The sequence below is a fragment of the Streptomyces sp. NBC_01451 genome (assembly GCF_036227485.1).
Lineage (GTDB): Bacteria > Actinomycetota > Actinomycetes > Streptomycetales > Streptomycetaceae > Streptomyces.
The window spans coordinates 1087613-1202955 of sequence record NZ_CP109479.1 but is presented as its reverse complement, the minus strand read 5'-3'; the positions used below and the strand labels follow the sequence as shown (position 1 = coordinate 1202955).

Sequence of the window (115343 nt, the reverse complement as noted above, 5' to 3'; positions counted from 1 at the left end):
CCCGCGGCTCCCGCGATCCGGAAGGAGGCCAGCAGAAACGACCGCGCGAAACCTTCGAGGCCGTCCGACACCACGCCCGCCGAGGAGTTTCGGCCCGGCAGCCGGTACTGCGCGAGACCCGGCGTCGCGTAGGGGACCAGCGCGGCCAACTGCCGGTCTGCGAGCGCCTCCCAGTGCGCCCGGGTCCAGCCGGTGAACAGGGACAGGACCCGGTCGTTGGGCGGAAGCGCCAAGTGCGGTGCGGGCATGACGGGTTCCTGGCTCCTTACGGCCCCGCGGGGCGCGGCTGTCGGTTCCGTTGTCGGGTCGCGCGGTTCTCAGAAGGGATACGGCTGATCGTTCCGGTCGGATCAACAGGGGTGCCGCGGCTGTCGTTCTTCCGGCCAATAGGGATATGCCAGTCGCCACCCGGCGTGAAGGAGAGCTGCGGCGGCGCTTAAGAAAACCTCGATGGACCTGGGAGCCGCCGTACGGCAGATTTCGACTCGCGTTCTCGGGTCCGCGTTCTCGTCGGTCCTGCCGTCGACGTCACCATTCTCCCCGCCACGGGCTCCTTCGGCGTGCCCTGCCCCGGGGTCTTACCCACAGGAGCGTTGCGTTGAAGGCGCTGGTCAAGAAGAAGGCGGAACCCGGGCTGTGGCTCGCGGACGTACCGGAACCGGTGACGGGCCCCGGTGACGTGCTGATCAAGGTGCTCAGAACCGGGATCTGCGGCACCGACCTGCACATCCGTGCCTGGGACGGCTGGGCGCGGCAGGCGATCCGGACGCCACTGGTGGTCGGGCACGAGTTCGTCGGCGAGGTCGTCCGGACCGGACGCGATGTCACCGACATCGGTGTCGGCGACCGGGTCAGCGGCGAGGGGCACCTCGTGTGCGGCCGGTGCCGCAACTGCCTCGCCGGGCGCCGCCACCTGTGCCGGGCCACGGTGGGGCTCGGTGTCGGGCGGGACGGCGCCTTCGCCGAGTACGTGGCGTTGCCCGCCGCCAACGTGTGGGTGCACCGCGTGCCCGTCGACCTCGACGTCGCGGCCATCTTCGACCCGTTCGGCAACGCCGTGCACACCGCCCTGTCGTTCCCGCTGGTGGGCGAGGACGTCCTGATCACGGGGGCCGGCCCGATCGGGCTGATGGCGGCGGCGGTGGCCCGGCACGCGGGGGCACGGAACGTGGTCGTCACCGACGTCAGCGAGGAACGGCTCGAACTGGCCCGCAAGATCGGCGCGAGCCTGGCGCTGAACGTCTCCGGCGCGACCGTCGCCGACGGCCAGCGCGCCCTCGGACTCCGCGAGGGCTTCGACATCGGGCTGGAGATGTCCGGTCGCCCGGAGGCGATGCGGGACATGATCGCCAACATGACGCACGGCGGACGCATCGCCGTGCTCGGTCTGCCGGCCGAGGAGTTCGCGGTCGACTGGTCCCGGATCGTCACCTCGATGATCACCATCAAGGGGATCTACGGTCGAGAGATGTTCGAGACCTGGTACGCGATGTCGGTGCTGCTGGAGGGCGGCCTCGACCTCTCGCCGGTCATCACCGGCCGCTACGACCACCGCGACCACGAGGCCGCGTTCGCGGACGCGGCGAGCGGCCGGGGCGGCAAGGTCATCCTCGACTGGACCACGTAACTCCCTCATATCCTCAGGAGCTTCTGTCATGTTCGACTCCGTGCGCGACGACCTGCGCGCCACTCTCGACGAGATCCGTGCCGCCGGTCTGCACAAGCCCGAGCGCGTCATCGGCAGCCCGCAGTCCGCGACCGTCGCCGTCACCTCGGGCGGGCGTCCCGGCGAGGTGCTCAACTTCTGCGCCAACAACTACCTCGGCCTCGCCGACCACCCCGAGGTCGTCGCCGCCGCCCACGAGGCCCTCGACCGCTGGGGCTACGGCATGGCCTCCGTGCGGTTCATCTGCGGTACGCAGGAGGTGCACAAGGAACTGGAGGCCCGCCTGTCGGCGTTCCTCGGGCAGGAGGACACGATCCTCTACTCCTCCTGCTTCGACGCCAACGGCGGCGTCTTCGAGACCCTCCTCGACGCCGAGGACGCGGTGATCTCCGACGCCCTCAACCACGCCTCGATCATCGACGGCATCCGCCTGTCAAAGGCCCGCCGGTTCCGGTACGCCAACCGTGACATGGCCGACCTGGAGCGGCAGCTGAAGGAGGCCGCGGAGGGCGGCGCGCGCCGGAAGCTGATCGTCACCGACGGCGTGTTCTCCATGGACGGCTACGTGGCCCCGCTGCGCGAGATCTGCGACCTCGCCGACCGCCACGGCGCCATGGTCATGGTCGACGACTCGCACGCCGTCGGGTTCGTCGGCCCCGGTGGCCGGGGTACCCCCGAACTGCACGGCGTCATGGACCGCGTGGACATCGTCACCGGCACGCTGGGCAAGGCGCTGGGCGGTGCGTCCGGGGGCTATGTGGCCGCGCGCGCCGAGATCGTCGCGCTCCTGCGGCAGCGCTCCCGGCCGTACCTGTTCTCGAACACGCTTGCCCCGGTGATCGCCGCCGCCTCGCTGAAGGTGCTCGACCTGCTGGAGTCGGCGGACGAGCTGCGGACGCGGCTCGCCGGGAACACCGCCCTGTTCCGCCGCCGGATGACCGAGGAGGGCTTCGACATCCTCCCCGGCGACCACGCCATCGCACCCGTGATGATCGGTGACGCCACGAAGGCCGGCCGGCTGGCGGAGCTGCTGCTGGAGCGCGGCGTGTACGTGATCGGCTTCTCGTACCCGGTCGTGCCGCAGGGGAAGGCCCGGATCCGCGTCCAACTGTCGGCGGCGCACTCCACCGAGGACGTGAACCGTGCGGTCGACGCCTTCGTCGCGGCCCGGGCGGAGCTGGAGGGCTGACCGGACCGTTCCCGGCGGACCGTTGCCGGCGTGCCGTCGCGCGCACGCCGTCCCGGACATTACTGGATAATCGATCGCATGATCGAAGCGCGGCGGCTCCACATCCTGCGGGCGGTGGCCGACCACCGGACGGTGACAGCGGCTGCCGCCGCGCTGTACCTCACCCCCTCGGCCGTCTCCCAGCAGCTCACGGCCCTGGAGCAGGAGACCGGCCACCGGCTCGTCGAGCGCGGCGCCAAGGGCGTACGGCTGACCCCGGCCGGCGAGATCCTGCTCGCCCACACCAACATGGTCCTTGCCCAACTGGAGCGCGCGGAGGCCGAGTTGGCCGCGTACGACTCGGGCGCCGCAGGCACGGTCACCGTCGCCGCCTTCGCGACCGGCATCGCCCTGGTCGTCGCCCCGGCCCTGGCCCGCCTCGCCGGGACCGCCCCCGGTATCCGGGTCCGCGTCCAGGACGCCGAGGGTGACGCCAGCCTGCCGATGGTGCTCGACCGGCAGGTCGACGTCGCGGTGGCCGTCGAGTACCGGGGAGCGCCGCCCGCGGACGACCCGCGCCTCACCCACGTCCCCCTCTACGCCGAGCCCTTCGACGCGGTCGTCCCGGTCACCCACCGGCTCGCCGACGCCCACGAGGTGCCGCTCGCCGAACTGGCCAAGGACGCGTGGATCGGGCCCTACCCCGGCAACCCCTGCCACGAGGTGGTCGTCCTGGCCTGCGAGAACGCCGGTTTCCGGCCCCGCCTCGAACACTCCTCCGACGACTTCCGTGCGGTCGTGGCCCTTGCCTCGGCCGACGCCGGTGTGGCCCTCGTACCGCGTTCGGCGCTGCGCGGCATGGAGCTGACGGGAGTGGTCGTGCGGCCGGTCGACGGGACGGCGCCCACCCGGAGGGTCTTCGCGGCCGTACGCCGGGGAGCGGAGGAACACCCGCTGATCCGCCCGGTGCTGGAGGCGCTCGGCACCGCCGCGCGGACGTAGGCGTGGCTCCCGGCCCGGAGGAGCGGGCCCCTGGCGGACGACCGCGGGTGATTGTCAGTGGCATTGGCTACGGTGCGTTGCATGCCGGAAGCCGAAGACGTACGCCGTATCTCCCTCTCCCTGCCGGACACGACGGAGAAGATCGCCTGGAGCATGCCCACGTTCCGGGTCGCGGGCAAGATGTTCGCCACGCTCCCCGAGGACGAGACCTCCATCGCCGTGCGCTGCCCGAAGGAGGAGCGCGACGAACTGGTCCTGGCCGAGCCCGAGAAGTTCTGGATCGCCGACCACGAGGCGGGTTTCGCCTGGGTCAGAGTGCGCCTGGCCGCGCTGGAGGACGACGGCGAACTGCGTGACATCCTCGCCGACTCCTGGCGCCAGGCGGCCCCGACCCGGCTGCTGGACGCCTACCCGGAGTTGGGCGCACCGGACGCCGGCTGAGTCCGGGCGGCGAGCTCAGGCCACGAACCCCCGGATCCGCTCCCGGAGCGTGCGCGCGTCGAGTCCGTGCGCGGCCACGTGCTCGTCGACGTCTCCGTAGCGGCGCAGTTCGCGGCGGCCCACGCCGAGGCCCAGCACCCGGTGGGGCACCCCGCAGAGCGCGTCGTTCACGACGGCTGTGGACGTGCCGGCGAGGTACGGCTCGACGAGGACGACATCGGTGCCCGCCGTCTCCGTGGCCCGGCGCAGGGCGCCCGTGTCGAAGGGCCGTACGGTCGTCGCGTACAGGACGGTGACGTCCAGCCCCTCCGTGGCGGCGAGCACCGCGTCGAGCATCGGCCCGACGGCGATCACGACACCGGAACGGCCCTCGCGGACGGTGCGGAACCGTTCGCCGTCGACCGCGAGCCCTTCCGCGTTGGACTGCGTCGACAGCCGTACGTACACCCTGTCGTCGCCCGCGGCGACCGCGTGCCGCAGCAGCGTCTCGGCCTCGTCGGGATGTCCCGGTACATGGACGGTCCAGCCGTCCAGGGTGTCGAGGAGGGCCACGTCACCGGGTGCCATGTGCGTGTGGCCGCCCGCCGGCCAGTCGAAGGAGGCGGCGGCGCTCACGAGTACGGCGCCGACGTCCTGGTGGCCGAGGTCGAGCTTGACCTGCTCGAAAGGGCGCTCCACGAGGAAGCTCGCGAAGGTGTGCAGGACGGGGCGCATCCCGGTGAGGGCCAGGCCGGCGCCCGCGCCGACGAGGAGTTGCTCACGGATGCCCACGTTGATCACCCGGTCGGGATGCCGGGCCTGTGCCCGGGTGAACGCGTCCACGCCGATCTCGGCGAGGACGACGGCGACGCGTGGATCCTCGTCGAGCAGCCTGGTCAGGACGGGGGCGAAGCGGTCGCGCATGGTGTCCATGGCGGAGTGGATCCCTTCGGACGGGTGGGACGGGTAGGTGCGACGGGAGACTGGGACGGGTCGGACGGGCCGGACGTGCCGGGATCAGCCGGACTTCGGTTCGACCCGCGCCACGACCACGTGCGGGCGGCCTGGGTGGGGAGTGGTGAAGGCGGCGTACAGGGCTTCGTGGTCCCGGCCGTCGACCGTCGTCGTGGACCAGCCCGCGGCCTCGAAGCGGGCGGCGATGCCACCGGGCCGGGCGTGGCTGGCGGACGAGTTGTCGACGACGACGGTGTGCAGGCGTTCGAGGCCGGCGGGACCGGCGAAGGCGATCGCCTCGTGGTTGCTGCCCTCGTCCAGTTCGGCGTCGCCGATCAGCACCCACACCGCGGGTCCGTCGAGTCCCTGGGCGCGCAGCCCCAGCGCCGAACCCACGGCGATCGGCAGCCCGTGCCCCAGCGAGCCGCTGCCGATCTCGACCCCCGGCACCAGCACCCGGTCGGGGTGGTGGCCCAGCGGCGAGTCGTACGAGCCGAAGCCCGGCAGCCAGTCCACGGGCAGGAAGCCCCTGGCGGCCAGTACCGCGTAGTACGCCATGGGCCCGTGCCCCTTGGACAGCAGGAACCGGTCACGTTCGGGGTCGGCCGTCCGGTCCGGGCCGACCCGCAGGACCCGGTCGTAGAGCACCCAGAGCACGTCCAGCGTGGAGGTCGCCGCGGGCCCGTGCTTCTCGGCGCCGGTCATCAGCCCCATGAGTCCGGCCAGCTCGGCGTACTCGTGCCGGTGGTGGGTGTCGTGCGTGGCGTGGGTGTCGCGTGTCTCGGACGTGTCGACGTGCGTGGTTGTGGCTGTCATGAGGACGATCGTGCGACCTCAACCAAGCTTGAGGTCAAGGGGCCGGAGTCCGAATAAAGGGGTGCGCGACCATCGACCCGAGTGCGGTATTGTTTCCATGCGTGTTCGGCCAGGGGAAACACCAGGTCAGACAGCATCGGGACGTGGCGCAGCTTGGTAGCGCACTTGACTGGGGGTCAAGGGGTCGCAGGTTCAAATCCTGTCGTCCCGACGTGAGAAGTCGGAGGCCGGAGGCCGCTTTTCCAGCAATGGGAGAGCGGCCTCCGGCGTTTCCGCGCAGCGGCGTCAGCCGCCGCCGTCGAGGTCGGCGCGCTGGCGGAGCACCCGCAGCTCGTCGCCGGCGAACTCCATCTCGTACAGCTTGCCCCGCGCGTTCTCGAAGGGGCGGTGGAGAACCATCATCAGCCGGCCGTCGAACGTGTGGAAGAGCATGCCGTGACCGCTGTCGTCGCGGACCAGCGGCCGGTGCTGCCGCCACGGACCGGTGACGTCGCCCGACTCCGAGGTGGCGTACGTCTGTACGTAACCGCCGCTGACGGCCCCGTCCCGGCCGACGACGTTCTTCTCGTACGTCGACCACAGCATCAGCAGCGACCCGTCGGGGGTGCGGTGGAGCTGAGGGCCGTCGGTGATGTAGGGCGGGAGCTGGCTCGGCAGCCCGGCGGGGATCTCCTCGGTGAGCCAGGGCGCGTCCGAGGCCTTGAACAGGAGGACCGGATCCCCGATCGTCCGGGACAGGTCCGGGGCCAGCCGGATCGCTTCCATGGTTCCGTCGATGGTCTGCAGCCACTCGTGCGCGTACACCATCCACGGCCGGCCGGCCGGGTCGACGTGGAGCGTGCCGTCGAGGGTCATGAGGTTCGGGGGCGGGGTGGGGCGTGCGGGGTCGACGACGGTGAACGGGCCCAGCAGTGAGGAGGAGACGGCGGTGATCGTGCCGCGCATGTAGGCCGGGATCTGGAACGGTGTACCCCACTGGTTGGGCGGCGGCACCGGAAGCGGCCTGTCCTCGTTGTGCAGCGTGGTGAACAGGTAGTACCTGCCGTCCCATTCGTGCACCTCGGGGGCCCAGCCGCCGTCGGTCGCCCACAGCTCCTTCTGCCCGGCGGTGAGGAAGACCACGACCGGACGCGTCCAGTCGCGCAGGTCGTGACTGCGGTAGACCATCGTGCCGGTGCCGTCCACGCCCGATACGGACGGGTCGTTGGACGTGTAGAGGTAGTAGGTGCGGGTCTTCTCGTCGGCGACGACGAACGGATCGTGCAGCGGCATGTCGGGAAGCCGCATCAGCTCGGTGTCGGTGTCGGTGTCAGCCACGGTCGAAGGATAGACGCGCCCGTCCGGCCCGGGTTCGCACTCGCGTTCGCGTCCGCCCCGTCCCGGTTCGCACCCGTGTTCGGTGTGCCGTTGGCCGAGAAAACGCTTGGACCACGCGGGCGGCGGCGCGGGACACTGGGACTTCTGGCCTGCCCGTACTCGCACTTCGGCGCCGCCGCGAACCTCGCGGGGGCTCCGTCGTCGTGCCCGTCTGCCGGGACGACCCCGGCGACAGCGTGCGGCGGGCCGCCCTACGACGACACAGGGTGGGAATGGGATCGCCTGAATCTCGCGAGGTCCCACCGGGCAAAGGGCCGGTGCTCCTCGCGCTCCGATATTACGTACGGGAGTTGGCTCGCCTCAGGCGGCTGACGCTCCCCGCGATGCTGCTGCCGGCGCTCGGCAACATCGGTCTCGCCTACATCGCGCCGCTGGTCGTCGCGAAACTCGTCGGCCGGATCGCCGACGGCGACGGCATCACCGTCGGCTCGGCGATGCCCTACGTCCTTGCCTTCGCCGGCGTCATGCTCCTCTCGGAGGTGCTGTGGCGCGTGGGCCTGCACTGTCTGAACCGTGTCGACGCCCGTGGTATCGAGCATCTGTACGTGATCGGCATGGACGAGCTGTTCGCCAAGGACGCCGCGTTCTTCCACGACAACTTCGCCGGGTCGCTGACCAAGCGCGTGCTCAGCTTCGCCTCCCGGTTCGAGGAGTTCGTCGACACACTGACCTTCCAGGTCGTGGGCAGTCTGGTGCCACTCGTGTTCGGGTCGGTGGTGCTGTGGCGCTACGAGCCGCTGCTCGTGGTCGGCCTGGTGGCGATGATCGCCCTGACGGCGCTGTGCGTGGTGCCCCTCATCCGTCGCCGCCAGGCACTCGTCGACAAGCGGGAGGAGGCGATCGCCCGGGTGTCGGGCCATGTCGCCGACAGTCTGATGAACATGGACACGGTCCGGGCGTTCGCCGCCGAGGAGCGTGAGGCCGCCGAGCACCGGTCCCGGGTCGCGGCGTCGAGGCGGCTCATGCTGAGGTCGTGGGACTACGGCAACCTGCGCATCGACACGTTGGTCGCGCCGCTGTCCGTGCTGACCAACGCCCTGGGGCTGCTGCTCGCGGTCACGCTCGCCGGGGACGGACACGGCGTGGAGACGGTCGTGGTCGCCTTCACGTACTACTCGAACGCCACGCGGATCATGTTCGAGTTCAACCAGATCTACCGTCGGTTGGAGAGCTCGATGACGGAGGCCGCGCAGTTCACCGAACTGCTGCTGACGTCGCCGACCGTGCTCGACCCGGCCACTCCGGAGGCCCTGCGGTCCCGGGCCGCCGACGTCCGCTTCGAGAACGTGACCTTCGCCCACGCAGGCGCCGAGCCGCTCTTCGAGGGACTCGACCTCGCGGTGCCCAGCGGGGCGAAGATCGGCCTCGTCGGCCGTTCCGGCGGGGGCAAGACCACGCTCAGCCGCCTGCTGCTGCGGATGACGGACATCGACTCCGGCCGGATCATGATCGGGGGCCAGGACATCAGCCGGCTGCGCCAGACGGACCTGCGCGGCCTGATCGCCTACGTGCCGCAGGACCCGGCGATGTTCCACCGCACCCTGCGGGACAACATCGCGTTCGCCCGCCCGGACGCCACCGAGGCCGAGATCCGTCGCGCGGCCGAGGCGGCGCACGTCACGGAGTTCGCCGACGCGCTGCCGGACGGCTTCGACACCATGGTGGGCGAACGCGGGGTCAAGCTGTCCGGCGGACAGCGCCAGCGGGTCGCGCTGGCCCGGGCGATCCTGCGCGACGCGCCGATCCTGCTGCTCGACGAGGCCACCAGCGCTCTGGACTCCGAGAGCGAGATCCTCGTCCAGGAGGCCCTGTGGCGGCTCATGGAGGGACGGACGGCGCTCGTGGTGGCCCACCGGCTGAGCACGGTCGCCACCATGGACCGGCTCGTCGTCCTCGACCGAGGCCGGATCGTCGAGCAGGGCACGCACCAGGAGCTGCTCGCCACGGAGGGTGCCTATGCGAAGCTCTGGCAGCACCAGTCGGGCGGCTTCCTGGACGACACCCCTGCCGGGGCCGATCTCCACTGAACGAGGCCCCGGCAGGGGTGAGTGGCCCGGCTCACATGGCGCGAGCCGGGCCTGGCCGACAACATGGGGCGCGTCACCGGCAGGCTGAAGGGATCCACGATGTTCCGCAAGGTGCTGGTCGCCAACCGAGGTGAGATCGCGATTCGCGCGTTCCGCGCCAGCTATGAGCTGGGCGCGAGGACCGTGGCCGTGTTCCCGCACGAGGACCGCAATTCACTGCATCGGTTGAAGGCCGACGAGGCCTACGAGATCGGCCGGCCGGGACACCCGGTCCGGGCGTACCTCTCCGTGGAGGAGATCGTCCGCGCGGCGCGACAGGCGGGCGCGGACGCCGTGTACCCCGGCTACGGGTTCCTGTCCGAGAACCCCGATCTGGCGCGTGCCTGCGAGGAGGCCGGCATCACCTTCGTCGGGCCCAGCGCCGACACGCTGGAGCTGACCGGCAACAAGGCGAGCGCGGTGGCCGCCGCCCGCGCGGCCGGAGTACCGGTACTGGCCTCCTCGGCACCCTCCGCCGACGTGGACGAACTCGTCCGCGCCGCCGAGGACATCGGCTTCCCGGTGTTCGTCAAGGCCGTCGCCGGCGGTGGCGGACGCGGTATGCGGCGCGTCGAGGAACCCGCCCAGCTGCGCGAGTCCATCGAGGCCGCGGCGCGCGAGGCGGCCTCCGCGTTCGGCGACTCCACGGTCTTCCTGGAGAAGGCGGTCGTCGAGCCACGCCACATCGAGGTGCAGATCCTCGCCGACGGCCAGGGCAACGTCATCCACCTCTTCGAGCGCGACTGTTCGGTGCAGCGGCGCCACCAGAAGGTGATCGAGCTGGCCCCCGCGCCCAACCTCGACCCGGCGCTCCGCGACCGGATCTGCGCCGACGCCGTGCGGTTCGCCCAGGAGATCGGCTACCGCAACGCGGGCACCGTGGAGTTCCTGCTCGACCGCGACGGCAACCACGTGTTCATCGAGATGAACCCGCGCATCCAGGTCGAGCACACGGTGACCGAGGAGGTCACCGACGTCGACCTCGTGCAGTCACAGCTGCGCATCGCCTCCGGCGAGACACTGGCCGACCTGGGGCTCTCCCAGGAGACCGTCACCCTGCACGGTGCCGCGCTCCAGTGCCGCATCACCACCGAGGACCCCGCCAACGGCTTCCGCCCGGACACCGGCCGGATCAGCGCCTACCGCTCGCCCGGCGGCTCCGGCATCCGGCTGGACGGCGGCACCACCCACGCCGGTACGGAGATCAGCGCGCACTTCGACTCGATGCTGGTCAAACTCACCTGCCGGGGCCGGGACTTCGGGACCGCGATCAGCAGGGCCCGGCGTGCCGTCGCCGAGTTCCGGATCCGCGGCGTGGCCACGAACATCCCGTTCCTGCAGGCCGTGCTCGACGACGCGGACTTCCGGGCCGGCCGGGTCACGACGTCGTTCATCGAGCGACGGCCGCAGCTGCTCACGGCACGTCACTCCGCCGACCGCGGTACGAAGCTGCTCACCTACCTCGCCGACGTCACCGTGAACAAGCCGCACGGCGAACGGCCCGAGCTGATCGACCCGGTCGGCAAGATTCCGCCCCTGCCGAACGGGGAACCGCCCGCGGGCTCCCGGCAGCGGCTCGTCGAACTCGGTCCGGAGGGCTTCGCCCGGTGGCTGCGCGAGTCGCCGACCATCGGCGTCACCGACACCACGTTCCGCGACGCCCACCAGTCCCTGCTGGCCACCCGGGTCCGTACCAAGGACATGCTCGCCATCGCCCCGGTGGTGGCGCGGACCCTGCCCGAGCTGCTCTCCCTGGAGTGCTGGGGCGGCGCCACCTACGATGTCGCGCTCCGGTTCCTCGCCGAGGACCCGTGGGACCGCCTGGCCGCCCTGCGCGAGGCCGTCCCGAACATCTGCCTCCAGATGCTGCTGCGCGGGCGCAACACCGTGGGCTACACGCCGTACCCGACCGAGGTGACCGACGCCTTCGTGCAGGAGGCCGCGGCCACCGGCATCGACATCTTCCGGATCTTCGACGCGCTCAACGACGTCGGGCAGATGCGGCCCGCCATCGACGCCGTACGCGAGACGGGCACGGCGATCGCCGAGGTCGCCCTCTGCTACACCTCCGACCTGTCCGACCCGTCCGAGCGCCTCTACACCCTGGACTACTACCTCCGGCTGGCCGAGCAGATCGTCGACGCGGGCGCCCACATCCTGGCCGTCAAGGACATGGCGGGCCTGCTCAGGGCCCCGGCCGCCGCGACCCTCGTGTCGGCGCTGCGCCGCGAGTTCGACCTGCCGGTGCACCTCCACACCCACGACACGGCGGGCGGCCAGCTCGCCACCTACCTCGCGGCGATCCAGGCCGGCGCGGACGCGGTCGACGGCGCGGTGGCGTCGATGGCGGGCACCACCTCGCAGCCGTCGCTGTCGGGCATCGTCGCCGCGACCGACTACTCCGAGCGGCCCACCGGGCTGAGCCTGAAGGCCGTGGGCGACCTGGAGCCGTACTGGGAGAGCGTCCGGAAGATCTACGCACCGTTCGAGGCGGGCCTCGCCTCGCCGACCGGGCGTGTCTACCACCACGAGATCCCCGGCGGGCAGCTGTCCAACCTGCGCACCCAGGCGGTCGCGCTGGGTCTCGGCGACCGCTTCGAGGCGATCGAGGCGATGTACGCCGCCGCCGACCGGATCCTCGGCCGGCTCGTCAAGGTGACCCCTTCGTCGAAGGTGGTCGGGGACCTCGCACTCCACCTCGTCGGTTCCGGCGTCTCGCCGGACGACTTCGAGGCGACACCGAACAGGTTCGACATCCCCGACTCCGTCATCGGTTTCCTGCGCGGCGAGCTGGGCAACCCGCCCGGCGGCTGGCCGGAGCCGTTCCGCACCAAGGCGCTGGAGGGCCGCGCCGCCCCCAGGCCATTGGCGGAACTGACCGCGGACGACCGCACGGGGCTGGCCAAGGACCGGCGGGCGACGCTCAACCGGCTGCTGTTCCCCGGGCCGACGCGCGAGTACGAGACGCACCGTCAGACCTACGGCGACACCAGCGTGCTGGCCAGCAAGGACTTCTTCTACGGGCTGCGTCGCGGGACGGAGTACGCCGTCGACCTCGAACCGGGCGTACGGCTGCTCATCGAGCTGGAGGCGGTGGGCGAGGCCGACGAGCGCGGTATGCGCACCGTGATGTCCACGCTGAACGGCCAACTGCGGCCGATCCAGATCCGCGACAGCGCCGTGTCCTCGGACATCCCGGCCACGGAGAAGGCGGACCGGGCCAACCCCGGGCATGTCGCCGCGCCGTTCGCCGGAGTGGTGACCCTCGCCGTCGCCGAGGGGGACGAGGTGGCGGCCGGTGCCACGGTGGCCACCATCGAGGCGATGAAGATGGAAGCCGCGGTCACGGCCTCGAAGGCCGGGAAGGTCACGAGGCTGGCCATCACCAGGATCCAGCAGGTGGAGGGCGGTGACCTGCTCGTCGAGATCGCCTGAATCCGGGGCGGCCCCGCTCCCGGGCGACAGCGCAACCTCTCGGGAGCCGGGCCGCCGGGCAACCGAGCCGCCCCCGGCCGTGGCTCAGGACGCCTGTCCGCCGTAGTAGTAGCCCTCGGGGCCACCGGCCACGGCGTACGGGAGATGCGCGGGCGAGGGCGGGAACGCCTCGGCCGGACCGGCTGAGGCCTCCCTCCGGGAGCTGTGGAGGCGGGCGTAGGTGCCGCCCAGGGCGAGGAGTTCGGCGTGGCGGCCGGTCTCGACGACGCGGCCCCGGTCGATGACGAGGATGCGGTCGGCGTCGGGAGCCAGGTCCAGGTCGTGCGTGATCACGATCGTGGTGCGGCCGGTCATCAGGCGCCGCAGCGGTTCGACGATGCGGCGGGAGGCGATCGCGTCGAGGCCGGTGGTGGGCTCGTCGAGGACGAGGACCGGCGCGTCGCGCAGTACGGCCCGGGCGATGGCGAGGCGCTGCAACTGGCCGCCGGACAGCCGCGCCGAGTTGGGGTCGACCCGGGTGTCGTACCCGTCGGGGAGCGCGGTGATGAACTCGTGCGCGTCGGCTGTGCGGGCCGCCTCCTCGATGGCGTGGTCGCTGGCACCGGGCCGGCCGCAGGCGATGTTGGCGCGGACCGTGTCGCGCAGGACCAGGGTCTCCTGCGGCAGCAGGGCGACGTACTCGCGCAGGCGGTCCAGCGGGAAGTCCGTCAGCGGGGTGCCGTCCAGCAGGACGGCGCCGGAGTCGGGGTCGTAGAAGCGCAGCAGGAGCTTGGAGAGGGTGGACTTGCCGGCGCCGCTCGGTCCGGTGACGATCACCAGTTCGCCGGGGCGGACGGTGAACGACAGCGCGTCGAGCGCTGTGCTGTCGGCGCCCGGATAGCGGAAGGAGACATCGCGCACCTCGACGCTGCCGTCGGGCCGGCCGGTCCCGGTGCGTGCGGGGCCGGCCGGGTCGGAGACGGCAGGCCGGGCGTCCAACACCTCGATGAGCCGTTCCGCGCCGGCCGTGGCGGCGGTGACGAGAAGGCCCAGCTGGGCGAGGCCGCGGATGGGCGGGTAGAGGTAGCTGAGGAGCGCGGCGAACGCGAGCAGCCGGCCGAGCGTCATCTGTCCTTCGGAGATCTCCCAGACGCCGATGCCGATCACGGCCAGCACACAGACCGTCTCGATGACCTGGACCAGTTGTCCGTACGCCTGGTTGAGACGCGCCGAGCGCACCGACGCCCGGAACCACGCCGTGGCCTCCTCCTTCAGCCGGCGCCGCTCGGCGTCCTCGCGGCCGTACGCCTGGGTGAGGACGAGATTGCCGAGGGACTCCTCCACCACGGAGGTGACCGCGCCGTCGGCCACGCGGCCGTCCCTGGCGACGGACCTGACGCCGGCGGAGAACCTCCGGGCGGCCAGCCAGAACAGCGGGGCGAGGGCGAAGGTCACCGCTGCGAGGTCCCACTGCAGCCAGAACGCGGCCGCCGCGTAGAAGACGGCGCTGAACAGCGCGGACGCGGTCCCGATGAGGCCGGAGACGGCCATCTGCTCGATGGCCTCGATGTCACCGGTCAGCCGCGAGAGCAGATCGCCCTGACGGTGGCGCTGGAAGAAGTGCGGGGGCAGTTTCTGCACATGGTCGAAGACCTGCTCGCGCAGCCGCATCACGAACCGCTCCGACACCCATACGGACAGGGAACCGCCCGCGTACCCGATGGCCGCTCCCACCACGGCGATGCCGAGCCACTGGACGGCGGGTGTCCAGAAGGCGTCCAGCGAGCCGTTCTGCAGCGCGTTGTCGGTGAGGTCGCCGAAGAGCAGGATGGCGGAGGTCTCGGCGATCGCGCCGAGAACCGTGCACAGCCACACGGTCACGAGCCAGCGCCGCAGGCCCTTCGTCATGGGCCAGAAACGCCGGAATGCGGTGCGGGCGGGGACGGCAGGGGTGGTGCAAGTCCCGTATTTCTCGGCCGGTTCACCCCTTTCCGAATTGATCGGAAACCCGTACACGGACATTTCAATACCCGGTGGAACACTTCGGGGATGATCGGTTCCTGAATAACCCTCGGTCGCACGCATGATTCTCCTGTGACGCACGCAGTGCTGCGGAGCGGAAACGCCGGGAGGGCCGGTGGAACACCACCGGCCCTCCCGATGAGCAGGGCTCTTACGTCAGTTGCCGGCCCGGGGCGGCACGGGCTCGCCGGGGCGCGGGCGCCGACGGCGCGCCTGCTGGGCGTCCTGCGGGGGCTGCGGGAACCGATTGGCGTTGGGGTCCGTGTTCGCGTTCCGGCGAGGGGTAAGCGGGGCAACAACCCTGAAGCTCATACTGACTCCTTCTGAGTTTCCAGTACTGCACGGGAGGAATTCCGCGAGGACAAACAGGGGGATCGGGGCTCTCGCCCCGGGCCGCCCCGCCGCCCTATGAAAGGAAACTTAACACGGCCCCGCGCGGTGTTAGTCGAAATCTCAGAATTCAATTGCCATGGAAATGCTGTGGAAACCTTTGTAATTCCTGGGTTTTGATTGTCGGCCCTGTTCAGGACAGGCGGCCGACATGGGCCAGGGCCTGCTTGAGGAGCATTCCCTGGCCGCCCGGCATCTCGTTCTGGACCACGGGGGAGGACGCCTCCTCCGGACTGAACCAGACCAGGTCCAGGGCGTCCTGGCGGGGGCGGCAGTCGCCGGCCACCGGGACGATGTAGGCGAGGGACACCGCGTGCTGGCGCGGGTCGTGGAACGGGGTGACCCCCAGCGTCGGGAAGTACTCCGCGACGGTGAAGGGCTGTGGAGAGGCCGGGACCCGGGGCAGCGCCACCGGGCCGAGGTCCTTCTCCAGGTTGCGCAGGAGGGCGTCGCGCACGCGCTCGTGGTGCAGGACGCGGCCCGACACCAGGGCGCGGCTGACCGTGCCGTCCGAGCTGATGCGCAGGAGCAGGCCGATCTTGGTGACTTCGCCGTTGTCGTCGACGCGCACCGGTACGGCTTCGACGTACAGGATCGGCATCCGTGCGCGAGACTGTTCGAGCTCGTCGGGTGCCAGCCAGCCGGGCGTGGTTTCGATCATGTCAGACATTGGCTGATCGTACTTTCAACTCGTCCTGTTTCTGCATAGCCGCTCCACGTCGAACGCGCCACATCCGGGTGACCCGCCGCTCTCACGCCTCCGGGCGCGCGTGCCCGTTCTGCCATGCCCAGGCCGCGATCTCCACCCGGTTCCGCGCGGCCAGCTTCGCCTGCACGCTCGACAGGTGCGTCTTGACCGTGGAGAGGGAGACGAACAACGCGGAGGCGATCTCGGCGTTGGTGTGGCCCAGGGCGGCCAGCCTGACCACGTCGAGTTCCCGGTCGGTGAGCGGTTCCCTGAGCGTCGCCGCGGAGACCGGGGGCGGGGCCGCCGGGCGGGACGCGGTGGCCTGCGGGCCGGTGATGTGCTGAAGCAGACGGACCGTGATCGACGGCGACACCAGGGAGTCACCGGCCGCCGCGGCCCGCACCGCCTCCGCGAGGAGGGCGGGCCCCGAGTCCTTGAGCAGGAACCCGCAGGCGCCGCCGCGCAGTGCTCCGTACACGTATTCGTCGAGGTCGAAGGTGGTGACCACGACGACCCGCATCGGGTCGGTGACACCGGGGCCGGCCAGCAGCCGGGTCGCCTCCAGTCCGTCGAGCTTGGGCATCCGGATGTCCAGCAGGCACACGTCCGGACGCTCCCGGCGGGCCAGTGCCACCGCCTCCTCCCCGTCGGCGGCCTCGGCGACCACGGTGATGTCGGGCTGGGCGTCCAGGAAGAAGCGGAAGCCGGTACGGACCATGTCCTGGTCGTCCGCGATGAGGACGCGGATCGGAGGGCTGGGCGGGGCGGGGGTCATGGCTCGATCATGCCTCAGGGGTGGGAGGGTGGCGGAGCGGAGGGAGAGGCCCGGACGCAGAGGCGGGGAACGGCTTCCTGTCGTCGGCCCTGACGTCGTACTTCGTCCTCAGTCGGCCGTCTGCGCGGCATCCTCCGTGACCGCCCGCAGCAGGGGTCTGCTCGCTCCGATCGCCGCGAACATGGCCAGCGCGCCGACGGTCACGCACACCGCCAGGGTCACCGCGCCGGAGGTGCTGATCGTGCTGCCGAACAACTTGTTGACCTGGAAGGCGGCGTATATTCCGGCGGCGGTGGTGCCGCCGGCGAGGACGACGAGCGGCAGGACCGTCTCACGGAACCTGGCCCGGTCGAGGAGCTTCAAGGGGGTCCCGGCCAGCCGCAGCAGGGCGTAGACGCGTCGCCGGTCGAGCACGTTGGCGGCAGCGGTCAGCCCGGCGGAGGCGGTCGCGACGAGGAAGCTGACCGCCAGGGCGGCGGTGCCGAGCTCGCCGAGCCGACCGGTGAAGGCATCGTTCTCGGCGGTGGCATAGGCCTGGGTGTAGGGGAGTTTGCCGGGCACCAGGCCCGACAGCGCGGTGACCGCCGTGTCGAGCTGTGCGGCGCTGCCGGAGACGTGGACGACCACTCCTGGCGTGCCGAACAGTATTCCGTCGTCGGCGCCGTCGGTCGTGGTGACGGTCGCCCTCACCCCGGCCGCGTGGAGCAGCGTGCGAGCCTCGGCCATGGCGGTGCGGGCCGTGGCGGTGCTCGTGGTGGGGACGGCGACCTGGCCGGGGAAGCGGTAGTCGTCGATGCCCACGTTGCCCACGGTGAAGAACCCGGCGACGAACCCGGCGAGGACCAGCCCGCTGACGGTGCGCCAGGAGCCGCGCGGGTCGTCGCTGAGCCGGCGCGCGGCCAGCAGGGTCGCCGGACGACGGGCGAAGCGGGCCGTGATCCGGCCGAGCCGGTCCACGACCCACGGGCCGAACAGCCAGAAGGCGCCGTAGAACATGAGCAGCATGGCCAGTTGCCGGCCGGCGCCGGCGTCGCCCGACGAGGCCGTCACGTAGATGTAGAGCAGGACCGCGGCGAAGAGGACCAGGCGGACGAGGCGTGTACGGCGCGGGTTCGCCTGCTGGGCCACGCCCAGCGGAGAGATCGCCACCTGGCGCAATGTCGTCATGGCACTCACCGCGATGAGACCGGCCACGAACGCGACGACCGCCAGCAGCCGGGGCAGGCCCACCCACAGCCGGCCGGTGTACCAGGTGCCGATGCCGAACGGGATCTCCGCGAGCGCGGGCAGCAGCAGGCAGTACGCCAGCGCGCCCGCCAGGGCCCCGGCCGCGCCGACGACCGCCGACTCCAGGCCGGTCATCGCGAGGATCTGGCGCGGTGTCGCCCCCGCCAGCCGCAGCGCGGCGAGCCGTTGCTCACGCCGGGCCGCACCGAGCCGTCCGGCCGCCGCGGCGAGCACGACCACGGGGACGGCGACTATCGCCACACCGATCGACACCGCGGGTTTGTCCGCCGACGTGAACACACTGACGTGGGTTCCGTCGAAGCCGGAGACCACCGCGCGTGCGGTCTGACCGCCGAACTGGCCGAAGAGACCGAGTGGTTCGGCCGCGGCGGAGACCGCCGGGTCGGACGCCGCCCTGCCCACGACGGCCACCAGTTCCTCGGGCGCCGCGAGACCGGCGCCGCCGATGGTGCCGTACGAGGACACCTTCGGGAAGCGGTCGGCGAGTTGGTTCGCCGGCGTCCGGTGCAGCAGGTCGGCCAGGGCGGGCGAGACGTACACCTGCCCCGGCTCCGGGAACGAGGCCAGCCCCGGGGGCGCCGGAGTCGCCTTGCGGCCGGGCAGCTGGGCCAGCGACACGACGGTCACCGGGCGGTCGCCGAAATACGTCGTCCCGAGCGTCTGCACGGCGGTGCCGTGCCGGTCGGGGGCCGGGGTGCGCCACGCCGTGTCGTGGGCGCGGGCACCGCTGCCGAAGTAGGCGGCCGTCAGCACCAGCAGGATCAGCGAGCCGACGGCCGCGGCACCGGCCGCCAGCAACTGGCTGTGCAGGCCGCGGCGGCCGGAGCGGCGTGCGAGGAACCACGTCAACTGCGGGACGGGCGAGGACATGAGTGCTCCGGGTGATCGGAAGGGCGCGGTGGGGGCCGGTGCTCGTGGCAGCGGGCATGGCAGGAGGCGCGGCAGGGTGAAGCAGGGGCGGAGGGGAAGGGGACGGGAGCGGCAGGGCCGGTGGCTCAGGGCGCGACGGTGTACTGGTGGTGGCCCGTGATCCGCCCGTCGCGGACCTGGAGGACGCGGTCGCAGTGGGCGGCGACGTCCGGGTCGTGCGTGACCATCACCAGGGAGGCGCCCTGGTCGCGGGTGACCGTGGTCAGCAGCAGGATGACCTCCTCGCTGGTCACCTGGTCCAGCGCGCCCGTCGGCTCGTCTGCGAAGACCACGTCGGGCTGGACGACCAGCGCGCGGGCTATCGCGACGCGTTGGGCCTGACCGCCGGACAACTGGCCGGGGCGGCGGGTCTCCAGACCGTCCAGGCCGAGCGGGGCGAACCAGCGGCGGGCGAGGGAGACGGCTCGGCCCCGGGGTATGCCGTCCAGCATCAGGGGCAGGGCGATGTTCTCCTCGGCGGGCAGTTCGGGCAGCAACTGGCCGAACTGGAACACGAATCCGAACCGCTTGCGCCGCAGTTCGCTCAGCCGGTTCTCGCCCAGGTTGTCGATGCGTTCGCGGTGCAGCAGGACCTCGCCGCCGTCCGGGCGCACGACTCCGGCCAGGGTGTGCAGGAGGGTCGATTTCCCGGAACCCGACGGACCCATGATCGCCAGTGACTCGCGGACGCCGACCTTCACGTCCACGCCGTGCAGCGCGGTGGTGGAGCCGTACTTCTTGATGAGGCCGAGACCGGCCAGGACGGTGCTCATGATCTTCTCGTTCCCCTTGCTCTCCTCGCCGCTGCTCAGCGCTCGAACTTCCAGGTCACGGAGTTCTTCGTCGCCGTGACCACCGTCACCGGTATGTCGATGTCCTTGCCCTTGCCGGTGTGGCCCGTGCACGTGATGCTCGCGCCGGCCACGGCTTTCAGACCTGTCGGGCAGGACACCCGGGAGACCTTCGTGCCCACCCAGGGCAGTGGGTGGAACTTGCTCTGGGCGCGGCCCGCGACGATGTTCGCCGCCAGGGCCCGGTGACCGTCCACGGTCACTGCCGTGTACTTGTCCAAGGAGGTCGTCGACTCGGTGCCCGCGAGCAGATGGGTTCCGACACCGGCCAGGGCGACCGCGGCCGTCGCACCGCCGATCACGCTGATGAGGGCCTTGCGCTGCATCTCGTACTCCTGAAGGTGGGGCGGTGTGGGCAGTGGCTCCACTCTGTCCCGCGGGCACGGGCGCGCGCCTCGGTCGTCCGGCCATCCTTCGCGGACCGCTCCTCGGCCATTCGGCCGATACCGCCGTCGCCGTCCGCGCATACGGTGATCCGCATGACATCGGACTCGCCCCGCAACTGCGCCAGGGCCTTCGTCGTCGCGCTGCTCGTCATGGCGGGGATCCCCGACCTGCTCAACGCGAGCGAGGGCGGCTACACGATCTGGCCCTACGCGGCTGTCCTGGTCCTCGGGTACGCCGCGCTGCTGTGGCCGGCCCGGCGGCGGCCACAGTGGCTCACCCCGCAGCTGCGCACGGGCGCACCGGCCGCCGCCTCGCTGTTGTTCACGGGGGGTTCGCTGCTGCTGGGCCAGGAGGCACTGTTCGGCCCGGGCGAGACAGCGGTCCTGCTGGGTCTGCTGTTCGTCGCGGTACGGCAGTGCCCCCAGCCCTGGGCCGTCGTCTGCGGGATCCTGACCGGCGCCGCGCTGCTCGGCACACCGGTGCGTTTCTACCAGGACGACGAGTCCAGCCTGCTGGGCTTCATGATGGTGGCGCTCGTCCTGATCGGCGTCGTCGGCGGTATGGCCGCGTTCCTGCGCTCGCAGGACTACCGGCGGGCCGTGGCGGTCGTCGAGACCCGGCGGTCGGAACGGGTGGCGATCGCCGCCGACCTGCACGACTTCGTCGCCCACCATGTCACCGGCATCCTCGTCCAGACCCAGATGGCCCGGATGATGGCCACCACCCGGCCGGAGGACCTGGACACGGTCCTCGCGGGCATAGAACGCGCGGCCACGGAAGCCCTGGCGTCGATGCGCCGTACCGTCGGCGTGCTGAGGGACACCGGGCCGGACGCCGCCGACCGCCGGCCGGTCGGTGACCTCGCCGGCATCGTGGAACTGGCGGACGGCTTCGCGAGCCCGGTCCAGCGCGTCCGCCTCGACCGTGACCCCACGGTGCCTGACGACCTCCCGCACGAGGTGCAGGCCGCCGCGTTCCGGGTGGTGCAGGAGGCGCTGACGAACGTACGACGGCACGCTGCCGACGCCACCGAGATCACCGTCCGGCTCCGCTACGACGGACGCCGGCTGGAGGTCGGTGTGACCGACGACGGCCGGGGCGGCACCCAGCTCCCGGCCGCCGCACACGGTGGCGGCTTCGGCCTGGTCGGCCTCACGGAACGCGTCAGCGCCCTGGGCGGGGCCCTGCGCGCGGGACCACGGGCCGGTCGGACGGAGGGATGGGAGGTACGGGCGCTCTTCCCCGCGGGGAAGGCGTGACGCGCCGGAGTTCTCTGGTGGCACGACCGGCATCTGCTGTTCAATGGCACTGCACATCATCGGAGCGAACCGGTGTGGACCGGGAGCGAGAGGAGCCGCCCGTGCCATCCGCCGCCGTGCCGCCCGTCGGGGCGCGGATCCGGCAGGCGCGCCTCGAACGGGGGATGGGCCTGCGTGCCCTCGCACGCGAGATCGGGGTCTCCGCGAGCCTCGTCTCCCAGATCGAGACCGGCAAGAGCCAGCCGTCCGTCAGCACGCTGTACGCGATCACCACGGCCCTCGGTATCTCCGTCGAGTCGCTCTTCGACGCGTCGGCGGACACCGTGAGGGAATCCCCGGTGGTCGCCGGATCCACGGTGGTGCACGCCCTCGCCGCGTTCGCCGCAGACCCCGGCCGACGGATCGGGCCGCTGGTGGGGACGGGTGAGCGGGAGACGATCGAGCTGGACTCGGGGGTGGTGTGGGAGCGGCTCGGGCATGTCCCGGGTACCGATGTCGACTTCCTGCTGGTGACCTACCGGCCCGGCGGTTCGTCGTCGAGCGGCGGTGGGCTGATGCGGCACGCCGGCACCGAACACGGTTATCTGACCGCCGGTGAACTGGTCCTCACCCTCGGTTTCGACGAGCACGTACTGCGCCCCGGGGACGCGGTGTGCTTCGAGTCGACGACCCCGCACCGGTACCGCAACGACAGCGCGGAACCGGCGGTCGGGGTGTGGTTCGTGGCCGGCCAGAGTGTTCAGTAGAGGTTGACACTCGCGCCGCCGAGTCGTTCACTCCAAAGTGGGGGTGGTCGCCATGGCGATCCGCACATTCGGACCCAATGCCGTCGACTGGGAACAGCGCGTCGACCTGGAACGGCTGCGCAGGGAGCGGCTGGCCAGGCTCCACCAGGCCCTCAACCGGTCCGAGCTGGGCGCCGTGCTCAGCTTCGACTTCGCGAACATCCGCTACATGACGTCCACCCACATCGGCACCTGGGCCATGGACAAACTGATCCGCTTCGCGCTGCTGGTGCGCGGCGGCGAACCGGTCCTGTGGGACTTCGGCTCCGCCGCCCGGCACCACCAGCTCTACAACCCCTGGCTCGACTACAGCGACGGCAAGGACGGCCCGCCCACCGGCGCCCGCGCCGGGATCTCCACCCTGCGTGGCGCCTTCCACCCGGACGCGGGCATCGCCGAGGACGTGGCCCGCAAGATCGCCACCGAGCTGCGCGCCCACGGCCTGGCGGACGAACCGCTCGGCGTCGACCTGGCCGAGATGCCGGTCCTGATGGCCCTGCGCGCCGAGGGCATCGACGTCGTCGACGGCCAGCAGGTCTTCCTCCAGGCCCGCCGCACCAAGACCGCGGACGAGATCTCTCTCCTCACCCAGGCCTGCGCGATGGTCGACGCGGCCTACGAGGAGCTGTACGGGTACCTTCGCCCGGGCGTCCGCGAGAACGAGTGCGTCGGACTCGTCAGCAAGGTCCTTTACGACCTCGGCAGCGAGTACGTCGAAGGCGTCAACGCCATCTCCGGGGAACGCTGTTCACCCCATCCGCATGTCTTCAGCGACCGCCTGATCCGCCCGGGCGACCCCGCCTTCTTCGACATCCTGCACAGCCACCTCGGCTACCGCACCTGCTACTACCGCACCTTCGCCGTCGGCAGCGCCTCCGGTGCCCAGCGCGACGCGTACGTCCGCTGCCGGGAGTACATGGACGAGGCCATCGCCCTGGTCCGGCCGGGCGCGACCACCGCCGACATCGTCCAGGTGTGGCCGCGCGCCGCGGAGTTCGGCTTCCCGGACGAGACGGCCGCTTTCGCGCTCCAGTACGGCCACGGGGTCGGTCTGTCGATCTGGGAGAAGCCCATCTTCAGCCGCCTCGTCTCGCTCGACCATCCCGAAGTCCTCGAAGAGGGCATGGTGTTCGCCCTGGAGACCTACTGGCCGGCCGCCGACGGCTGGACGGCGGCACGCATCGAGGAAGAGATCGTCGTCACCGCCGACGGCTGCGAGGTCATCACCAAGTTCCCGGCCGAGGAACTCCTGGTGGCGGGCCGCAAGTACTGGACGGTCGGCGGCGAGCTCGACACCCGGCGCGAGGCCCAGTCCCACCTCAACACCCCGAGGAACGGGAGCGGTTGATGGCCACCACGGTCACCGGTGAGGAACTCCTCACCCTGTACGGGCAGATGGCAGTCATCCGTCGTACGGAGAAGGCCGCGCACGACCTGTTCCTGTCCGGGCTGGTCAAGGGCACCACCCACCTCGCCGCCGGTCACGAGGCGATCGCCGTCGGCGCGAGTGCCGCGCTGCGCGACGACGACTACGTCTTCGCCACCTACCGGGGCCATCACCACGCCCTCGCGCGCGGCGCCACCCCCGAGGAGTGCCTCGCCGAGCTGATGAGCCGCGCCACCGGGCTCTGCAAGGCCAAGGGCGGCTCCATGCACCTCACCAAGGCGTCCGCCGGCATGCTCGGCTCGTACGCCATCGTCGGCGCCCACCTCCCCATGGCCGTCGGTGCCGCCTGGTCCGCCCGGCTGCGAGGCACCGACCAGCTCGCGGTGGCCTTCTTCGGTGACGGCGCGACCAACATCGGCGCCTTCCACGAGGCGCTCAACCTGGCCGCCGTATGGAGACTGCCCGTGCTGTTCGTCTGCGAGAACAACCTCTACATGGAGTACACGGCGATCGCGGACGTCACCGCGGTGCCCCGGCCGGCCGCCGACCGGGCCCCGGCGTACGGCATTCCGGGCGAGGTCGTCGACGGCAACGACGTGGTGCTGGTTCAGGAGGCCGTGCAGCGGCTCGCACGGCGGGCCCGGGCCGGGGACGGTCCCGCCGTCCTGGAGGCCGAGACCTACCGGCACTACGGGCACAGCCGCGCCGACCCGGCCACCTACCGGCCCGCCGAGGAGGTCGAGCGCTGGCTCAAGCACGACCCGTTGGACCTCGCGCGAGGCCGGCTCCACGTACTGGGCGTGCCGGCGGAGGCGGTCACCGCGGCCGACGAACGGGCAACTGAGGTGGTACGGGCGGCAGTCGAGGCCGCGAAGGCGGCTCCCGCGCCCGATCCGGCCGAGGCGCTGACCGAAGTGTGGGCGGACGGAGGTGCGGCATGGCGGACCTGATGGTGCCTCAGGAGGCTTCTGAGCAACGGCGGATCACCTATCGCGAGGCCGTCGCCGAGGGCATCGCGCGGGAGATGCGGCGCGATCCGGCGGTCGTGTGCCTGGGGGAGGACATCGGGGAGGCCGGCGGGGTGTTCAAGACGACCGCCGGGCTGTTCAAGGAGTTCGGGCCCGGGCGGGTGTGGGACACGCCCATCTCCGAACAGGCCATCGTGGGCGCCGCGATGGGCGCCGCCATGACCGGGATGCGGCCGGTCGCCGAGATCATGTTCTCCGACTTCCTGGCCTGTTGCTGGGACTACCTCGCCAACGAGATACCGAAAGTGCGCTACATGACGGGTGGCCAGGTCACCGTGCCGCTGGTCGTCCGCACCGCGAACGGCGGCGGGCTCGGCTTCGGGGCGCAGCACTCGCAGGCCACCGAGAACTGGGCGTTCACCGTGCCCGGGCTGAAGATCGCGGCACCGTCGACACCCGCCGACGTCATCGGCATGATGGCCGCCGCGATCCGCAGCGACGACCCGGTGGTCTTCTTCGAGCACAAGGGGCTGTTCGCGAGCAAGGGTCCGCCCGCGCCGCCGGATCATGTGGTGGAGCTGGGGCAGGCGGCCGTCGTCCGCGAGGGCGCCGACATCACGCTCGTGGCCCTCGCCTCGATGGTCCCGCTCGCGCTCACCGCCGCCGAACGGCTGGCCAGGGAGGGCATCGACGCGGAGGTCGTCGACCTGCGCTGCCTGGTACCGCTGGACGTCGGCACCGTTCTCGCCTCGCTGGAGAAGACCTCGCGGCTTACCATCGTCGAGGAGAACCCGTACCAGGGCGGATGGGGCGCGACGCTCGTGTCCGTCGTCGCTGACGAGGGGTTCGGACTGCTCGACGCGCCGGTGCGGCGGGTGGCGGGGGAGTGCGTGCCCCTGCCGTTCGCCGACGCGCTGGAGGAGCGGGTCATCCCCACCGTGGACAAGGTCGTGACGGCCGTGCGTGACCTCGCGGCCTACTGAATTTCCGTATCAGGTACCGACTTTCCCTGGGAGGAAGGGCGATGACCGATCGACTGCTTCTGCGCTCCGGCCATGTGATCTCCATGGACCCCGACATCGGGGAACTGCCCCGGGGCGACGTCCTGATCGAGGACGGGAGAATCACGGCGGTCGAGCGCGAGATCGGCGCGGACGCCGAAGTACTCGACATGGCGGGCCGCATAGTGATCCCCGGCTTCGTCGACACCCACCGCCACACCTGGGAGGCGCCCATCCGCGGCTGCGCCCCCGACGCCACGCTCGACGACTACTTCGTGGGCGTCCTCGACACCTTCGCCCCCGTCTACACCCCCGAGGACGTGTACGCGGGCAATCTCGCGGGCGCGCTGGAATGCCTCAACGCCGGCATCACCACCCTCGTCGACTGGTCCCACATCAACAACACCCCCGAGCACCCGGACGCCGCCGTACGGGCCCTGGCGGAGAGCGGGATCCGCGCCCAGTACGCCTACGGCAGCGCCAACACCTCCCTCTCCGACTACTGGTTCGACAGCAAGATCGCGATACCGGGCGACGACGTACGGCGCATCCGCTCCAAGTACTTCGCCTCCGACAGCGGTCTGCTGACGATGGCGCTGGCCACCCGCGGCCCCGGCTTCTGCACCAACGACGTCGTCACCGCCGAGTGGAACCTCGCCCGCGAACTGGACATCCCGATCACCGTGCATGTCGCCATGGGCCGGCTCGCGGGCCGCTTCGGCATGGTGAAACAGCTCCACGAACTGGGCCTGCTGGGCTCCGACACCACCTACATCCACTGCTGTCACCTCAGCGAGGAGGAATGGCGGATGGTCGCCGACAGCGGCGGTACGGTGTCGATCGCACCGCAGGTCGAGACCCAGATGGGGCACGGCTGGCCGCCCGTGATGAAGGCGATCGAGCACGGACTGCGGCCCTCGCTCAGCATCGACGTCGTCACCACCGTTCCCGGCGACATGTTCACCCAGATCCGCGCGGCCTTCGGAGCCGAGCGGGCCCGCGTGAACGCGGCCTGCTGGGAGGCCGATGTCCCGGTCCCCGCAACGATGTTGACGGCTCGTCGGATGCTGGAGCTGGCGACGGTCAACGGCGCCCATGTCGCGGGCCTCGAACACCTCACCGGCTCCCTCACCCCCGGCAAACGCGCCGACGTCGTCGCACTCGACGCCACGGCGCTCAACATGGCGCCGGTGCACGACGCCGCCGCCGCGGTGACCCTGTCGGCGGACGTCTCCAACGTCGAGACGGTCGTCGTCGACGGCACCGTGGTCAAGCGCGACGGGAAGCTGGTCGCCGACACCGGGCGGGCCCGGCGGCTCGTCGAGGAGTCCCGTGACCGGCTGCTGGCGGCGAAGGCGGAGCAGGCGGCGAGGCGCGAGGGATGACGGACTTCGTGGTGCGGCGCGCGACGGACGCGCCGCAACTCCCTTACGGCAGCGGCGGGTTCCGGCGCCGCCCGGTGATCGGAGAGGAGGACGGGAGCGTACACACCGGCTTCGGGGTCTGCGAGTTGCGGCCGGACGGGGCCGTGGGCGCCCATGTGCACTCGTACGAGGAGAGCTTCCATGTGCTCGACGGCAGCGTGATCCTCGACGTGCCCGAGGGCTCGTACCTCCTGGAAGAGGGCGACTACGGCCTCCTCCCGACCGGCGTGCCGCACGCCTGGCGCGGCGCGGGCGCCCTCGACTCCGCCGGGGCGGGTGCCCGTTGGGCCGACATGCTCGCGCCCGTGCCGCGCGCCCGCTACGGGTACGACACCTGGTCCGTGCCCGCGCTGCCGGAGCGCGAGCCCGTCCGGATCGACGTACGCGACCCGCGCACCCGGTCGTTCGGCCACTTCGAGGCCGCCCAGATGGACGCCGGCAAGCAGTCCCAGGACCTCCTGGCCGTGTCCGCGAGCATGCGAACCGCGCTGCTCGTCTACAGCGGGATCACCGTGAAGATGATGGTCGACAGCGACCTGGGTGCCGTCGCCTCGACGATGTTCATGGTGCGGTACGCGCCCGACGGTGTGGCCGGAACACACGATCACCCCTTCGAGGAGACCTACCTGATCCTCGAAGGGCTGGTCGACGCCACCTTCGACGGCGAACGCCACCGGCTCGGCCCCGGCGACGCCGCCTGGGCGGGCGCCGGTTGCGTGCACGGCTTCACCAACGCCGGTGACGGCCCCGTGCGTTGGCTGGAGACACAGGCTCCGCAGCCACCGTCCCGCCACTCCTACCGGTTCACCCGGGACTGGGATCACCTCGGGGACGTACTGGGCAATACGAAGGACACCAAGGACGTCAAGGACGCGAAGGCCGGGGAGGACCGGGCATGAGCAGGGTGGTCGTTGTCGGCGGTACGTCCGGAATCGGCCGCGAGTTCGCCCGCACCCGCGCCGAACGTGGCGACGACGTCGTGCTCACCGGCCGCGAGGCGTGGAGGGCCGACGCGGTGGCCAAGGAGATCGGTGCCCGGGGCCTGGCCCTCGACCTCGCGCGGCCCCATGACATCGCCACTGCGCTCGCCGACGTGGAGAGGGTCGACCATCTCGTCCTCGCGGGCGTCTCGCGCGACGAGAACCGGGTCACCGAGTACGACATCGACACGGCCCTCCACCTCGTCACCCTCAAGCTCGTCGGCTACACCGAGGTCGTGCACACCCTGCGCCCGCGACTCCACGACGCCAGTGCCATTGTGCTGTTCGGCGGCCAGGCCAAGGAACGGCCCTATCCGGGCGCGACGACGGTGGCGACCGTCAACGCCGGCGTGACCGGCCTCGTCCGTACCCTCGCCGTCGAGCTGGCGCCGATCCGGGTCAACGCCGTGCACCCGGGAGTCGTGGGCGACAGCCCGTACTGGCGCGACAGACCGGCGGAGGTACTGGCCGGGCTCCGGGCCCGTACACCCGCCGGTCGGCTAGCCACGATGGCCGACGTGGTGGACGCCGTGGACTTCCTGCTGAGCAACCGCTCCGTCAACGCGATCGACCTGAGCGTGGACGGCGGGTGGCTGCTGGGGTGAGGAGGGGGGGAAGGGAGGCAGGCGCAGGGAGAGGGAGGCAGGGGAACAGCCAGGGGAATCGGGTCAGGCGCCCCGGGTCGCGTTCTCCGCCTCGAACATCCAGCGCTGCTTCTCGAGTTCGGCCGTGATGCCGATCAGCAGATCCTGGGTCACCGGATCGGCTTCCTCCGTCGCGCCGATGCGCTCGCGCAGACGCTCGATCGCCGTGGCCAGTGCCTCGACGAGGAGCTGGACGACCTCCGTGTCCTGGATCCAGCCGTCCTTCGGGGCCTGGAACACGGAGGCGGAGGCGACCGTCTCCGGGCGGCCGTCCGGCGAAACGCCGAGCGCCGCCGCGCGCTCCGCGACCGTGTCGGAGAACGCGCGGGCCGCCGTCACCACCTCGTCGAGGTGCAGATGGATCGAACGGAACCGGGGCCCCACGATGTTCCAGTGGGCCTGCTTCCCGATCAGCGACAGTGCCAGCAGGTCCACCAGGGTCGCCTGCAGGGCTTCGCCGGTGATCCGGCGCTCCGGCTCGGGCAGGCTGCTCTTCACAACGGTCATGGGTTGCTCCTCCTCGTTTCGCGGCCCGGATTCTCGCTACCGGACCCGTTCTCTCGCGGTACGGAGCAGTGCGGCGCGTTCCTCTTCGCGGATGCCGCCCCGCGGTGCCCGGACCGACCACTGCGCAGCGCCCGGTCCGGGCACCGCGGGGTCACCGGGCAGTGGGCGCGCACACGCCGTGCGACGGCGATGTCCCGCACCGCCGGTCCTTGTGTGCCCACGGGGAAGAACAGTTCGGGGTCCTCTCCCGTGCGGGCTGCCCGCCGCAACCACTCCATGGAAACGCGGGTGCCCAGGTCGGAGGGACGGAAACGTGACGGAACCGGCCGGCGGACGCGACGGACAGCGATCGAGCGGCCGGAGGAGAGGCGAACAGGCGGAGGGGAAGGGAACCGGCGGAGGGGAGGATGGTCATACGGTTCGGGGCGTGAGCACCCGGTCCACGAAGGCGGTCAGCTCGGCGAAGGCCGCCGCCCTGTCCGTCTCCAGGAAGACCTCGTGCCGGGCGCCTGGGAAGATCCGCTCGGTCCAGTCGCTGCCGCGCAGTTCCTCGACGCCGACGCGGCTCCCGGCGAGCGGGACGAGCCGGTCGTCGTCGCCGTGCAGCCACAGCAACGGCAGCGGTCCGACATCACCGCTCTTCGCCACGGTCTCCAGCGTCCGTACGAACGCCTCCAGCGTGGGTCGCTTCATCGGGCCGTGCCAGACCAGCGGGTCCGCCGTGTACGCCGCCCCGACCGCGGGATCGCGGGACAGCGCGGCCGGGCTGATGGGACGATCGGGGATCTCGTCGAGAGCGAGCAGCCGCCCCGGGAGATCCCAGCTGCCGAGCACCGGCGCGGACAGGACGAGCGCGCCGAGCTCGGCGCCGTACCGCTGTGCGAAGCGGGCCGCGACCAGACCGCCGGCGGAGTGGCCGATCAGGACGACCGGCACATCCGGGTGTGCCGCCCGGGCATGGTCGGCGACGGTGTGCAGGTCCGTGACGACGTCCTCGAAATCCACGATCAGCGCCCGTTCGCCCGCCGACCGGCCGTGCCCCTGGTGATCGGGGCCGAGGACGGTCGCGCCGTGGGCCACGAGGAGACCGGCGAGTTCCTCGTAGCGGCCCACGTGTTCCCCGTACCCGTGCGAGAGAAGGGCCAGGTAGCGGGGCGGGGCGAGCGGGCGTTCGGAACCGTCGGGGGTGGGGCGAGACCACTCGCGGACGGCGATCGTGCCCCTGCTGCCGGTGAGGACGTACTCGCGGGACTCGGCCATGGCATCTCCGGCTGCGTCGTTGAAGGTGTGCGTGGTGTGCGTGGATCTTCCCAGGGGCCGGGCGGCCGGTCCACGGTGACGCGTCGGGGTGGTGCAGGGGTCACCTGGCGAGACGGTGCTTACGACAGCAGTTAGGTGGGCTTAGCATCGGTGTCCGCATGAACACGATGACGCTCTGGCACATGACGCACTGGGAATTCGCCGCGCTGGCCGCCGCGGCGGTGCTGGTCGGCTTCTCCAAGACCGCCGTCAGCGGGGCCAACACGGTCAGCCTGGCGATCTTCGCGGCCGTCCTGCCCGCCCGCGAGTCCACCGGTGTGCTGCTGCCCATCCTGATCGCGGGGGACGTACTCGCCGTCCTGACCTACCGCCGACACGCCCACTGGCCGACCCTGTGGCGGCTGTTCCCGGCGGTCGCGGTGGGTGTGGTCGTCGGCACGGTGTTCCTGCTGTGGGCGGACGACGAGGTCGTACGGACGTCGATCGGGGCGATCCTGCTGTTCATGGCCGGGGTGACGGTGTGGCGCCGACGGCGCGCGGAGGCCGAGGCGTCGGAGTCGGTGTCGGAGGACGACGAACCGGCCGCGGTGAGCACACCCGCCGGGCGCCTCAAGGCCCGCTCCTACGGTGTCCTCGGCGGTTTCACGACGATGGTCGCCAACGCGGGCGGCCCGGTCATGTCGATGTATCTCCTCTCCGCCGGTTTCCGGAAGCTGGGTTTTCTGGGCACGTCGGCGTTCTTCTTCCTGATCGTCAACGTCTCGAAGGTCCCCTTCAGCGCCGGCCTCGGCCTGATCGACGGCCACTCGCTGCTGCTCGACGCGGCGCTCGTGCTGTTCGTCGTCCCCGGTGCGTTTCTCGGCAAATGGGCGGTGAGCCGAATCAACCAGCGGCTGTTCGAGCAGTTGGTGATCGCGGCCACGGTGGTGGGCGGAGCGCAGTTGCTGCTGCGCTGATCAGCGGCCGTCCGGGGGCCGGCCCGGGCCGAGTGTGGCCTGCATCCGGCCGATGGCGCGCAGCACCTCGTCCCGGTTCTTGGCGCTCTTGATCCATACCGGCAGCCGGGCGACGAGGGTCATCCTCTGACCGGTGTCGTACCAGGGCGCCCGCTCGCGCAGGGATGCCGCGACGAACCGCCTGATGCAGGCCAGGTGTTCGAGGTTGTACGCCCACAGCCAACCGTGACGGGTCTCCGTCCGCAGCCACACGGGGATGCGGAAGTACGGGTCGCCTGCCGGGGCGGCGGTGCCGGCCGAGAACATGACCGACCTGGCCGACCTGCCGGACCAGCTGCGGGACAGACCGCAGGCGCCGCACACGAGGCGCCGCGGTGCGAACGGCGCCGAGCGGATCGCCTGGTCCGGTTCCTCGTGAGCAGCCCGTCGGACATGTGCGGGACGCTCACAGCGCGGACAGCGAACGAGGACCGAGCCGATGAAGTCGTACGTCGTGCTGCGGGGGTCGCGGAAGCGCACCGGGGCCGGGGACATGACAGGAGTATGGCCGTGGTCCGGTGACGGGGCACCCGGTTTCCCGCTCGCGGGGACTGCTCCGTGCGGCGAGGCACCCGGACAGGGCTTCCCGTGGCGTCGGCTACGACCCGGACGTACTCCCGCCCGCTCCCGACAGTGCCGCGGGACGGTTCGGCAGGCTGCTGCTGAGGTCCTCCACCAGGAGACGTTTGGCGATGGTGTCCACCGCGGCGCGCAGGTCGTCGCCCGACGGGCGGCCGAGGTCCTGTTCCACCCGGCCCGCCAGCCAGGAGCCCCAGGCGTTGCCGATCACCTCGGCCTCGCGGGTGCCCGCCTCGGTGTGGGAGAAGAAGGAGCCGGTGCGGGTCAGGTAGCCCTCCTCGACCATGCGGTCGAAGACCGGGACGAGCACCTCGGGCGGCATGTGGCGGCGGGCGGCGATCAGGCCGAGGCCGGCGTGGCCGACCATGCGGGTGAACAGCTCGACCTGCATCACGGCCCAGGCGCCCGCGATGTCGAGCCGGGTGTCGGAGTCGCTGACGATCCGGCGCGCGGTGTCCAGATCCGTACTGCCGATGATCTTGCCCACGGACGCCTCCAGCAGGCGTCGCGAGTCCGGGTTGCTCGGCGTCGCGAAACCGTCGCCCATGTCCGTCGAGGCCATCCGCGCGCTGTCGCGCAACTGGACCTGTTTGAGGAACAGGGCGACGACGAAGCCGAGGAGCGCGACCGGCACGGTCCACAGGAAGACGGACTGGATGGTCTCCGCGTACGCGCCGATGATCGGCTCGGCCGCCCGGGCGGGGAGGTCGTGCAGGCCCGCCGGGCTGGTCGCCGCGCCGGTGATGGCGGCCTGGTCCGCCGCACCCGTGCGCGCGGCCTCGGCGATGCCCTCGGAGAGGTTCGGTGTCAGTGAGTTGGTGTAGAGCGTGCCGAAGACCGCGGTGCCGAAAGAACTGCCCAGCGTACGGAAGAAGGTGACGCCGGAGGTCGCGGTGCCGAGGTCGGCGTACTCGACGGTGTTCTGGACGGCGATCGTCAGCACCTGCATGCCCAGGCCGATACCGGTGCCGAGGACGAACATGTAGAGCGAGGCCAGCCAGGTGCTGGTCGACGCGTCCATGAGGGAGAGCAGATACAGGCCCAGGCCCATCACCGCCGAGCCGATGACCGGGAAGAAGCGGTACTGGCCGGTCTTGCTGACCACGTTGCCGCTGAAGACGGACGCGATCAGCAGGCCCAGCACCATGGGAAGGGTGCGTACGCCGGAGACCGTCGCCGAGTCGCCGTCGACGTACTGGAGGAAGGTCGGCAGATAGGTCATCGCGCCGAGCATCGCGAAGCCGACGATGAAGCTGAGGATCGAGCACACCGTGAAGACGGGGTTGCCGAACAGCCGCATGGGCAGCATCGGTTCGGCCGCGCGGGACTCCGCCCAGCAGAACAGACCGAGCGAGACCGCGCCGCCGACGAACAGCGCGATGATGACGCCGGAACCCCACGCGTACTGGTTGCCGCCCCAACTCGTCGCCAGGATCAGCGCGCTGGCACCGATCGCGACGAACGCGATGCCCAGATAGTCGATGACCGGGCGTACCGCCGACTTCACCACCGGAATGGTGCGGGCCGCCGCGACCACGACGACGATCGCGATCGGGACGTTGACGTAGAACGCCCAGCGCCAGGTCAGATGGTCGGTGAACAGACCGCCCAGGAGCGGCCCGATGACCGTGGCCACACCGAACACGGCACCGATCGCGCCCTGGTACTTGCCGCGTTCCCGCAGCGGGATGACGTCGGCGATCAGGGCCATCGCCGTGACCATCAGCCCGCCCGCGCCGACGCCCTGCATGGCCCGCCAGACGATCAGCAGCGTCATGTTCGTGGCGAGCCCGCACAGGAACGAACCGGTGATGAAGACGATCGCCGAGACCTGGAAGACCACCTTGCGGCCGAACAGGTCGCCGAACTTGCCGACCAGCACCGTGGCCACGGTCTCCGCCAGCAGATACGACGTCACCACCCACGACATGTGCTCGGCACCGCCCAGGTCCGACACGATCGTCGGCAGGGCCGTGCCGACGATCGTCTGGTCCAGTGCGGCCAGGAGCATACCGAGCATGATCGTGACGAAGACGACGTTGCGGCGGCGGGAGTCCAGCACGGGTGGCTGCGCGGCGGCGGGCGGTGCGGTGTCCTCGGCGACTGTCACGAGGTCACGATCACACCGGTGGTACGCCCGTGCAAGGGGTGGCGTCCGGCCGGGTGCCCGGCCCCGGTGCCTGCCGCTGCCCGGGCCCAGGCGCTCCGGGCTTCCGCCGCAGCAGATACGTGTCCATGATCCAGCCCTTGCGCTCACGGGCCTCGGCACGCAACCGCTCGATACGGGGCGCCGCCTCGGCGATCGGCCCGGAGACGAGGATCTCGTCCGGGGTGCCTATGTACGCGCCCCAGTAGATGTGGATGTCCTCGTCGGCGAACTCCCGGAAGGCCTGATGGGCGTCCAGCATCACGACCACGTCGTCGGCCTCCGCCGGAAACCCCTCGGCGAGCCGCCGCCCGGTGGTGATCTGGACGGCACTCGCGACCCGGTTGAGCCCCGTGCGGTGCCGGGCGGCGAGTGCGGAGACACTGCTGATGCCGGGCACCACGTCGTACTCGAACTCGACCGTGCCCCGCCCGAGGATCTCCTCCAGAATCCCGAGCGTGCTGTCGTACAGCGAGGGATCGCCCCACACCAGGAACGCCCCGCTCTCCGCCGGGCCGAGCCCGGCGATCAGCCGCTCGTAGATCCCGGCCCGGGCACGCCGCCAGTCCCCGACCGCGGGGGAGTACGCGGCGCCCCCGGCCGTCCGGTCCCGCTCCGGATCGCGCACCTCGACCAGGCGGTACGTCCCTTCCGGCACGTGCGTGTCGAGCAGGTGCCGGCGCAGCCCCACGAGGTCGGACCCGGTCTCGCCCTTGTCGAGGACGAAGAACACGTCGGTGCCCCGCAGCACCCTGACCGCCTGAAGGGTGAGCTGGTCGGGGTCGCCCGCGCCGATACCGATGACATGAATCCTCCGCACGCCCCGAGTCTGCCGCACACCACCGACAACGCGGCGGGTCGGCCCGGGTCAGCCGCCGACGCTACGACCCGACAAGCGTGGCGCCCGAGCCACCGCGTCGACAGGGGCGGCCTCGCGCTCCACCTCCGCCGCCAGTTCCCGCGCCCAGGTGACGACCCCGGCGAGGTCCAGCCCGTACGGCCGCGGTCGCGAGTCCTCGGCCGCCCACTCCTCGACCGCGTCGGCCCCGCGCCGCAACAGCCGGGCGCCACCCGTGACGTTCCCGCGCGCGGAGTGCGTGAGCCCCACGGCCAGTTGTGCGAGCCCCCGCCACAGGCCGCGCTCCTCCTCCGGGCCCGACTTCCAGGCGTCCTCGAAGACCTCGTGCGCGTGGAACGGCTTCCCCGCGTCCAGCAGTGCCTGCGCCTCGGCGACGCTCTCCTCGGGACGGCGTAGGACCCCTTCGGGCTGCCGGTCCACCCCGGACTCGCCGTACGGCAGTGGCCGCCCGAGCCCGTCCCGTGGCCGCGCGTTGCGCGCCCGCCCCTCTCCGTCCCGATCCCGTCGCCCGCCTGCTGCTGCCCGACCCTCCGACGCACTGCTCATACGACGATTGTCGCGCGCGCCCTGCCGTCTTCGGGGCCACCCCTGACGTGGGGTAAAGTTCTGCTCGCGTGATCACGCGGGGCAACCGCGGGACGACGCACCGGGACGTGGCGCAGCTTGGTAGCGCACTTGACTGGGGGTCAAGGGGTCGCAGGTTCAAATCCTGTCGTCCCGACTTGTGAGAGTCGCGGTTCAGGGGCTGTTTCGGATCACTCCGAAACAGCCCCTGAGTCGTTTCCGTGGACCCCGTCACGCCGAAGGCGCGCACACCGGGCGGGCGGTGAGGCCCAACTCGGTGTGCGCGCCCTCAGGTCCGGATGTCCGGCGCGACCTGTGCCTCCCGCCTAGCGGCGGAAGACGATGCCCTTGGTCGCGGTCCCCGTGCGGTTGTCGTACACGACGTCGCCCGTGGACTTCTTCCAGATCCGGATACGGAACGTGTCCGGCTTGTCCGTCGCCGTGATGCGGAAGGCGTAGCCGTCCTTGCCGTTGACCGTGCCGGAGCCCTGGTACACCGCGGTGTTGCCGGTGACCACCAGCCAGTCGGAGGACGTGGAACGCAGCCGCACCTTCGCCTTGGACCTACCGGGTGCCGCGAGGTCGAAGGAGGCCGTGGCCGTCGGGACCGTGGCGCCCTTCCGGTAGAAGGCGCCGAAGGAGAAGGACGCCTTGCCGGTCAGCTTCGGGTCGGCCGGGTAGGCGCCCGGCCGGGAAGCGATCACGCCGATGCCCGAGGCGCCGGCCTTGGGGTCGAACACGATCAGCTCGGGGAGCTCGGCGGTGGCCGCGGCCTTGTCGTCGTCCGTCACCGTGATCGTCGGGCGGAGGATGCCCGCCTTCAGGTAGGCGTGGCTCGCCTCACAGGTGCCGTTCACGACCTTGCCGGACGTCGGGGTGGTGCCGTCCTTCCAGTCGATGGTGCAGGTGTGGGTGTCGGCGCGGCCCGGGTCGGTGAACTTCGCCGAGATGCGCACCGGGGTGTTCCTGCCGGCCGGGACCGGGTTCTTCGGGCCCTGGACCGAGGTGATCGACGGCGGTGCGTTGGTGACCGTCACCGTCAGGGTGTCCTTGCTGCGACCGCCCGTCAGCGTGACCTCGTACGTGCCGTTGTCCTGGCAGGTGATGGACGTCGGGATGGTGGTCCGGCTGGAGAGCGTGCAGGGGGTTGTCGGGCTCACGCTCCAACTCGGCGTTCCTGCCCCGGAGATGGTGCCCGTGAGCGGGATCGCGCTGCCTTCCTGGCCCGTTGTGTCCGCGCCGGCGTGGACGATCGTCACCGGGTCGATGCCCGAGAGGGTCGGGACGACCTTCTTGATCAGGCCGTCGGCGTCGAACTCCATCTTGTCGATGGTCGTTTCGCGGTGCATGCCGTCACCGCCGGGGATGGCGAAGCGGTGGTAGACGATGTACCAGTCGTCGGTGTTCGGGACGTGGACCACCGAGTGGTGGCCGGTGCCCTTGATGCCGAGGGAGAGGTCCTTCTGCAGGATCACACCGCGCTTGGTCCAGGGGCCCGTGGGCGAGGAACCGGTCGCGTAGGCCACCTGGTAGTTCTCGTCCCGCGTGTCGTTCTCCGACCACATCAGGTAGTAGGTCCCGTTGCGCTTGATGACGAACGAGCCCTCGTTGTAGTTGCTCGGCGTGATGTCGGTGATCTTCGACGCGTCGAAGGAGACCATGTCCGCGTCGAGCGGCACCACGTAGGCCCTGCCGTTGCCCCAGTACAGGTACGACTGGCCGTCGTCGTCGGTGAAGACCGCCGGGTCGATCATCTGGCCCGGGTGGTCACCGGCCTTCAGCAGCGGCTTGCCCAGGGCGTCCTTGAAGGGGCCCGTCGGGGAGTCCGACACCGCCACACCGATGTTCGCGTCGGCGCAGAAGTAGAAGTAGTACTTGCCGTTCTTCTCCTCCATGGCCGGCGCCCAGGCGCGGCTGTCGGCCCAGCTGATGTCGGGACCGAGGTCCAGGATGACGCCGTGGTCCTTCCAGTGGACCAGGTCGGTGGAGGAGTACGCCTTGAACTGTGTGCCGCTCCAGCCCTCGAAGCCGTCGGTGGTCGGGTAGATGTAGAAGGTGTCGCCGAAGCGGACGATGTTCGGGTCGGCGTTCAGACCCGGCAGCACCGGGGTCCTCATCTCCACGGCCGACACCGTCCAGGTGCGCTTCTTGCCGTCGGAGCCGGTCACCTCGTACGTCACCGGCTTGGTGAAGTCGCGCAGGGTGCCGGAGGCGGGGCTGATGGTCGCGCCGTGGGCCAGGGTGAACTCCGGTGCCAGGGCCTTGACGTTGCTGCCCGGGTTGAGCGGCAGGACGATCTTGCTGTCCTTGTCGGTGATGATCGCGTCGACCTTGAGCGCTGGGTGGGTCGCCGCGGCGATCCCGGTGGTGTTGCCGCTGATCTCCAGGACCTCGGCGGGCGTCAGGGCCCGGTTGTAGATCCGGAAGTCGTCGACCTCGCCGCCGAAGTACGGGTCCGGGGAGTAGAGGGACTTGCCGATGTAGCCGGAGTAGTCCTTGGCGGAGTCGTACAGCTCGGACGGCTTGATGGTGACGCCGCTGACGCGGGCCGTCTCGGCGCCGTCCACGTAGAGGATCGCCGTCTCGGTCGCGCCGTCCAGGGTGACGGTGACGTGCTGCCACTGGCCGGCGGTGAGCGGTGAGCCGCCGATCATCTGCTTCTCACCGGACCAGGTGGCCTTGGTGATCGCGGAGAACAGCTTGCCGCCGCCGTTGGACGGGGTGGCGAACAGGTACTTGTTGCTGTCCGGGCCGAGCCCGAACAGCCACTGGAAGTTGTCGCCGCCCTTCCACTTGACGTACGTGGAGACGGTGACGCTGGTGGTGTCCTTCAGGACCCCGTTGGGGATCTTGACGTACGGCGAGCTGGAGCCGCTGTTGCCGCCGGACATCTTGAACGAGCTGCCCTCGACGCCGGTTCCGAAGTCGGGCGTACGGACGTAGGTGCCGTGGTAGCCGTGGCCGCTGGAGTCGCGGGCGATGCTGCCGCCGGTCTCGTCGAAGTCGTAGTGCAGGAGCAGGTCGGCCGGGATGTCCGGGCCCTCGGCGGAGACCGTGACCTCGGCGCTGACCGCGATCGCGGAGTCGCCCGCCAGGTCGCCCTTCACCGTGAAGGTGCCGGCCTGCGCGTACTGCGACTCGGCCACGGCCTCCCAGGTGACGGCGACGGGCCGCTTCACACCGTCCGCCGACTCGGCGATGACGGTGGCGGGCAGGACCGGGGCGTCACCGATGCGCGTGACGACCTTGACGTCCTCGGCGCTCGTGATGATCTGGTCCGGCTGGTAGGTCTTCAGGAGCCGGTCGTACTCGGCCTGGGTGACCGGGAGCACGGTGCCGTGCCGGGGCTTGGACGGCAGGTCGTAGCCGGTGGACGGGGTCCAGACGCCGGAGGCCAGGTCGGTCGTCTCGAAGGGGATGTAGCCGCGACCGCCGAACTCGTCGAGGAACGCGTACCACTTCTCCTCGGTGTTCGACTTGAACACCAGGGGACCCTCGGCCGCGCTCATCGCGCCCTTGCCGATGCCCTCGGCGACGGCGGTGTAGGACGGGTTGAGGATCGAGTCGCTCTTCTCCTCGAAGATGAACTTGCTGTTCGGCGTCGAGGAGCTGTTGTTCCGCTCGTCCTTGGACAGGCGGTAGTAGGTGTCCTTGTCCTTGATCATCGTGGAGTCGATGACCGAGTAGCCGCGGTCGATCCACACCTTGGGCGCGCTGAAGGTGCGGAAGTCACGGGTGGTCGCGTACATCATGCGGTTGTAGGTGTCGCCGGAGTGGTCGGCGTTGTCGTACAGCTTCGAGGCCCAGAAGACGACGTACGAGCCGAGCTCGTCGTCGTAGAACGCTTCCGGCGCCCAGGTGTTGCCGGCCGAGTCGGGGGAGACCTTCACCAGGCGCTGGTCGGTCCAGTGGACCAGGTCGGTGGACTCCCACACCATGATCGACTTGCTGCCGGTGCGCTGGGAGGCGTCCCAGTCGCCGTTGCCGTAGATCCGCAGGTCGGTGGCGATCTGGTAGAACTTGTCGCCCTCGGGGGAGCGGATGATGAAGGGGTCGCGCAGGCCCTTCTCGCCGAGCGTGGAGGTCAGGACGGGCTTGCCGTCGTTCAACTCCCGCCACTTCAGCGGGTCGTTGCCCTTGCTGAGTGCCGCGTAGAGCTGTTCGCCGTCCGAGGTGCCCTCGCCGGTGAAGTAGCTGAACATGTAGCCCTTGAGGGCTTCCTTCGCGGGGAGTTCGGGAACCTTGGCCGTCAGGGTGCGGGTCGCGGTGGCCGTGCCCTTGGTGATCGTCGCGGTCAGGTCGACCGTCGTGCCGCCGGCGCCGTGCGCGGGGCGGTGGACCACACCGTCGGTCCCGATGACGTCCGGGTTCGCCGAGGACCAGTCGACCGCCGTGCCGTAGGCGCCCGTTGACGGCAGCGTGATGTTGCCGCGTACGTCGTCGATGTTCGGGACGGTCAGCGCCTCGGCGGCCTGCTGGGTGGCGGTGGCGTCGTCGAAGGTGGCCGGGACCGTGACGTCGAAGGTCTTGGTGTCGCTCACCGGGCCCTTCTTCAGGGTCGCCGTGAGCGTGGCGTGGCCGTCCGGCTGGCCGGCGGCGGGGCGGGTGACGGCGCCGGTGGCCGAGACCACGGAGGCGTTGTCGGTCGCCCAGGTGATGGCGGAGCCGCCCGCGGGACCCGCGCTCGGCAGGGTCAGGTCGGCGGTCACCGCGCTCGTGTCGCCCAGTGTCAGGGCGGACTTGTCGGCGGCGACGCCCTGCGTGGCGACGGGGAGGGAGAGTTCCTCGACCTCGGTGCTCGCCAACGCCCGGTCGTAGACACGGAAGTCGCGGATGTTGCCCTTGAACAGGTTGTCGCCGGGGTAGACCGACTTGCCTATGTAGTTGGCGGTGGTGGTGCCCGAGCCGATGGAGCCGGGGGTGAGGGTGACCGCCGTGTTGCGGCCCACCTCCACGCCGTCCTCGTAGAGCACGCCCGTGTTGCCGGTCTGGGTGTAGGTGATCTGCTTCCAGACCGCGCGCTGAAGATTCGTGCCCGCGGTCCGAGTCGTCTGCTCCGTCGACCAGTTGCCGCTGGCGATGGACGTCCGGTACGAGTTGCCCGTGGTGAACAGGTAGCCGTTGCCGGCCGAGCCGCTGGTGTTGCCGAAGCCGTAGATGAAGTACGGGTTGGACTGGGCGGTGTCGATCTTCACGTCCATCGAGACGGTGATCGAGTTCATGCCGCTCATGATGTTGTCCGGCACCTTGACGTAGGTGTCGGAACCGTTGAAGGCAAGTCCTTCACCGGAGTTGGACCAGCCGGCGGTCCCGTTCACCGTGCCGGTACGGCCGTTGCCCGAGGCGTCGGCGACGGTGGTGCCGGAGGCCGCGTCGAGCTTGTACCAGAGGGCCAGACCGTCGGTGATGTCGGCCGCGGCGGCGTGCGCGGGGGCCGACATGGCCAACGGGCTGGCGAGGCCCAGGAGAAGCGATGCGGCGGTCAGTCCGGCGAGCCGTGGTGACCATGGTCTGCTGCGGCCGCGTGATCTCGCGAGTTGCATCGTTTCGGCTTCCTCTGCTCGGACACGGGGGGCGGTAGGGGGGGTGTAACGGGAGACATCAGATTTCGTCTGTGTGTCCGCGCGTTGCGAGAGTGTCAATCGGTGCGACCTGGGTCGTCAAGAGTTTTCGAACAACGTTCGGCAGGTCGGACAACTTGTTTTTACGCGGGGGACGTCAACCGGAACCGAACCTGTCACAAACGTTGACGCGCGCACCTTGTGTACCTAAGTTCTGGTCGAAGTTACGTACACGGTCCGGAATTTCGAACAATGTGACCATGAGAAGGGACCTGTCTGTGTTCCGTACCCGTCACTGGTTGACCCTCCTGGCAGCGCTGCTGGCGTTGCTCGTACCTGTCGTCGGCATTCAGCCCGCCGCCGCTGCCGAGGGGCGTCCGTACACGAACCCGGTCAAGTCCCAGAAGGGCGCAGACCCCTGGCTGGAGTACTACAACGGCAACTACTACCTGGTCACCACGTCCTTCACCGGCGTCCTGACCATGCGCAAGTCGCCGACCCTGGCCGGCCTGGCGACGGCTCCCAGCGTGCAGGTCTGGAGTGACACCACCTCGACCCGCAACAACAACTTCTGGGCGCCAGAGCTGCACTTCTTCGACGGCCACTGGTACCTGTACTACTCCGGCGCGCCGAGCGGGGCCGCCTGCTGCGACCAGCAGCGGACGTACGTCGTGGAGAGCGCCGGTACCGACCCGATGGGCCCGTACACCTTCAAGAACCAGCTCACCGGCTCCAACCTCGACCCGGGCGGCTGGCTCATCGACGCCACCGTGCTGACGTACAACAACAAGCTCTACCTGGTCGGCAGCGGCGCCATCGGTGGCAGCAGGCAGAGCCTGGTCATCGCGCCCATGACCAACCCGTACACCGTCAGCGGCTCCACCTTCAGCCTCATCTCGCAGCCGACGCTGGCCTGGGAGACCTCCGGGGCACCCGTCAACGAGGGACCCGAGCCGCTCTACCACGACGGCCGGACCTTCCTCACCTTCTCCGCGAGCTACTGCCAGACCGCCGACTACAAGCTCGGCCAGCTCGAACTCACCGGCACCGACCCCCTGTTGGCATCGTCCTGGACGAAGAAGCAGACGCCCGTGTTCCAGCGCAACGACGCCGCCGGGGTCTACGGGCCGGGCCACAACGGGTTCTTCACCTCGCCCGACGGCACCGAGAACTGGATCGTCTACCACGCCAACGACTCGGCCTCCGGCGGCTGCGGCAACGGCCGTACCACCCGCGCCCAGAAGTTCACCTGGAACGCGGACGGCACGCCGAACTTCGGCACCCCGGTCGCGCTCGGCACCACACTGCCCGGCCCGTCCGGCGAGACCGCCGCGACCCCGACCGCGTACACGCTGGTGAACCGCAACAGCGGCAAGTGCCTCGACGTGGAGGGCGGGAACACCGCCGACGGCACCAACATCCTCCAGTGGACCTGCAACGGCGGCACCAACCAGAAGTGGCGCGTCGAGGACCAGGGCAACGACACCAGCCGACTGGTCAACGTCGCCACCGGCAAGGTGATGGACACCGCGAACTGCGCCACGGCCGACGGCACCGACCTGCGTCAGTGGTCCTGGCTGAACAACAACTGCCAGAAGTTCAGGCTGGTCTACACGGCCACCGGCGACTACGTCCGGATCGTGAACGAGTCCACCGGCAAGGTCGCCGACGTCGCCGACTGCTCCACCGCGAACGGCGCCGACGTACGTCAGTGGACCTGGCTGAGCAACAACTGCCAGCAGTGGCAGATCAGGCCCACCACGTGAGCCGGTAGCGGAGACGACGGTGGCCCGGCCGGAACTCCGGCCGGGCCACCGCTGTATGACGGACAGTCAGCTGCTCGGCTCGGTCACCTTCGTGGCCGTCTTGCCGTCGACGGCCGCCGCCAGCTGCGGCACCAGCCGCTCCAGCATGTACGGAAGGCTGAGCACCGACACGAACGACACCGAGTTGCCGTAGTCGCTGCTCTCCTTGACGAAGACCTCACGGTCCTCCTTGGCCACCTTCAGGTCCGCGTACAGCGGGTCCTTGCGCAGGGTCGCCTTGTCCTTGGTGGTGTCGGAGACGATCCACACGATCGCGTCCGTGTCGAGGAGATCGGTGCGCTCCTTGCTGATGTTGGCCCCGAACTCGTCGCCGATCACCTTGTCCAGGTCGGTGGGCAGCTTGAAACCGAGGTCCGTGAGGACGCGCGAGCGAGGGTCCTGGCTGCCGTAGACGAAGATGCCCTCGTACGGGGTCGCCATCAGGCCGCTGGCGCCGGCGAACTCGGGATGCTCGGCCGCCGCCTTCTTGAAGTCGGCCTCCACCCCATTGACCAGCTCCTTCGCCTTGGCCTCCTGGCCGAGCGCCTTGCCGATGATCTCGGTCTGGTTCTGCCACGGCACGCCGTAGTCGTTGTACTCCTTCGGCTGGGCCACCACCGGGGCGAACTTCGACAGCGTGTCGTACTGCGCCTTCGTCAGACCGCCGTAGACCGCGAGGATCAGGTCCGGCCGGAGCGCGGCGATCTTCTCGGTCTGCGGGCCGGTGCCGGTGTCCTTGAGGACGGTCGGCGCCGCCGCGCTGCCCAGCTTGTCCGCCGCCCACGGGCCGATCGCGCCCTTGTAGCCGCCCAGCCACTCGGTCGTGCCGACGGGCACCTTGCCCAGTGCGAGGACGGCGTCCTGGTCGGTCAGACCGACCGTGACGATCCGCTTCGGCTCCGACTTGATCGTGGTGCTGCCGTACTTGTGCGAAAGGGTCACCGGGAAGGCGGAGTCGGCGGACGCCTCGGCGGCTGTGCCCGCGGTGTCGGAGTCGTCGTCGGAGCCGCAGGCGGTGGCGGTGCCGAAAAGGAGCAGTACGGAGGTGAGCGCCGCGGCGAGCCGAGTGCCTCTGGGAGAGCCGAGCATCAGTGGTCCTTCACGGTGGTGGTTGTATCGGTGCTGGGACGCGTGGGGGGCTTCTCGGCCGGCGAACGGGTGCCGGACCACGCCTGCCAGAGCAGGGCGTAGGTGCCGGCCGCCGCGCACAGCTCGTCATGGGTGCCGCTCTCCACGATCCGGCCGCCGTCCATGACGACGATCCGGTCCGCGTCGGCGGCCTGGGTGAGACGGTGGGCGACCACGAGCGCGGTGCGGTTCTCGATCGCCCGGTCGGCTGCCTTCTCCAGCAGCCGCGCGCCGGTGCTGCCGGCCTCGGCCGTCGCCTCGTCCAGCACGGCGACCGGCGGATCCGCCAGCACCAGCCGGGCCAGGGCGAGTTGCTGCACCTGGGCGGCGGTGAGCCGGTGCCCGCCCTCGCCGACGACGGTGGCCAGGCCCTCGGGCAGCGCCGACACCCAGTCCAGCGCGCCCACTTCGGTCAGCGCCGAACGCAGGGCCTTGTCCGTCGCGTCGGCGCGCGCGAGACGCAGGTCGTCGGCGAGCGGGCCCGCGAAGACGTGCGTCTCCTGGGTGACCAGGGCAACCGCCAGGCTGTCGGCCGACGTCGAGGTGCCGGTCAGCCGAATCGTGCCGGAGGTCGGCTCGTGCACACCCGCGATGAGCTTGGCGAGCGTCGTCTTGCCCGCGCCGCTCGACCCGACCAGCGCGACCCGCTCCCCGGCGGCCAGCGTGAGATGGACGTCCCGCAGGACGGGACGGCCGGTCAGGTACTCGTGGTGGACGCCGGTCACGGTGACCGTGCCGGGCTCGCGGTGCTGTGCCGTGGGCGCCGGGGGAGTGGCCTCGGGCTCCGGGACGTCGGCGACGCCGACCAGCCGGGCCAGTGCCGCCGTCGCCGACTGGGCGTCGTCGAGCAGCGCGAGGGCCTGGTTGACCGGGCCGAAGAGGCTGTGGAAGTAGAGCGCGGCGGCCGTGGCCGTACCGATGGACACCGAGTCGGCGCGCACCAGGAGGAACCCGGTGACCAGGACCGCGGCCAGGCCGGTGTACTCGGCGATGTGCAGCCGGTTGTAGAAGTCGAGCACCAGCCGCACGCCCCGCATCGTCAGCGCGACCGCGGCGGACGAGCGCCGGGTCACGGACTCGGTGTGCGGCTCTTCGAGCCGGAACGCCCGTACGGTGCCGGCGCCCGCGATGGTGTCCAGCAACTGCTGCTGCTGGGCCCCCATGGCGATGCGCTGCTCGGCGTACAGCGGCACGGCGTTGCGTACGTACCAGCGTGCGGTCCCCGCCTGGATGGGCACCGCGATCAGCGCGGCCAGCAGGAAACGCCAGTCCAGGACGGCCATCGCGGCGAAGGTCAGCACGATGGCGAGCAGGGAGCGGGCCAGCTCGGGCAGCGCGTTGCGCACCGCCTCGCCGACCACCGAGACATCCCTGGTGACACGGGCGTTGAGGTCGCCGGACCCGGCTTTCTCCACCTGTTCCAGGGGCAGCCGCAGCGCCCGTTCGACGAACCGCTCGCGCAACTGGGCCAGCACGGTCTCCCCGAGCCGGGAGACCAGGGACAGCCCGAGCGCGGTGGCGGCGCCCTGCGCGACGGCCACCAGGACCAGGAGGACGGCAGGGAGGGTGAGGTCGTCCGGCGGGCGGTGCTCGGCGACCAGGTCCACCATCCGGCCGAGCAGCGGCTGGACGAGCAGGCCGACAGCGGTCGCTGCGACCATCACGGCGAAGGCGCCGAGGGCCAGCCGGCGGCGCGGGCGGACCAGTTCACGGACCGCGGCACGGGTGCGCCGGGGTGTCGCGGTGGGCAGCAACTCCCTTGTGCTGTCGGGAAGTTCGTGGCCGTTCATGCCAGCACCGCCGCTCGGTAGGTCTCGTGACGGTCGATCAGGTCGGCGTGCGATGCGGTGTCGGTGACCCGCCCGTCCTCCAGCAGTACGACCCGGTCGGTGACCGACAGCAGTGCCGGGCTGTTGGTCACCAGCACCGTCGTACGGCCCTTGCGGATCTCCCGGACGCCGGTGGCGATGCCCGCCTCGGTCACCGTGTCGACGGCGGTGGTCGGATCGTGCACCACCAGGACGGGCCGTTCCGCTGCCAACGCCCTTGCCAGCGCGACGCGTTGACGCTGTCCGCCGGAGAGCGAGCGGCCCCGCTCACTGACCGCCGTGTCCTCGCCGTCCGGGAGGGTCTGGGCGACCTGGGCCACACCGGCCGCGCTCATCGCCTGCCCGGGGTCGGTGTGGCCGGGCGCGGCTGCCGTGACGTTGCCGCGGACGGTGCCCTCGAAGAGGTCGGCGTCGTGCTCGGCGACCAGCAGCGCGGTGCGCAGCTCCGCCGGGTCCAGGTCCCGCAGCGGGACGCCGTCGAGTTCGACGGTGCCCGCATCGGGGTCGGACTGCCGGGCCAGGCAGCGCAGCAGGTCCGTGGCGTGTGCCGGGTCGGTCGCGACCACGCCGAGCAGCTCACCCGGCGCGATGTCGAGGTCGAGGCCCTTGAGGCCGCCGAGGCTGACGCCGGTCAGGCGGACCGCGCCGCGCACCGGCTGGGCCAGGGTCGCCGTGCCGGGGGTGACGTTGTGCGGGGCGGCCAGTACCTCCGCGATCCGGGTGGCCGAGGCCCGGCCCTGGGCGAGCTCGGCGTTGACCCACGCGAGGGTCTCCAGCGGGCCGACGAGGAAGACGGCGAGCCCGACCGCCGACACCAACTGGCCCAGGCTGATGTCCCCTTGGGCGGCGAGCCGGCCGCCGACCAGGGCGACGGCGGCGATCAGACAGCCGGTGAGGCTGAGCACCATGCCGCTCTGGAAGGCCTGAGCGCGGGCGGCTTTCAGGGTGGCCCGCAGGGAGTCGCGGCTGGTGGTGCGGTAGCGGGCGAGCGCGGTGGACTCGCCGCCGATGCCCTTGAGGATGCGCAGGCCGGCCACCAGGTCGGCGGCGACGGCCGAGGCGTGCGCGGCCTGTTCCTGCTCGGCCTCGCTGCGCGACTCCAGCGGCTTGCTCAGCAGATGGCCCAGCCACAGCAGCACGGGTGTGCCGAGCAGTACGACCAGCCCGAGCGTGACGGACATGCGCAGCAGGACGACCGCGCCGACGAGGAGGCCCGCCAGTGACGAGATTCCGGCCATGGCCGCCGTGCTGACGGCGCCCACGCGTTTGGCGTCCTCGGTGGCGATGTTGGCGAGGGCGCCGGGGAGCCGGCCCTCCTCCGCGCCGCCCCCGGGGGCCAGGACCCGGCGTACGAGGGTGATGCGCAGGGTGTGTTCGGCCCGGGCGGCGGCCCGGTCGGCGGACCAGGCGCCGAAGCGCCAGCTGAGCGCGAGGCAGACGTAGACGGCGGCGAGGGCGGCGAGCCAGCTCAGCAGGGCGCCGGTGTCGGAGCCCGTGACGGCGCGGTCGATGACCAGACCGATCACGACCGGCACCATGACTTCGCCGAGTTGGTGGCCGGAGCCGAGGAGCGCGCCGAGGGCGACGTCACGCCGCTGCCCTCTGACCGCCTGTCGCAGGACGTCCCGCCCCGACAGCTGTGAAGGACTACTCACCCGTAACCCCTCTGGGATCGGACGACGGTTGGAGCAGACAGAGCCTGCCCGAGCGCGTGTGCGTGCACTCGGGCAGGCCTGAAACTTAGGTGAGGCTACTCTAAGTTCCAGACGGTTGCCCAGCTCCGACCACGGCATCGCTCGTGCGACGGGCGAGCAGGGAGTCGAGGATTTCGCCCGACCGGACGGCGGTCGTCGACAGGAGCGTCGAGGTGAGACCGTGCGTGTGCTCGGTGGCGCCCTGGAGGTAGATGCCGGCGGTGACCTCCGGCACCGCCTCGACCCGGTGGTCGCGGCCGACGCGTACGGCGTCGTTGTCGTCCCGGAGGCAGAGCTTCGCGGCTCTGCCCAGCAGGGTGTCGAGATCCCGGGGGCGGTAGCCGGTGGCGTGCACGAGCACGTCGCAGGAGAGCACCTCCCTCTCCCCGGTGGGGAGATACTCGACGGTGACGTCCAGCCGGTCTTCCAGCTGCTCGACGTCCCGGATGCGGGAGACGTTGCGCATCCGCAGCCGTTCGGTGCCCTGGACCTTCTCGCGGTACATGGTGGCGTACAGCGTCTCGATCAGGTCCATGTCGACCACCGAGTAGTTGGTGCTGCGGTGGTAGTCGTGCAGGGACTGCTTCACCTCCGGCCGGGACCGGAAGTAGACGTCCACCGCCTCCGGGTCGAAGATCCGGTTGGCGAACGGGCTGTCGTCGGCGGGCGTGTAGCCGTACTTCGCGAAGACCGCGCAGACCTCGGTGCCGGGGAACGAGCGGTGCAGGTAGTCGACCGCCTCGGCGCCGCTCTGACCCGCGCCGAGCACGAGTATGCGGCCCACCGAGGCACCCGAGCCGGTCAACTCGCGGGTGCGGGGGACCAGTTCGCTGTTGTGCCAGATGCGGTCCGACAGCGCGGTGCCCGGCGGTACGTGCGGTTCGAGACCGACGGCCACCGAGATGTTGCGGGCCCGGCGCACCACCGTACGCCCCGGATCGCCCGGCACGCGGCTGGCCACGTCGAACCAGCGGACCTCGCCGTCCTCGGTCAGTACGGGCTCCACGGAGACCACTTCCGTGTCGTACGTCACCTGGTCCGCGATGCGGGCAGCCGCCCACTCGAAGTACTCGTGGAACTCGATCCGCAACGGGAAGAGGGTCTTCGCGTTGAGGAAGTCCACCAGCCGGCCGCGGTCCCGGAGGAAGCACAGGAAGCTGAAGTCGCTGGTCGGGTTGCGCATGGTGACCAGGTCCTTGAGAAAGGACACCTGCATGGTCGCGTCGTCGATGAGCATCCCGCGGTGCCAGCCGAACCGTGGCTGGCGCTCAAGGAACTCGGCGTGGATCCGCTCCTCGGGCGCGGCTTGTGCGTTGTGTTCCGCGATGGCTATCGCCAGCGCCAGATTTGACGGGCCGAATCCGATTCCGAGCACGTCATGGATGGCGTCCGGCTCGTCGTGCAGTGCGTTCACCGCAACTTCCCTTCCCCTAGGCGCCACTGATATTAAATAAGGTTAGCCTTACCTTGCAATGGTGTGTCCTACGGAAGGATCGAATATGCGGGTCGTCATGTTCGGCTATCAGACCTGGGGGCACCGCACGCTCCAGGCCCTGCTGGACTCCGAGCACGAGGTGGTCATGGCGGTCACCCACCCCAAGAGCGACCACGTGTACGAGAAGATCTGGGACGACTCGGTGGCCGACCTCGCCGAGAAGCACGGCATCCCGGTGCTGCTGCGCAACCGGCCTGACGATCCTGAACTCCTCGCCGAACTAAGGGAGTTGGAGCCGGACCTGATCGTCGCCAACAACTGGCGAACAGTCCTGCCGCCCGAGATCTTCGACCTTCCGGCGCACGGCACGCTCAACATCCACGACTCGCTGCTGCCGGCGTACGCGGGCTTCTCCCCGCTGATCTGGGCGCTCATCAACGGTGAACGGGAGGTCGGTGTCACCGCCCACCGTATGAACGCGGAGCTCGACGCCGGTGACGTCCTGTTGCAGCGGGCGGTCCCCGTGGGCGCGTGCGACACGGTGACGGACCTCTTCCACCGCACTGTGGACTTGATCACACCGGTCGTCCACGAGTCCCTCGGGCTGATCGCCTCCGGGCGCGCGGAGTGGATCCCCCAGGACCGCAGTCGGGCGAGCTTCTTCCACAAGCGCTCCCTGGAGGACAGCCGCATCGACTGGACCTGGCCGGCCGAGGACCTGGAACGCCTGGTCCGCGCCCAGTCGGACCCGTATCCCAACGCGTTCACCCATCACAAGGGACAGCGGATACGCATCGTCGAGGCCGCGGTCTCCGAGGGCTGCTACGGGGGCACACCGGGCCGGATCTTCATCCGCGAGGGCGACGGAATCGTCGTGGTCGCGGGCACGGAGGCCCGGAACGGGCGCCTGCGGGGGCTCCTGGTGAAGCGGGTGCGGACGGAGGACGGGACGGAGATCGCGGCGACGGAGTACTTCCGGACGATGGGCGGGTATCTGACGGCGCGGCCCTGACGCACGGCGGCCAGGTGGGCGGGCGGCCCGGATCCCGTTCGACGCGGCCGCGTGATCACGTCAGGATGGCGCCATGCCGGACCTGCGAACCGAACGCCTCGTCCTCCGCGCCTGGCGCGACTCCGACCTCGTCCCCTGGGCGGCCATGAACGCCGACCCGGAGGTCCGCGAGCACCTCGGAGGAGTCCTCACCCGTGAACAGAGCGAAGCCTCCGCCGCCCATTTCCAGACCTGCCTCGACGAACGGGGCTGGGGCTGGTGGGCGGTGGAGGTCACGGGCACCGGTGAGTTCATCGGGTTCGCCGGGCTGGACCCCGTCGAGGACGACATGGCGTTCGACGGGGTCGAGGCGGGGTGGCGGCTGGCCCGGTCCGCGTGGGGGCACGGATACGCGACGGAGGCCGCCCGGGCGGTGGTTGCCCACGCCTTCGACGAGAAGGGCCTCGGTCTCGAAGAGGTCCTGGCGATCACGACAGCCACCAACCTTCGCTCACAGGCGGTGATGCGCCGCCTCGGCATGACCCACGCCCCGGACAAGGACTTCGACGACCCGACCGTCCCGGAGGGACCGCTGCGACGGAACGTGGTGTGGGGGCTTCGGGCGGGTGCCTGGGGCCAGGGACACTGAGGCATTGCCCGGGCGGCGACTCGTCGCTCTGCCGAAGCCGGTGCGTCGTCCCCGTCCGTCGTGGCTGGTCGCGTCCACGCGCCGGAGCCGCAGGTCGATACAGCCCCGCGCCCTCGCTCAAACGTGCCGCATCCACACGTTGGGCTCCTGGTACACGCCCTCGTCGGCGGCGCGGTCGACGTGCAGCAGGCCCAGGCCGTCCGGGATGACGTACTCGCCCGATGAGGGAAGGGCGAGGCCGGTCCACTTCTCCCACTGGGTGACCGTGCCGGTCATCGTCTGGGAGACGGGGGCCGCGGCCAGGATCTCGGCGCCGAGGCGTTCATGCGTGCGGATCCACGGGTCGAGGGCTGTCCCGTCGGGGCGGCGCCAGCGCATGAAGGTCTCGATCGGTGTCAGGGGGTAGCGTGCCTTGGTCGTCGGGCGTACCGGTGCGACGACTCGGGTCAGTCCGGAGTCCAGGGCGGCCTGACGCAGCGCCATCAGCGTCTCGCCCGCCAGCCCGTGTCCGGTGAGCGATGGCGTGACGACCGCGCCGCAGATCACGAGGGTGTCCGGTTCCACACCCTGTTCCCGCCCCTCGACCGCCCGCACCAGGGAGTTTGTGTACCCGGACGGCAGCCCCTCGACCGACCCGTCCCAGTGGACCGGCACTCCCCAGCCAGCCGCCACCGGCACGTCGTGCTCGTCCACCAGTGTGAGGTCCCAGGCGGGGAACCACTCCCGGACCCGGCCTATGTACTCCGACACCAGCCGGTCGGCCGTGATGAACTCCGGGAAGCTCCCGCTGAAGAGTTCCTTCTGCTGCTCAACCGGCCAGGTGCGCGCGTCGGTTCGCTCGATTCTCAAGGTCACGAGGATGTCTTAGCACGCACGTCCTGGTGATGGCGGCCCAGTGGGATCACCATGGGGGTGTCGCTGACCGGGTCGAGGGTGATGCGGCACGTGAGGTCGAAGACGTCCTCCACCGTCTCCTCGGTGATGACCTCCGCCGGCGGGCCCTCCGCCACGATCCGGCCGGACTTCATGGCGACGACGTGATCGGCGTACCGGCAGGCCTGGTTGAGGTCGTGCAGGACCATCACGACGGTCCGGTTCTCGCGGCGGTTGAGGTCCGTGATCAGGTCGAGTACGTCGATCTGGTGGGCCAGGTCGAGATACGTCGTCGGCTCGTCGAGGAGGAGTACGGGGGTGCCCTGGGCGACGGCCATCGCGATCCACGCCCGCTGGCGCTGACCGCCGGACAGCTCGTCCACCGGACGGTCCGCGAGGTCGGTCATGTTGGTCGCGGCGAGCGCCTGGTGCACGGCCTGTTCGTCCGCCTTCGACCACTGCCGCCACCACGTCTGGTGCGGTGAGCGACCGCGGTTGACGAGGTCGATGACCGTCAACCCCTCGGGTGCGACCGGGCTTTGGGGCAGGATACCCAGACGCTGCGCCAATTCCCGGGTGGGGATGGACTGGAGGGCCCGGCCGTCCAGTTGCACGGCGCCCTCGCGGGGTGCGAGCAGCCGGGCCAGGGCGCGCAACAGCGTCGACTTTCCACAGGCGTTGGCGCCGACGATGGCCGTGATCCGGCCGGGCGGAATCGCCAGGTCGAGGCCGTCCACGACCACCCGGCTGTCGTACGACAGCCGCAGGCCCGTCGCCCGCAGGTCCGGGTCGGCCGCCGGTTCCGTGGTGGTCGGCAGGGGATCGGCCGGCATGGCGTCCTCGGCCGTCGTGGTCGTGGTCGCGGTCGTGGCCGTCGATATCGGATCAGTCGGCATCGTGGGGTCCGTCGACATGGGGATCAGCCTCCTGAACCCGCGCGGTTGGCGCGGACGAGCAGCCAGAGCAGGATCGGCGCGCCGAGCACGCCGGTGACGATTCCGACCGGCAGTTCCGTGCCGGAGATGAGCGTACGGGCGATCAGGTCGCTGCCCAGGACCATCAGTGCCCCGGTCAGTCCCGAGGCGAGCGTCGGAGGCCAGGCCGTGCGCGCGAGGCGCAGGGCGATCTGTGGGGCGGCCAGCGCCACGAAGGCGACCGGTCCGGCGGCGGCGGTCGCGAAGGCGATCAGCCCGACGCCGGTGAGCAGGATGGCGAGACGTACGGGCTGTACGCGGGTGCCGAGGCCCGTGGCGACGTCGTCGCCGAGTTGGAGTGTGCGCAGCAGCCGGCCGAGCAGCAGTGCCGTCGGCAGCAGGACGGCCAGGGCGGTCGCGAGCGGTCCGACATCGGACCACGTACGGCCGTTGAGGTTGCCGACCAGCCAGCCCAGCGCGGCCTGCGCCTGGAACCGGCCGCCCTTGGCGACCAGGTAGTCGGTGGCGCTCGTACAGATCCAGGCGACGCCGATGCCGACCAGGATGATGCGGTAGCCGGTGGTGCCGCGCCGCCAGGCCAGCGCGTACACGACGAGGGCCGTGGTCAGCGCGCCGAGCAGACCGAGTGTCTGGGTGCCGAGGCCGCCGTCCCAGCCGAGGACGATGCCCGCGACCACGAAGGTGCCCGCGCCCTGGGTGAGGCCGATCATGTCGGGGCTGGCCAGCGGGTTGCGGGTCATGGTCTGGAACAGTCCGCCGGACATCCCGAACGCGATCCCGGCCAGCAGTCCCACCAGGGAGCGCGGCAGCCGCAGTTCCTGGACGACGAGCACGGTGCCGGGGTCGCCGGAGCCGGCCAGGGCGTGTAGGACGTCGGTGAACGCGATCGGGAAGTCGCCGATCGTCAGACTCCAGCAGAAGACGAGGAACGTGCCCACGGCGAGCAGTGCGGTGACCGCCACCAGGCGGGGGCGGAGGATGCCGGAGACCCGGGGGACGGCGAGGCGGTAGGTCCGCTGGACGTGGAGGGAAGGGCGGGCGGGCACCAATGTGGTGGCCTCACCTGTGGACTTGGGGTTCGTCATCCTCAGACCTCCGCCAGTTTCCGGCGTCGCACCAGGGCGATGAAGAACGGCCCGCCGATGAAGGCGACGATCACGCCGGCCTGTACCTCGACCGGCCGGGCCACCAGGCGCCCGATGATGTCCGCGGTGAGCAGCAGGCTCGGCGCGAGTACGGCGGACAGCGGCAGCAGCCAGCGCTGGTCGGGGCCGATTCCAGCCAACTGGGCCAGTACGCGGGCGACATGGGGCACCACGAGCCCGATGAAGACGACCGGGCCGATGACGGCGACGGCGGCTCCGGTCAGCAGGGTGACCGCGGTGACGCCCTGGAGTCGTACCAGGCCGAGCCGCCGGCCGAGCGAGGCGGCCACGTCGTCGCCCAGGGCCATGCTGTTGAGGGCGGGCGCACTGGCGAAGGCGAGCAGCGCGCCCACGGCGAGGAAGGGCAGGATCCGCAGGACGGTTTCGCCGTCCTGGTCGGCCATCGAACCGGCCGACCAGAAGCGGTAGCGGTCGAGCGCGTCGGCGTCGGTCAGCGCGATCGCGCTGGTCAGGGAGGACAGCAGGGAGGTCACGGCGATGCCGGCGAGCGCCAGTTTGACCGGTGTGAGCCCGGAGCGTCCGAGTCGGCCCAGCAGGTACACGAGGACGCTGGCGGCCATCGCCCCCGCGAACGCGAACCACACGTACCCGTAGAACGAACCGACGCCCAACACTCCGACAGCCAGCACGATCGCGAACGAGGCTCCGGCGCTCACCCCGAGGATTCCGGGATCCGCCAGCGGATTGCGTGTCAGCGCCTGCATGAGCGCGCCCGACAGTCCGAGTGCCGCCCCGGCAGCCAGCCCGAGCGCCGTGCGGGGTACCCGCGCCGACCAGATGACGTTGTCCACGAACCGGCTGGGTGCGTCACCGAACAGTGCCCGCACCACCTGGTCGGGCGGAATGCTGGCCGCGCCGAGGGCGAGTGACAGAAGACACAGTCCGAGCAGGACGGCGCCGAGAACTGCCACGAGAAGAACCGGGCGAACCCTTCTCCCCGGCGTCACCGTGCGGTTTCCAACGGATAACTCCCTTAGGTTAGGCAGACCTTAATAGTAGTGGTGAGGAGAGCATCCGCCGAGAGTGGGGTCTTTTGGTTAGGTAATGCTTACCTTAGTATGGCCTGCGGTCCTCCGGCTCAGCCGGTCCGTACACCCTGGAGGCACGGTCGCCTGTGTCCGGTTTCGAAGTTCGTGTGCCTGGTGTCGACGACGACGCGGAAGGCGCGCTCTCGGCCTTCTGGCGGCGGTGCCTCGAACCGCTCCCGCAGGAGACGGCTCTCCCGGTCGACTTCCCGTACCCACTGCACCCCACCGGTGAACGGCACACCCTTCGCCGCCCGCTGACTTCGACGGCCGGCGAACCGACCCTCCTGGCCGCGTACGCCGCACTGCTGCACCGCTACAGCGGCGCTCGCGACATCACCCTCGGGTACGGCGGTCTGCCGCTGAGGATCACCGTGGACGGCGGCGACTCTTTCGCGGACCTCGTACGGCAGGTGGCCCGGGCGCGCGAGGACGCGCTGGCCCACCGGGTCGAACACGCCACACTGGTCGCTTGGTTGAGCCCAGAGCCCACCCGGGGCGGCGGACTGCTGTTCAACACCGCGTTCGGCGACGTGCCGGGTGACGGCGACCGGCTCGACCTCGCCCTCGAAGTCGGCTCCGGCGACCTGCGCGTCACCTACCGGCAGGACCTCTTCGAGGCCGTCACCGCCGAGCGCGTCGCCGACCACTACACGACCCTGCTCGCCGACGCCCTCGCCCACCCGCACACTCCCGTCGGCGAGTTGGAGCTGCTGGCCGCCGAGGAACGCCACCGCGTCCTGCACGAGTGGAACGACACCGACCACGGCATCCCGCTGCGCACCTGGCCGGAGATGTTCGCCGACCAGGTCCGCCGACGCCCGGACGACATCGCCCTGGTCTTCGAGGACACCTCGCTCACCTACGCCGAACTCGACGACCGCGCGGGCCGGTTGGCAGCCGCCCTGATCGCCCGGGGCGCCGGACCCGAGCGCGTGGTCGCCCTCGCGGTACCCCGCTCGGCGGAGCTCATCGTCGCCGAGGTCGCCGTACTGAAGTCCGGCGCCGCCTACCTTCCGGTCGACACCGACTACCCGGCCGACCGGATCTCCTACATGCTCGCCGACGCCGACCCCGTCTGCCTGGTCACCACCGCCGAGGTCGCCGCGGACATCCCGGTGGCCGACGGCATGGCTGTCGTGATCCTCGACTCTGCGAACACCGTGAGGGAGTTGACGGAGCATCAGCCCGCTGTCGCCGACCCGCGCGCACTGACCGTCACCAACGCCGCGTACGTCATCTACACCTCGGGCTCCACCGGCCGTCCCAAGGGCGTCGTCCTCACCCACGCGGGCGTCGCCAAGCTGGTCGCCACGCAGACCGAGCGGTTCGGGATCGGACCGCACAGCCGGGTGCTCCAGTTCGCCTCGCCCAGCTTCGACGTCGCGTTCTGGGACCTGTGCCTCGGCCTGCTGTCCGGCGGCCGGCTCGTCGTCGTACCGTCCGAACGCCGGGTGCCCGGCGCGGCGCTCGCCGACTACGCCCACGCGCACGGCATCACGTTCATGATCCTGCCGCCCGCGCTGCTCGCCGCGATGCCCGAGGACGTCGAACTCCCGCCCGCCACCCTGCTCGCGGGCACCGAACGCGTCTCGCCCGAGCTGGTCGGACGGTACGCGCGCGACAGGATGATGTTCAACGCGTACGGTCCCACCGAGGCGACCACCAACTCCACCCTCGGCCTGTGCGACCCGGACATCCCGGCCGGTTCCGTCGTCCCCATCGGCATCCCGGACCCGGGCACCCGCGCGTACGTCCTGGACGCCCGTCTGAAGCCCGTTCCGGCCGGTGTTCCGGGCGAGCTGTACCTCGGTGGCGCCGGACTGGCCCGCGGCTACCTCGGGCGCCCCGACCTGACCGCCGAGCGGTTCGTCGCCGACCCGTTCGGCGCCCCCGGCGAACGCCTCTACCGCACCGGGGACCTGGTGCGCCGACAGGCCGACGGCCGTCTGGTGTTCCTGGGCCGCGCCGACTCCCAGGTGAAGATCCGCGGCTTCCGCATCGAGCCCGGTGAGATCGAGTCCGTGCTGCGCGGCCATCCGGCCGTGGACCAGGCGGCGGTCGTCGTCCGCGAGGACCGGCCCGGGGACCGGCGGCTCGCCGCGTACGTCGTGCCCGCACTCGACGCCGAGGCCTCCGGCCACGACACCGCCGGCCAGGTGCAGGAGTGGAAGGACCTGCACGATCTGCTCTACTCCGCCGCCGGATCGGAGGGCGGAACCGATGGCGGGGCGGGCCTGCGCGAGAACTTCGCGGGCTGGAACAGCATGTACGACGGGCTGCCCATCCCCGTCGAGGAGATGCGCGAGTGGCGCGCGGCAACCGTCGCCCGTATCGAGGAACTCGCGCCCGGCCGCGTCCTGGAGATCGGCGTCGGCAGCGGCCTGATCCTCTCCCGCATCGCGCCCGACTGCGCGGAGTACTGGGGCACCGACCTCTCCGAGGAGGCCGTACGCGCCCTGCGCACCCAGATCGACGCGATACCCGAACTCGCCGACAGGGTGAAGCTGTCCGCCCAGGCCGCCCACGACACCACAGGGTTGCCGCAAGGACACTTCGACACCGTCGTCATCAACTCCGTCGTCCAGTACTTCCCGGGCGCCGGATATCTGACCGACGTCGTCCGGGCGGTCGAAACGCTCCTCGCTCCCGGGGGACGGCTGTTCATCGGCGACGTGCGCAACGCCCGGCTGCTGCGCTGCCTGCGGGCGGCCGTCGAAAGCCGCCGCACCCGCGACACGGAGGACAAGCAGGCCCTGCGGGCCGCCGTCGAGCGATCCGTCGCCTGGGAGGGCGAACTCCTCCTGGACCCCGACTACTTCGCGGCCCTCGACGGCTTCGACGCCGAGATCCTCGTCAAGCGCGGCGCCCACCACAACGAACTCACCCGGTACCGGTACGACGTGGTGCTCAGCAGGCGAACCGCCGCCCGCCGGCCTGCCGACGGCGAGGAGATCGTCTGGAGCGGGCCGGAGGCACTCGAAGCCCGCCTGGCCGAGAGGCCCACCCTGCTCCGGGTCACCGGTGTGCCCAACGCCCGCCTCGCCGAGGACCTGGCCGCGCTGTCCGCCCTGGACGACAGCAGCCGTACGGCGGACGCCCCGGACCCCGAGGTCTTCCACGCTCTCGGCGCCCGGTACGGCCACCGGACCGCCGTCACCTGGAACGGCACCGCCGACGACGGCAGCCTCGACATCGTGTTCGCCCTCGGCGACCTCCCCCTCACCGGCCTCTACCGCCCGTCCGGCAACACCCCGCACGCCAACCGCCCGGCACCCTTCCGTGACGTCAACGCCCTGATGCGGTCGCTGCGTTCGTACGCGGCCGACCAACTGCCCGAGTACATGGTCCCCGCGGCCGTCGTCCCCCTCGACCGCCTCCCGGTCACCCCCAGCGGCAAACTCGACGCCGCCGCGCTGCCGACCCCCGACTACGGCGCCCTCAGCGCCGGCCGCCCGCCCCGCGACGCCCGCGAGGAACTGTTGTGCGCGGCCTACGCCGATGTCCTCGGCCTGCGCTCGGCGACCATCGACGACGACTTCTTCGCCCTCGGCGGCGACAGCATCACCGCCATCCAGCTCCTCGTCCACGCCCGCCGCGCCGGCCTGCGCCTCACCTCACGGGACGTCTTCAGGCACCGTACGGTCGCCGCGCTCGCCGCGGCAGCCGGCGAACTCGTCCGCCAGGACCGCCGGGACGCGGAGCCGGCCACCCCGCTGGTCGTGCTCACCGAGGCCGAACTCGCCGAGGTGCAGGGCGAGTTCCCGGTCTCCGTCGAGGAGTCGCTGCCACTGAGCCCTCTCCAGGAGGGTTTCTACTTCCACTCCCTCGTCGACGGCGCGGATCTCGACGCGTACGTCGTCCAGCAGGCCCTCGAACTGACCGGAGCCGTCGACAGCGCAGCCCTTCGCAAGGCCGCCCAGCGCGTCCTGGACCGGCACGCCCCGCTGCGCGCCTGCTTCCGCCGCCGCCCGGACGGGCAGCCCGTGCAGATCATCGCCGCAGACCTCGAACTGCCCTGGCGCGAAGTCGACCTGACCGTCCACGACGGTCCCGCCCGCACCCCGCTGGCCGACGCGGTCGCCGCCGCCGAACGAGCCCGCCGCTTCGACCTCGCCAACCCGCCCCTCATCCGCTGCGCGCTGATCCGGCTCGACGGGAACCGCAGCCGACTGCTTCTGACGTTCCATCACATCGTGGCCGACGGCTGGTCGTTGCCGGTCCTGCACCGCGAGCTGATGGCCTCCTACGGGGACGCCCCGGCCGCGCTGCCGCAGCCCGCGCCCTACCGCGCCCACCTGCGCCACCTGGCCGCCGCCGACCGCGAGGCCGCGCGCACGGCATGGCGTTCGGCCCTCGCCGGGATCGAGGAACCGACCCGGCTCGTCGAGACGCCCGCCGACGGCACGGCCGTCGAACCCGCGCAGATCCGCCTCGAACTGTCCGAGCGGGTGACCGCCCGGCTGGCGGCGCTGGCGCGCGAGAACGGAGTGACCCTGGGCACGGTCGTCCAGGGCGCCTGGGGACTGCTCATCGGCCGGCTCACGGCACGTCAGGACGTGGTGTTCGGCACGACGGTCTCGGGGCGGGACGCCGAGGTCGAGGGCATCGAGTCCATGATCGGCCTGTTCATCAACACCCTCCCGACGCGCTTCCGCTGGGAACCCAACGACACACTCGCCGACCTCCTCGGCCGCCTCCAGGACGAGCAGGCCCAACTGCTGGACCACCAGCACCTCGGCCTCGCCGAACTCCAGCGTGTCGCGGGCCTCGCGGGCGCCGGTGAACTCTTCGACACCCTGGTCGTGTTCGAGAACTACCCGGCCGCGACCGACCTCGCCGACCCGACCGGCTCCCTCCGGCTGACCGGCCACGAGTTCCACGACGCCGTCCACTATCCGCTCGCCCTGATCGTCAAGCCCGGCCGACGGCTAGACCTGCGGCTCAAGCACCACGCCCAGCGGCTCGACGCCGAGGCCGTACGCCGCATCGCGGACCGGCTCTCCCGCATCCTGCACGCCCTGGCCACCGACCCGGGGCAGACCGTCGCCGACGTGGACCTGCTGTCGGCCGAGGAGCTCCTCGCCGCCCACCCGACCGGTGAACACCGGGACATCCCCGGCACCACCCTCGCGGCGGCCTTCGAGGCACAGGTGGCCCGCAGCCCGCAGGCAACGGCGGTCGGGTACGAGGGCGAGACACTCACCTATCGCGAACTCGATTTCAGAGCAGGCCAGTTGGCGGGCCGCCTGACCGCCCGGGGCGCGGGTCCCGGCACGGTCGTCGCCGTCGCCGTACCGCGCTCGGCCGAGCTGATGGTCGCGCTGCTCGGTGTACTGAAGTCGGGGGCCGCCTATCTTCCGGTCGACGTGGACTATCCCGCCGACCGGGTGGCCCACATGCTCGCCGACTCCGGTGCCGGGACCGTGGTGACCACCTCGGCGACCGCCCCTCAACTCCCTTCGGGGCAGACCCTTCTGCTGCTCGACACCCCCTCCGAGGAGAACGTCGAACCGCTCCCTGCCCGGCCCGCCCACCCCGACGACCCGGCCTACCTGATCTACACCTCCGGCTCCACCGGCCGCCCCAAGGGTGTCGTCGTCACCCACCGGGCCATCCTCAACCGGCTGGCGTGGATGCAGGGTGAGTACGGACTGACCGCCGACGACCGGGTGCTGCAGAAGACCCCGGCCAGCTTCGACGTCAGCGTCTGGGAGTTCTTCTGGGCGCTGTGCGAGGGCGCCGCCGTGGTCCTCGCCCGCCCGGACGGGCACCGCGACCCCGCCTACCTGGCCGGTCTGATCCGCGAACAGGGCGTCACCGCACTGCACTTCGTACCGTCGATGCTGGAGGCCTTCCTCCAGTCCGACGAGATCACCACCGACCCGACCTGGGCCGCGTCCCTGCGCAACGTCTTCAGCAGCGGCGAGGCGCTGCCCGGCGCCGCCGCCGCCCGCTGGCGCGAGCTGACCGGCGTACCGCTGCACAACCTGTACGGCCCCACCGAGGCGGCCGTCGACGTGACGTACCACCCGTACGACGGCGCACCCGGCACCACCGTGCCCATCGGGCGTCCGGTGTGGAACACGGGCCTGCGCGTCCTGGACTCCTGCCTGCGCCCGGCACCCGAAGGGACCCCCGGGGAGCTGTACCTGACGGGCGTTCAGCTGGCCCGCGGCTATCACGCCCGGCCGGACCTGACCGCCGAACGCTTCGTCGCCGACCCGTACGGGGAACCCGGCACGCGCATGTACCGCACCGGTGACCTCGTACGCCGCCGAGCCGACGGCGTGATCGAGTACCTCGGCCGCACCGACCGCCAGGTGAAGATCCGGGGCAACCGGATCGAACTCGGCGAGATCGAAGCCGCGTTGAGCCGTCAGCCGGCGGTCGCCCAGGCCGCCGTCACCGCGAGCGGCGGCCGGCTGGTCGCGTACATCGTGCCGGTCCGTGACGCCGAGGTGCCGCCGCCCGCCGAACTCCAGGCCGCGCTCGCCCAGGAGCTGCCCGCCGCCGTCGTCCCGGCCGCCTACGTCGTCCTCGACGCCCTGCCGCTCACCCCGAGCGGCAAGCTGGACCGGGCCGCGCTGCCCGCCCCCGAGGCCGCACGGGCCGGGACCCGCGCTCCGCGCAACGAGCGGGAACACTTCCTCACCGGGATCTTCGCGGCCGTACTGAAGCTCGAAGACGTCGGCATCGACGACGACTTCTTCATGCTCGGCGGCGACAGCATCACCTCCATCGGCGTCTCCAGCCGCGCCCGCCGGGCGGGCCTCGACCTCAACCCGCGTGACGTCTTCGAGCACCGCACCCCGGCCGCCCTCGCGGCAGCCGCGGCGCCCGTGGCCGAAGTGGCCGCCCTGCGCTCCTCGTTCACCCTCACGGCCGAGGAGACCGAACGCGTCCACCGGCTCAGTCCTTCCCCCGTCGAGGACATCTGGCCGCTGGCCCCCCTCCAGGAAGGCCTGTTCTTCCACTCCACGTACGACGACAGCGCCCTGGACGTCTACACCGTCCACGAGTCCTTCGACCTCGCCGAACCCCTCGACACCGGGCGACTCCGCACCGCCGTGAGCGTGTTGCTGGACCGCAACCCCAGCCTGCGCGCCGGGTTCACCAGCGAAGGACTGCGCCAGCCGGTCCAGTTCATCGTGCGCGACCCCGAGATTCCCCTCGAAGAGGTCGACCTCTCCGGGCTCCCGGCGGACGAACAGGACATCCGGCTGCGGGAGTTGACCGACGCCGAGCGCTCACGCCGCTTCGACCTCACCCGGCCGCTGCTCTTCCGTATGCTCCTCGTCCGCCTAGGCGTGGACCGGGGCGACCGGCTGGTCGTCGGACGTCATCTGCTCCTCTGGGACGGCTGGTCCGCCTGGATCTTCCTCGACCAGCTCTTCGCCCTGTACGAGAACGGCGGCGACGCGAGCACCCTGCCCGCACCCGGCAACTACCGTGACTACCTGACCTGGCTGGAGGTCCAGGACACGGCGGTCGCCACCGGTGCCTGGCGCCGCGCCCTCGCCGGACTCGACGAGCCGACCCTGCTCGCCGCAGCCGACCAGGGCCTGGAACCGGACATCCCGGAGAGCCTCGACGTCCTCGTCCCGGACGAGGTGGGCGAGCGGCTGCGCGCCATCGGGCGGCAGCACGGGCTGACCCTCAACACCCTGCTCAACGCGGCCTGGGGGCTCACCCTGGCGAGCGCGACCGGCCGTACCGACGTCGTCTTCGGCACGACCGTCGCCGGCCGGCCGAGCGAGGTGCCGGACATCGAGAACGTCATCGGAATGTTCCTCAACACCGTCCCCGCCCGTATCGCCTACGACCCGGCCGAGCCGGTGCTCGGGCTGCTGCGCCGCGTCCAGGACGAGCGGCTCGCCGTGATGCCGTACGAGTATCTGGGCCTGGGTGTTCTACAGGCCGAGACCGGGCACCGACGGCTGTTCGACACGCTGTTCGTGCTGCGCAACAACGACACCGAGGAACGGCTCGCCGAGCTGAGCGACCGGCACGGTGCCACGGCCGTCGCCAACGTCGACGCGACCCACTACCCGGTCAATCTCGTCGTCACCCCGGGCCGTTCCATCCAGGTCACCCTGACCCACCGGGCCGACGTCGTCGCGCGCCCCCAGGCGCAGGACCTGCTCGACCGCTTCACCCTCCTCCTGGACCGACTCACCGACCACCTCGACGCCCCGGTGGGCGGCCTCGACCCGCTACTCCCCTCCGAGCAGGCCGAGTTGGAGCACGAGCGGGCCGCCGGACGGGTCCCCGACCCCACGGACACCATCGCCGACCTGCTGGCCGCCCAGGCCGCCGCCACCCCCGACGCCACGGCCGTCGTCTTCGGTGACCGCACCCTGACGTACGCCGAACTCGACACCCGCATCAACCGGATGGCGCGGCTGCTGATCGCGCGGGGCGCCGCCCCCGAGCGGGTCGTCGCCCTCGGTCTGCCCCGCTCCCTCGACATGGTCGTCGCCCTGTTCGCCGTACTGCGCACGGGCGCCGCCTATCTGCCGTTGGAGCTGGACTACCCGGACGACCGGCTCGCCGCGATGCTCGACGACGCCCGGCCGACGATGCTGCTGTCCACGGCCGCCGTGTCGGCGCGACTGGTGGGCGAGACGCCGCGCGTGCTGCTCGACGACCCGGCGATCACCGCCGAACTCGACGCGTACGCGGGCGACTCGGTCTCCCTCGCCTTCAGCCTGGAACACCCCGCCTACGTCATCTACACCTCCGGTTCCACTGGCCGTCCCAAGGGCGTCGTCACGCCCTACCGCGGTCTGACCAACATGCAGCTCAACCACCAGAAGGAGATCTTCGAACCGGCCATCGCGTCGGCGGGCGGACGACGGCTGCGTATCGCGCACACTGTCTCCTTCGCCTTCGACATGTCGTGGGAGGAACTGCTGTGGCTCGTCGAGGGGCATGAAGTCCACATCTGCGACGAGGAGTTGAGGCGCGACGCCGAGGCACTGGTCGCCTACTGCGAGCGCCACCGCGTCGACGTCGTCAACGTGACCCCGACCTACGCCCATCTCCTCATCGAGGAAGGCCTGTTGGAGGGCCACCGCCCGCCGCTGGTGCTGCTCGGCGGCGAGGCCGTGTCGGAGACGGTGTGGAACCGGCTGCGCGACACCGAGGGCACATACGGCTACAACCTCTACGGGCCGACCGAGTACACCATCAACACCCTGGGCGGCGGCACGCTCGACAGTGCCACGCCGACCGTCGGCCGTCCGATCCGCGGCACCCGCGCCCACATCCTGGACGCCTGGCTGCGTCCGGTCCCCGAAGGCGTCCCGGGCGAGCTGTACATCGCCGGTATCGGCCTGGCCCGCGGCTACCTGGACCGGCCCGCCCTGACCGCCGAACGCTTCGTCGCCGACCCGTTCGGCGAACCCGGCGAGCGCATGTACCGCACCGGCGACCTGGTCCGGCGCAACCCCGACGGCAACCTCGACTTCCTCGGCCGCACCGACGACCAGGTCAAGATCCGCGGCTACCGCGTCGAACTGGGCGAGATCGAGACCGCCCTCGCCCAGCACGACCGGGTCGCCCACGCCGCCGTGGTCGTCCGCGACGAGCGCCTCGTCGGATACGTCGTCCCCGCGCAACTCACCGGCGATGACCGGGCCTTCGCCGAACGCGACCAGGTCGGCGAGTGGCAGGAGATCTACTCCGACGAGTACGAGGAGATCAGCACCGCAGTCTTCACCGAGGAGTACGCCGGCTGGGACTCCTCCTACGACGGACAGCCCATCCCCTTCGACCACATGCACGAGTGGCGCGAGGCCACCGTGGAGCGCATCCGCTCGCTGCGGCCCCGCAGGATCCTTGAGATCGGCGTCGGCTCGGGCCTTCTCCTGTCCAAGCTCGCCCCGGACGCGGAGGCCTACTGGGCCACCGACTTCGCCGCCCCCGTCATCCGCAAGATCGGCCAGGAGCTGCTCCAGGACCCTGAACTGGCCGCCAGGGTCACCCTCCGCGCCCAGCCCGCCGACGACCTGACCGGCCTGCCCGGCGACGGCTACTTCGACACCGTCGTCATCAACTCCGTCATCCAGTACTTCCCCAGTATCGACTACCTGACCTCGGTGATCCGGGGCGCGATGAAGCTGCTGGCCCCCGGCGGCGCGCTGTTCGTCGGCGACGTCCGCAACCTGCGGCTCGCCCGCGCCTTCCAGACCGAGATCCAGGAGGCGAAGGGCGTCACCGGCGACGCGCTGGCCCGTGCCGTCGAACGCGGCCTGCGCCTGGAGAAGGAACTCCTCGTCGACCCCGACTACTTCACGACCCTCGGCTACGGCGTCGACCTGCGCACCAAGCAGGCCCGCCACCACAACGAACTCACCCGCTACCGCTACGACGCCGTGCTGTACGCCGACGAGCCGGACGTCCGGCTGACCGATGTCCCGGCCGTCCCCTTCGACGCCCGGCAATTCGGCGCCGACAGCGGCGAATTGGCGGCCCTGCTGACCGCGGCCCCGCTGCGCCTCACCGGCATCCCCGACGCCCGCATCGGCGCCGCCGGGGGAGTCGACCCGGAGACCCTGCGCGACCTCGCCGCCGAACTCGGGCACCGCGTCCTGACCACCTGGTCCGGCGAACCCGGCACGTACGACGCCGTGTTCGTCACCGGCGAGGTACCTCCGCTGACCGCCGGGCTCTATCTCCCCGGCGGCGGATCGGCCCCGTACGCCAACTCCCCGACGGCCGCACGCGACGCCAACAGCCTGATCCGGCAGCTCCGCGAGGACCTCAAGCAGCGGCTGCCCGAGTACATGGTCCCGGCCGCGTTCGTCACCCTCGACCGGCTGCCCATGAACGACAACGGCAAGCTGGACGTCCGTGCCCTGCCCGACGCCGAACCGGCTGTCGCCCTCGGCACCGGCCGAGGGCCGCGCACCCCGCAGGAAGAGGTGCTCTGCCGGCTCTTCGCCGAGGTGCTCGGCCTGCCCGAAGTCGGTGCCGAGGACGGCTTCTTCGACCTCGGCGGGCACTCCCTGCTCGCCACCCGTCTGATCAGCCGGGCCCGGACCGAACTCGGCGCCGAACTCGCCATCCGTGACCTGTTCGAGGCACCCACGCCCGAACAGTTGGCGGCACGTGCCGACACCTCACGCCCGGCCCGCCCGGCCGTCACCCCCGCCGTCCGGCCCGAGCGCATCCCGCTCTCGGCCGCACAGCGCCGACTGTGGCTGGTCGAACGGATCACGGGCAGCGGTGTCGCCTACAACTTCCCGCTGGTCTTCCGTCTCCGCGGTGACCTGGACCTCGACGCACTCCGGTCAGCCCTACGGGACGTCGCGGGACGCCATGAAGCACTGCGGACCATGTTCCCCGAGCAGGACGGAGAGCCGTACCAGCTGATCGTTCCGGCGACCGGGGCCGACCCCGAGTTCACCGTGACGGACTGCGCGGAGGCGGAGCTGGCGGACCGGATCGAGTCGGCCCAGCGCCGCCCCTTCGACCTGACCGCTGAACTCCCGCTGCGCTGCGCGGTGTTGAGGGTCGGTCCGGCCGACCATGTCGTGGCCGTCGTCCTCCACCACATCACCACCGACGAGTGGTCCGACCGTCCCTTCCTGGCCGACCTCACCACCGCCTACCGGACCCGGCGCGCGGGCCGCGCCCCCGAGTGGGCTCCGCTGCCGGTCCAGTACGCCGACTACACCCTCTGGCAGGACGAACTGCTCGGCCAGGTCGGCGCGGACCAACTCGACCACTGGACCGGGACCTTGCGCGACCTCCCGGAGGAACTGCAGCTGCCGCTGGACCGGCCCCGCCCGGTCGAGCCCACCGGCCGTGGCGGCAAGGTCCGGCTGGAGCTGCCGACCGGGACCGGCCTGGCCCTGCGCGACCTGTCCGCCACCACCGGCACCAGCATGTTCATGCTGTTCCAGGCCGCCACGACCGCGCTGCTGCACCGCCTCGGCGCCGGTGACGACATCCCCCTCGGCGCCCCCATCGCAGGCCGCACGGACGACGCCCTCGACGATCTCGTCGGCTTCTTCGTCAACACGCTGGTGCTGCGGACGGACCTGTCGGGCGAAGGACTGACGTTCCGGCAACTCCTGGCCCGGGTAAGGGAGTCGGCCCTGGTCGCGTTCGAGCACCAGGATCTGCCCTTCGACCGGGTCGTCGAGGCGCTCAACCCGGCCCGTGTCCCCGGCCGCAATCCGCTCTTCCAGATCATGCTGGGCTACCACTACCGCCCCGACGGCGACCCCGATGTGCTCGGTATGCCGACCGAGTGGTTCGACATGGACACCGGCATGGCCAAGTTCGACCTCCACTTCACCTTCGTGGACGAGTCGGACCGACTGACCCTTCTCCTGGAGCACGCGACCGACCTCTGCGACGAACCGACGGCCACGAGGACGGCGGCTCGGCTGGTGCGGCTGCTGGAGCAGGTGGCTGCCGACCCCGACGTGCTGGTGCGGGACCTGGCGGTGCTGGAGGGGTCGGAGCGGCTGGCTGTTCTGGGCGACTGGAACGACACCGCGCATGAGGTCGCGTCCACGAGCCTGCCCGGGTTGTTCCGGGCCCAGGTGGCCCGTACACCGGACGCCCTGGCGCTGGTGTTCGGCGAACAGCGGCTCACGTACGCCGAGTTGGACGAGCGCGTCGAGCGGACCGCCCGAGTGCTGGCCGGCATGGGAGTGGGCCCGGAGCGTACGGTAGCCGTCGCGCTGCCCCGCTCGGTGGAGCTGGTGGTGGCCCTGCTGGCCGTGCACCGTGCCGGAGCGGCCTATCTGCCGCTGGATGCCGATTATCCGGAGGAGCGGCTGGCGTTCATGCTGGCGGACGCCGAGCCGGTCGTGGTGATCCGTGATGTGCTTCCGGAGGCGGTGGCGGAAGGTGAGCTCCCCGCGTCCTACGATCCGTTGAGTCCCGCTTATGTCATCTACACGTCGGGTTCGACGGGTCGTCCCAAGGGTGTTGTGGTGCCGCACGTGGGCATCGTGAACCGTCTGCTGTGGATGCAGGGGGAGTACGGGCTGGGCGTGGACGACCGTGTGTTGCAGAAGACGCCGTCGAGTTTCGATGTGTCGGTGTGGGAGTTCTTCTGGCCGCTGATCACCGGCGCGACCCTCGTCGTCGCCAAACCCGAGGGACACAAGGACCCCGTCTACCTGGCCGGACTGATCCAGGAGCAGGCCGTCACCACCGTGCACTTCGTACCGTCGATGCTCCAGATGTTCCTGGAGGAGCCCTCGGCGGCGGGCTGCCTCGCGCTGCGGCGGGTGATGTGCAGCGGGGAGGCGTTGCCCGATGAGCTGGCCCAACGGTTCCGTGCTGTGCTGTCGGCTGAGTTGCACAACCTGTACGGGCCGACGGAGGCTTCGGTCGACGTCACCGCTGGTGAGGTTTCCGGGGTGTCGGGTCGGGTGTCGATCGGTCGTCCGGTGTGGAACACGCGTGTGTATGTTCTGGATGCGGGGTTGCGTCCGGTGCCGCCGGGTGTGGCGGGGGAGTTGTATCTGGCCGGGGTGCAGTTGGCGCGTGGTTATCTTGGTCGTCCGGGGCTGACGGCGGAGCGGTTCACGGCGGATCCCTTTGGTGAACTCGGTTCACGCATGTACCGGACCGGTGACCTGGCACGCTGGACGACAGAGGGAACGCTCGAATACCTGGGCCGGACCGATGATCAGGTGAAGATTCGTGGCTTCCGTGTCGAGCTGGGGGAGATCGAGTCGGTCCTCGTCCGCCACGAGACCGTCGCGCACGTCAGCGTCGTCGCCCGCGACCAGCGGCTCGTCGCGTACGTCGTCCCCGCCGACGCCGCTGCTGTCGACAGCGCGGCACTCCGCCGACACACGGCCGCCACGCTGCCCGAGCACATGGTTCCCGCGGCCTTCGTCGTCCTCGACAGGCTGCCCCTCACCCCCAACGGCAAGCTCGACCGCAAGGCACTCCCCGCCCCCGACTTCACGGCGGCGACCGGGACGGGCCAGGGCCAGAGTCAGGGCCTGCCACGTACCCCGCGCGAGGAGATCCTCTGCGGCCTGTTCGCCGACGTACTGAACCTCGAACGCGTCGGCGTCGACGACGACTTCTTCGCCTTCGGCGGTCACTCGCTCCTTGCGATGCGCCTGGTCAGCCGGGTCCGTACGGCGCTGGCAACGGAACTCACCGTCCGTACCGTCTTCGAGGCGCCCACCCCCGCCCGCCTCGCCGCGCGTCTCGGCGGGGGCACGGACGCGGCCCTGCCCCTGCTCGCACCGGTGGTCCGCGACCGGGACGGAGATCGGGGCGGCGACGAACCCCTGCCCCTGTCCTTCGCCCAGCAGCGACTCTGGCTGCTGCACCGCATCGACGGCCCCGGAGCCACGTACAACATCCCGGCGGCCTGGCGCCTGACCGGCGACCTGCAGCTCGACGCCCTGACCACGGCCGTGCGGGATCTCGCGGTGCGCCATGAGAGCCTGCGCACGGTGTTCCCCGAACACGACGGCCGCGCCCGTCAACTCATTCTGGGGCACGATGAGTTCGAGATCCCCGTACATCACGAGCGGGTGACCGAGGAGGAACTCGTCGACCGGCTGGCCGACGCCGCCGGGCGTGGCTTCGAACTGGACAGTGAGCCTCCGCTGCGGGCCCATGTGTTCGAGACGGCTCCGCGGGAAAACGTCCTGCTGCTCGTTCTGCACCACATTGCCGGGGACGAATGGTCGGACCGTCCCCTGTGGCGCGACCTGACCACGGCCTACCTGGCCCGATGCGAAGGCCGTGCGCCGGAGTGGGCTCCGCTGCCCGTGCAGTACGCCGACTACACCCTGTGGCATCACCGGCTCCTCGGGGAGGACTCCGACCCCGGCAGCCTGCACGCCCGCCAACTCGCTTACTGGGAAGACGCATTGGCCGGACTTCCCGAAGAACTGGTCCTCCCGGTCGACCGTCCGCGTCCGCCGGAGGGAAGCCGGCGTGGCGGCGCCGTCGGGCTGACCCTCGACAGCGAGCTGGAACTGGCCCTGCGCGGCCTCGCACACCGGCACGGCGTCAGCATGTTCATGGTGGCCCAGGCGGCCGTGGCCGTACTGCTGCACCGGCTCGGCGCCGGTGACGACATCCCGCTCGGCGCGCCCATCTCGGGCCGTGGTGACGAAAAACTGGAGGACCTGGTCGGGTTCTTCGTCAACTCCCTCGTCCTGCGGACCGACTTGTCGGGCGCCCCGACCTTCGCCGAACTGCTCGACCGGGTACGCGACACCGACCTCGCCGCCTACGAGCACCAGGACCTGCCGTTCGAACGCCTGGTGGAGGTCCTCAACCCGACCCGTTCACTGGCCAGGCACCCACTGTTCCAGGTCATGGTCGTCTACCTCGGCGACCCGGGCGCGAGCCCCGACTTCCCGGGTCTGGCGGCACGCCGTGAGCCTCTCCGCCAGCAGAGCGCCAAGTTCGACCTGAGCTTCGACTTCATCGAGCAGGGCGACGGGTCCGGCATCCAGGGCTGGATCGAGTACAGCGCCGACCTGTTCGACCACACGACGGTCGAGCGACTCGCGGGTCGGCTGGTGCGGTTGCTGAAGCAGGTGGTCGCCGAACCTGGCCTGCTGGTAAGGGACGTGGAGGTGCTGGAGGAGTCCGAGCGGCAGTTGGTTCTGAGCGACTGGAACGGCACTGCCCGTGAGGTCGCGTCCACGAGCCTGCCCGAGTTGTTCCGGGCCCAGGTGGCCCGTACACCGGACGCGACCGCCGTCGTCTTCGGCGAACAGGCCCTGACATACGCAGAGTTGGACGAACGCGTCGAGCGCACCGCACGCGTCCTGGCCGGCCTGGGCGCCGGTCCCGAACAGACCGTCGCCGTCGCACTGCCCCGCTCCGCCGAACTGATCATCGCCCTCCTCGCGGTCCACCGCACCGGAGCGGCCTATCTACCGCTGGATGCCGATTATCCGGAGGAGCGGCTGGCGTTCATGCTGGCGGACGCCGAGCCGGTGACCGTCATCAGGGACGCGCTCCCGGACGGCCCGGCAGGTGCCGAACTCCCTTCCTCGTACGACTCGTTGAGCCCTGCGTATGTCATCTACACGTCGGGTTCGACGGGGCGTCCCAAGGGTGTTGTGGTGCCGCACGTGGGCATCGTGAACCGTCTGCTGTGGATGCAGGGGGAGTACGGGCTGGGCGTGGACGACCGTGTGTTGCAGAAGACGCCGTCGAGTTTCGATGTGTCGGTGTGGGAGTTCTTCTGGCCGCTGATCACCGGCGCGACCCTCGTCGTCGCCAAACCCGAGGGACACAAGGACCCCGTCTACCTGGCCGGACTGATCCAGGAGCAGGCCGTCACCACCGTGCACTTCGTACCCTCGATGCTGCGCGCCTTCCTCGACGAGCCCGCCGCCGCGAACTGCACGGGCCTGCGTCGCGTCCTGTGCAGCGGCGAGGCACTGCCTCTCGAACTCGCGGAACGCTTCCACGCCGTTCTGTCGGCTGAGTTGCACAACCTGTACGGGCCGACGGAGGCTTCGGTCGACGTCACCGCTGGTGAGGTTTCCGGGGTGTCGGGTCGGGTGTCGATCGGTCGTCCGGTGTGGAACACGCGTGTGTATGTTCTGGATGCGGGGTTGCGTCCGGTGCCGCCGGGTGTGGCGGGGGAGTTGTATCTGGCCGGTGTGCAGTTGGCGCGTGGTTATCTCGGTCGTCCGGGGCTGACGGCGGAGCGGTTCACGGCGGATCCCTTTGGTGAACTCGGTTCACGCATGTACCGGACCGGTGACCTGGCACGCTGGACGACAGAGGGAACGCTCGAATACCTGGGCCGGACCGATGATCAGGTGAAGATTCGTGGCTTCCGTGTCGAGCTGGGGGAGATCGAGTCGGTCCTCGTCCGCCACGAGACCGTCGCGCACGTCAGCGTCGTCGCCCGCGACCAGCGGCTCGTCGCGTACGTCGTCCCCGCCGACGCCGACCGTACGCCCGACTCCGCCGTTCTCCGCGCCCACGCCACCGCCACGCTGCCCGAGCACATGGTCCCCGCGGCCTTCGTCGTCCTCGACAGGCTGCCCCTCACCCCCAACGGCAAGCTCGACCGCAAGGCACTCCCCGCCCCCGACTTCGCCGCCGAGACCACCGACACGCTCCCGCGCACCCCGCGCGAAGAGCTCCTCTGCGGCCTGTTCGCCGACGTGCTGAACCTCGAACGCGTCGGCGTCGACGACGACTTCTTCACCCTCGGCGGTGACAGCATCGTCGCCATGCAACTGGTCGCACGCGTGCGTGCGGCCGGACTGGCGGTCAGCCCGCGTGACGTCTTCCGCCACAAGACGGCCGCCGGGCTGGCCGCCGCGGCCCGTGACCTGAACGGGGACAACGGAACCAGCGGCACACCGGCCACCGACGCCTCGCTCACCGCCCTCCTCGCCCTCACCGACGAGGAGCGCACCGAGGTCACCGGCTTCGGCGCCACCGAGGTCCTGCCGCTGACGCCGCTCCAGGCGGGGCTGCTGTTCCACGCCTCCTTCGACTCCGGGGACGAGGGGCCGGACGTCTACACCGTGCAGGTGGCGTACGACATCGACGGGCCGTTGGACGCCGCACGGCTGCGGAACGCCGGTCAGGCGCTGCTCGACCGGCACACGAACCTGCGGGCCGGATTCCGGTACCTGTCATCGGGGCGTCCGGTGGCCGTCGTACCACGTGCCGCCGTGCTGCCCTGGCGTCAGCTGGACCTCTCGGAGCTCGACCCGGACTCCCGGGAGGAGCGGTGTACCAAGGCGCTCGCACAGGAGCGTCGGCGCTTCGACCCGGCCCAGCCGCCGCTGCTGCGGCTGATGGTGGTCAAGCTCGGGGACGCCCGGTACCGGCTCGTGCTGTCGCACCAGCACCTGCTGCTCGACGGCTGGTCGGTGCCCCGGCTGGCGGCCGAACTGTCCGCGCTGTACGCGGAAGCGGAGACCGCCTCGTCCTTCGCACTCCCAACTCCCGTGCCGTACAAGGAGTACCTGGCCTGGCTCGGACAGCGGGACGCCGATGCCTCCGCCACCGCCTGGGCGGACGCCCTCGACGGGCTTGAGGAGCCCACGCATCTCGTCCCGGCCGACCCCAACAGGGCGCCGGTCGTGCCGGACACGCTGACCACGCTCCTGTCGCCGGAGCTGACCGAGGCGCTGACCGCACTGGCCCGTTCGCGCGGGCTGACCGTCAACTCCCTTGTCCAGGGCGCCTGGAGCGTCGTACTCGGACGGCTCACCGGGCGTACCGATGTGGTGTTCGGCGCGACCGTGTCCGGACGCCCGCCGGAGCTGGCCGGTGTCGAGTCGATGATCGGGCTGTTCATCAACACCGTGCCGGTGCGCGTCCGGATCGACGAGCGCGAGTCGCTGGCCGCCTTCCTCGACCGGCTCCAGGACGAGCAGTCGCGGCTCATCGATCATCAGCACCTCGGGCTCGCCGACATCCAACGACGGGCAGGATTGGGCGAGTTGTTCGACACGCTCGTCGTCTTCGAGTCGTACCCGGACGGTGGCGAGATCGGCGGAGAGGGCAGCGGCGGACTGCGGATGGAGGTGCGCGACCACCAGGACTCGACGCACTACCCGTTCGCGTGGGCTGTCGAGCCTGCCGAACGGCTGCGCCTGACCGCCGAGTTCAGGACCGACCTGTTCGACCGGACGGCGGCCGAGCGGATCACCGCCGCCATGGTCCGCCTCTTCGAGGCCATGACCACCGACGCCGAGCAGCCGCTGGGCCGCGTCGACATCCTCGCCCCCGAGGAGCGGCACACCCTCCTGGAGACCTGGAACGACACCCGGCTCCCGGACGTCGGCGGGCCGACCACCGTTCCCGCGCTCTTCGAGGCGCAGGTCGCCGCCGCACCGGAGGCCGTGGCCGTGGTCGCCGGGCCGGTCACCTGGACCTTCGCCGAGCTGAACGAGCGCGCCAACCGGCTCGCCCGGCTGCTCACCGAGCACGGCGCCGGACCCGAGCGGATCGTCGCCCTGTCGCTGCCTCGCACGGCGGACTTCCTCCTCGCGATCCTCGCCGTCCTCAAGTCGGGCGCCGCCTATCTGCCCATCGACGCGGACCTCCCCGCCGAGCGCGTACGCTCCATGCTCGACGACGCCGGGCCCCGGCTCGTCCTCACCACCGAGGCCCTCGCCGCCGGCCTGCCGGACAGCGACGTACCGCGCCTGCTGCTCGACACCGACGACACCGCCGTACGACTGCTCGCGCAGCCCGCCGACAACCCGGCAACGGGTCCCGATCCGGACCACCCGGCGTACGTCATCCACACCTCGGGTTCCACCGGGCGGCCCAAGGGTGTCGTGGTGTGCCACCGGAGCGTGGTGAACCTCTTCCACAGTCACCGGCGCGCCCTGCACGATCTCGCCAAGGCGAACACCGGGCGCAGGCATCTGCGGGTCGGGCACTTCTGGTCGTTCTCCTTCGACGCCTCCTGGCAGCCGCAGCTGTGGCTGCTCGACGGGCACGCGCTGTACATCCTCGACGACGAGACCCGCCGGGACCCCGAACTGACCGCCGCCGCCATCCGGGCGGAGGGGATCGACTTCATCGAGGTCACGCCGTCGTTCCTGGCCCAGATGGCCGACAGCGGGCTGATCAAGGACGGGTCGTGCCCGCTCGCGGTGGTGGGTGTGGGAGGCGAGGCGGTGCCGGACGCGCTGTGGAACGAACTGGCCGCGCTGCCGGACACCGAGGCCTTCAACCTGTACGGGCCGACCGAGGCGACCGTCGACGCGCTCGCCGCACGAGTACGGGAGAGCGAGCGGCCAGTGGTCGGGCGCCCCGTCGGGAACACGCGTGCTTACGTGCTCGATGCCCGACTGCGGCCCGTGCCGCCCGGGGTCACCGGTGAGCTGTATCTCGCGGGGGAGGGCCTGGCCCGTGGCTACCTGGGACGCCCGGAACTCACGGCCGAACGGTTCACAGCCGATCCCTTTGGTGAACTCGGTTCACGCATGTACCGCACGGGTGACCTGGCACGCTGGACGACAGAGGGAACACTCGAATACCTCGGCCGCGCCGACGACCAGGTGAAGATCCGGGGATTCCGCATCGAACTCGCCGAGATCGAGGCCGTCCTCGACCGGCAGCCCGAGGTCGGTCAGGTCGTGGTCGTCGCCCGCGAGGACCGGCCGAGGATCAGGCAACTGGCCGCGTACGTCGTCCCGGCCGACGGCGGGCCCGCCCCGGACCCGTCCGACCTGCGCGCGCGGGTCGCCGCCGCGCTGCCCGACTACATGGTCCCGACCGCCGTGGTCGTCCTCGACGAGCTGCCGCTGCTCTCCAACGGCAAGCTCGACCGCCGGGCACTCCCCGCCCCCCGGTTCACCGGCGCCACCGGTGGCCGGCCGCCCGCGAACGACGTCGAACGCACCCTCTGCGCCCGCTTCGCCGAAGTCCTCGGCCTGCCCGGGATCAGCGCCGACGACGACTTCTTCACCCTGGGCGGTGACAGCATCGTCGCCATGCAACTGGTCAGCCGGGCCCGTGCGGGCGGACTGCGGATCACCCCGCGTCAGGTCTTCCAGCACCGTACGGTCGCCGCCCTGGCCGCCGTCGCCACGGAACTGGACGCCGACTCCGCCCGGCCCGCGCACGACGACGGATCCGGCACCCTGCCGCTGACGCCGATCATGCACGCGCTGCGCGAACTCGGCGGACCGATCGCGGGCTACCACCAGGCCGCGTTCGTCCAGACCCCGGCCGAACTCGACGAGGCCGCGCTGCACGCCGTGCTCCAGGCCGTCACCGACCGGCACGACCTGCTGCGGGCCCGACTGGAGCGGGTCGGACGGTGGTCGCTGCACGTACCGCCGCCGGGAAGCCTCGCCCCGGGAGCCTGGTCGGTGCGGGTGGATGTCGCCGGTACCGACGAGGCGGGGCTGCGGGAGATCGTCGCCGAGCAGGCGCGGGCCGCGCAGTCGAGGCTCGACCCGGACGCCGGGCGGATGATCCAGGGCGTGTGGTTCGACGCCGGACCGGACACGCCCGGGCGACTGCTGTTGCTGATCCACCACCTCGTCGTGGACGGTGTGTCGTGGCGCGTGCTGCTGCCCGACCTGGCCACCGCCTGGGGTGCTGTGCGGGAGGGGCGGACGCCTGCCCTGGCGCCGGTCGACCTGTCGTTCCGGAGGTGGTCGGAGCTGCTCGCCCAGCGTGCCGTCGAGCCCGTCAGCGAGGACGAACTCCCGCTGTGGCAAGGAGTGCTGGCGGACGTCGAGCCTCTTCCGCTGCTGCGCCCCCTCGACCCGGAACGCGATGTCACCGAGGCGTCGCGGCACCTGTCCCTCACCTTGCCGGCCGACGGTACGCAGCCGCTGCTCAGCCGTGTGCCCGCGGCCTTCGGAGCAGGCGTCAACGACGTCCTGCTGACCGCGCTCGCGCTCGCCGTGGCGGACTGGCGGGGGTCCCCGTCCGGCGGGTCCGTGCTTGTCGACCTCGAAGGGCACGGCCGTGAGGACGAACTCGCCGGGGACGCCGACCTGTCGCGTACGGTCGGCTGGTTCACCACGGTCGTGCCGGTACGGCTGGACACCGGAGCCGTCGACCTCGCCGACGCGCTCGCCGGCGGCCCCGCACTCGACTCGGCCCTCGCTCGCGTCCGGGAACAGCTGACCGCTCCGCCGGCCTCCGGCATCGGACACGGACTTCTCCGGTACCTCAACCCGGAGACAGGCCCCGTACTGGCCCGACTTCCCCGTCCCCAGATCGAGTTCAACTACATGGGCCGCTTCGGAGTCCCCGAGTCCACCGACTGGTCGTATGCCCCGGAGGCTGACGCGTCCGACCTGGAAGCCGATCCGGGCATGCCCCTGTCCCACGCCCTGACCGTCAACGCCCTGACCGAGGACCGCCCCGGTGGCCCCGAACTCTCCGCCCACTGGACCTACGCCCCCGGCGTCCTGCCCGAGGAGGCGGTACGGGACCTGGCCGAACGCTGGTTCCGGGCGCTCAGGGCGCTGGTGGACCGGGCCGAAACCATCGCCGACTCCCGCTGAGGCCGACCGGGCCGAGGAGCCGACTCGGCCCCCCGACCCCCCGACCTCCTGTCCCTCGACCACCTGATCTCCTGATCCCCGACCCACGATCCACTGAGAGAGGAACATCCCATGACCAACCCCTTCGAGAACCCCGACGGCGTCTACCGCGTGCTCGTCAACGACGAGGGCCAGCACAGCCTGTGGCCGGACTTCGTCGACGTACCGGCCGGCTGGACCGTCGTCCACGGCCCGGCGCCCCGCCAGGAGTGCCTGGACCACATCGAGACCAACTGGACGGACATGCGGCCCAAGAGCCTGGCGGAGCGCATGGAGCGGGCAGTCTGAAGCCCCGATCCGATCGGACGGTTTCGATCGGACGGATCGGATCAGATCGGCTTCAGTACCGGAACGAGGAACCGACTCCCCATGCTCACCACGCGACTGACCAACGCCCGCGTCCTCACCATGGACCCCGACCACCCCGTCGCCCACGACCTGGGCATCTGGCGGGGCCGGATCGTGGGACTGGACGAGGCGGTGACCGGGCTGCCCGCGCAGCGGGTGATCGACCTCCAGGGCGCGACCGTGCTGCCCGGGTTCATCGACAGCCATGTGCACCTCGCCTGGACGGGGTTCAAGGCGGCCACCCCCACGGTGGCGCCGTGCGTCCGGGTCGAGGACGTGCTCGCGGTCGTCGCGGAGGCAGCGGCGCGGGTGCCTCCCGGCGCCTGGGTGGACGTCGCGGGGTACGACCAGCGAGGGCTCGGCCGGCACCTGACCCTCGCCGAGCTCGACAAGGCCGCCAGTGGGCGCAAGGTGCTGCTCATGCACGACTCCGGACACGGCTGCGCGGTCAGCAGCCCGGTGCTGGAACTGCTGCCCGGTGTCGTCCCGCACGAGGGAGCCTTCCTCGCCGAGGGGGCCATGGGCGCGGCCCGGGCCCTTCGGCTGCCGCACTCCCAGGGGGAGTTGGCGGAGTCGATCGGACGGGCCGCCCGCGCCTGTCTGGCCGAGGGCGTCACCGCGTGCGCCGAGGCGGGCATCGGCGGCGCCCTGCTGGGCAACAGCCCGGTCGAACTGGGCGCCTACCAACTCGCCAGGGAACGTGGCCTGTTGCCCTTGCGCGTCCAGCTGATGGTGGCCGCCGACCGGCTGCACTCCGTCACCGCCCACGAGGCCGACGGCATCCCGCGCGCCCTCGACCTCGGGCTGCGTACCGGATTCGGTGACGACTGGCTGTCCGTCGGCGCGCTGAAGGTGTACACCGACGGAGGCATGATGGCCCGCACCGCCGCGCTCACCAGTCCCTATCAAGGGCTGGACACCGCAGGGCAGTTGCAGGAGGACCCCGAACTCCTCACGCGGACCATCGTGGACGGGCATCTCGCCGGTTGGCAGCTCGCCGTGCACGCCATCGGCGACCGCGCCGCCGACGTCGCGCTCGACGCGCTGGAGGAGGCACAGCGGCTGCGGCCCCGGCCGGGTGCCCGGCACCGGATCGAGCACGCCGGGCTGATCCGGCCCGACCAGCTGCCCCGGCTGGCACGGCTCGGGGCGACAGCCGTCGTACAGCCCAACTTCCTGCGGTACTTCGGCGACGACTACGCGGCGATCATGGGGGAGGAACGGGCGCCCTGGCTGTACCGGGGGCGGGGGTTCCTGGAGCACGGCATCCGGCTGGTGGGGAGTTCCGACCGGCCGGTGGCGGACGGGTCGCCGCTGCGGGCCATGCAGTTCATGGTCGAACGAGCTTCGCTGTCAGGGCAGTTGATCGGACCGGACGAAGGCATCACCGTCGACGAGGCGCTGCGCGCCTACACGATCGACGGCGCCCACGCCTGCCACTGGGAGGACAGCGCGGGCAGCGTCACGCCCGGCAAACGGGCCGATCTGGTCGTGCTGGGAGACGACCCCCGAAGCGTCGACAGCTCGCGCATCGGGGACATCGAGGTCGTGGCGACACTCGTCGACGGCCGGGAGAACGAGGAGGGAACGCTGTGAGCGCTCCGACGACGGACGTCATCGGCGAGTACACCCAGCTGTGGCAGGACTCGCCCCACGCTCCCCGGTGGGTGCTCTGGGACACTGCCGGTGACACCCTGGTGTTCGACCGGGACGTCAACTGCCCGCTCTACATCGACGACGAGGAGATCCGGGGCGAGGTGCTGCGCCGGATGCGCGCGGCGGGCGTGCCGGAGAGCGCGGAGTACCCCGGACGCCCCTGCTCCCGATAACCGTACGAGTGACGGGAACGGGAACAGGAACAGAGGAACAGGGAGGACGGCGGCGGGGACCGCTCTGCGGACGGCTCAGGGGCGCATCAGCAACTGGAAGTCGAAGGCGTAGCGCGACGCCCGGTAGATGTGCGTGCCGAACTCCACGGCCCGTCCGGTGTCGTCGTACGCCGTGCGCTGCATGGTGAGCATGGCGGCACCCTCCGCCTCCTCCAGGCGTCGGGCCTCCGCCGCCGTGGCCGAGCGGGCGCCGACGGTCTGGCGGGCGCTGTGCAGGGTGATGCCCGCGCTGCGCATCATCCGGTACAGGCCCGTCGACTCCAGTCGGGAGGCGTCGAGTTCGAGGAGGCCCGAGGGCAGATAGTTGCAGAGGAACGCCACCGGTTCCCCGTGCGCGCAGCGCAGCCGCTCCAGCACGACGACCTCGCTGCCCTCCTTCACCCCGAGGGCCGCGGCGACCTCGGCGGTCGCCGGCTGCCGCTCGTTGCGCACGACCTGCGTGGTGGGCCCCTGGCCGGCCGTCTCCAGGTCGTCGTACAGACTGCTCAGTTCGAGCGGGCGCTTGACCTGGCTGTGCACCACCTGCGTACCGACGCCCCGCCTGCGTACCAGCAGGCCCTTGTCCACCAGGGACTGGATCGCCTGGCGGACCGTGGGCCGGGACAGGCCGAGGCGGACCGACAGGTCGATCTCGTTGCCCAGGAGATTGCCCGGCGCCAGCACCCCGTGCTCGATCGCCGCCTCCAGCTGCTGGGCCAGCTGGTAGTAGAGCGGGACGGGGCTGGAGCGGTCCAGCGTGAAGTCCAGGGTGTCCAGCGGGGAGCCGGACACCCCGCGGGCACGATCACCGGGTGTCGCCACCGGGGCACCTCCCTTCAGTTGATGACGATGCGTCAGGAGCGGCTGCGGTGAACGAGGTTGATGCCTTCGTCCACCGGGGGTCAGAGATGCCGGCGGCGGTCGGCGACCTGGCGTTCGTACTCCTCGCGGGCCTGTACGGCGGACTCGCGGGTGGCGGTCTCGGCGACCGGTACGTCCCACCAGGCCTCCGCCGGGGGAGCGGTCGGCGTCGGGTCCGTCTCGACGTACACGCAGGTCGGCCGGTCCGAGGCGCGGGCCGTGGCCAGGGCCGTGCGCAGTTCGCCCACGGTCTTGGCGCGCAGGACATCCATGCCGAGGCTGGCCGCGTTCGCCGCCAGGTCGACCGGCAGCGGGGCGCCGGTGAAGGTGCCGTCGGCGGCCCGGTAGCGGTAGGGGGTGCCGAAGCGCTCGCCGCCGACCGACTCGGAGAGGCCGCCGATGGAGGCGTACCCGTGGTTCTGGATGAGGACCAGGTTGACCGGCAGGCCCTCCTGGACGGCGGTGACGATCTCCGTCGGCATCATCAGATAGGTGCCGTCGCCGACCAGCGACCAGACCGGGGTGTCCGGGGCTGCCTGCTGGACGCCGATCCCCGCCGGGATCTCGTAGCCCATGCAGGAGTAGCCGTACTCCAGGTGGTACTGGCGGGGGCTGCGGGCCCGCCACAGTTTGTGCAGGTCACCGGGGAGCGAACCGGCCGCGTTGATGATCACGTCGTCGTCCCCGACCACCGAGTCGAGCGCGCCCAGCACCTGGGTCTGGGTGGGGACGACGTTCTCGTCGGAAGCGCTGAGAGCGGCGTCGACAACCTGCTCCCAGCGTTCCTTGCCGACGCCGTACTCGGCCTCGTAAGCCGAGTTCACACGGTGACCGGACAACGCCTCCGTCAACGCCGTGAGTCCCGCCCGCGCGTCGCAGACCAGCGTCCGCGCCGCCAGCTTGTGGGCGTCGAAGGCGGCGATGTTGAGGTTGAGGAACCGCACGCCGGGATTCTGGAACAGGGTGTTCGAGGCGGTCGTGAAGTCGGTGTAGCGGGTGCCGACGCCGATGACCAGGTCGGCGGTGCGGGCCAGGTCGTCGCTGACGGCCGTACCGGTGTGGCCGATACCGCCCAGGTCGGCGGGGTGGTCGTGGCGCAGGGAACCCTTGCCGGCCTGCGTGGACGCGACAGGGATGCCGGTGGCGTCCACCAGGGACTTCAGCGCCTCCTCGGCCTGGCTGTGGTGGATGCCGCCGCCCGCGACGATCAGCGGGCGCCCGGCGGCGCGGATCGCCCGGACCGCCTCGGCCAGCTCGTACGGGTCGGGCGCGGGACGCCGGACGTGCCAGACGCGCTCGGCGAAGAACTCCTCCGGCCAGTCGTACGCCTCCGCCTGCACGTCCTGCGGCAGGGAGAGCGTGACGGCGCCGGTCTCCACCGGGTCCGTGAGCACGCGTACGGCGTTCAGCGCGGACGGGATCAGCGCCTCGGGGCGTGTCACCCGGTCGAAGTAGCGCGAGACCGGACGCAGCGTGTCGTTGACGGACAGGTCGGCCTCGACCGGGTGCTCCAGCTGCTGGAGCAGGGGGTCCGCGGTGCGCGTCGCGAAGTAGTCGCCGGGGAGGAGGAGCACCGGGAGGCGGTTGATCGTGGCGAGGGCGGCGCCGGTGACCAGGTTGGTCGCGCCCGGGCCGATGGAGGTGGTGATGGCCTGTGCCGAGAGCCGGTTCAGCTGGCGGGCGTAACCGACGGCCGCGTGGACCATCGCCTGCTCGTTGCGGCCCTGGTGGAACGGCATCGCGTCCTCACCGGCCTCCAGGAGCGCCTGACCGAGGCCCGCCACATTGCCGTGGCCGAAAATGCCCCAGGTACCGGCGATCAGCCGTTGGCGCACGCCGTCGCGCTCGGTGTACTGCACGGACAGGAACCGCACCAGCGCCTGGGCGACGGTGAGACGGCGGACAGGGGTGGTGCTCATCAGGACTTCTCCGGGGCCGTGTAGAGGGGCAGACGGGGGTCGACGGGCTGCTCGGGCCAGGTGCCGCGGACCCAGGCGTGATCGGGGTGGTCGCAGATCAGCCAGGCGCGGTCGGCCTCGGGGCCCGCCATGACGTTGAGGTAGTACATGTGGTGGCCGGGCACGGCCATGGAGGGCCCGTGCCAGCCGTCGGGGATGAGGACGACGTCCCCGCCGCGCACCTCGGCCAGCACATCCGTGTTCCGGCCCTGTCCGGACGGGGACACCCGCTGGTAGCCGAGGCCGGGCGTGCCCTCGTGGTCGGCGAACTCGAAGTAGTAGATCTCTTCGAGGACCGACTCCTCGCCCGGGCGGTGCTCGTCGTGCTTGTGTGGCGGGAAGGACGACCAGTTCCCGCCGGGGGTGATCACCTCTACGGCGATCAGCTTGTCGCACTCGAAGACGCCGGCCGCGCCGAAGTTGTTGACCTGCCGGGAGGAGTTCCCGGTGCCGCGCAGCTCCACCGGGACGGACGAGGCGGGCCCGTAACGGGCGGGCAGCCTGCGGGTGCAGCGCGCGCCGGTGAGCGCGAAGCGCCCGCCCGCGGCGGAGGTGATGGTCGTACGGGCGTCACGGGGCATGTACACGAAGTCGCTGACGCCGCAGAACACGCTGTCGCGGCCGTGCACCTCGAAGGTGGAGTGGCCGAAGTCGTCGGTCGTCTCGACCGTGCAGGCGCCGTTCAGGGACAGTGCGATCCACTCGCTGTCGCCGGTGGAGAAGGCGTGCGAGCCGCCCGGGGGCAGCTCCAGCACCCGGAGGCTGGAGTAGCCCCAGCCGGCCTTCTCGGGGTTGACGTCGACGACGTACGGGCCGCCGAGAGCCTTGCCGGCCGGGAGGTGGTAGGCGGTGGTCATGATCTGTCACTCCTGTTCACAGCGGATCCTGTGTTGACCCTGTTCACGGCCATACCCTTGTCATCTCGGTTTACGGCGGTGTCGTTGTTGATTCGGTTCACAGCAGTCCCACCGCCGTGTCCACGGCTGCCTCCACACTGCCCGATGACGGGTAGAGCAGCGACCGGCCCACGACCAGCCCCTGCACGGTCGGCAGCCGCAGCCCCTTGCGCCAGCGCTCGTACGCGCCCTCCTGGTCGTCCCCGACCTCGCCGCCCAGCAGCACCGCGGGCAGTGTCGACGTCTCCAGCACCCCGGCCATGTCGTCCGGGTCGTCGGTGACGGGGAGTTTCAGCCAGGTGTGGGCGGAGGTGCCGCCGAGCCCCGACGCTATGGCGATAGAGCGAGTGACCGCCTCGGCGGACAGATCGCTGCGCACCCGGCCGTCGACCCGGCGCGAGATGAACGGCTCGACGAACAACGGCAGTCGGCGCGCCGCCATCTCGTCCACGGCCCGGGCGGTGGACTCCAGCGTGGTGAGCGAACCCGGGTCGTCGTAGTTGATGCGCAGCAGCAGCTTGCCCGCGTCGAAGCGCAGCCGGGCGATGTCCTGGGCGCGGTGCCCGGTGAAGCGGTCGTCCATCTCGAAGACCGCCCCGGCCAGCCCGCCGCGGTTCATCGACCCCATGACGACCTTGTCGTCCAGCACCCCGAGCAGCAGCAGGTCGTCCAGGATGTCGGCGGTCGCCAGCACCCCGTCCACACCGGGCCGCGAGAGCGCCACGCAGAGGCGTTCCAGCAGGTCGGCGCGGTTCGCCATGGCGAGCGGGCGGTCTCCGACGCCCAGGGCGCCGCGCGCCGGATGGTCGGCGGCCACGATCATGAGCCGTCCGCTGTCGCCGATCAGCGGTCGCCGGACCCGACGGGCGGCGGCCTCCGCGACGGCCTCCGGGTGCCGGGCCCTGACCGTGGCGAGGTCGGCGACGCTGATGGTCAAGACGGGCTCCGTTCAGGGGTGCGGGGCGCCTGTGCGGGCGCCCCCGGGATCGTCGCGGTCCGGCGTCCGCTCATCGGGGCGATCCGCTCGCCAGGAGGGTGTCCACCTCGGACCCGGTCGGCATCGCGGACGAGCAGGCGAGACGGGAGGCGACGAGGGCGCCGGCCGCGTTGGCGTACCGCATGGTCCGCTCCAGCTCCCAGCCGGACAGCAGCCCGTGGCACAGGGCACCGCCGAACGCGTCACCCGCGCCCAGGCCGTTGACGACCTCGACGGGCACCGGCGGGACCTCGGCGCCGGTGCCGTCGCGGTGCATCGCCAGTACGCCCTTGGGGCCCTGCTTGACGACGGCCAGCTCGGCCCCGGCCGCCAGCAACGCCTCGGCGCAGGCCCGTGGTTCGCGTACACCGGTGGCGATCTCGCACTCGTCGACGTTGCCCACCGCCACGGTCGCGTGGCGCAGGGCCTCGGCGTAGTAGGGGCGGGCTTCCTCCGGGTCGTTCCAGAACGCTGGACGCCAGTCCAGGTCGAACACGGTGACGCCCGCCCGGTCGCGGGCCTTGAGGGCGGCGAGCGTGGCCGAGCGGCTGGGTTCCTCGCTCAGACCGGTGCCGGTGATCCAGAAGACGCGGGCGGCCCGGATGCCGAAGAAGTCCAGCTCGTCGGTGTGTATCTGCAGGTCGGGGGCGGTGGGCCGACGGTAGAAGTACAGCGGGAAATCGTCCGGCGGGAAGAGCTCGCAGAACGTGACCGGGGTCGGCAGGCCGTCGACCGGTGTGACCCAGCGGTCGTCGACCCCGAACTCCCTCAGTGCCTGGTGCAGGTAGTCGCCGAAGGCGTCCGCACCGGTACGGGTGACGACGGCCGCTGAGCGGCCCAGACGGGCCCCCGCGACCGCGACGTTGGCGGCGGACCCACCGAGAAATTTCCCGAACGTCTGCACTAGTGTCAGCGGTGCGCCGGACTGCAGCGGATAAAGATCAACTCCGATGCGGCCCATGGTGACCAGGTCGAAGGGCGGGGCTGACTCGGTCATGCGATGCTCCTTCGAGCTGCGGAGGATGCGGGTCCCGAGGGGCCTGTCGTCCCCCCAGGTGTAGGACTCGGAGGGTGACGCTGTCAAGGGTTTGTTCTTACATTCTGACCTGCTCGTGAAATGATGTCTTAACAAAGTATTGACAGCGGACAGTTCCAAGGATTTGGATTCGGTCCCAACACGACTGCCGTGTTCGCGGCACACGGCCCGGACCTCCGGGACCCGGGCCCGGGATCGCTAAGATCCCCACCCTCTCCCCGGTCGCACAGTGAGGTGCAGGAAAGATGGACCGCTCTTCTCGCTCCCGCAGAATCGCCCCCGTCGTTGCCGCTGCCGCGGCAGCGGCCTTGGTCCTCGCGGGCTGCTCCAGCAGTTCCGGCGGCAAAAAGTCCGAGGACGGCGGCACCGACGCCTCGGCGGGCAAGGCCACCACCCCTCGTATGACCGTCGCCCTGGTCACCCACCAGGCGCCCGGCGACACCTTCTGGGACATCGTCCGCAAGGGTGCCCAGGCCGCCGCGGACAAGGACAACATCAAGCTCGTCTACTCGGCCGACCCGAACGCGGGCAACCAGGCCAACCTCGTCGACAACGCGATCGCCCAGAAGGTCGACGGCATCGCCATCACGCTGGCCAAGCCTGACGCCATGAAGGATGTCGTGGCCAAGGCGACGGCGGCGGGCATCCCCGTCGTCGGACTCAACTCGGGCCTGAGCGACTGGAAGAGGCTGGGTCTCCAGCAGTTCTTCGGTCAGGACGAGTCCGTCGCGGGCGAGGCGTTCGGCAAGAAGCTGAACGAACTCGGCTCCAAGAAGGCCGTCTGTGTGATCCAGGAGCAGGGCAACGTCGGCCTCACCCAGCGCTGTGACGGTGTCAAGAAGACGTTCACCGGCACGCTGGAGGTCCTCAACGTCAACGGCACCGACATGCCGTCCGTGAAGTCGACGATCACGGCAAAGCTCAACCAGGACAAGGCGATCGACTACGTCGTCACGCTCGGCGCCAGCTACGCGCTGACCGCGGTGCAGTCGGTGGGCGACGCCAACAGCAAGGCCAAGGTCGCGACCTTCGACCTCAACAAGGAGATGACCGACGCCATCACGAAGGGCGACATCCAGTTCGCGGTGGACCAGCAGCCCTACCTCCAGGGCTACTTGGCCGTCGACTCGATGTGGCTCTTCAAGAACAACGGCAACTACAGCGGTGGCGGCGAGCAGCCCGTCCTGACGGGCCCGGCGTTCGTCGACAAGTCCAACGTCGAGAAGATCGCCGCGTTCGCCGCGAAGGGCACTCGGTGATGTCGAGTCAGGCAACGGCACCGACGGCGAGTTCCTCGCCGTCGGCTCCGCCGGCCACTCAGAAGGACGGCCGCACCAACCAGCGGTCCCTGGGGCGGAGGCTGCTCGGCCGTCCCGAGGTGGGTGCGCTGATCGCGGCGATCGGTGTGTATCTGTTCTTCTTCGCGGTGGCGCCTTCCTTCCGGGAGACGAGCGCGCTGGCGACGGTGCTCTACCAGGCCTCCGTGATGGGCATCATGGCGTTGCCGGTGGCGTTGTTGATGATCGGCGGGGAGTTCGACCTGTCCGCCGGTGTCGCGGTCACCACCTCGGCGCTGACCGCCGCGATCCTGAGTTTCCAGTTGTCGGTGAACGTGTGGACCGGTGTGGTCGTCGCGTTGATCGTGTCGCTGGCGGTGGGGGCGTTCAACGGCTGGCTGCTGATCAAGACCGGGCTGCCGAGCTTCCTGGTCACCCTGGGCTCGTTTTTGATCCTGCAGGGTGCCAACCTCGCCGTCACGAAGATCTTCACGGGAAACGTGGCGTCCGACTCGATCGCCGACATGGACGGCTTCGACCAGGCCAAGAAGGTCTTCGCCTCCGAGTTCACCATCGGTGACGTCAGCTTCAAGATCACGATCGTGTACTGGCTGGTGTTCGCCGCGATCGCGACCTGGCTGCTGCTGCGCACCAGGTTCGGCAACTGGATCTTCGCGGTCGGCGGCAGCCAGGACAGTGCCCGCGCGGTCGGTGTCCCGGTGAGGTTCACGAAGATCGCCCTGTTCATGGGCGTGGGCGCGGGCGCCTGGTTCGTGGGCATGCACCTGCTGTTCTCGTTCAACACGGTGCAGTCCGGCGAGGGCGTCGGCAACGAGTTCCTGTACATCATCGCCGCGGTCATCGGCGGCTGCCTGCTGACCGGCGGCTACGGCTCCGCGATCGGCCCGGTCATCGGCGCCTTCATCTTCGGCATGGTCTCCCAGGGCATCGTCTACGCCAACTGGAACCCGGACTGGTTCAAGGCGTTCCTCGGCGTGATGCTCCTGGTCGCCGCCCTCGTCAATCTGTGGGTCCGCCGCCAGGCGACCCGGAGGTGAACTGATGACAACCAACGAAACCTCCCCCAACGGCACGCTCACGCAGGAGAGTCCGCCGGCGGACGCCGCGCCGATCGTCGAGCTGCGCGGCGCCGGCAAGGCGTACGGCAACATCCGCGCCCTGCACGGCGTCGACCTCGCCGTGCGCTCCGGCCAGGTCACCTGCGTGCTGGGCGACAACGGCGCCGGCAAGTCCACGCTGATCAAAATCATCTCCGGGCTGCACCAGCACACCGAGGGGGAGGTCCTCGTCGACGGCAGCCCCGTCCACTTCGCCACCCCCCGTGAGGCGCTGGACGCCGGTATCGCGACCGTCTACCAGGATCTGGCGACCGTCCCGCTGATGCCGGTGTGGCGCAACTTCTTCCTCGGCTCCGAGATGACCAAGGGCCCCTGGCCCGTGCGCCGTCTCGACATCGAGAAGATGAAACAGACCGCGGACGCGGAACTGCGCAACATGGGCATCGTCCTGGACGACCTCGACCAGCCCATCGGCACCCTCTCCGGCGGCCAGCGCCAGTCCGTCGCCATCGCCCGCGCCGTCTACTTCGGCGCCCGCGTCCTGATCCTCGACGAGCCGACGGCCGCCCTGGGCGTCAAGCAGTCCGGTGTGGTCCTGAAGTACATCGCCGCCGCCCGCGACAAAGGCCTCGGCGTCATCTTCATCACCCACAACCCCCACCACGCCTACATGGTCGGCGACCACTTCAGCGTCCTGCGCCTGGGCACCATGGAACTCTCCGCCGCCCGCAGCGACGTCACCCTCGAAGAACTCACCAACCACATGGCCGGCGGCGCCGAACTCGCCGCCCTCAAACACGAACTGGCCCAGGTACGCGGCGTCGACGTCGACGAACTCCCCGAAGCCGAAGACCTCCAGACACCCACCGCGACCCCTTCGAAGGGGACGACGACATGACGGCCCCGCTCGACCGCATCCGGGTCGGCTCGGCGCCGGACTCCTGGGGTGTCTGGTTCCCCGACGACCCGGTACAGGTGCCCTGGGAACGCTTCCTGGACGAGGTCTCCGAGGCCGGCTACCGATGGATCGAACTGGGCCCGTACGGCTATCTGCCGACCGACCCGGCCCGTCTGACGGACGAGATCGCCAAGCGCGACCTCAAGGTGTCGGCCGGCACGGTCTTCACCGGCCTGCACCGGGGTCCGTCCGAGTGGGAGTCGACCTGGGAGCACGTCAGTCAGGTCGCCGCGCTCACCCGGGCGATGGACGCGAAGCACCTGGTCGTCATCCCCTCGTTCTGGCGGGACGACAAGACGGCGGAGATCCTGGAGCCGCCGGAGCTGACCGCCGAGCAGTGGGGTCACCTCTCCCGGGGCATGGAACGCCTCGGGCGTGAGGTGAAGGAGGCGTACGGCCTGGACATCGTCGTCCATCCGCACGCCGACACCCACATCGACACCGAGGCGCACGTGGAGCGGTTCCTCGACGCCACGGACTCCGCCGTGGTCAACCTGTGCCTGGACACCGGGCACTACGCCTACTGCGGGGGCGACAGTGTCAAGCTGATCGAGACGTACGGTGAGCGGATCGGGTATCTGCACCTCAAGCAGGTGGATCCGGGGATCCTGGCCGACGTGGTCGAGAACGGGGTGCCGTTCGGGCCGGCCGTTCAGCGGGGGGTCATGTGTGAACCTCCCTCTGGGGTACCGGAGTTGGGGCCTGTGCTTACTGCTGCGCAGGGCCTTGGTGTGGACCTGTTCGCCATAGTGGAGCAGGACATGTATCCGTGCGAACCGGACAAGCCGTTGCCCATTGCTGTGCGGACTCGGCAGTTCCTTCGCTCCTGCGGAGCGTAGACGCAGGCAGTTCATGGGTGGTTCGTAGGGTGCGGGTTGTCTGTGGCCGGTCGCGCAGTTCCCCGCGCCCCTACCCTCAGAGACCTCGCCCCAAGCCGTAAAGGGGCACCGTTTCTCCATGAAGCACCATGACGCGCTCGGCGTGGCCGTGATCGGTACCGGCAAGATGGGTGCCGATCACGTTCGCCGTATCGAGGAAGTCACCAGTGGTGCCCGGGTGGTCGCCGTCGTGGACCTTGATCCCGGGCGCGCCGAGCTGATCGCGGCCGGGATCGAGGGCTGTACGGCGTACACGGACCCGGCCGCCGCCATGGCGGCGGCCGATGTCGACGCCGTGCTCGTCGCCTCGCCCGGGGCCGCCCACGAGGCGGCCCTGCTCGCGGCGTTCTCGTACGGCCTGCCGGTGCTGTGCGAGAAGCCGCTCACGCCCGACGCGGCTTCCGCGCTGCGGGTGCTGGAGGCCGAACGGAGGCTGGGGCGACGCCTTGTCCAGGTCGGGTTCATGCGGCGGTACGACGCCGAGTACCTGAAGCTCAAGTCGCTCCTCGACACAGGGGAGTTGGGCCGGCCGCTCATGCTGCACAACCGGCATCGCAACGTGGCCTCCCCGCCCTGGTGGACCAGCGCGATGCACATCAACGACTCCGTGGTGCACGAGATGGACGTGACCCGGTGGCTCCTCGGACAGGAGATCACCGCGGTCACCGTGCTGTGTCCGAGGCCGTCGGGGAACGCGCCGGAAGGGCTTCAGGATCCGCAGTTCGTCGTGATGGAGACCGACGGCGGGGCCATCGTCGACGTCGAGATCAACGTCAACTGCGGTTTCGGGTACCAGGTGCAGGCCGAGGTGGTCTGCGAGCGCGGCACCGCGCGGATCGGCGACGGCCACGGCATGGTCGTCAACTCGGCCGGGCAGTGGGGCGGGAGCATCGCTCAGGACTTCGTCGAGCGGTTCGAGGACGCGTACGACAGTGAGGTCCAGGCATGGGTCGACGCCACCCGGCGCGGCGAGGTCACCGGGCCCGGTGTCTGGGACGGTTACGCGGTGGCCGCGGTCTGCGAGGCCGGCGTACGCGCGCGTACCGAAGGCCGGCGCGTCGAGGTGGAACTCGTCGAACGGCCCGCGCTGTACCGCTGAGGCGGCAGCGCGGGCCGGACGTGCGACCGGACCTGCTCAGACGGTCCGTACCTCCTCGATGCGCACCGGACGGTGCTCCTGGAGCGACAGCGTGCACGCGTCCGCGATCCACCCCGCCTCCAGCGCCTCGGCGACCGTGCACGGCGACGTCAGGGTGCCCGCGACGACCTCCGTGAACGCCGTCAGCTCGGCGCGGTAGGCCGGGATGAACCGGTCCATGAAGAAGTCGTGCGGGACGCCCGCCGGGAAGGTGACACCCGGCTCCACGGAGCGCAGCGGGAGCTTGTCCTCCAGGCCCACCGAGATGCTGTCCTTGAAGCCGTGCACGTCCATGCGGACGTCGTAACCCCGGGCGTTGTGACGGGAGTTGGAGACCACGGCGATCGTGCCGTCGTCCAGGGTGAGGATCGCGCCGGTGGTGTCGGCGTCGCCCGCGTCCTTGATGTAGTCGGCACCCCGGTTGCCGCCGACCGCGTACACCTCGGTCACCTCGCGGCCCGTCACCCAGCGCAGGATGTCGAAGTCGTGGACCGAACAGTCCCGGAAGATGCCACCGGAGGCGGCGATGTACGCGGCCGGCGGCGGCGCCGGGTCCAGCGTGGTCTGCCGGATGGAGTGCAGGAGACCCAGCTCGCCGCTCCGCACGGCGTCGCGGGCGGCGGTGAAGCCCGCGTCGAAGCGGCGCTGGTAGCCGATCTGGATCTCGACGCCGCTGTCCTTGACCGCGTTCAGCACCGCGACGCCCTCGGCCATCGAGCGGGCCACCGGCTTCTCGCAGAACACCGGGATGCCCGCCTCGACGGCGGCGAGGATCAGGGACGGGTGGGCGTCCGTCGCGGCGGCGACGACGACGCCGTCGACACCGGCGGCCAGGAGGGCCTCGGGGGAGTCCGCCACCTGGGCGCCGAAGCGCTCCGCGGCGGCCTTGGCGGCCTCCGCGAACGGGTCGCTGACGACGAGGGAGTCGACGGCGTCGAGACCGGAGAGGGTCTCGGCGTGGAAGGCGCCGATGCGGCCGAGGCCGAGGATTCCGATACGCATGGGCTGTGCTGCTCCTTGGTGGATGGTGCGGGTGTCTTGCCGGGGGAGGAGAAGAAGAAGGTCAGTCCAGGCCGCCCAGGACGTTCTGGTCCCAGTCGATCACCGAACCGGTGACCACGCCGGACCGGTCGGAGAGCAGGAGGACCACGAAGTCGGCGATCTCGTCCGGCTGGCCGAGCTTGCCCATGGGCAGGCGTTGGGCGGCCTGGTCGAGCCAGTCGTCGCCCGCTCCGTGGAAGGACCGCTGGGTGGCGTCCTCGCCCTCGGTCGCCGTCCAGCCGATGTTCAGGCCGTTGATGCGGACCCGGTCCCAGCGGTGGGCGTGCGCCGCGTTCCGGGTCAGGCCGACGAGCCCGGCCTTCGCGGCGACGTACGGGGCCAGGAAGGGCTGCCCGCCGTGCGCCGACGACGTGATGATGTTGACGATCGTGCCGGGCGCCTTGCGCGCCACCATGTCGGCCACCGCCGCCTGCATGGCGAAGAACGGGCCCTTGAGGTTGATCGCGATGTGCGCGTCGAACAGCTCGGGCGTGGTGTCCAGCAGAGTGCCGCGCGAGGTCAGGCCCGCGGAGTTGACCAGGCAGTCGATCCGTCCGTGGGCGGCGACCACCTCGGCCACGGAGGCCTTCGCCTGTCCGGCGTCGGAGAGGTCGGCGCGTACGTACATGGCCTTGCCGCCCGCCGCCGTCAGCTCAGCGACCAGCGCCTCGCCCGGCTCCGGGCGGCGCCCGGTGACCGCGACGACGGCGCCCTCGCGGACGGCGGCCCGGGCGACGGCCGCCCCGACGCCCTGGCTGCCGCCGTTGACGAGGACGACCTTGTCCTGAAGAAGGCCCATGCTTCCGGTTCCTCAGCTCTCACGTCGTTCGGCGCCGGCCCGCAGGGCCTCCCGGAGCGACTCGGGGGTCCACTCCTCGCGCAGCGCACGCCGCACGAGGTCCGCCTGCGAGGGCGGGGCCAGGCCGTCGACCGGGGGATCCCGGTCGAGGTTGGTGGGGAAGGGGTAGCCCTCGGCCGAGGCCGCGACGACCGCCTCCAGCCAGGCGTCGCCCGCTCCCTCGGCCCGGCGCGCGAGAAGCACGGGGTAGACCGCGTTCACGATCGCCTCTCGGTCCACGGTCTCCATGGCCCGCCCGAAGCCGGAGGACACCTGGAGGAGGTTCGCCATCCGGCGGATGTCCGTGGAACGGTTGGTGCCGGCCGCGTGGAAGAGCGCCGGGTTGAAGAACGCCGCGTCGCCCTTGGCCAGTGGCAGCTGGACGTGACGGGCGTCGAAGTACGCCCTGAACTCCGGGAGCCGCCAGGCCAGATAGCCGGGCTCGTAGGAGTGCGAGTAGGGCAGGTAGAGCGTCGGACCGGACTCCACGGGCATGTCGCAGTGGGCGACCGCGCCCTGCAGTGTCAGCACGGGGGACAGCCGGTGGACGTGTGCCGGGTAGGCGGCTGCCGCCTCGTTGGACAGGAAGCCGAGGTGGTAGTCGCGGTGCGGGCTCTGCGCGGCGCCACCGGGGTTGACGACGTTGATCTGCGAGGTCACCTGGTAGCCGGGGCCGAGCCAGGCGGTCGAGACGAGGGCGATCATGTCGTTGGCGTAGTAGTCGGCGAACGCCTCCGGAGCGTGCAGGGCCGTCTTCTCCAGGGCGTTCCACACCCGGTCGTTGGCCCCGGGCTTGGCGAAGTGGTCGCCCGCGACGGTCCCGGCGGCGCGCCGGCCGGCGATGAGCGCCTCGAAGACGGCGGTCGCGCGGTCCACGACCGGAAGTTCGGCGAAGGCCCGCTGGAGGACGAGGACGCCGGGTCCGTCGGTGAGCGCCCGGACAAGTTCCGCCAGGACCTCCCGGCGTCCGCCCGGCGTGGTGACGGCGGCGCGCAGCCGCTCGCTGTCGTAGACGAGGACGTTCTCGCGGACGGCGGTCGCGTACGGGTAGTCGGCGGCGTCGGTCGTCCGTTCGACCTCGGCGCGGAAGGCGTCGAGATCGCAGTCCTGCTCGGACAGCCACGCGCGGCGTTGTGCGGCGGTGAGGGACATCGTCGTCCTTCTCTCGATCAGCGACATCGGCGACATCAGCGGCAGCAGAGACACGGCACATGGCCACATCGGCGTCGGCGATGTCGCCGACATCGCCGACGCCGTTCACGACGACCGAATGCTGTACTTGCTGTCATTGTTGTCATGACAAACTCGTCAAACAACCAGCAGGCAGCCATCAAAAACCCCTCAAGCGGAAGCCGAGGAACCTCCCCATGGGCCACCCCTTTCCGATCCGGGAGATCGCGCGGCAGGCGGGCCTCAGCGAGGCCACCGTCGACCGCGTCCTGAACGGCCGGGGCGGCGTGCGCGAGAGCACCCGGCGGGAGGTGCGGCAGGCCATCGCCGACCTGGACAGGCAGCGCACCCAGGTCCGGCTGGTCGGCCGTACGTTCATGATCGACATCGTGATGCAGGCGCCCGAGCGGTTCACCACCGCGGTCCGGGCCGCCCTGGAAGCGGAACTGCCCGCCCTCCACCCGGCCGTCGTGCGTTCCCGCTTCCACTTCCGTGAGACCGGCCCGGTGGCGGAACTGGTGGCGGCCCTCGACCGTGTCGCCCGGCGCGGATCGCAGGGCGTCATCCTCAAGGCACCGGACGTACCCGAGATCACGGCCGCCGTCGGCCGGCTGGTGGCCGTCGGCATCCCCGTCGTCACCCTGGTGACCGACCTGCCCTCCAGCGCCCGCCTCGCCTACGTCGGCATAGACAACCGGGCCGCGGGCGCCACCGCCGCCTACCTCATGGGCCAGTGGCTCGGCGAACGCCCCGGCAACGTGCTGACCAGCCTCAGCAGCGGCTTCTTCCGCAACGAGGAGGAGCGCGAGATGGGTTTCCGGGGTGCCATGCGGGCCCGGCACCCCGAGCGCGCCCTTGTCGAGATCACCGAGGGGCAGGGCCTGGACGCCACCCAGTACGACCTGGTCCGGGACGCCCTGAAACGCGACCCCGACATCAGGGCGGTCTACTCGATCGGCGGCGGCAACATCGCGACGCTCCGGGCCTTCGAGGACCTGGGCCGCGAGTGCGCGGTGTTCGTCGCCCACGACCTCGACCACGACAACACCCGCCTCCTGCGCGAGCACCGCCTGTCCTGCGTACTGCACCACGACCTCCGCCAGGACATGCACGAGGCCTGCCGTACGGTCATGCGGGCCCACGGCGCCCTCCCGCCCGCCGGCCCGACCCTGCCGTCCGCGATCCAGGTGGTCACGCCGTACAACATGCCGCCGCGCTGAGTGCCTTCAGGGACACGGGGAACCACGCGACAGGCCACGGCGGACCCGCGGCCGCGACACCGCATCCGCCACCCCGTCCGTCACGCCCCGAGCGTGACCCACGCCCCCGACTCCACGGACCGGCTCATCGCGTCCAGCGCGGCGGCGCTGTGCACCGCGTCCGTCAACGTGGCTCCGTAAGGCGTCCCTTCAGCCACCGACCGCACAAAACGGTGTGCTTCGATGACCTTCAGGTCGTCGTACCCCATCGCGTTCGCCGCCCCCGGCTGGAACGCCCCGAACTCCCCGTCGCCCGGACCGACGAACACCGTACTGACCGGCTGGTCCTGGTACGACGTACCGCTGCTCAGGCCCAGCTCGTTCATCCGGCGGAAGTCCCAGAAGACCGCGCCCTTCGTGCCGTGCACCTCGAAGCCGTAGTTGTTCTGCTCGCCGACCGACACCCGGCACGCCTCCAGGACCCCCCGGGCGCCGGAGGCGAAACGCAGCAGGCAGGAGACGTAGTCCTCGTTCTCCACCGGGCCCAGCTCGCCGCCCGAGGCCCGCGTGTGACCGGCCGTGGCGCCCGTCGGACGGGACCGCTCGGGCACGAAGACGGCACTGTCGGCGGTGAGCGCGGCGATGTCGCCGAGCAGGAAGCGGGCCAGGTCCACGCCGTGCGAGGCGAGATCGCCCAGCACTCCGCTGCCGCCGCGCTCCCGCTCGTACCGCCAGGTCAGGGCGCCGTCCGGGTGGGCCGCGTAGTCGCTGAAGAGGCGGACGCGGACATGTGTGACCGTGCCGATCTCGCCGGACGCGATGAGCTGCCGGGCCCGCTCCACGGCCGGCGCGTTGCGGTAGTTGAAGCCGACTGTGCCCTGGACACCGGACTTGGCGACGGCGTCGGCCACCGCGCCGGCGTCCGCCGCGGTGAGGCCGACCGGCTTCTCGATCCAGATGTGCTTGCCCGCCTCGGCCATCGCGACGCCGATCTCCCGGTGCAGGAAGTTCGGCGCGGTGATGCTCACCGCCTGCACGCGCGGGTCGGCGGCCACGGCACGCCAGTCACGGGCCGTCGACGCGAACCCGAACTGGGCGGCGGCCTCCTCGGCCCGGCCCGGCACCTCCTCGGCGACCATGACCAGTTCGGGCCGCAGTCCCAGCCGGGGGAAGTGGTGCGGCAGGCGGACGTACGCCTGGGTGTGCACCCGTCCCATCCAGCCGAATCCCACGACGGCGACACCGAGCGTACTTGCCATGACAGCCCCTCTTTGGACCGGTCCAGAACGTTTCCCGCCCACACTCGGTGCCGTCGGCCTTTCCTGTCAATACTTTGACAGGACATATGGACCACTGGGGGGTGTGCGGTTGCCGGTCGGCGGGACGGCGGTGCCACCCGACCCGGGGCTGTGCGGCCGGCCTCCTCAGGCCCGGTACTCGCGCAGCTTCCGGTACAGCGTCGCGCGGGCGATGCCCAGGGCCGTCGCCGTACGGGCCTTGTTGCCGCCGTTGCGGCGCAGCGCCTCCAGGATCGCCGTGCGCTCGGCCTGCTCCATCGGGTTGAGCGGGCGCGCTGCGGGCCCTTCCCTTACCGGGTCCGGGAGTTCGGCCCGCCCGACCGGCCCCGACACCCGCCGGTTCTCCGCCAACGTCCGCACCAGATGGGCGAGTTCGGTGAGGTTCCCCGGCCACGGATACCGCTCCAGCGCCCGCAGCGCGTCCAGCGTCCAGGTGAGCGGCGGTGTCCCGGCGGCCGGCTTCGGAGCCAGGGCCGGGAGCAACTCCCTTATGTCCTCGGGGCGTTCACGCAGCGCCGGCACGGTCACGGAGCGGGCGGCCAGCGTGTCCAGGAGCCGCTGAAGGCAGGGGCCCGGGGGAGCGCCTGGGGTGTACGTGGTCAGCAGATGGACGTCCGGACGCTCGTCGAGGAGGCCGTTCAGCGCGGCGACATCCGACTGGGCCAGTCGCTCGGCGTGCCGGAGGAGCAGTGGGCGGGACCTCGGCAACTCGACCTCGCCCAGACCGAGTTCCGGTGCCTCGGCGGCGTCGAGCACCAGCGGCTCGGCGCCGCCCAGCAGCTCGCGGGCCAGCGCGGTCTTGCCGGATCCGCGCTCCCCGGTCAGCAGAAGCGGTTCGCTGCCGTGCGCCAACTCCCCTGCCCGGCCGACCGCGTAGAGCCACGGCACCGAACTCCCGGCCAGCCGTCCCGCCACCGGCCGCGGCACCGCCCGTACCGCCGCCCCCTCCACGACCGGCTCCAGCAGGGCGACGATCCCGAGCACCCGGCCGTCGCCCCGTTCCCGCACCGGACGGAACTCGGCGGTGCAGCCCGCCCCTTCGGGCAGCGCGATGTCGTACGACTCGACAGGCGCCGACGAGTGCAACAGTGCCCGCGCGCCCCGTTCCAGCGTCTCCAGCACCTGCGGCGACACCAGCCGTACCGCCGCCTCGCTGACCAGGCGGTTGCGCCCGTCCAGCGCCACCACCGCGCGCTCCTGCCCGCCGCTCTGTCCGCCTCCCGGTACGCGCGCCGCGCGTGCGTAGGCGTCGAGGAGAGCCCGCTCGGCCGCGCGGGAGCGGGTCAGCAACTCCGCCTCCACCGCCGCCGCTGCCGCCTCCGCCAGGGCGGCGTCCGGATGCGGACCCGCGTCGGCGCACAGTCCGGAGGCGACCGTGATCGTGCCGAGGGGCCGGCCGGACTCCGGGGCGAACACCGGCACGCTGACCGCCGACACGTCCTGCCACACGTCGAGGAAGTGCTCGGGGCCGTGCACCTCGGCGCGCCGCCGGATGCGCAGGGCGAGCGCCGCGCTGTTGTGCCCGACCTCCCGCTCGGCCAGATCGCCGAGCAACTCGCCTCCGGGCGCGTCGCCCGCCGTCCACAGCACCCGCAGCCGTTCGTCGGTGAGCAGCAGCGCCGACCGGCCGCCGAGGGCCGGGGCGAGCCGTTCGAGGACGGGCCGGGCCGCGGCGAGCAACGCCGACCCGAGGGCCGGTCCGTCGACGGAGTCGGCCTGACGCACGTCGTGCCGTACCCCGAGGAAGCGGGCGCGCCGCCAGGCCGCGACGGTCTCGTCGGGGACGTCGTCGGGCAGCGGGCGCCCGGTCAGGAACCGCTGGCGTGCCTGACTGAGCAGGAGGAGAGAAGGAGACACTTCGGCTGTGGTCATGGCACCACTCACCGTATCGGGCCGGGCCCGGCAACCGCCGAAGAGGTGTCGAGAACGGCCGAACAGGCACGGGAAGTGGCACCGGAACCGACAGCGGAACAGACACCGGAAGCAGGTACTGGAACAGCTACCGGGAAGTACCGGGTGTCTCGAATTGAGACACCCGTGAACGGCCGTGCCGCTCCACGATCATGGATGGCCGCCCGGCTGTTCCCGGGCACGGCCCGTCCACCGTTTGGAGTGCTCCCGTGCCTACCGTTGTCGACACCGACGTCCTGATCGTGGGCAGCGGCCCGGCCGGGGCGTCGGCCGCGCTCGCGCTGAGCACCTACGGCGTGCCCAACATCGTCGTCACCCGGTACGCGAGCCTCGCCGACACGCCCCGCGCGCACATCACCAACCAGCGCACGATGGAGGTCCTGCGCGACCTCGGCGTGGAGCGGGACGTGATCGCCAGGGCCACCCCCCAGCACCTGATGGGCAACACCACCTTCTGTACGAGCCTGGCCGGCGAGGAGCTGGGCCGGGTCCGCTCCTGGGGCAACGACCCGCTCGTCCAAGCGGCGCACGAACTGGCCAGCCCCACCCGTATGTGCGACATGCCGCAGCACCTGATGGAGCCGGTCCTCGTCGACGCGGCCGTCGCGCGCGGCACCCAACTCCGTTTCCAGACCGAGTATCTGACGCACACTCAGGATGCGGACGGTGTCACCGTCACCGTCCGCGACCGGCTGCGCGGGGACACGTACGAGATCCGCGCCCGCTATCTGATCGGCGCCGACGGCGGCCGTTCCAAGGTCGCCGAGGACGCCGGACTGCCCATGGGCGGCCAGATGGGCGTCGCGGGCAGCATCAACATCGTCTTCGACGCCGACCTCACCCGGTACACGGCCCACCGCCCCTCCACCCTCTACTGGGTCCTGGCCCCCGGTGCGACCGTCGGCGGGATCGGCGCGGGCCTCGTCCGCAACGTCCGCCCCTGGAACGAGTGGATGATCGTCTGGGGCTACGACGTGACCGCCGGTGCCCCCGACCTCACCACCGAGTACGCGGAATCGATCGTCCGCAGGCTCGTCGGCGACGACGACATCCCCGTGACCATCAGGTCGTCCTCGGCGTGGACGGTCAACGAGATGTACGCCGAGACCTACGCCTCCGGGCGCGTCCTCTGCGCCGGCGACGCCGTCCACCGGCACCCGCCGTCCAACGGGCTCGGCTCGAACACCTCCATCCAGGACGCCTACAACCTGGCCTGGAAGCTGAAACTGGTCCTCGACGGCGTCGCGGCCCCCTCGCTGCTCGACAGCTACACCGCCGAACGCGCCCCCGTCGGCAGGCAGATCGTCACCCGCGCCAACAAGTCCATCGCCGAGACCGCCCCGATCTTCGAGGCGCTCGACGGGCTCTCCCCGCAGACCCCGGAGGAGCTGTGGGCCAACATCGCCGCCCGCAAGGACGCCACGGAGGCGGCGGCGAAGCAGCGCGCCCGGCTGCGCGAGGCGATCGCCGCCAAGGTGTACGAGTTCAACGCCCACGGAGTCGACCTCAACCAGCGCTACGAGTCCGCCGCGATCGTCCCCGACGGCACCCCCGACCCCGGCTTCGCCCGCGACCCCGAACTGCACCACCAGCCCTCCACCCGCCCCGGCGCCAGACTCCCGCACGCCTGGCTCACCTCCGGCACCCGCACCCTGTCCACCCTCGACACCGTGGGCCGGGGCCGCTTCACCCTCCTCACCGGCATCGGCGGCGACGCCTGGGTGCACGCGGCGAAGGCGCAGCCCCTCGACATCGTCACGGTCGTCGTCGGACCCGGCCAGGAGTACGAGGACCCGTACGGCGACTGGGCCGGACTCAGCGAGGTGTCCGACGCGGGCGTGCTCCTCGTACGCCTGGACGGGTTCGTCGCCTTCCGACACGCCGAAGCGGCCGAGAACGCCGAACAGTTGCTGACGGACGCCCTGCGACAGATCCTCGGACATGCCTGACGTACGGGACGAGGAGCGCGGAATGACCACTGAACCCAGGACGAGCGGCGGCGGTGCGGGCGGTGACGGCGGTGAGGGCGCCGGATTCACCACCGCCGTCACCGAGGCCGTCGTCGACAGCATGCGCGGGACCGCCGACCCGCGCCTGCGCGAGCTGCTGACCGCCCTCACCCGGCACCTCCACGCCTTCGTACGGGAGACCGAGCCGACGATGGAGGAGTGGGAGCGGGCCATCGGCTTCCTGACGGCGACCGGGCAGACCTGTACCGACACCCGGCAGGAGTTCATCCTCCTGTCGGACGTCCTCGGCGTCTCGATGCTCGTGGAGACCCTCAACGGCCACCGCGACCCGGGCGCCACCGAGTCGACCGTGCTCGGGCCCTTCCACATGACCGAGTCGCCGGTACGGGAACTCGGCGCCGACATCGACCTGGTGGGCACCGGTGAGCCGTGCGTGGTCAGCGGACGGGTGCTCGACCGGGACGGAACTCCGTTGCCCGGAGCGGTACTCGACGTCTGGCAGGCCGACGCCGAGGGCTACTACGACGTCCAGCAGCCGGACGTCCAGCCGCCGGGCAACGGCCGCGGGCTCTTCACCGCGGACGCGGAGGGCCGCTTCTGGTTCCGCACCTGCGTGCCGAGCCCGTACCCGATCCCGACGGACGGCCCGGTCGGCGGCCTGCTCCACGCCACCGGCCGGCACCCCTACCGCCCCGCCCACATTCACTTCATCGCCACGGCCGAGGGCCACGAGCCCGTCACCACCCACATCTTCGTGGCGGGCAGCGACTACCTCGACTCGGACGCCGTGTTCGCGGTGAAGCAGAGCCTGGTCCAGGACTTCACCGAGACCGACGACCCTTCCCTGGCAGCCGAGTTCGGCGTCGCGAACCCCTTCCGCCACGCACGCTTCGACCTCGTGCTGGAGAAGTCGGGGGAGAAGTCGTGACCGGTGCGACGGACTTCGTCCACGAGGCCCAGCCGATGCGGGTCGTCCTGCGGGCCGGGGCCGCCGTGACCGCGACGGCCGGGGAGGCCGAACGCCTCGGTCTGCGACGGCTGTTGGTGGTGTGCGGCGCGAGGGGAAAGGACACCGCGCAGGCGGTCGCCGACTCCCTCGGACCTGCTCTGGCGGGTCTGCACGACGAGGCACGGATGCACGTACCCGTCGACGTCGCCGACCGGGCCGTCGAGGTGGCGCTCGCCGCGGGCGCCGACGGGTGTGTGGCGGTCGGCGGCGGCAGCGCGATCGGCCTCGGGAAGGCCGTCGCGCTGCGCACCGGGCTCCCGCTGATCGCTGTGCCGTCCACCTACTCCGGCTCGGAGATGACCCCCGTCTGGGGCCTGACCGAGCAGGGCGTGAAACGCACCGGCCGCGACCGGTCCGTGCTGCCGCGCAGCGTGGTGTACGACCCCGAGCTGACCCTCTCGCTGCCGGTCCCGCTCTCGGTGACGAGCGGCATCAACGCGATCGCGCACGCGGTCGAGGCCCTGTACGCGCCCGACGGCTCCCCGCTCGTCTCCCTGATGGCGCAGGAGGGCGTACGGGCGATGGCCGCTGCGCTCCCGGACGTGGCCGCCGACCCCGCCTCCCTGGACGCGCGCGGCCGGGCCCTGTACGGGGCGTGGCTGTGCGGCTCCTGCCTGGGTGCCACCACCATGGGCCTGCACCACAAGCTCTGCCATGTCCTCGGCGGCACCTTCGGCCTGCCGCACGCCGAGACCCACACGGTCGTCCTGCCGTACGCCCTGGCCTACAACGCGCCCGCGGCGCCGGAGGCGGCCGAGGCCGTCGCCCGTGCGCTCGGCGGCGCGGCCGACGCCGCGACCGCCCTGTGGGAGCTGGCCGGACGCCTCGGCGCCCCGCGCTCCCTCGCCGAACTCGGCCTCACCGAGGCCGATTTGACGGTTGCGGCTGCCCAGGCGACCGGGCAGCCTTACCCCAGCCCGCGCGAGGTCACGCCCGAGGGTGTGCTCGGTGTGCTGCGGGCGGCGTACCGGGGCTCGGCGCCCGGTACGGACTGAGCCACCGGTACCTCATCCGAACCTGACGGCACACAGCAGAAGAACAGAAAGGTGAACCCATGGCCCTCGCACTGCTCAGGCGCCTGCGTTCCAGAGGCGTCTCCGATCGCGAGGGTCTGTCCCTTCCCCTCCCGCCCGGCGCGGGCTCGCTCGGCTGCGAGGTGCTGGACCCGCTGGGCCAGCCGATGGGCGGCGCCGAGGTGACCGTGAGCGCGACCGACGCCCACCAGGTGGTGGCGCGCGGTACGACGGACCCGTACGGCTACTTCCTCGCCATTCTGCCGTCGGGCCGTTACAGCCTGATGATCTCCGCCGAGGGCCTGACGCCGCACCGCGAGACGGTCGACCTCCTCGACGGGGTGATGCTCCCGACGCAGCGCGTCCAGCTGGAGCCCGCCCGGCTGCTGGACCTCCCCGTGCCCGGCACCTGGCTGTTCGACCCGCCGCACACCGCGATCCGGTTCATCGCCAAGCACGTCGGAATGGGTGATGTGCACGGCCGCTTCGAGCGGTTCGAGGGCGGTATCCAGGTGGCGCGGACGATGACCGAGTCCCGGGTGCAGGTCCGTATCGACGCGTCGAGCATCACGACCGGGAACCGGACCCGGGACAGCCATCTGCGGTCGGCGGACTTCCTGGACGTCGAGCGTTTCCCGTACATCGACTTCGTGAGCTCACGCTTCGCCTACCGGGCGGGCGCGAAGTGGGTGGTGCAGGGCTCGCTCTCGATGCACGGGGTGAGCCGCTCGATGTCGCTGGACACGACCTACCTGGGGTCCGTGAACGGCGGCTACGGCGAGGAGTTGCGCTGCGCCGCCCGCGCCCGGGCGGAGCTGCACCGGGAGGACTACACGCTCAACTGGCGTTCCATGCTGGCCCGGGGGATCGCGGTGGTCGGGCCGACGGTCCAACTGGAGCTGGACGTACAGGCGATGTACCGGACGCACGACACTCCGACGCCCCCGGAGTAGCGGGCCGGGGTGGCGAAGACGTCTGCCGGGCACCCCTGAACCTTGCCTTCCGAGTGACCCGTCCGTGATACGGGCATGCCAATCTGGCCGAGCTCGTCCCCTCGGACGTCATCGATCAGGAGGCACCCGTGAAGAGACCTGTGCGCACCCGCAGAGCCTCGCTCGTCCTCGGCAGCGCGGTGGCGCTGGTCGTCGCCTTTCCCGGCACCGCCCTCGCCGCCCCGCCCGGAGCCCTGCCGGCCAACGCGGACAGCACCGAGCAGACGTACCAACCGGCGTACGACTACGACACGGACGGCTGCTACTCCACCCCCGCCATCGGCCCCACGGGCACCCTCAACGGCGGCCTCAACCCGACCGGCGCGCTCAACGGCTCGTGCCGGGACGCCTCCGACCTCGACAACACCAACGGCTACTCCCGCTACAAGTGCAACAACGGCTGGTGCGCGATCATCTACGGCCTCTACTTCGAGAAGGACCAGGCCGTCCCGGGCAGCAGCATCGGCGGGCACCGGCACGACTGGGAGCACGTGGTGGTGTGGGTACGGGACGGAGTGGCGCAGTACGTCTCGACCTCCAACCACGGCAGCTTCAGCATCCACACCCGCGACCAGGTCCGCTGGGACGGCACCCACCCCAAGATCGTCTACCACAAGGACGGCATCAGGACGCACTGCTTCCGCCTCGCGAACACCAACGACGAACCGCCGGAGAACCACAAGGGAACCTGGCAGTTCCCGGCGCTCGTCGGCTGGAACGGCTACCCCTCGGGCATCCGCGACAAGCTGACCGCCGCCGACTGGGGCAGCGCCAACTTCGGCCTCAAGGACGGCAACTTCAACTCCCACCTCGCGTCGGCCATGCCGGCGGGCATCGCGTTCGACCCGAACGCCTGATCCGACCGTCCGGCCCTGACGCCGTACCGCTCACTCGCAGCCGACGCCGTCACCGTCCCGGTCGAGATGCCGCCCGTAGCCGGGGTCGCCGACATGCACGGGGGCGGCGCCGGCCGCGCGGGCAGCCGCGCAGTTCTGGTAGTACACGTCGTCGCCACCGGAGCCGGAGCCGCCGTCGGAACCCGTGACGGAGCCGGTGTCGGTGCCTGTATCGGTGTCGACGGCCGGTTCGGCCGTCACCGTCCTGGTGGCCGACACGGTGACGGCCGGGGCGGGTTCGGGCGTGGCCGTCACGGTGGCCGTGGCCGTGGCCGTGACGGTCGCGGTGGGTACCGGGTCGGCGGACACCGGGTCCTTGCCGTCCGCCTCACCGCCGCCGATGGCGACCCCGACGAAGAGCGCGAGCCCGAGAGCGGGCAGTACGAATCTCTTGCGGGCCCATCTCGGCCCCGGCCGGTCCGGTCCCGGTATCGGAGCCGGAGCCGGTGGCATGTTGCCGGGTGTGTTGTACGGGTTGCTCATGATCGTCCCCCTGTTGCGTTTCGGGTGGGACGACGGTAGGGCGGCCGATGAGGCGGTAAGGGGCACTTGATGTCCTGGTGACCGTTCCGTGACCGCTCGGAGGTACGGGCGTACGTGCGGTAGGGTTTGTCTGTGCGATCACGCGGGGCAGCCGCGGGTCGACGCACCGGGACGTGGCGCAGCTTGGTAGCGCACTTGACTGGGGGTCAAGGGGTCGCAGGTTCAAATCCTGTCGTCCCGACGGTGCGATGGCGAAGGGCCCTCGCGGGCGGGAGTCCGCGAAGGCCCTTTTCGCGTGGGCCGTGGTGGGGCGATTGACAAGCCGAATCCGGCAAGGTTGTCATGGGCACATGATCCAGTCCCCCGTCACCTGCCGCGCCAGGGCCGAGGGCGGGCGGCCTCCGTGGGCGTACCGTCCGTGACCGGTCGCCGTGAGCTGCTCGACACCGCCCGGGCCGCGCTGGCCGCCCGGCGGGGAGTCCTCCTCCACGGGCCCGCGGGGATGGGCAAGTCCGCTCTCGTGGCCGCCCTGATGACGTCCCCCGCCGGAACGGTGCTGCACTGCTCGCCCGTTCCGGAGGAGTCCGGGCTGCCGTTCGTCGGCCTCGTCGACCTGTTCGCGCGGGTGCCGGAGAGCTGCCTGGCGGCGCTGGCGCCCGAACCCCGCGCGGTACTGCGGGCGGCCCTGCTGCACCACCGCGAACCGGCCGACGGCCGGAGCCGGCTCGCGGTGCGCGTCGCCGTCCTCGAAGTCCTGCGCGTCCTCGCCGCCGCCGGCCCCGTTCTGCTGGTCGTCGACGGTCTCCAGTGGCTCGACGAACCGACCGCCGAGGTGCTCGCCTTCGCCGTACGCCGAGTCGAGGGCCTCGACCTACGGGTGGTCACCGCCGAGCGCGTCGCCGACGGTGAGCAGCCCGAACGGCTGTGCTGCTGCCCGCCGGACACCCTCGAACTCCCCGTGCCGCCCCTCGGCGACGACGAGGTGGCCCACCTCGTGCGCGGCGTCGCCGGCGCCGATCTGCCACCGGGTGTACTGCGGGCGATCCAGGACACCGCCACCGGAAATCCCTTGTACGCGGTCGAGTTGGCGCGGGCTGCCCCGCGCGACGCGGCGTCCCTCGGCCTCGGCCGCCCGTTGCCGGTGCCCCGCAGACTGCGCGACCGGCTCCTCGAACCGGTGCGCCCGCTGCCGCCGACGGCCCGGCACACCCTCCTCGTCACGAGCGCCGCCGCCCACCCCACCCTCACTCTCCTGCGCGCCGCCGGGCTCCCCGATCCCGCGGCCGACCTCGCGGAGGCCGAACGGCTCGGCGTCGCGGCGGCCGACGCCGACGGAACCGTACGCTTCCGGCATCCGCTGATCCGGGCCGCCGTCTACACCGACGCACCGGAACACGGCCGCCGCGAGGTGCACACCCTGCTGGCCCGCGCGGTCACCGAGCCCGTGGAGCGGGCCCGTCACCTCGCCCTCGCCCACCCGTACGAGGACGAGACCACCGCCCGCTCGCTGATGTCCGCCGCCGAGACCGCACGCCGCGACGGCACCCCCGACGCCGCCTTCGAACTCGCCGGCCTCGCCGTCCTCCGTACGCCCGCCGACCGCCCCTCGGACCGGGCCGACCGCCTGCTCGCCGCCGCCGAGTACGCCTGCGACGGCGGGCGGTCGGAGGAGGCGGGGCAGGCGGCCGGAACCGTCCTCGCCGGGTCCGGCTCCGCACGGCAACGCGCGCTGGCCAGAGTGATCCTGCTGCGCAACGCCGGGCAGGCCCTGGAGGGCACCCGTGACCTCATCGGCGAGGGCCTGCGGGACGCCGCCGGCGATCCCGAGGCGGAGGCCTGGCTGCACTACTGGGCGGCCGTACGGGGCCTGCTGTGCGGGGAGTTGGAGGAGGCGGCCCGGCATGCCCGCCGCGCCGCCCGGCAGGCGCACCGGGCCGGTGACACGGACACCCGCATCGGGGCCCTGGCCACCCTCGCCCGGGTGTTGTCCCTGGCCGGGGAACCGGTCGCCGCCGACGCGGCCCTCGAAGAGGCGCTCGCGCTGACGGGCGGCGCCGACGCCGGTCCGGAGAGCTGGGGGCTGATCCGGATGCGGGCGATTCTCGCCCTGGACTCCGACCGGGTCACCGAGGCGGGGGAGCGGGTCACCCGGCTCCTGGCGGAGATCGGCGAGTTCGCGGGGGTCGAGGAGACCGTGGCGACCCTGGTCGCGCTGACCCGTATCCAGGTGCGCGCCGGGCACTGCCGGGAGGCACTGCGCACCGCCGCCCACTGCTCACGCACCCTGGCCGAGACGGGCGTACAGACCGCTCCGGCGCTGTACGCGGCGGCGCTCGCGGCGACCGCGGGCGGCAGCGCCGACGAGGCCGGACGCCTCGCCGAGCAGGCGGTACGGGCCTCGGAGGCGGACGGTGACCGGCTGTTCCTGCTGCGCGCGCTGGCGGTGCTCGGCCAGGCCGAACTGCTCGCCGGAGACCCTCGGGGTGCCGCGGCGGCGGTCGAGGTGCTGCACCGCGTCAAGGAACTGGGCGAGGCGATGTGCGCCGCCGACCCGCCGCTGCTGCACTGGTACGCGGACCTGGCCGAAGCCCTGGTCGTCCTCGGGGAGACGGACGAGGCCGGAGCCGTGCTCCACGACGCCCGCACGCGCATGTCCGGCGATGCGCCCGGCAGCGTACTGGCGGCCCTGGAACGGGCGGAGGGACTGCGCGAGGCGGCGCTCGGCCGGGCGAAGGAGGGGGCGGTCCGGCTGCGCACCGCCGTGGACCGGCTGCGCCGGCTCCCGTTGCCCGTCGAACTGGTGCGTGCCCTGGTCGCCCTCGGCACCGTCGAGCGCCGGTCACGGCGCAGAAGCGCGGCGCGGACCGTCCTGCGGGAGGCGCTGGAGACCGCGCAACGGATCGGCGCCGCGCCCCTCGTGACACGGGCCCGGGACGAGCTGGCGCGGGTGGACGCCGGGGAGCGTGGTGGTGAGACGGGCGCGGGTGAACCCGAACTCACCCCCACGGAGGCCAGAATCGCCGAACTCGTCGGCGGCGGCGCCACCAACAGGGAAGTCGCCGCGAAGCTGTTCATCAGCGTCAAGACGGTGGAGGGCGCCCTCTCCCGCGTCTACCGCAAGCTCGGGGTCCGCTCGCGCACCGCGCTCGCCCACGCGATGGCGGTCGCCGTCCTCGCCTCCGGGGCCGCCGTGGCCTACGGCGACGACGACCAAGTGACCCCTGTGCCACAGGGAGTGACGATGAGTCAGCCAGGCAGGATCCGGACGGCCCGCGCACCCGACACACGCCGTTGACATGACATGCGCAGTTAACACGTAGAGCAAGGGTTCCCCCGCTTACGGGGGAGGGGCCGCCGTTCCTACGGTGAAGTCGTTCCGCTTCCGGGACATCGCCCCCACTCTCCGGAGGACCCCAGTGAAGTCACGCCTGAAACTGCTCGGCCTGGTCGCCGCACCGGCCCTGCTCGCCGCCGCGGTCCCCGCTGCCTACGCTGCCAACACCGTCCAGCCGCACACGACTCGCGCCGCTGTCACCGGAGACGTCCTCAAGGGCCTGAACAAGCACGCGAACCGCACCGGCAAGGTCGCCGCCGGAAAGCGCATTTCGGTGGCGATCAGCCTGACTCCCAGAAACGACAAGGCACTCGACACCTTCGTCGCCAAGGTCACTGACCCCCGGTCGAGTTCCTACGGCCACTACCTGACGAAGGGCCAGTTCGCCGCCCGTTTCGGCCGGACCGACGCCGAGGTCAAGCAGCTGAAGGACTACCTGCGCGCCCAGGGCCTCACCGTCGGCAAGGTCCACTCGGGCAACCTGCTGGTCGACGCGACCGGCACCGCCGCCCAGCTGGAGAAGGCCTTCGGCACCAAGCTCTCCACCTGGAAGGACGCGTCGTCCGGGCGTTCGTTCTACGCCAACGACACCCCGCCGACCCTGCCGACCTCGGTCGCCGCCCTCGTCAGCGACGTGGCCGGCCTCAACAACCACACCCAGCTGCACCACCAGTCGGCGTCGCGGGTCGCCCCGCGCAACGGTCCGGGCGGCGGCTACACCCCGGCCCAGCTCAAGGGCGGCTACAACGTGTCCGGTACGTACACCGGCAGCGGCCAGAAGATCGCGCTGCTGGAGTTCGACGGCTTCCAGCAGGCCAACATCACGAAGTACGACACCAACTACAGCCTGGGATCGCCCACTCCGACCGTGTCCGAGGTGGACGGCGGCTCCGGCGCGCTCGGCGACGGCCAGGTCGAGGTCGAGCTGGACATCGAGGTCCTGCACGCCATCGCCCCCAAGGCGAACGTCACCGTCTTCGAGGGCCCCAACTCCGACGCCGGTGAGGTCGACACCTACCAGGCCATCGTCGACAGCGGCATCCCGACCACGTCGATCAGCTGGGGCGCCTCCGAGAGCGCCCGCACCACCTCCAACATCAACGCCGTGGACGCCGTCTTCAAGGCGGGCGCAGCCCAGGGCCTCGGCTTCTACGCGGCCTCCGGCGACGACGGCTCCGACGACGCGGGCGACGGCACCACCACCGTCGACTACCCGGCCAGCGACCCCTACGTCACCGGCGTCGGCGGCACCAAGCTGACCGTCACCTCGGCCAACGCCTGGAGCAAGGAGGTTGCCTGGTCCGGCGGCGGTGGCGGCAAGTCCTCCGTCTTCAAGATCCCCAGCTGGCAGACCGCGGTCCAGAAGAGCGCGGGCGGCGGCTTCCGCCAGGTACCGGACGTCTCCGCGCACGCCAACCCCAGCCCCGGCGTCTCGATCTACTCCCAGGGCTCGTGGGGCACGGTCGGCGGCACCAGCGCCGCCGCGCCCGAGTGGGCGGCGTTCGCCGCGCTCTACAACCAGCAGGCGGCGGCGGCCGGCAAGGCCAACCTCGGCTTCGCCAACCCCGCCCTCTACACGGCGAGCGGCACCGGCTTCCACGACATCACCAGCGGCAGCAACGGCGCCTACTCGGCCGCCACCGGCTGGGACTTCACCAGCGGCTGGGGCTCGTACAACGCCGCGACCCTGGCGGCCAAGCTCCTCGGCTGACCCTGCCGAGCGACAACTCACGACCGGGGAACGACGACCGTAGCGCGGGCCGGGACCACTCCCGGCCCGCGCTCGTCTGCTCTGCCGCCGTCTGCTCTGCCGCCGTCGGCGCTGCCGCGCCGGGGCGCCCGGGCGCGGCCGACGGCGAAAGCACCGCCGGCACACGCAACCACGAAGCCGCCACGCCCCTCCTACACAGGAGACGCACGGACAGCGGGCGAAGCGACAGGGGTGGCGATGGAGCGGCAGTGGTCCCGCCGGAGGTTCATGGTCTACTCACTGGCCGCGACCACCCTGACCGTGGCCGCGCCGATCGGCTGCGACTCGTCCTCGGCTGAGGGCGCCGAGAACCGGTCGGCGGACACGGGCGCCCGGTCCGGCGTCGTGGTGACCGGTGAGGACGACGAGATGCTGGTCCTGGAGGTCACCGCCGCGAACCGGGTGGTGGTCCGGCTGCCGCGCGTCGAGGTCGGCCAGGGTGTCACCACCGCCGTCGCCATGATGATCGCCGAGGAGCTGGACGCCCGACTGGCCGACGTCGACATCCCGCTCGCCGACGCCCGCACCAGGGGAAGCCAGTTCACCGGCGGTTCGAACTCGGTCAGCTCCCTGTACGGACCGGCCCGGGCGCTGGCCGCCACCGCGCGCGCCCGGCTGGTGACCGCCGCCGCCGAGCACTGGCGCCTCCCGGCACGCACGCTGCGGACCCGGAACACCATGGTGGTCGCACCGGACGGGCGTACGGCCACCTTCGGCTCGCTGACCGCGACGGCCGCGAAGGTCACCCGCCCGAAGGTTTCCAGCAAGCCCAGACCGGCCTCCCGGCACAAGGTGATCGGGAAACCGACGACCCGTATCGACGCGCGGGACATCATCACCGGCAAGGCGCAGTACGCCGGTGACCTGAAGGTGGCCGGCGCGAAACCGACCGTGATGGCCCGGCCGCCGACGCTCGGCGGAAAGATCCGTACGGTCGACGACCGGGCGGCCCGCGCCCTGCCGGGTGTCCGCGCGGTCGTGCGGGTCGCGGGCGGTGTCGCCGTGGTCGCGGACACCTTCCACCACGCCTTCCAGGCCCGGGACGCCCTGCGGATCACCTGGGCCCCGGGCCCGCTGGCCGCGCTGTCCGACACGGCGATCAGATCCCGGCTGCGCGCTGCCGTCCCGCCGCTGGGTGCCGCGCCGGGCGGATCGACGCAGGTGACGGGGGAGTTCGAGTTCGCGTTCGTCGGCCATGCCCCGATGGAGGTGCTGACCGTGGTGGCGGACGTCCGCGCGGACCGCGCCGAGCTGTGGTTCTCCACCCAGACGCCGATGGACGCCCGGGACGGCATCGCCTCGGCGGTCGGACTCCCGGCGTCGAAGGTCAGGGTCCATGTCCTGCGCGGCGGCGGCTCGTTCGGTCGGCGGCTGAACCACGACTTCGCGATCGAGGCCGCCCTCGTCTCCAAGGCGGCCCGCAGGCCGGTCAAGCTGATGTGGAGCCGCGCCGACGACCTGCGGCACGGCAGGATGCGCCCGGCCACCCACCACCGGATCAGGGCCAGCCACGCGGGCGGCCGGGTGGTCGCCTTCGTCCACGCGACGTCGTCGGTGAGCGAGTCGTGGGAGGGAGAGGGCCTCGCCGCGCAGGGCGGGGTGACGTCCGTTGCCGCGCGGGCGGGGCGCGTACGGGCGGCGGGCCCGCTGCCCAGCGACAGCGGGCTGTACAACTTCGGCCGGCTGTCCGGGGATTCGGGCGATGTGGCGCTGGCGGCGATACCGCTCGGCGCGTGGCGGTCGGTGGACTCCGGGACGACCCGGACCGCCGAGGAGATCATGGTCGACGAGATCGCCCGGAGCCTGCGCAGGGACCCGGTCGCCTTCCGGCGCACCACACTCCGGAGCGGGGCCGTGCGCGCGGTACTCGACAAGGCGGCGTCCGCCGGGAGGTGGGGGCGCTCCATGCCGGCCGGACACGGGCAGGGCATGGCGGTCCACGAGGAGTACGGCTCCTGCGTGGCCTGCCTGATCGAGATCGACGCCACCGACCCGAAGAACCCGCGGGTGACGAAAGCGGTGATGGCGGCCGATGTCGGAACGGCCGTGAATCCACGCGGACTTGAGGCCCAGCTCATGGGCACCGTGATCGACGGCATCTCCACCGTCCTGCGGGCCGGCCTCCACATCGACCGGGGCGCGGTCCGCGAGGGCAGCTTCGCCGACTTCCACTACGCCCGCCAGCGGGACGCCCCGCTGCACTTCGAGGCGCACATCATGCCGTCCAGGGGGGAGCCCGGCGGAGCCGGGGAACTGGGGGTGCCGGCCGCGGCGGGCGCGGTCGCCAACGCGTACGCCCGGGCGACGGGCACCAGACCCCGCCGCTTCCCGCTCAACTTCTGACGCCTGATCCCGTCCCCGTCCCCGTCCCTGTACCGATCCCCGCCCCGACCTCGCCTCCGAGAGGGTTCCGATGCCCCGCTACACCTTCGACCTCAACGGCGGACCGGTCACCGTCGAGGCCCCGGCCGACATGCCGCTGCTCTGGGTGCTGCGCGACCTGCTGGAGGTGACCGGCCCCAAGTACGGCTGCGGGGTCGGGGTGTGCCGCGCCTGCACCAGTCATCTGGACGGTGCGGAGATCCAGCCCTGTGTCGTGCCCGTCGCCGACTGTGCGGACCGCAGGGTCACCACCATCGAGGGGCTCGCCGACGGCGACACCCTGCACCCCGTCCAGCAGGCGTGGCTCGACCGTGATGTCGCACAGTGCGGCTTCTGCCAGCCCGGGCAGATCATGGCCGCGGTGGCGCTGCTCCGGCGGACCTCGGAGCCGACCGACGCGGACATCGACGCCATCGAGAACGTCTGCCGCTGCGGCACGTACTCCCGTATCCGCGAGGCCATCAAACAGGCCGCCGCGGAGACCGAGGGCTGATCCGCGGGGCAGAAGCAGGTCGGCCGGTATTGGCGAGTTCAGTTCCTCAGTGGCCGGTATGGGTATGCTGCCGGTGAATGATTTCCTCGGCCTGATCCTGATGTGACGTTTCTTCGTAAACGCACCGGTCAGGCAGCCATACGGGGTTTCATAGCATGGTGTGTCGTGCACCGAAGACTGTTCTTTCGTTTTCCATTCGGACGAGTGGTAGGCAATCGGCCCGGTTTGTCCGTGAGTTGACCCGGACAGTCCTTTCCCGTCGGGTGGGGATAGGCCGTGCGAATATTCTGGATTCGCACCCAGGAGATCATTTCGGGGCCGTGTACTGCATGAATTCGGAAAACTGCTCAAATGAGGTCGCCATCGTCGACGGAGAAATCCTTCGGGAGTTGTCCTGGGTAGAGATCGCCGGCCACCGGGAAAGACTGATGCGACTGGTCCGGCGGCGGCTGCCGACCGCCCAGGACGCGGAGGACTGCGTCCAGGAGGCGATGTTGCGGGCAGCGGCCCACGACAATCTCGACCGGGAGCGGATCGGGCCCTTTCTGACCTCGGTCGCGCTGCGGCTGTGCGTCGACCACTATCGCGAACTGGAGCGCAGACGGCGGCTGGTGGGCCGCACCGCGCACGTCAGCAGGCCCGAGCTGCCGGACGAGGACGTGTGCGACGAGGACTTCGGACGGTGGCTGCTGCGCCAGGTCCAGCAACTGAGGGGCCGGGAGCGCCAGGTCATGCTGGCCCGCGCAGACGGCATCTCCACCATGGAGTTCGCTCGTATGCACCAGATCTCGCTGAAAGCGGCCGAGGGTGCCTTCACCCGCGGGCGGGCACGGCTGCGGCTCGTGTGCGCCCAGACGCTGGACGGGGTCACGGCGCACCACAGGTAGCGGCGGCGCAGCGCCTCCGGGCACGGGGCCCCTCGATCAGCGGCAGCAGCCGGTGCACCGACTCCGGCGGAATCAGTCGGGGCGGATGCGGCCGGGGCCCGTACAGGTCGGCGAGCGGTGGCGCCCCGCCCCTGGCGGGTCGTCGGCGCCGGCAACCCGGGGCCTCCGCACTCACGGAACAGTCCGATGCCCGGACTCCCCGGGGCTCTCCAACGTCATCAGCGGCAGGGGCCGCAGCCCGTCGTCGATGCCGGGCGGCAACCTGGTGAGGGTCGCGCGCGCCCGCGCTCCAGGAATCTCATGTCGTCCCCTGCTTCCCAGGTCCTCGGATGCCGTCGGTGCCGTCGTCGGCTCTGTCTTCACGAGCTTTACGAGCCCACCGCGAGGACCCTTCGGCGTACGCGACGCCGGAGATGGGCGGGGGCACCGGGGATCGGTGGGGCATGCACCGTCCGCCGTACGAGACGCCCTTGACGTGGGCCGCGAGCCGATCGACACTCCCCACGGGAATCCTAGTGAAAAGGTAGGGAAACAGGATGCGCGTGGAGTCGAACGCCAGTCGGGTGGTCCGCGCACCCCGGCCGACCCCGCTGCTGACCTCCCGCCGGCACATCGACCTGCAGCGCGTCTGCAGCTCCATCAGCCCCCTGCGCTGACCCCGGCCGCCCAGCCCGCGCCACAACGGCGGCCCCCGACTACGCCTTCCGCCGCGCGTACGTCTGCGCACCACACCTGGGGAGACTCATGACCGTCACACCACTGGCCGCCACCTCCGCCCGCCCCGCCCCGGCCTTCCGTGGCCGACTCGGCCGGGACGCGCGCAGCGGCCACTACGCCGTGCCGCGCCGCTACCGCCTCCACCTGTCCCCGGCCGACCCGGACTGTCTCCGGATCGCCGTCACCCACAGCCTGCTCGGCCTCGGCGCGGCCTGTCCCGTGACCGAACTGCCCGCCGTGCCCGACGCCCCCGGCGGCGAGCACTCCGCCCTGCGCCCGCTGTACGAGGCGAGCGCGCACCGCTACTCCGGCGTGGCCACGGTCCCGGTGCTCAGCGACGACTGGTCGGGGCGGATCGTCAGCACGCACACCCCGGACATCCTGCGGGACCTGTCCCGGCACTTCGGCGGCGGTCGCCCCACGCTGTACCCGTGCGGCCTGGACGCGGAGATCGAGGCCGTCGAGCGCCTGTGCGCCCAGGGCGTCGACGCGGCTGCCCAGCGAGCCGGAGACGCCGCCGCCGAGGACGGCGACCGTGCCGACGCGCTCGCCTCCCTGCTGCGCACCCTGGGCTCGCTGAACGCGCGGCTCGCCGCGGACCCGTATCTGCTGGGTGACCAACTGACCGCCGCTGATGTGGAGTTGTGGGTCAGCCTGGTACGCCTCGACACCGTGCACCGCTGGCACCTGGACGCCGCCGCCGTGCACCGCGTCGCCGACCACCCGGCCCTGTGGGCCTACGCCCGCCGCCTTGCCGCCCACCCCTCATTCGGCCCCCACCTCGACCTCGACGCCATCGCCCGCCGGCACCACGCCGACTGCCGGGGGCTGGAGGCAGCGGGGGCCGCCGTACAGATTCTGGACTGGGCGGCATACGCGGACGGCTCCGCTGGATAGGCGGCTTGTTCACCGCGGCCTGGTCCGGCCCGGCCCAGCCCGGTGGGAGCTGGTCGCGCCCACGCGACGCAGCCGCATGTCGGCGCAGCCGCGCGCCTTACGGCGCGCTGAACCTGGCCGGTCTTCATCCGGCCGACACAAATGACCGGAACATGCGGCGTCATCGGATTGTTGACGACGTCGTGCCCAAGCCCATCCCGTGCCGCCCGAGGCTGTACTCGCGGCGCCACATCGACCTCCTGCGTGTGGCCGGCGCGCTCTGTCGTTCCTGACCCGCTGTCCCGCCCCTTCGTACGGTCGATCAGGAAGGCGTCACTCTCGTGTCCTTGTCACCCTCTCCTCTGCATCTTGCTGTCGCTCTGGACGGCGCCGGCTGGCATCCGGCGGCCTGGCGTGAGCCCGTCGCGCGGCCGGGTGAGTTGTTCACTGCCCGCTATTGGGCCGATCTGGTCGCGGAGGCCGAGCGCGGGCTGCTCGACTTCGTGACGATCGAGGACGGTCTCGGTCTCCAGTCCTCGCATCCCGTCGAGCCGGACGGCTGCACGGACCAGGTCCGGGGCCGTCTGGACGCTGTCCTCATCGCGGCCCGCGTCGCCCCGCTGACCCGGCACATCGGTATCGTCCCGACGGTTGTCGCCACCCACACGGAGCCGTTCCATCTCTCGAAGGCGATCGCCACCCTCGATTATGTGAGCACCGGCCGTGCGGGGCTGCGTGTTCAGATCAGTGCCCGTCAGAACGAGGCCGCGCACTTCGGGCGTCGTACGCTGCCGCACATCGACCCTCTCAACGACCCGCATGCGTGGGAGTCCGTGGCGGTCCTCTTCGACGAGGCCGCCGACTATGTGGAGGTGGTGCGTCGGCTCTGGGACAGCTGGGAGGACGACGCGGAGATCCGCGACACCGCCACCGGCCGTTTCATCGACCGCGACAAGCTGCACTACGTCGACTTCGAGAGCCCGCACTTCAGCGTCAAGGGACCGTCGATCACGCCCCGCCCGCCGCAGGGCCAGCCGGTCGTGACCGCGCTGGCCCACGAGACGGTTCCCTACCGGCTGGTGGCCCGGGCCGCCGACGTCGGCTATGTCACGCCGCACGATGGCGCCCAGGCCCGCGCCATCGTCGGGGAGATCCGTGCCGAGCAGTCGGCGGCCGGCCGGGCCGGTGAACTC

Annotated in this window: 80 protein-coding genes and 3 tRNA genes (2 of these 83 running past the window's edge); 46 read left to right on the top strand and 37 right to left on the bottom strand. The window is 71.1% G+C overall.

The genetic code is table 11. From position 1 onward, the window contains the following. Positions 1–248, bottom strand: partial view of a DUF2264 domain-containing protein gene (locus OG595_RS05225; protein ID WP_329268287.1) — the 5' end (the start) only. The gene continues 1639 nt to the left of window position 1, outside the view; the window shows 248 of its 1887 coding nt (coding positions 1–248); its start codon is at positions 246–248; its stop codon lies beyond the left edge, outside the window. 350 nt (positions 249–598) lie between these two features. On the opposite strand from OG595_RS05225, the gene tdh reads away from it, so the two are divergent. From tdh to OG595_RS05205, 4 genes are all read left to right on the top strand, one after another. Then, positions 599–1627 (top strand): L-threonine 3-dehydrogenase, encoded by a 1029-nt coding sequence (tdh, locus tag OG595_RS05220; RefSeq protein WP_329268285.1) that lies wholly within the window; start codon positions 599–601, stop codon positions 1625–1627. A gap of 28 nt (positions 1628–1655) precedes the next feature. Then, on the top strand, positions 1656–2855 hold the full coding sequence (locus OG595_RS05215) for a glycine C-acetyltransferase (RefSeq protein ID WP_329268284.1): 1200 nt from the start codon (positions 1656–1658) through the stop codon (positions 2853–2855). A 78-nt stretch (positions 2856–2933) separates the two neighbouring features. Next, entirely contained in the window at positions 2934–3836 is a 903-nt protein-coding gene (locus OG595_RS05210; RefSeq protein ID WP_329268283.1) for a LysR family transcriptional regulator, read from the top strand. Positions 3837–3917: 81 nt separating this feature from the next. After that, positions 3918–4277 (top strand): MmcQ/YjbR family DNA-binding protein, encoded by a 360-nt coding sequence (locus tag OG595_RS05205; RefSeq protein ID WP_329268282.1) that lies wholly within the window; start codon positions 3918–3920, stop codon positions 4275–4277. 15 nt (positions 4278–4292) lie between these two features. Here OG595_RS05205 and OG595_RS05200 read toward each other — a convergent pair whose 3' ends face one another. Both OG595_RS05200 and OG595_RS05195 read right to left on the bottom strand, forming a co-directional pair. After that, entirely contained in the window at positions 4293–5189 is an 897-nt protein-coding gene (locus OG595_RS05200; protein WP_329268281.1) for a transketolase family protein, read from the bottom strand. Positions 5190–5273: 84 nt separating this feature from the next. Continuing rightward, positions 5274–5924, bottom strand: a complete 651-nt coding sequence (locus OG595_RS05195; RefSeq protein ID WP_329282659.1) for a transketolase — start codon at positions 5922–5924, stop codon at positions 5274–5276. A gap of 239 nt (positions 5925–6163) precedes the next feature. On the opposite strand from OG595_RS05195, the gene OG595_RS05190 reads away from it, so the two are divergent. Further along, a tRNA-Pro gene (locus OG595_RS05190) sits at positions 6164–6237 on the top strand. 74 nt (positions 6238–6311) lie between these two features. Here the strand turns inward: OG595_RS05190 and OG595_RS05185 are convergent. Further along, on the bottom strand, positions 6312–7313 hold the full coding sequence (locus OG595_RS05185; protein ID WP_329282657.1) for a glycoside hydrolase family 43 protein: 1002 nt from the start codon (positions 7311–7313) through the stop codon (positions 6312–6314). 302 nt (positions 7314–7615) lie between these two features. On the opposite strand from OG595_RS05185, the gene OG595_RS05180 reads away from it, so the two are divergent. After that, a complete protein-coding gene (locus OG595_RS05180; protein ID WP_329268280.1) occupies positions 7616–9430 on the top strand; it encodes an ABC transporter ATP-binding protein in 1815 nt (604 codons plus the stop codon). 99 nt (positions 9431–9529) lie between these two features. Further along, positions 9530–12904, top strand: coding sequence for a pyruvate carboxylase (locus OG595_RS05175; protein ID WP_329282654.1), 3375 nt, complete (start codon positions 9530–9532; stop codon positions 12902–12904). An 84-nt stretch (positions 12905–12988) separates the two neighbouring features. Here OG595_RS05175 and OG595_RS05170 read toward each other — a convergent pair whose 3' ends face one another. The 6 genes from OG595_RS05170 to OG595_RS05145 all read right to left on the bottom strand — a co-directional run bounded on the left by OG595_RS05170 (position 12989) and on the right by OG595_RS05145 (position 20092). Beyond that, positions 12989–14791 (bottom strand): ABC transporter ATP-binding protein, encoded by a 1803-nt coding sequence (locus tag OG595_RS05170; RefSeq protein WP_329268279.1) that lies wholly within the window; start codon positions 14789–14791, stop codon positions 12989–12991. A gap of 637 nt (positions 14792–15428) precedes the next feature. Continuing rightward, positions 15429–15956, bottom strand: a complete 528-nt coding sequence (locus tag OG595_RS05165; RefSeq protein WP_329282650.1) for an NUDIX hydrolase family protein — start codon at positions 15954–15956, stop codon at positions 15429–15431. A 91-nt stretch (positions 15957–16047) separates the two neighbouring features. Further along, the gene (locus tag OG595_RS05160) at positions 16048–16758 is read right to left on the bottom strand and encodes a response regulator transcription factor (protein ID WP_329268276.1); all 711 of its coding nucleotides are present in this window, start codon (positions 16756–16758) and stop codon (positions 16048–16050) included. A gap of 108 nt (positions 16759–16866) precedes the next feature. After that, a complete protein-coding gene (locus OG595_RS05155; RefSeq protein WP_329268274.1) occupies positions 16867–18876 on the bottom strand; it encodes an FtsX-like permease family protein in 2010 nt (669 codons plus the stop codon). Between the two features lie 125 nt (positions 18877–19001). Further along, positions 19002–19688 (bottom strand): ABC transporter ATP-binding protein, encoded by a 687-nt coding sequence (locus OG595_RS05150; protein ID WP_329268271.1) that lies wholly within the window; start codon positions 19686–19688, stop codon positions 19002–19004. 35 nt (positions 19689–19723) lie between these two features. After that, positions 19724–20092, bottom strand: a complete 369-nt coding sequence (locus OG595_RS05145) for a DUF4333 domain-containing protein (RefSeq protein WP_329268268.1) — start codon at positions 20090–20092, stop codon at positions 19724–19726. Between the two features lie 153 nt (positions 20093–20245). Between OG595_RS05145 and OG595_RS05140 the strand changes: the two genes are divergently transcribed. The 8 genes from OG595_RS05140 to OG595_RS05105 all read left to right on the top strand — a co-directional run bounded on the left by OG595_RS05140 (position 20246) and on the right by OG595_RS05105 (position 28562). Then, positions 20246–21412 (top strand): sensor histidine kinase, encoded by a 1167-nt coding sequence (locus OG595_RS05140; RefSeq protein ID WP_329268265.1) that lies wholly within the window; start codon positions 20246–20248, stop codon positions 21410–21412. Between the two features lie 101 nt (positions 21413–21513). Further along, the gene (locus tag OG595_RS05135) at positions 21514–22158 is read left to right on the top strand and encodes a helix-turn-helix domain-containing protein (protein ID WP_329268263.1); all 645 of its coding nucleotides are present in this window, start codon (positions 21514–21516) and stop codon (positions 22156–22158) included. A 52-nt stretch (positions 22159–22210) separates the two neighbouring features. Continuing rightward, positions 22211–23545, top strand: coding sequence for a M24 family metallopeptidase (locus OG595_RS05130; RefSeq protein ID WP_329268261.1), 1335 nt, complete (start codon positions 22211–22213; stop codon positions 23543–23545). Beyond that, positions 23545–24534, top strand: a complete 990-nt coding sequence (locus OG595_RS05125) for a thiamine pyrophosphate-dependent dehydrogenase E1 component subunit alpha (protein ID WP_329268259.1) — start codon at positions 23545–23547, stop codon at positions 24532–24534. Before OG595_RS05130 ends, OG595_RS05125 begins: the two co-directional genes overlap by 1 nt. After that, a complete protein-coding gene (locus tag OG595_RS05120; protein WP_329268258.1) occupies positions 24522–25535 on the top strand; it encodes an alpha-ketoacid dehydrogenase subunit beta in 1014 nt (337 codons plus the stop codon). Before OG595_RS05125 ends, OG595_RS05120 begins: the two co-directional genes overlap by 13 nt. Positions 25536–25576: 41 nt before the next feature. Then, a complete protein-coding gene (locus OG595_RS05115; protein WP_329268257.1) occupies positions 25577–26938 on the top strand; it encodes an amidohydrolase family protein in 1362 nt (453 codons plus the stop codon). Further along, positions 26935–27876, top strand: coding sequence for a cupin domain-containing protein (locus tag OG595_RS05110; RefSeq protein WP_329268256.1), 942 nt, complete (start codon positions 26935–26937; stop codon positions 27874–27876). Before OG595_RS05115 ends, OG595_RS05110 begins: the two co-directional genes overlap by 4 nt. Then, a complete protein-coding gene (locus tag OG595_RS05105; protein ID WP_329268254.1) occupies positions 27873–28562 on the top strand; it encodes an SDR family NAD(P)-dependent oxidoreductase in 690 nt (229 codons plus the stop codon). The genes OG595_RS05110 and OG595_RS05105 overlap by 4 nt, the downstream gene beginning before the upstream one ends. Positions 28563–28625: 63 nt before the next feature. On the opposite strand, the gene OG595_RS05100 is transcribed toward OG595_RS05105, so the two are convergent. The 3 genes from OG595_RS05100 to OG595_RS05090 all read right to left on the bottom strand — a co-directional run bounded on the left by OG595_RS05100 (position 28626) and on the right by OG595_RS05090 (position 30368). Next, entirely contained in the window at positions 28626–29108 is a 483-nt protein-coding gene (locus OG595_RS05100) for a Dps family protein (protein WP_329268252.1), read from the bottom strand. Beyond that, positions 29105–29386 (bottom strand): WhiB family transcriptional regulator, encoded by a 282-nt coding sequence (locus OG595_RS05095; protein ID WP_443072961.1) that lies wholly within the window; start codon positions 29384–29386, stop codon positions 29105–29107. Before OG595_RS05095 ends, OG595_RS05100 begins: the two co-directional genes overlap by 4 nt. A 133-nt stretch (positions 29387–29519) precedes the next feature. Continuing rightward, on the bottom strand, positions 29520–30368 hold the full coding sequence (locus OG595_RS05090; protein WP_329268251.1) for an alpha/beta hydrolase: 849 nt from the start codon (positions 30366–30368) through the stop codon (positions 29520–29522). A 158-nt stretch (positions 30369–30526) separates the two neighbouring features. Here OG595_RS05090 and OG595_RS05085 point away from each other — a divergent pair, with 158 nt between their 5' ends. Further along, on the top strand, positions 30527–31324 hold the full coding sequence (locus tag OG595_RS05085; protein WP_329268249.1) for a sulfite exporter TauE/SafE family protein: 798 nt from the start codon (positions 30527–30529) through the stop codon (positions 31322–31324). Here OG595_RS05085 and OG595_RS05080 read toward each other — a convergent pair whose 3' ends face one another. The 4 genes from OG595_RS05080 to OG595_RS05065 all read right to left on the bottom strand — a co-directional run bounded on the left by OG595_RS05080 (position 31325) and on the right by OG595_RS05065 (position 35493). Further along, positions 31325–31858, bottom strand: coding sequence for a hypothetical protein (locus tag OG595_RS05080; protein ID WP_329268247.1), 534 nt, complete (start codon positions 31856–31858; stop codon positions 31325–31327). A 103-nt stretch (positions 31859–31961) separates the two neighbouring features. Beyond that, positions 31962–34052 (bottom strand): MDR family MFS transporter, encoded by a 2091-nt coding sequence (locus OG595_RS05075; RefSeq protein ID WP_329268245.1) that lies wholly within the window; start codon positions 34050–34052, stop codon positions 31962–31964. Positions 34053–34062: 10 nt separating this feature from the next. Then, positions 34063–34908, bottom strand: coding sequence for a precorrin-6A synthase (deacetylating) (gene cobF / locus OG595_RS05070; RefSeq protein WP_329268242.1), 846 nt, complete (start codon positions 34906–34908; stop codon positions 34063–34065). A 48-nt stretch (positions 34909–34956) separates the two neighbouring features. Next, on the bottom strand, positions 34957–35493 hold the full coding sequence (locus tag OG595_RS05065; protein ID WP_329268239.1) for a DUF309 domain-containing protein: 537 nt from the start codon (positions 35491–35493) through the stop codon (positions 34957–34959). A gap of 101 nt (positions 35494–35594) precedes the next feature. Between OG595_RS05065 and OG595_RS05060 the strand changes: the two genes are divergently transcribed. Next, a tRNA-Pro gene (locus OG595_RS05060) sits at positions 35595–35668 on the top strand. A 169-nt stretch (positions 35669–35837) separates the two neighbouring features. On the opposite strand, the gene OG595_RS05055 is transcribed toward OG595_RS05060, so the two are convergent. Next, on the bottom strand, positions 35838–41054 hold the full coding sequence (locus OG595_RS05055; protein ID WP_329268237.1) for a family 43 glycosylhydrolase: 5217 nt from the start codon (positions 41052–41054) through the stop codon (positions 35838–35840). Positions 41055–41332: 278 nt separating this feature from the next. On the opposite strand from OG595_RS05055, the gene OG595_RS05050 reads away from it, so the two are divergent. Next, entirely contained in the window at positions 41333–42838 is a 1506-nt protein-coding gene (locus OG595_RS05050) for a family 43 glycosylhydrolase (RefSeq protein ID WP_329268235.1), read from the top strand. 66 nt (positions 42839–42904) lie between these two features. Here the strand turns inward: OG595_RS05050 and OG595_RS05045 are convergent, their stop codons facing one another. From OG595_RS05045 to OG595_RS05030, 4 genes are all read right to left on the bottom strand, one after another. After that, positions 42905–43966, bottom strand: coding sequence for an iron-siderophore ABC transporter substrate-binding protein (locus OG595_RS05045; RefSeq protein ID WP_329268233.1), 1062 nt, complete (start codon positions 43964–43966; stop codon positions 42905–42907). Further along, a complete protein-coding gene (locus tag OG595_RS05040) occupies positions 43966–45795 on the bottom strand; it encodes an ABC transporter ATP-binding protein (protein ID WP_329268232.1) in 1830 nt (609 codons plus the stop codon). Before OG595_RS05040 ends, OG595_RS05045 begins: the two co-directional genes overlap by 1 nt. Further along, positions 45792–47489, bottom strand: a complete 1698-nt coding sequence (locus tag OG595_RS05035) for an ABC transporter ATP-binding protein (protein ID WP_329268230.1) — start codon at positions 47487–47489, stop codon at positions 45792–45794. The genes OG595_RS05040 and OG595_RS05035 overlap by 4 nt, the downstream gene beginning before the upstream one ends. 100 nt (positions 47490–47589) lie before the next feature. Beyond that, complete coding sequence (locus OG595_RS05030) at positions 47590–48942, bottom strand: lysine N(6)-hydroxylase/L-ornithine N(5)-oxygenase family protein (RefSeq protein WP_329268228.1); 1353 nt, start codon at positions 48940–48942, stop codon at positions 47590–47592. 85 nt (positions 48943–49027) lie between these two features. On the opposite strand from OG595_RS05030, the gene OG595_RS05025 reads away from it, so the two are divergent. Both OG595_RS05025 and OG595_RS05020 read left to right on the top strand, forming a co-directional pair. Beyond that, entirely contained in the window at positions 49028–49975 is a 948-nt protein-coding gene (locus OG595_RS05025; RefSeq protein ID WP_329268225.1) for a methionyl-tRNA formyltransferase, read from the top strand. A gap of 73 nt (positions 49976–50048) precedes the next feature. Then, entirely contained in the window at positions 50049–50603 is a 555-nt protein-coding gene (locus tag OG595_RS05020; protein WP_329268224.1) for a GNAT family N-acetyltransferase, read from the top strand. A gap of 117 nt (positions 50604–50720) precedes the next feature. Here the strand turns inward: OG595_RS05020 and OG595_RS05015 are convergent, their stop codons facing one another. The 4 genes from OG595_RS05015 to OG595_RS05000 all read right to left on the bottom strand — a co-directional run bounded on the left by OG595_RS05015 (position 50721) and on the right by OG595_RS05000 (position 54524). Next, entirely contained in the window at positions 50721–51458 is a 738-nt protein-coding gene (locus OG595_RS05015; protein ID WP_329268222.1) for a hypothetical protein, read from the bottom strand. After that, positions 51455–52309 carry an ABC transporter ATP-binding protein gene (locus tag OG595_RS05010; RefSeq protein ID WP_329282648.1) on the bottom strand — a complete coding sequence of 285 codons (855 nt, stop codon included), beginning with the start codon at positions 52307–52309 and terminating at the stop codon, positions 51455–51457. Before OG595_RS05010 ends, OG595_RS05015 begins: the two co-directional genes overlap by 4 nt. A gap of 86 nt (positions 52310–52395) precedes the next feature. Beyond that, the gene (locus OG595_RS05005; RefSeq protein WP_329268219.1) at positions 52396–53496 is read right to left on the bottom strand and encodes a FecCD family ABC transporter permease; all 1101 of its coding nucleotides are present in this window, start codon (positions 53494–53496) and stop codon (positions 52396–52398) included. 2 nt (positions 53497–53498) lie between these two features. Then, the gene (locus tag OG595_RS05000) at positions 53499–54524 is read right to left on the bottom strand and encodes a FecCD family ABC transporter permease (RefSeq protein ID WP_329268217.1); all 1026 of its coding nucleotides are present in this window, start codon (positions 54522–54524) and stop codon (positions 53499–53501) included. Between the two features lie 188 nt (positions 54525–54712). Here OG595_RS05000 and OG595_RS04995 point away from each other — a divergent pair, with 188 nt between their 5' ends. From OG595_RS04995 to OG595_RS04980, 4 genes are all read left to right on the top strand, one after another. Next, positions 54713–76579 carry a non-ribosomal peptide synthase/polyketide synthase gene (locus OG595_RS04995; RefSeq protein WP_329268215.1) on the top strand — a complete coding sequence of 7289 codons (21867 nt, stop codon included), beginning with the start codon at positions 54713–54715 and terminating at the stop codon, positions 76577–76579. 111 nt (positions 76580–76690) lie between these two features. Beyond that, complete coding sequence (locus OG595_RS04990) at positions 76691–76906, top strand: MbtH family protein (RefSeq protein WP_329268213.1); 216 nt, start codon at positions 76691–76693, stop codon at positions 76904–76906. An 81-nt stretch (positions 76907–76987) separates the two neighbouring features. Beyond that, positions 76988–78562 (top strand): amidohydrolase, encoded by a 1575-nt coding sequence (locus tag OG595_RS04985; protein WP_329268211.1) that lies wholly within the window; start codon positions 76988–76990, stop codon positions 78560–78562. Then, on the top strand, positions 78559–78795 hold the full coding sequence (locus OG595_RS04980; protein WP_329268209.1) for a hypothetical protein: 237 nt from the start codon (positions 78559–78561) through the stop codon (positions 78793–78795). The genes OG595_RS04985 and OG595_RS04980 overlap by 4 nt, the downstream gene beginning before the upstream one ends. Positions 78796–78870: 75 nt before the next feature. On the opposite strand, the gene OG595_RS04975 is transcribed toward OG595_RS04980, so the two are convergent. From OG595_RS04975 to iolC, 5 genes are all read right to left on the bottom strand, one after another. After that, positions 78871–79656, bottom strand: coding sequence for a GntR family transcriptional regulator (locus tag OG595_RS04975; RefSeq protein ID WP_329268207.1), 786 nt, complete (start codon positions 79654–79656; stop codon positions 78871–78873). Positions 79657–79736: 80 nt separating this feature from the next. Continuing rightward, the gene (gene iolD, locus OG595_RS04970; RefSeq protein WP_329268205.1) at positions 79737–81614 is read right to left on the bottom strand and encodes a 3D-(3,5/4)-trihydroxycyclohexane-1,2-dione acylhydrolase (decyclizing); all 1878 of its coding nucleotides are present in this window, start codon (positions 81612–81614) and stop codon (positions 79737–79739) included. Further along, positions 81614–82510: a 5-deoxy-glucuronate isomerase gene (gene iolB / locus OG595_RS04965; protein ID WP_329268204.1), complete on the bottom strand. Its 897-nt coding sequence runs from the start codon at positions 82508–82510 to the stop codon at positions 81614–81616. The genes iolD and iolB overlap by 1 nt, the downstream gene beginning before the upstream one ends. Positions 82511–82607: 97 nt before the next feature. Then, positions 82608–83486 carry a Cgl0159 family (beta/alpha)8-fold protein gene (locus OG595_RS04960; protein WP_329268202.1) on the bottom strand — a complete coding sequence of 293 codons (879 nt, stop codon included), beginning with the start codon at positions 83484–83486 and terminating at the stop codon, positions 82608–82610. Positions 83487–83556: 70 nt separating this feature from the next. Then, entirely contained in the window at positions 83557–84522 is a 966-nt protein-coding gene (gene iolC / locus OG595_RS04955; protein WP_329268200.1) for a 5-dehydro-2-deoxygluconokinase, read from the bottom strand. A 284-nt stretch (positions 84523–84806) separates the two neighbouring features. Here iolC and OG595_RS04950 point away from each other — a divergent pair, with 284 nt between their 5' ends. The 5 genes from OG595_RS04950 to OG595_RS04930 all read left to right on the top strand — a co-directional run bounded on the left by OG595_RS04950 (position 84807) and on the right by OG595_RS04930 (position 89852). Beyond that, on the top strand, positions 84807–85820 hold the full coding sequence (locus OG595_RS04950; RefSeq protein WP_329268198.1) for a sugar ABC transporter substrate-binding protein: 1014 nt from the start codon (positions 84807–84809) through the stop codon (positions 85818–85820). Further along, a complete protein-coding gene (locus OG595_RS04945; RefSeq protein ID WP_329268195.1) occupies positions 85820–86896 on the top strand; it encodes an ABC transporter permease in 1077 nt (358 codons plus the stop codon). The genes OG595_RS04950 and OG595_RS04945 overlap by 1 nt, the downstream gene beginning before the upstream one ends. 4 nt (positions 86897–86900) lie before the next feature. Continuing rightward, positions 86901–87815: an ATP-binding cassette domain-containing protein gene (locus OG595_RS04940; RefSeq protein WP_329268192.1), complete on the top strand. Its 915-nt coding sequence runs from the start codon at positions 86901–86903 to the stop codon at positions 87813–87815. Continuing rightward, positions 87812–88714: a sugar phosphate isomerase/epimerase family protein gene (locus OG595_RS04935; protein WP_329268189.1), complete on the top strand. Its 903-nt coding sequence runs from the start codon at positions 87812–87814 to the stop codon at positions 88712–88714. Before OG595_RS04940 ends, OG595_RS04935 begins: the two co-directional genes overlap by 4 nt. Before the next feature lie 118 nt (positions 88715–88832). Further along, positions 88833–89852: a Gfo/Idh/MocA family protein gene (locus OG595_RS04930; RefSeq protein ID WP_329268186.1), complete on the top strand. Its 1020-nt coding sequence runs from the start codon at positions 88833–88835 to the stop codon at positions 89850–89852. Between the two features lie 36 nt (positions 89853–89888). On the opposite strand, the gene OG595_RS04925 is transcribed toward OG595_RS04930, so the two are convergent. The 3 genes from OG595_RS04925 to OG595_RS04915 all read right to left on the bottom strand — a co-directional run bounded on the left by OG595_RS04925 (position 89889) and on the right by OG595_RS04915 (position 92922). Continuing rightward, positions 89889–90893, bottom strand: coding sequence for a Gfo/Idh/MocA family protein (locus OG595_RS04925; protein WP_329268184.1), 1005 nt, complete (start codon positions 90891–90893; stop codon positions 89889–89891). 61 nt (positions 90894–90954) lie between these two features. Beyond that, positions 90955–91731 (bottom strand): SDR family oxidoreductase, encoded by a 777-nt coding sequence (locus OG595_RS04920; RefSeq protein WP_329268181.1) that lies wholly within the window; start codon positions 91729–91731, stop codon positions 90955–90957. 12 nt (positions 91732–91743) lie between these two features. After that, positions 91744–92922 (bottom strand): phytanoyl-CoA dioxygenase family protein, encoded by a 1179-nt coding sequence (locus tag OG595_RS04915; RefSeq protein WP_329268180.1) that lies wholly within the window; start codon positions 92920–92922, stop codon positions 91744–91746. On the opposite strand from OG595_RS04915, the gene OG595_RS04910 reads away from it, so the two are divergent. Continuing rightward, positions 92912–93070: a hypothetical protein gene (locus OG595_RS04910; RefSeq protein ID WP_329268178.1), complete on the top strand. Its 159-nt coding sequence runs from the start codon at positions 92912–92914 to the stop codon at positions 93068–93070. The two genes, OG595_RS04915 and OG595_RS04910, sit on opposite strands and share 11 nt — an antisense overlap. A 67-nt stretch (positions 93071–93137) precedes the next feature. After that, the gene (locus tag OG595_RS04905) at positions 93138–94160 is read left to right on the top strand and encodes a LacI family DNA-binding transcriptional regulator (RefSeq protein WP_329268176.1); all 1023 of its coding nucleotides are present in this window, start codon (positions 93138–93140) and stop codon (positions 94158–94160) included. 80 nt (positions 94161–94240) lie between these two features. Here OG595_RS04905 and OG595_RS04900 read toward each other — a convergent pair whose 3' ends face one another. Next, positions 94241–95398 carry a Gfo/Idh/MocA family protein gene (locus OG595_RS04900; protein ID WP_329268175.1) on the bottom strand — a complete coding sequence of 386 codons (1158 nt, stop codon included), beginning with the start codon at positions 95396–95398 and terminating at the stop codon, positions 94241–94243. A 165-nt stretch (positions 95399–95563) separates the two neighbouring features. Continuing rightward, positions 95564–97309, bottom strand: a complete 1746-nt coding sequence (locus OG595_RS04895) for a helix-turn-helix domain-containing protein (RefSeq protein WP_329268174.1) — start codon at positions 97307–97309, stop codon at positions 95564–95566. A 248-nt stretch (positions 97310–97557) separates the two neighbouring features. Here OG595_RS04895 and OG595_RS04890 point away from each other — a divergent pair, with 248 nt between their 5' ends. From OG595_RS04890 to OG595_RS04870, 5 genes are all read left to right on the top strand, one after another. Next, positions 97558–99297 carry an FAD-dependent oxidoreductase gene (locus OG595_RS04890; RefSeq protein ID WP_329268172.1) on the top strand — a complete coding sequence of 580 codons (1740 nt, stop codon included), beginning with the start codon at positions 97558–97560 and terminating at the stop codon, positions 99295–99297. 121 nt (positions 99298–99418) lie between these two features. Continuing rightward, positions 99419–100246, top strand: coding sequence for an intradiol ring-cleavage dioxygenase (locus tag OG595_RS04885; RefSeq protein WP_329282645.1), 828 nt, complete (start codon positions 99419–99421; stop codon positions 100244–100246). A gap of 35 nt (positions 100247–100281) precedes the next feature. After that, complete coding sequence (locus OG595_RS04880) at positions 100282–101322, top strand: maleylacetate reductase (protein ID WP_443073321.1); 1041 nt, start codon at positions 100282–100284, stop codon at positions 101320–101322. Between the two features lie 59 nt (positions 101323–101381). Next, positions 101382–102293, top strand: a complete 912-nt coding sequence (locus OG595_RS04875; RefSeq protein WP_329268167.1) for a YceI family protein — start codon at positions 101382–101384, stop codon at positions 102291–102293. A 128-nt stretch (positions 102294–102421) separates the two neighbouring features. After that, the gene (locus tag OG595_RS04870) at positions 102422–103189 is read left to right on the top strand and encodes an NPP1 family protein (RefSeq protein ID WP_329268165.1); all 768 of its coding nucleotides are present in this window, start codon (positions 102422–102424) and stop codon (positions 103187–103189) included. A 30-nt stretch (positions 103190–103219) separates the two neighbouring features. Here OG595_RS04870 and OG595_RS04865 read toward each other — a convergent pair whose 3' ends face one another. Then, positions 103220–103711, bottom strand: coding sequence for an excalibur calcium-binding domain-containing protein (locus OG595_RS04865; RefSeq protein ID WP_329268163.1), 492 nt, complete (start codon positions 103709–103711; stop codon positions 103220–103222). Positions 103712–103878: 167 nt separating this feature from the next. On the opposite strand from OG595_RS04865, the gene OG595_RS04860 reads away from it, so the two are divergent. From OG595_RS04860 to OG595_RS04820, 10 genes are all read left to right on the top strand, one after another. After that, positions 103879–103952: transfer RNA gene (locus OG595_RS04860), tRNA-Pro, on the top strand. A 177-nt stretch (positions 103953–104129) separates the two neighbouring features. Continuing rightward, complete coding sequence (locus OG595_RS04855; RefSeq protein ID WP_329268162.1) at positions 104130–107006, top strand: helix-turn-helix transcriptional regulator; 2877 nt, start codon at positions 104130–104132, stop codon at positions 107004–107006. A gap of 121 nt (positions 107007–107127) precedes the next feature. Then, complete coding sequence (locus OG595_RS04850) at positions 107128–108756, top strand: S53 family peptidase (protein WP_329268159.1); 1629 nt, start codon at positions 107128–107130, stop codon at positions 108754–108756. 267 nt (positions 108757–109023) lie between these two features. Beyond that, positions 109024–111138 carry a xanthine dehydrogenase family protein molybdopterin-binding subunit gene (locus OG595_RS04845; protein ID WP_329282642.1) on the top strand — a complete coding sequence of 705 codons (2115 nt, stop codon included), beginning with the start codon at positions 109024–109026 and terminating at the stop codon, positions 111136–111138. Positions 111139–111208: 70 nt separating this feature from the next. After that, on the top strand, positions 111209–111670 hold the full coding sequence (locus tag OG595_RS04840) for a (2Fe-2S)-binding protein (protein WP_329268157.1): 462 nt from the start codon (positions 111209–111211) through the stop codon (positions 111668–111670). A gap of 329 nt (positions 111671–111999) precedes the next feature. Then, positions 112000–112557, top strand: a complete 558-nt coding sequence (locus tag OG595_RS04835) for an RNA polymerase sigma factor (RefSeq protein WP_329268155.1) — start codon at positions 112000–112002, stop codon at positions 112555–112557. A 536-nt stretch (positions 112558–113093) separates the two neighbouring features. After that, complete coding sequence (locus OG595_RS04830; RefSeq protein ID WP_329268152.1) at positions 113094–113213, top strand: putative leader peptide; 120 nt, start codon at positions 113094–113096, stop codon at positions 113211–113213. An 88-nt stretch (positions 113214–113301) separates the two neighbouring features. After that, positions 113302–114171, top strand: coding sequence for a glutathione S-transferase C-terminal domain-containing protein (locus OG595_RS04825; protein ID WP_329268149.1), 870 nt, complete (start codon positions 113302–113304; stop codon positions 114169–114171). Positions 114172–114323: 152 nt separating this feature from the next. Beyond that, on the top strand, positions 114324–114443 hold the full coding sequence (locus OG595_RS45300; protein ID WP_443073320.1) for a putative leader peptide: 120 nt from the start codon (positions 114324–114326) through the stop codon (positions 114441–114443). A 48-nt stretch (positions 114444–114491) separates the two neighbouring features. Continuing rightward, positions 114492–115343, top strand: the 5' portion of a protein-coding gene (locus OG595_RS04820) for an LLM class flavin-dependent oxidoreductase (RefSeq protein WP_329268147.1). It continues 399 nt past the right edge of the window; the window shows 852 of its 1251 coding nt (coding positions 1–852); it begins with the start codon at positions 114492–114494; its stop codon lies off the right edge, out of view.

What these genes read in the sequence shown, in the direction of transcription:
- OG595_RS05215 (WP_329268284.1), top strand. Translation starts at nt 1,656, where the DNA reads ATGTTCGACTCCGTGCGCGACGACCTGCGCGCCACTCTCGACGAGATC.
- OG595_RS05210 (WP_329268283.1), top strand. Translation starts at nt 2,934, where the DNA reads ATGATCGAAGCGCGGCGGCTCCACATCCTGCGGGCGGTGGCCGACCAC.
- OG595_RS05205 (WP_329268282.1), top strand. Translation starts at nt 3,918, where the DNA reads ATGCCGGAAGCCGAAGACGTACGCCGTATCTCCCTCTCCCTGCCGGAC.
- OG595_RS05200 (WP_329268281.1), bottom strand. Translation starts at nt 5,189, where the DNA reads ATGGACACCATGCGCGACCGCTTCGCCCCCGTCCTGACCAGGCTGCTC.
- OG595_RS05195 (WP_329282659.1), bottom strand. Translation starts at nt 5,924, where the DNA reads ATGGGGCTGATGACCGGCGCCGAGAAGCACGGGCCCGCGGCGACCTCC.
- OG595_RS05185 (WP_329282657.1), bottom strand. Translation starts at nt 7,313, where the DNA reads ATGCGGCTTCCCGACATGCCGCTGCACGATCCGTTCGTCGTCGCCGAC.
- OG595_RS05180 (WP_329268280.1), top strand. Translation starts at nt 7,616, where the DNA reads ATGGGATCGCCTGAATCTCGCGAGGTCCCACCGGGCAAAGGGCCGGTG.
- OG595_RS05175 (WP_329282654.1), top strand. Translation starts at nt 9,530, where the DNA reads ATGTTCCGCAAGGTGCTGGTCGCCAACCGAGGTGAGATCGCGATTCGC.
- OG595_RS05170 (WP_329268279.1), bottom strand. Translation starts at nt 14,791, where the DNA reads ATGACGAAGGGCCTGCGGCGCTGGCTCGTGACCGTGTGGCTGTGCACG.
- OG595_RS05165 (WP_329282650.1), bottom strand. Translation starts at nt 15,956, where the DNA reads ATGATCGAAACCACGCCCGGCTGGCTGGCACCCGACGAGCTCGAACAG.
- OG595_RS05160 (WP_329268276.1), bottom strand. Translation starts at nt 16,758, where the DNA reads ATGACCCCCGCCCCGCCCAGCCCTCCGATCCGCGTCCTCATCGCGGAC.
- OG595_RS05155 (WP_329268274.1), bottom strand. Translation starts at nt 18,876, where the DNA reads ATGTCCTCGCCCGTCCCGCAGTTGACGTGGTTCCTCGCACGCCGCTCC.
- OG595_RS05150 (WP_329268271.1), bottom strand. Translation starts at nt 19,688, where the DNA reads ATGAGCACCGTCCTGGCCGGTCTCGGCCTCATCAAGAAGTACGGCTCC.
- OG595_RS05145 (WP_329268268.1), bottom strand. Translation starts at nt 20,092, where the DNA reads ATGCAGCGCAAGGCCCTCATCAGCGTGATCGGCGGTGCGACGGCCGCG.
- OG595_RS05140 (WP_329268265.1), top strand. Translation starts at nt 20,246, where the DNA reads ATGACATCGGACTCGCCCCGCAACTGCGCCAGGGCCTTCGTCGTCGCG.
- OG595_RS05130 (WP_329268261.1), top strand. Translation starts at nt 22,211, where the DNA reads ATGGCGATCCGCACATTCGGACCCAATGCCGTCGACTGGGAACAGCGC.
- OG595_RS05125 (WP_329268259.1), top strand. Translation starts at nt 23,545, where the DNA reads ATGGCCACCACGGTCACCGGTGAGGAACTCCTCACCCTGTACGGGCAG.
- OG595_RS05120 (WP_329268258.1), top strand. Translation starts at nt 24,522, where the DNA reads ATGGCGGACCTGATGGTGCCTCAGGAGGCTTCTGAGCAACGGCGGATC.
- OG595_RS05115 (WP_329268257.1), top strand. Translation starts at nt 25,577, where the DNA reads ATGACCGATCGACTGCTTCTGCGCTCCGGCCATGTGATCTCCATGGAC.
- OG595_RS05110 (WP_329268256.1), top strand. Translation starts at nt 26,935, where the DNA reads ATGACGGACTTCGTGGTGCGGCGCGCGACGGACGCGCCGCAACTCCCT.
- OG595_RS05105 (WP_329268254.1), top strand. Translation starts at nt 27,873, where the DNA reads ATGAGCAGGGTGGTCGTTGTCGGCGGTACGTCCGGAATCGGCCGCGAG.
- OG595_RS05100 (WP_329268252.1), bottom strand. Translation starts at nt 29,108, where the DNA reads ATGACCGTTGTGAAGAGCAGCCTGCCCGAGCCGGAGCGCCGGATCACC.
- OG595_RS05095 (WP_443072961.1), bottom strand. Translation starts at nt 29,386, where the DNA reads ATGGAGTGGTTGCGGCGGGCAGCCCGCACGGGAGAGGACCCCGAACTG.
- OG595_RS05090 (WP_329268251.1), bottom strand. Translation starts at nt 30,368, where the DNA reads ATGGCCGAGTCCCGCGAGTACGTCCTCACCGGCAGCAGGGGCACGATC.
- OG595_RS05085 (WP_329268249.1), top strand. Translation starts at nt 30,527, where the DNA reads ATGAACACGATGACGCTCTGGCACATGACGCACTGGGAATTCGCCGCG.
- OG595_RS05080 (WP_329268247.1), bottom strand. Translation starts at nt 31,858, where the DNA reads ATGTCCCCGGCCCCGGTGCGCTTCCGCGACCCCCGCAGCACGACGTAC.
- OG595_RS05065 (WP_329268239.1), bottom strand. Translation starts at nt 35,493, where the DNA reads ATGAGCAGTGCGTCGGAGGGTCGGGCAGCAGCAGGCGGGCGACGGGAT.
- OG595_RS05055 (WP_329268237.1), bottom strand. Translation starts at nt 41,054, where the DNA reads ATGCAACTCGCGAGATCACGCGGCCGCAGCAGACCATGGTCACCACGG.
- OG595_RS05050 (WP_329268235.1), top strand. Translation starts at nt 41,333, where the DNA reads ATGAGAAGGGACCTGTCTGTGTTCCGTACCCGTCACTGGTTGACCCTC.
- OG595_RS05045 (WP_329268233.1), bottom strand. Translation starts at nt 43,966, where the DNA reads ATGCTCGGCTCTCCCAGAGGCACTCGGCTCGCCGCGGCGCTCACCTCC.
- OG595_RS05040 (WP_329268232.1), bottom strand. Translation starts at nt 45,795, where the DNA reads ATGAACGGCCACGAACTTCCCGACAGCACAAGGGAGTTGCTGCCCACC.
- OG595_RS05025 (WP_329268225.1), top strand. Translation starts at nt 49,028, where the DNA reads ATGCGGGTCGTCATGTTCGGCTATCAGACCTGGGGGCACCGCACGCTC.
- OG595_RS05020 (WP_329268224.1), top strand. Translation starts at nt 50,049, where the DNA reads ATGCCGGACCTGCGAACCGAACGCCTCGTCCTCCGCGCCTGGCGCGAC.
- OG595_RS05010 (WP_329282648.1), bottom strand. Translation starts at nt 52,309, where the DNA reads ATGCCGGCCGATCCCCTGCCGACCACCACGGAACCGGCGGCCGACCCG.
- OG595_RS05005 (WP_329268219.1), bottom strand. Translation starts at nt 53,496, where the DNA reads ATGACGAACCCCAAGTCCACAGGTGAGGCCACCACATTGGTGCCCGCC.
- OG595_RS04990 (WP_329268213.1), top strand. Translation starts at nt 76,691, where the DNA reads ATGACCAACCCCTTCGAGAACCCCGACGGCGTCTACCGCGTGCTCGTC.
- OG595_RS04985 (WP_329268211.1), top strand. Translation starts at nt 76,988, where the DNA reads ATGCTCACCACGCGACTGACCAACGCCCGCGTCCTCACCATGGACCCC.
- iolD (WP_329268205.1), bottom strand. Translation starts at nt 81,614, where the DNA reads ATGAGCACCACCCCTGTCCGCCGTCTCACCGTCGCCCAGGCGCTGGTG.
- iolB (WP_329268204.1), bottom strand. Translation starts at nt 82,510, where the DNA reads ATGACCACCGCCTACCACCTCCCGGCCGGCAAGGCTCTCGGCGGCCCG.
- iolC (WP_329268200.1), bottom strand. Translation starts at nt 84,522, where the DNA reads ATGACCGAGTCAGCCCCGCCCTTCGACCTGGTCACCATGGGCCGCATC.
- OG595_RS04950 (WP_329268198.1), top strand. Translation starts at nt 84,807, where the DNA reads ATGGACCGCTCTTCTCGCTCCCGCAGAATCGCCCCCGTCGTTGCCGCT.
- OG595_RS04945 (WP_329268195.1), top strand. Translation starts at nt 85,820, where the DNA reads ATGTCGAGTCAGGCAACGGCACCGACGGCGAGTTCCTCGCCGTCGGCT.
- OG595_RS04940 (WP_329268192.1), top strand. Translation starts at nt 86,901, where the DNA reads ATGACAACCAACGAAACCTCCCCCAACGGCACGCTCACGCAGGAGAGT.
- OG595_RS04935 (WP_329268189.1), top strand. Translation starts at nt 87,812, where the DNA reads ATGACGGCCCCGCTCGACCGCATCCGGGTCGGCTCGGCGCCGGACTCC.
- OG595_RS04930 (WP_329268186.1), top strand. Translation starts at nt 88,833, where the DNA reads ATGAAGCACCATGACGCGCTCGGCGTGGCCGTGATCGGTACCGGCAAG.
- OG595_RS04925 (WP_329268184.1), bottom strand. Translation starts at nt 90,893, where the DNA reads ATGCGTATCGGAATCCTCGGCCTCGGCCGCATCGGCGCCTTCCACGCC.
- OG595_RS04920 (WP_329268181.1), bottom strand. Translation starts at nt 91,731, where the DNA reads ATGGGCCTTCTTCAGGACAAGGTCGTCCTCGTCAACGGCGGCAGCCAG.
- OG595_RS04915 (WP_329268180.1), bottom strand. Translation starts at nt 92,922, where the DNA reads ATGTCCCTCACCGCCGCACAACGCCGCGCGTGGCTGTCCGAGCAGGAC.
- OG595_RS04905 (WP_329268176.1), top strand. Translation starts at nt 93,138, where the DNA reads ATGGGCCACCCCTTTCCGATCCGGGAGATCGCGCGGCAGGCGGGCCTC.
- OG595_RS04900 (WP_329268175.1), bottom strand. Translation starts at nt 95,398, where the DNA reads ATGGCAAGTACGCTCGGTGTCGCCGTCGTGGGATTCGGCTGGATGGGA.
- OG595_RS04895 (WP_329268174.1), bottom strand. Translation starts at nt 97,309, where the DNA reads ATGACCACAGCCGAAGTGTCTCCTTCTCTCCTCCTGCTCAGTCAGGCA.
- OG595_RS04885 (WP_329282645.1), top strand. Translation starts at nt 99,419, where the DNA reads ATGCGCGGGACCGCCGACCCGCGCCTGCGCGAGCTGCTGACCGCCCTC.
- OG595_RS04880 (WP_443073321.1), top strand. Translation starts at nt 100,282, where the DNA reads ATGCGGGTCGTCCTGCGGGCCGGGGCCGCCGTGACCGCGACGGCCGGG.
- OG595_RS04875 (WP_329268167.1), top strand. Translation starts at nt 101,382, where the DNA reads ATGGCCCTCGCACTGCTCAGGCGCCTGCGTTCCAGAGGCGTCTCCGAT.
- OG595_RS04865 (WP_329268163.1), bottom strand. Translation starts at nt 103,711, where the DNA reads ATGAGCAACCCGTACAACACACCCGGCAACATGCCACCGGCTCCGGCT.
- OG595_RS04845 (WP_329282642.1), top strand. Translation starts at nt 109,024, where the DNA reads ATGGTCTACTCACTGGCCGCGACCACCCTGACCGTGGCCGCGCCGATC.
- OG595_RS04840 (WP_329268157.1), top strand. Translation starts at nt 111,209, where the DNA reads ATGCCCCGCTACACCTTCGACCTCAACGGCGGACCGGTCACCGTCGAG.
- OG595_RS04835 (WP_329268155.1), top strand. Translation starts at nt 112,000, where the DNA reads ATGAATTCGGAAAACTGCTCAAATGAGGTCGCCATCGTCGACGGAGAA.
- OG595_RS04830 (WP_329268152.1), top strand. Translation starts at nt 113,094, where the DNA reads ATGCGCGTGGAGTCGAACGCCAGTCGGGTGGTCCGCGCACCCCGGCCG.
- OG595_RS04825 (WP_329268149.1), top strand. Translation starts at nt 113,302, where the DNA reads ATGACCGTCACACCACTGGCCGCCACCTCCGCCCGCCCCGCCCCGGCC.
- OG595_RS45300 (WP_443073320.1), top strand. Translation starts at nt 114,324, where the DNA reads ATGCGGCGTCATCGGATTGTTGACGACGTCGTGCCCAAGCCCATCCCG.